At 56.8% G+C, this 115343-nt stretch carries 109 protein-coding genes and 1 pseudogene (1 of these 110 running past the window's edge); 52 read left to right on the forward strand and 58 right to left on the reverse strand.

The genetic code is table 11. From position 1 onward, the window contains the following. From ACP2AU_RS11365 to ACP2AU_RS11485, 25 genes and pseudogenes are all read right to left on the reverse strand, one after another. The coding region (locus ACP2AU_RS11365; protein WP_426376310.1) for a hypothetical protein at positions 1–794 on the reverse strand (794 nt) is incomplete at its 3' end. Positions 795–874: 80 nt separating this feature from the next. After that, positions 875–1945 (reverse strand): hypothetical protein, encoded by a 1071-nt coding sequence (locus tag ACP2AU_RS11370; protein ID WP_426376311.1) that lies wholly within the window; start codon positions 1943–1945, stop codon positions 875–877. A gap of 41 nt (positions 1946–1986) precedes the next feature. Next, positions 1987–2187, reverse strand: a pseudogene (locus ACP2AU_RS11375) (IS3 family transposase); the annotation flags it as partial. 135 nt (positions 2188–2322) lie between these two features. Next, positions 2323–2811 (reverse strand): IS3 family transposase, encoded by a 489-nt coding sequence (locus ACP2AU_RS11380; protein WP_426376312.1) that lies wholly within the window; start codon positions 2809–2811, stop codon positions 2323–2325. 602 nt (positions 2812–3413) lie between these two features. After that, positions 3414–4376: a glycosyltransferase family 2 protein gene (locus tag ACP2AU_RS11385; RefSeq protein ID WP_426376314.1), complete on the reverse strand. Its 963-nt coding sequence runs from the start codon at positions 4374–4376 to the stop codon at positions 3414–3416. Next, entirely contained in the window at positions 4376–5392 is a 1017-nt protein-coding gene (locus ACP2AU_RS11390) for a glycosyltransferase (protein ID WP_426376315.1), read from the reverse strand. The genes ACP2AU_RS11385 and ACP2AU_RS11390 overlap by 1 nt, the downstream gene beginning before the upstream one ends. Positions 5393–5414: 22 nt before the next feature. Further along, positions 5415–6860: a lipopolysaccharide biosynthesis protein gene (locus tag ACP2AU_RS11395; RefSeq protein ID WP_426376316.1), complete on the reverse strand. Its 1446-nt coding sequence runs from the start codon at positions 6858–6860 to the stop codon at positions 5415–5417. Beyond that, on the reverse strand, positions 6861–7805 hold the full coding sequence (locus tag ACP2AU_RS11400) for a hypothetical protein (RefSeq protein ID WP_426376318.1): 945 nt from the start codon (positions 7803–7805) through the stop codon (positions 6861–6863). Beyond that, a complete protein-coding gene (locus ACP2AU_RS11405; RefSeq protein WP_426376320.1) occupies positions 7802–8758 on the reverse strand; it encodes an NAD-dependent epimerase/dehydratase family protein in 957 nt (318 codons plus the stop codon). The genes ACP2AU_RS11400 and ACP2AU_RS11405 overlap by 4 nt, the downstream gene beginning before the upstream one ends. A 42-nt stretch (positions 8759–8800) precedes the next feature. Next, positions 8801–9994: an ATP-grasp domain-containing protein gene (locus tag ACP2AU_RS11410; RefSeq protein ID WP_426376321.1), complete on the reverse strand. Its 1194-nt coding sequence runs from the start codon at positions 9992–9994 to the stop codon at positions 8801–8803. Further along, positions 9991–11091 (reverse strand): DegT/DnrJ/EryC1/StrS family aminotransferase, encoded by a 1101-nt coding sequence (locus tag ACP2AU_RS11415; protein ID WP_426376323.1) that lies wholly within the window; start codon positions 11089–11091, stop codon positions 9991–9993. The genes ACP2AU_RS11410 and ACP2AU_RS11415 overlap by 4 nt, the downstream gene beginning before the upstream one ends. Continuing rightward, complete coding sequence (gene rfbA, locus ACP2AU_RS11420; protein ID WP_426376324.1) at positions 11091–11969, reverse strand: glucose-1-phosphate thymidylyltransferase RfbA; 879 nt, start codon at positions 11967–11969, stop codon at positions 11091–11093. The genes ACP2AU_RS11415 and rfbA overlap by 1 nt, the downstream gene beginning before the upstream one ends. Further along, complete coding sequence (rfbB, locus tag ACP2AU_RS11425; protein ID WP_426376325.1) at positions 11966–13069, reverse strand: dTDP-glucose 4,6-dehydratase; 1104 nt, start codon at positions 13067–13069, stop codon at positions 11966–11968. Before rfbB ends, rfbA begins: the two co-directional genes overlap by 4 nt. Before the next feature lie 2 nt (positions 13070–13071). Next, positions 13072–14013, reverse strand: a complete 942-nt coding sequence (locus ACP2AU_RS11430) for a Wzz/FepE/Etk N-terminal domain-containing protein (RefSeq protein WP_426376326.1) — start codon at positions 14011–14013, stop codon at positions 13072–13074. Between the two features lie 75 nt (positions 14014–14088). Further along, positions 14089–16575, reverse strand: coding sequence for an SLBB domain-containing protein (locus ACP2AU_RS11435; protein ID WP_426376327.1), 2487 nt, complete (start codon positions 16573–16575; stop codon positions 14089–14091). 20 nt (positions 16576–16595) lie between these two features. After that, positions 16596–18077, reverse strand: a complete 1482-nt coding sequence (locus ACP2AU_RS11440; RefSeq protein ID WP_426376328.1) for a capsule assembly Wzi family protein — start codon at positions 18075–18077, stop codon at positions 16596–16598. A 243-nt stretch (positions 18078–18320) separates the two neighbouring features. Continuing rightward, positions 18321–18800: a transcription/translation regulatory transformer protein RfaH gene (gene rfaH / locus ACP2AU_RS11445; RefSeq protein ID WP_426376329.1), complete on the reverse strand. Its 480-nt coding sequence runs from the start codon at positions 18798–18800 to the stop codon at positions 18321–18323. Positions 18801–18803: 3 nt separating this feature from the next. Next, positions 18804–19571, reverse strand: coding sequence for a 3'(2'),5'-bisphosphate nucleotidase CysQ (gene cysQ, locus ACP2AU_RS11450; protein ID WP_426376330.1), 768 nt, complete (start codon positions 19569–19571; stop codon positions 18804–18806). Between the two features lie 131 nt (positions 19572–19702). Beyond that, a complete protein-coding gene (locus tag ACP2AU_RS11455) occupies positions 19703–20680 on the reverse strand; it encodes a hypothetical protein (protein ID WP_426376331.1) in 978 nt (325 codons plus the stop codon). Positions 20681–20726: 46 nt separating this feature from the next. Continuing rightward, positions 20727–21704 (reverse strand): LPP20 family lipoprotein, encoded by a 978-nt coding sequence (locus ACP2AU_RS11460; RefSeq protein WP_426376332.1) that lies wholly within the window; start codon positions 21702–21704, stop codon positions 20727–20729. A gap of 19 nt (positions 21705–21723) precedes the next feature. Further along, on the reverse strand, positions 21724–23166 hold the full coding sequence (locus ACP2AU_RS11465; protein ID WP_426376333.1) for a transglycosylase SLT domain-containing protein: 1443 nt from the start codon (positions 23164–23166) through the stop codon (positions 21724–21726). Between the two features lie 3 nt (positions 23167–23169). Beyond that, positions 23170–23757 carry a hypothetical protein gene (locus ACP2AU_RS11470; RefSeq protein WP_426376334.1) on the reverse strand — a complete coding sequence of 196 codons (588 nt, stop codon included), beginning with the start codon at positions 23755–23757 and terminating at the stop codon, positions 23170–23172. A 33-nt stretch (positions 23758–23790) separates the two neighbouring features. Beyond that, positions 23791–24549 carry an ETEC_3214 domain-containing protein gene (locus tag ACP2AU_RS11475; RefSeq protein ID WP_426376335.1) on the reverse strand — a complete coding sequence of 253 codons (759 nt, stop codon included), beginning with the start codon at positions 24547–24549 and terminating at the stop codon, positions 23791–23793. 2 nt (positions 24550–24551) lie between these two features. Then, positions 24552–24782, reverse strand: coding sequence for a hypothetical protein (locus ACP2AU_RS11480; RefSeq protein WP_426376336.1), 231 nt, complete (start codon positions 24780–24782; stop codon positions 24552–24554). 143 nt (positions 24783–24925) lie between these two features. Further along, positions 24926–26287 (reverse strand): MBL fold metallo-hydrolase, encoded by a 1362-nt coding sequence (locus ACP2AU_RS11485; protein WP_426376337.1) that lies wholly within the window; start codon positions 26285–26287, stop codon positions 24926–24928. A 131-nt stretch (positions 26288–26418) separates the two neighbouring features. Between ACP2AU_RS11485 and ACP2AU_RS11490 the strand changes: the two genes are divergently transcribed. From ACP2AU_RS11490 to ACP2AU_RS11525, 8 genes are all read left to right on the forward strand, one after another. Beyond that, positions 26419–26619, forward strand: a complete 201-nt coding sequence (locus ACP2AU_RS11490; RefSeq protein ID WP_426376338.1) for a DUF1656 domain-containing protein — start codon at positions 26419–26421, stop codon at positions 26617–26619. Positions 26620–26628: 9 nt separating this feature from the next. Beyond that, positions 26629–27501: an efflux RND transporter periplasmic adaptor subunit gene (locus ACP2AU_RS11495; protein ID WP_426376339.1), complete on the forward strand. Its 873-nt coding sequence runs from the start codon at positions 26629–26631 to the stop codon at positions 27499–27501. Between the two features lie 13 nt (positions 27502–27514). Then, positions 27515–29593 (forward strand): FUSC family protein, encoded by a 2079-nt coding sequence (locus ACP2AU_RS11500; protein ID WP_426376340.1) that lies wholly within the window; start codon positions 27515–27517, stop codon positions 29591–29593. 146 nt (positions 29594–29739) lie between these two features. Beyond that, on the forward strand, positions 29740–30060 hold the full coding sequence (locus tag ACP2AU_RS11505; protein WP_426376426.1) for a helix-turn-helix transcriptional regulator: 321 nt from the start codon (positions 29740–29742) through the stop codon (positions 30058–30060). Between the two features lie 210 nt (positions 30061–30270). Then, complete coding sequence (locus ACP2AU_RS11510) at positions 30271–32469, forward strand: mechanosensitive ion channel domain-containing protein (protein ID WP_426376341.1); 2199 nt, start codon at positions 30271–30273, stop codon at positions 32467–32469. Positions 32470–32573: 104 nt separating this feature from the next. Continuing rightward, positions 32574–32960, forward strand: a complete 387-nt coding sequence (locus ACP2AU_RS11515) for a glutaredoxin family protein (RefSeq protein ID WP_426376342.1) — start codon at positions 32574–32576, stop codon at positions 32958–32960. Between the two features lie 105 nt (positions 32961–33065). Continuing rightward, complete coding sequence (locus tag ACP2AU_RS11520; protein WP_426376343.1) at positions 33066–33494, forward strand: nucleotidyltransferase substrate binding protein; 429 nt, start codon at positions 33066–33068, stop codon at positions 33492–33494. Continuing rightward, a complete protein-coding gene (locus ACP2AU_RS11525) occupies positions 33481–33807 on the forward strand; it encodes a nucleotidyltransferase family protein (protein WP_426376344.1) in 327 nt (108 codons plus the stop codon). Before ACP2AU_RS11520 ends, ACP2AU_RS11525 begins: the two co-directional genes overlap by 14 nt. A gap of 274 nt (positions 33808–34081) precedes the next feature. On the opposite strand, the gene ACP2AU_RS11530 is transcribed toward ACP2AU_RS11525, so the two are convergent. The 3 genes from ACP2AU_RS11530 to sodC form a co-directional block, all read right to left on the reverse strand. Then, the gene (locus tag ACP2AU_RS11530) at positions 34082–34381 is read right to left on the reverse strand and encodes a HigA family addiction module antitoxin (protein ID WP_426376345.1); all 300 of its coding nucleotides are present in this window, start codon (positions 34379–34381) and stop codon (positions 34082–34084) included. Positions 34382–34393: 12 nt separating this feature from the next. Continuing rightward, positions 34394–34672, reverse strand: coding sequence for a type II toxin-antitoxin system RelE/ParE family toxin (locus ACP2AU_RS11535; protein ID WP_426376346.1), 279 nt, complete (start codon positions 34670–34672; stop codon positions 34394–34396). Between the two features lie 258 nt (positions 34673–34930). Continuing rightward, on the reverse strand, positions 34931–35479 hold the full coding sequence (gene sodC / locus ACP2AU_RS11540) for a superoxide dismutase [Cu-Zn] SodC (RefSeq protein ID WP_426376347.1): 549 nt from the start codon (positions 35477–35479) through the stop codon (positions 34931–34933). A 130-nt stretch (positions 35480–35609) separates the two neighbouring features. On the opposite strand from sodC, the gene ACP2AU_RS11545 reads away from it, so the two are divergent. Together ACP2AU_RS11545 and ACP2AU_RS11550 are read left to right on the forward strand one after the other, a co-directional pair. Continuing rightward, on the forward strand, positions 35610–36071 hold the full coding sequence (locus ACP2AU_RS11545) for a hypothetical protein (protein ID WP_426376348.1): 462 nt from the start codon (positions 35610–35612) through the stop codon (positions 36069–36071). Positions 36072–36519: 448 nt separating this feature from the next. Beyond that, complete coding sequence (locus tag ACP2AU_RS11550; RefSeq protein WP_426376349.1) at positions 36520–36984, forward strand: pilin; 465 nt, start codon at positions 36520–36522, stop codon at positions 36982–36984. 19 nt (positions 36985–37003) lie between these two features. On the opposite strand, the gene ACP2AU_RS11555 is transcribed toward ACP2AU_RS11550, so the two are convergent. Both ACP2AU_RS11555 and ACP2AU_RS11560 read right to left on the reverse strand, forming a co-directional pair. Further along, complete coding sequence (locus ACP2AU_RS11555) at positions 37004–38488, reverse strand: O-antigen ligase family protein (protein WP_426376350.1); 1485 nt, start codon at positions 38486–38488, stop codon at positions 37004–37006. Between the two features lie 190 nt (positions 38489–38678). Then, complete coding sequence (locus ACP2AU_RS11560; RefSeq protein WP_426376351.1) at positions 38679–39155, reverse strand: pilin; 477 nt, start codon at positions 39153–39155, stop codon at positions 38679–38681. 384 nt (positions 39156–39539) lie between these two features. On the opposite strand from ACP2AU_RS11560, the gene pilB reads away from it, so the two are divergent. The 12 genes from pilB to ACP2AU_RS11620 all read left to right on the forward strand — a co-directional run bounded on the left by pilB (position 39540) and on the right by ACP2AU_RS11620 (position 53509). Beyond that, positions 39540–41258: a type IV-A pilus assembly ATPase PilB gene (gene pilB, locus ACP2AU_RS11565; protein WP_426376352.1), complete on the forward strand. Its 1719-nt coding sequence runs from the start codon at positions 39540–39542 to the stop codon at positions 41256–41258. Between the two features lie 2 nt (positions 41259–41260). Then, positions 41261–42478 carry a type II secretion system F family protein gene (locus ACP2AU_RS11570; protein ID WP_426376353.1) on the forward strand — a complete coding sequence of 406 codons (1218 nt, stop codon included), beginning with the start codon at positions 41261–41263 and terminating at the stop codon, positions 42476–42478. Between the two features lie 90 nt (positions 42479–42568). Then, positions 42569–43444 (forward strand): prepilin peptidase, encoded by an 876-nt coding sequence (locus tag ACP2AU_RS11575; RefSeq protein WP_426376354.1) that lies wholly within the window; start codon positions 42569–42571, stop codon positions 43442–43444. Further along, positions 43445–44062: a dephospho-CoA kinase gene (coaE, locus tag ACP2AU_RS11580; protein ID WP_426376355.1), complete on the forward strand. Its 618-nt coding sequence runs from the start codon at positions 43445–43447 to the stop codon at positions 44060–44062. A 28-nt stretch (positions 44063–44090) separates the two neighbouring features. Next, complete coding sequence (locus tag ACP2AU_RS11585) at positions 44091–45140, forward strand: hypothetical protein (protein ID WP_426376356.1); 1050 nt, start codon at positions 44091–44093, stop codon at positions 45138–45140. An 8-nt stretch (positions 45141–45148) separates the two neighbouring features. Continuing rightward, positions 45149–45898, forward strand: coding sequence for a tRNA (N6-threonylcarbamoyladenosine(37)-N6)-methyltransferase TrmO (gene tsaA, locus ACP2AU_RS11590; protein WP_426376357.1), 750 nt, complete (start codon positions 45149–45151; stop codon positions 45896–45898). A gap of 69 nt (positions 45899–45967) precedes the next feature. Beyond that, positions 45968–48322 (forward strand): response regulator, encoded by a 2355-nt coding sequence (locus tag ACP2AU_RS11595; protein WP_426376358.1) that lies wholly within the window; start codon positions 45968–45970, stop codon positions 48320–48322. A gap of 33 nt (positions 48323–48355) precedes the next feature. After that, the gene (gene yacG, locus ACP2AU_RS11600; protein WP_426376359.1) at positions 48356–48544 is read left to right on the forward strand and encodes a DNA gyrase inhibitor YacG; all 189 of its coding nucleotides are present in this window, start codon (positions 48356–48358) and stop codon (positions 48542–48544) included. A gap of 106 nt (positions 48545–48650) precedes the next feature. Continuing rightward, positions 48651–49211, forward strand: coding sequence for a YfaZ family outer membrane protein (locus tag ACP2AU_RS11605; RefSeq protein WP_426376360.1), 561 nt, complete (start codon positions 48651–48653; stop codon positions 49209–49211). A gap of 114 nt (positions 49212–49325) precedes the next feature. Further along, positions 49326–51587, forward strand: coding sequence for a hypothetical protein (locus ACP2AU_RS11610; RefSeq protein WP_426376361.1), 2262 nt, complete (start codon positions 49326–49328; stop codon positions 51585–51587). 67 nt (positions 51588–51654) lie between these two features. Next, a complete protein-coding gene (locus tag ACP2AU_RS11615; RefSeq protein WP_426376362.1) occupies positions 51655–52578 on the forward strand; it encodes a glucosaminidase domain-containing protein in 924 nt (307 codons plus the stop codon). 31 nt (positions 52579–52609) lie between these two features. Next, positions 52610–53509: an acyltransferase gene (locus ACP2AU_RS11620; protein ID WP_426376363.1), complete on the forward strand. Its 900-nt coding sequence runs from the start codon at positions 52610–52612 to the stop codon at positions 53507–53509. A 24-nt stretch (positions 53510–53533) separates the two neighbouring features. On the opposite strand, the gene ACP2AU_RS11625 is transcribed toward ACP2AU_RS11620, so the two are convergent. The 5 genes from ACP2AU_RS11625 to zapE form a co-directional block, all read right to left on the reverse strand. Continuing rightward, complete coding sequence (locus ACP2AU_RS11625; protein ID WP_426376364.1) at positions 53534–56209, reverse strand: LuxR C-terminal-related transcriptional regulator; 2676 nt, start codon at positions 56207–56209, stop codon at positions 53534–53536. Positions 56210–56469: 260 nt separating this feature from the next. Continuing rightward, positions 56470–57831: a DUF1329 domain-containing protein gene (locus ACP2AU_RS11630; RefSeq protein ID WP_426376365.1), complete on the reverse strand. Its 1362-nt coding sequence runs from the start codon at positions 57829–57831 to the stop codon at positions 56470–56472. Between the two features lie 33 nt (positions 57832–57864). Continuing rightward, entirely contained in the window at positions 57865–59727 is a 1863-nt protein-coding gene (locus ACP2AU_RS11635) for a DUF1302 domain-containing protein (protein WP_426376366.1), read from the reverse strand. Between the two features lie 218 nt (positions 59728–59945). Beyond that, on the reverse strand, positions 59946–61130 hold the full coding sequence (locus tag ACP2AU_RS11640; protein ID WP_426376367.1) for a thiolase family protein: 1185 nt from the start codon (positions 61128–61130) through the stop codon (positions 59946–59948). A gap of 50 nt (positions 61131–61180) precedes the next feature. Continuing rightward, positions 61181–62278: a cell division protein ZapE gene (gene zapE / locus ACP2AU_RS11645; RefSeq protein WP_426376427.1), complete on the reverse strand. Its 1098-nt coding sequence runs from the start codon at positions 62276–62278 to the stop codon at positions 61181–61183. A gap of 236 nt (positions 62279–62514) precedes the next feature. Here zapE and ACP2AU_RS11650 point away from each other — a divergent pair, with 236 nt between their 5' ends. Further along, the gene (locus ACP2AU_RS11650) at positions 62515–62952 is read left to right on the forward strand and encodes a YhcB family protein (RefSeq protein WP_426376368.1); all 438 of its coding nucleotides are present in this window, start codon (positions 62515–62517) and stop codon (positions 62950–62952) included. 53 nt (positions 62953–63005) lie between these two features. Here ACP2AU_RS11650 and ACP2AU_RS11655 read toward each other — a convergent pair whose 3' ends face one another. From ACP2AU_RS11655 to ACP2AU_RS11705, 11 genes are all read right to left on the reverse strand, one after another. Next, a complete protein-coding gene (locus tag ACP2AU_RS11655; protein WP_426376369.1) occupies positions 63006–63749 on the reverse strand; it encodes a Nif3-like dinuclear metal center hexameric protein in 744 nt (247 codons plus the stop codon). A gap of 223 nt (positions 63750–63972) precedes the next feature. Further along, entirely contained in the window at positions 63973–65034 is a 1062-nt protein-coding gene (gene hisC / locus ACP2AU_RS11660; protein ID WP_426376370.1) for a histidinol-phosphate transaminase, read from the reverse strand. Next, complete coding sequence (gene hisD / locus ACP2AU_RS11665) at positions 65027–66331, reverse strand: histidinol dehydrogenase (RefSeq protein WP_426376371.1); 1305 nt, start codon at positions 66329–66331, stop codon at positions 65027–65029. Before hisD ends, hisC begins: the two co-directional genes overlap by 8 nt. Positions 66332–66357: 26 nt before the next feature. Continuing rightward, positions 66358–67002, reverse strand: a complete 645-nt coding sequence (hisG, locus tag ACP2AU_RS11670) for an ATP phosphoribosyltransferase (protein ID WP_426376372.1) — start codon at positions 67000–67002, stop codon at positions 66358–66360. Positions 67003–67031: 29 nt separating this feature from the next. Further along, complete coding sequence (murA, locus tag ACP2AU_RS11675; RefSeq protein ID WP_426376373.1) at positions 67032–68294, reverse strand: UDP-N-acetylglucosamine 1-carboxyvinyltransferase; 1263 nt, start codon at positions 68292–68294, stop codon at positions 67032–67034. A gap of 19 nt (positions 68295–68313) precedes the next feature. Next, positions 68314–68562 carry a BolA family protein gene (locus ACP2AU_RS11680; RefSeq protein ID WP_426376374.1) on the reverse strand — a complete coding sequence of 83 codons (249 nt, stop codon included), beginning with the start codon at positions 68560–68562 and terminating at the stop codon, positions 68314–68316. Positions 68563–68622: 60 nt separating this feature from the next. After that, positions 68623–68940 carry an STAS domain-containing protein gene (locus ACP2AU_RS11685; RefSeq protein ID WP_426376375.1) on the reverse strand — a complete coding sequence of 106 codons (318 nt, stop codon included), beginning with the start codon at positions 68938–68940 and terminating at the stop codon, positions 68623–68625. Continuing rightward, positions 68937–69590, reverse strand: a complete 654-nt coding sequence (locus ACP2AU_RS11690) for an MlaC/ttg2D family ABC transporter substrate-binding protein (RefSeq protein WP_426376376.1) — start codon at positions 69588–69590, stop codon at positions 68937–68939. Before ACP2AU_RS11690 ends, ACP2AU_RS11685 begins: the two co-directional genes overlap by 4 nt. Before the next feature lie 25 nt (positions 69591–69615). Beyond that, positions 69616–70065 (reverse strand): outer membrane lipid asymmetry maintenance protein MlaD, encoded by a 450-nt coding sequence (gene mlaD, locus ACP2AU_RS11695; RefSeq protein WP_426376377.1) that lies wholly within the window; start codon positions 70063–70065, stop codon positions 69616–69618. A gap of 19 nt (positions 70066–70084) precedes the next feature. Beyond that, positions 70085–70867 (reverse strand): lipid asymmetry maintenance ABC transporter permease subunit MlaE, encoded by a 783-nt coding sequence (mlaE, locus tag ACP2AU_RS11700; RefSeq protein ID WP_426376378.1) that lies wholly within the window; start codon positions 70865–70867, stop codon positions 70085–70087. Beyond that, positions 70864–71676, reverse strand: a complete 813-nt coding sequence (locus ACP2AU_RS11705; protein WP_426376379.1) for an ATP-binding cassette domain-containing protein — start codon at positions 71674–71676, stop codon at positions 70864–70866. The genes mlaE and ACP2AU_RS11705 overlap by 4 nt, the downstream gene beginning before the upstream one ends. Positions 71677–71850: 174 nt before the next feature. On the opposite strand from ACP2AU_RS11705, the gene ACP2AU_RS11710 reads away from it, so the two are divergent. From ACP2AU_RS11710 to yjgA, 12 genes are all read left to right on the forward strand, one after another. After that, the gene (locus tag ACP2AU_RS11710; protein ID WP_426376380.1) at positions 71851–72840 is read left to right on the forward strand and encodes a KpsF/GutQ family sugar-phosphate isomerase; all 990 of its coding nucleotides are present in this window, start codon (positions 71851–71853) and stop codon (positions 72838–72840) included. After that, the gene (locus ACP2AU_RS11715) at positions 72840–73409 is read left to right on the forward strand and encodes a KdsC family phosphatase (RefSeq protein WP_426376381.1); all 570 of its coding nucleotides are present in this window, start codon (positions 72840–72842) and stop codon (positions 73407–73409) included. The genes ACP2AU_RS11710 and ACP2AU_RS11715 overlap by 1 nt, the downstream gene beginning before the upstream one ends. Further along, on the forward strand, positions 73406–74005 hold the full coding sequence (lptC, locus tag ACP2AU_RS11720; protein WP_426376382.1) for an LPS export ABC transporter periplasmic protein LptC: 600 nt from the start codon (positions 73406–73408) through the stop codon (positions 74003–74005). Before ACP2AU_RS11715 ends, lptC begins: the two co-directional genes overlap by 4 nt. Next, entirely contained in the window at positions 73989–74555 is a 567-nt protein-coding gene (gene lptA / locus ACP2AU_RS11725) for a lipopolysaccharide transport periplasmic protein LptA (RefSeq protein ID WP_426376383.1), read from the forward strand. The genes lptC and lptA overlap by 17 nt, the downstream gene beginning before the upstream one ends. Then, positions 74533–75258 carry an LPS export ABC transporter ATP-binding protein gene (gene lptB, locus ACP2AU_RS11730; protein ID WP_426376384.1) on the forward strand — a complete coding sequence of 242 codons (726 nt, stop codon included), beginning with the start codon at positions 74533–74535 and terminating at the stop codon, positions 75256–75258. Before lptA ends, lptB begins: the two co-directional genes overlap by 23 nt. Positions 75259–75445: 187 nt before the next feature. Beyond that, positions 75446–76975 carry an RNA polymerase factor sigma-54 gene (locus ACP2AU_RS11735; protein ID WP_426376385.1) on the forward strand — a complete coding sequence of 510 codons (1530 nt, stop codon included), beginning with the start codon at positions 75446–75448 and terminating at the stop codon, positions 76973–76975. Between the two features lie 73 nt (positions 76976–77048). Continuing rightward, positions 77049–77357: a ribosome hibernation promoting factor gene (gene hpf, locus ACP2AU_RS11740; RefSeq protein WP_426376386.1), complete on the forward strand. Its 309-nt coding sequence runs from the start codon at positions 77049–77051 to the stop codon at positions 77355–77357. A gap of 89 nt (positions 77358–77446) precedes the next feature. Beyond that, positions 77447–77917: a PTS IIA-like nitrogen regulatory protein PtsN gene (gene ptsN, locus ACP2AU_RS11745; RefSeq protein WP_426376387.1), complete on the forward strand. Its 471-nt coding sequence runs from the start codon at positions 77447–77449 to the stop codon at positions 77915–77917. Positions 77918–77970: 53 nt separating this feature from the next. Beyond that, on the forward strand, positions 77971–78855 hold the full coding sequence (gene rapZ / locus ACP2AU_RS11750; RefSeq protein WP_426376388.1) for an RNase adapter RapZ: 885 nt from the start codon (positions 77971–77973) through the stop codon (positions 78853–78855). 6 nt (positions 78856–78861) lie between these two features. Continuing rightward, positions 78862–79131, forward strand: a complete 270-nt coding sequence (locus ACP2AU_RS11755) for an HPr family phosphocarrier protein (RefSeq protein WP_426376389.1) — start codon at positions 78862–78864, stop codon at positions 79129–79131. A gap of 91 nt (positions 79132–79222) precedes the next feature. Next, positions 79223–80584: a magnesium transporter gene (gene mgtE / locus ACP2AU_RS11760; protein WP_426376390.1), complete on the forward strand. Its 1362-nt coding sequence runs from the start codon at positions 79223–79225 to the stop codon at positions 80582–80584. 17 nt (positions 80585–80601) lie between these two features. Then, the gene (gene yjgA, locus ACP2AU_RS11765) at positions 80602–81126 is read left to right on the forward strand and encodes a ribosome biogenesis factor YjgA (RefSeq protein ID WP_426376391.1); all 525 of its coding nucleotides are present in this window, start codon (positions 80602–80604) and stop codon (positions 81124–81126) included. Here the strand turns inward: yjgA and ACP2AU_RS11770 are convergent, their stop codons facing one another. From ACP2AU_RS11770 to ACP2AU_RS11800, 7 genes are read right to left on the reverse strand one after another with little or no spacing between them, the layout of a single operon-like run. After that, positions 81127–81951, reverse strand: a complete 825-nt coding sequence (locus tag ACP2AU_RS11770) for a carbon-nitrogen hydrolase family protein (protein WP_426376392.1) — start codon at positions 81949–81951, stop codon at positions 81127–81129. A 21-nt stretch (positions 81952–81972) separates the two neighbouring features. Further along, positions 81973–85683 (reverse strand): YhdP family protein, encoded by a 3711-nt coding sequence (locus ACP2AU_RS11775; RefSeq protein ID WP_426376393.1) that lies wholly within the window; start codon positions 85681–85683, stop codon positions 81973–81975. A gap of 37 nt (positions 85684–85720) precedes the next feature. Continuing rightward, entirely contained in the window at positions 85721–87202 is a 1482-nt protein-coding gene (gene rng, locus ACP2AU_RS11780; RefSeq protein ID WP_426376394.1) for a ribonuclease G, read from the reverse strand. Then, complete coding sequence (locus tag ACP2AU_RS11785) at positions 87199–87801, reverse strand: Maf family protein (protein WP_426376395.1); 603 nt, start codon at positions 87799–87801, stop codon at positions 87199–87201. Before ACP2AU_RS11785 ends, rng begins: the two co-directional genes overlap by 4 nt. A 4-nt stretch (positions 87802–87805) precedes the next feature. Continuing rightward, complete coding sequence (mreD, locus tag ACP2AU_RS11790; protein WP_426376396.1) at positions 87806–88282, reverse strand: rod shape-determining protein MreD; 477 nt, start codon at positions 88280–88282, stop codon at positions 87806–87808. Beyond that, a complete protein-coding gene (gene mreC, locus ACP2AU_RS11795; RefSeq protein ID WP_426376428.1) occupies positions 88282–89148 on the reverse strand; it encodes a rod shape-determining protein MreC in 867 nt (288 codons plus the stop codon). Before mreC ends, mreD begins: the two co-directional genes overlap by 1 nt. A 29-nt stretch (positions 89149–89177) precedes the next feature. Continuing rightward, a complete protein-coding gene (locus ACP2AU_RS11800; RefSeq protein WP_426376397.1) occupies positions 89178–90221 on the reverse strand; it encodes a rod shape-determining protein in 1044 nt (347 codons plus the stop codon). A gap of 392 nt (positions 90222–90613) precedes the next feature. Here ACP2AU_RS11800 and gatC point away from each other — a divergent pair, with 392 nt between their 5' ends. From gatC to gatB, 3 genes are read left to right on the forward strand one after another with little or no spacing between them, the layout of a single operon-like run. Beyond that, the gene (gene gatC / locus ACP2AU_RS11805) at positions 90614–90901 is read left to right on the forward strand and encodes an Asp-tRNA(Asn)/Glu-tRNA(Gln) amidotransferase subunit GatC (protein ID WP_426376398.1); all 288 of its coding nucleotides are present in this window, start codon (positions 90614–90616) and stop codon (positions 90899–90901) included. 33 nt (positions 90902–90934) lie between these two features. Beyond that, positions 90935–92392 carry an Asp-tRNA(Asn)/Glu-tRNA(Gln) amidotransferase subunit GatA gene (gene gatA / locus ACP2AU_RS11810; RefSeq protein ID WP_426376399.1) on the forward strand — a complete coding sequence of 486 codons (1458 nt, stop codon included), beginning with the start codon at positions 90935–90937 and terminating at the stop codon, positions 92390–92392. Between the two features lie 22 nt (positions 92393–92414). After that, positions 92415–93866, forward strand: coding sequence for an Asp-tRNA(Asn)/Glu-tRNA(Gln) amidotransferase subunit GatB (gene gatB, locus ACP2AU_RS11815; RefSeq protein WP_426376400.1), 1452 nt, complete (start codon positions 92415–92417; stop codon positions 93864–93866). 213 nt (positions 93867–94079) lie between these two features. Here gatB and rimO read toward each other — a convergent pair whose 3' ends face one another. After that, positions 94080–95420, reverse strand: a complete 1341-nt coding sequence (gene rimO, locus ACP2AU_RS11820) for a 30S ribosomal protein S12 methylthiotransferase RimO (protein WP_426376401.1) — start codon at positions 95418–95420, stop codon at positions 94080–94082. Between the two features lie 311 nt (positions 95421–95731). Here rimO and ACP2AU_RS11825 point away from each other — a divergent pair, with 311 nt between their 5' ends. The 4 genes from ACP2AU_RS11825 to ACP2AU_RS11840 all read left to right on the forward strand — a co-directional run bounded on the left by ACP2AU_RS11825 (position 95732) and on the right by ACP2AU_RS11840 (position 100039). Continuing rightward, the gene (locus ACP2AU_RS11825; RefSeq protein WP_426376402.1) at positions 95732–96154 is read left to right on the forward strand and encodes a PilZ domain-containing protein; all 423 of its coding nucleotides are present in this window, start codon (positions 95732–95734) and stop codon (positions 96152–96154) included. A 172-nt stretch (positions 96155–96326) separates the two neighbouring features. After that, positions 96327–97241, forward strand: coding sequence for a sulfate adenylyltransferase subunit CysD (cysD, locus tag ACP2AU_RS11830; RefSeq protein WP_426376403.1), 915 nt, complete (start codon positions 96327–96329; stop codon positions 97239–97241). 1 nt (position 97242) lies between these two features. Beyond that, positions 97243–98901, forward strand: a complete 1659-nt coding sequence (gene cysN, locus ACP2AU_RS11835; RefSeq protein WP_426376404.1) for a sulfate adenylyltransferase subunit CysN — start codon at positions 97243–97245, stop codon at positions 98899–98901. A gap of 121 nt (positions 98902–99022) precedes the next feature. Next, a complete protein-coding gene (locus ACP2AU_RS11840; protein ID WP_426376405.1) occupies positions 99023–100039 on the forward strand; it encodes a nucleoid-associated protein in 1017 nt (338 codons plus the stop codon). Between the two features lie 166 nt (positions 100040–100205). Here ACP2AU_RS11840 and trmH read toward each other — a convergent pair whose 3' ends face one another. After that, positions 100206–100940 (reverse strand): tRNA (guanosine(18)-2'-O)-methyltransferase TrmH, encoded by a 735-nt coding sequence (gene trmH / locus ACP2AU_RS11845; RefSeq protein WP_426376406.1) that lies wholly within the window; start codon positions 100938–100940, stop codon positions 100206–100208. A gap of 338 nt (positions 100941–101278) precedes the next feature. Here trmH and miaB point away from each other — a divergent pair, with 338 nt between their 5' ends. Genes miaB through lnt form a run of 5 tightly spaced genes read left to right on the forward strand, consistent with a single transcriptional unit; the run spans position 101279 to position 106507 of the window. After that, positions 101279–102625, forward strand: coding sequence for a tRNA (N6-isopentenyl adenosine(37)-C2)-methylthiotransferase MiaB (miaB, locus tag ACP2AU_RS11850; RefSeq protein WP_426376407.1), 1347 nt, complete (start codon positions 101279–101281; stop codon positions 102623–102625). Positions 102626–102674: 49 nt separating this feature from the next. Next, positions 102675–103661, forward strand: a complete 987-nt coding sequence (locus ACP2AU_RS11855; RefSeq protein WP_426376408.1) for a PhoH family protein — start codon at positions 102675–102677, stop codon at positions 103659–103661. Beyond that, positions 103658–104131, forward strand: a complete 474-nt coding sequence (gene ybeY, locus ACP2AU_RS11860; RefSeq protein WP_426376409.1) for an rRNA maturation RNase YbeY — start codon at positions 103658–103660, stop codon at positions 104129–104131. Before ACP2AU_RS11855 ends, ybeY begins: the two co-directional genes overlap by 4 nt. After that, positions 104128–104973, forward strand: a complete 846-nt coding sequence (locus ACP2AU_RS11865) for an HlyC/CorC family transporter (protein ID WP_426376410.1) — start codon at positions 104128–104130, stop codon at positions 104971–104973. Before ybeY ends, ACP2AU_RS11865 begins: the two co-directional genes overlap by 4 nt. Continuing rightward, a complete protein-coding gene (gene lnt / locus ACP2AU_RS11870; RefSeq protein ID WP_426376411.1) occupies positions 104963–106507 on the forward strand; it encodes an apolipoprotein N-acyltransferase in 1545 nt (514 codons plus the stop codon). Before ACP2AU_RS11865 ends, lnt begins: the two co-directional genes overlap by 11 nt. Positions 106508–106553: 46 nt before the next feature. On the opposite strand, the gene ACP2AU_RS11875 is transcribed toward lnt, so the two are convergent. Then, complete coding sequence (locus ACP2AU_RS11875) at positions 106554–107102, reverse strand: zinc ribbon-containing protein (protein WP_426376412.1); 549 nt, start codon at positions 107100–107102, stop codon at positions 106554–106556. Positions 107103–107252: 150 nt separating this feature from the next. Here ACP2AU_RS11875 and leuS point away from each other — a divergent pair, with 150 nt between their 5' ends. From leuS to ACP2AU_RS11900, 5 genes are all read left to right on the forward strand, one after another. Beyond that, on the forward strand, positions 107253–109838 hold the full coding sequence (gene leuS, locus ACP2AU_RS11880; protein WP_426376429.1) for a leucine--tRNA ligase: 2586 nt from the start codon (positions 107253–107255) through the stop codon (positions 109836–109838). A 1-nt stretch (position 109839) separates the two neighbouring features. After that, positions 109840–110415 carry an LPS assembly lipoprotein LptE gene (gene lptE, locus ACP2AU_RS11885; RefSeq protein WP_426376413.1) on the forward strand — a complete coding sequence of 192 codons (576 nt, stop codon included), beginning with the start codon at positions 109840–109842 and terminating at the stop codon, positions 110413–110415. Further along, positions 110412–111416, forward strand: coding sequence for a DNA polymerase III subunit delta (gene holA, locus ACP2AU_RS11890; RefSeq protein WP_426376414.1), 1005 nt, complete (start codon positions 110412–110414; stop codon positions 111414–111416). The genes lptE and holA overlap by 4 nt, the downstream gene beginning before the upstream one ends. 115 nt (positions 111417–111531) lie before the next feature. Further along, on the forward strand, positions 111532–111795 hold the full coding sequence (locus tag ACP2AU_RS11895) for a hypothetical protein (protein WP_426376415.1): 264 nt from the start codon (positions 111532–111534) through the stop codon (positions 111793–111795). A gap of 189 nt (positions 111796–111984) precedes the next feature. Further along, complete coding sequence (locus tag ACP2AU_RS11900; RefSeq protein ID WP_426376416.1) at positions 111985–112620, forward strand: endonuclease; 636 nt, start codon at positions 111985–111987, stop codon at positions 112618–112620. A 209-nt stretch (positions 112621–112829) separates the two neighbouring features. On the opposite strand, the gene ACP2AU_RS11905 is transcribed toward ACP2AU_RS11900, so the two are convergent. After that, the gene (locus tag ACP2AU_RS11905; RefSeq protein WP_426376417.1) at positions 112830–114620 is read right to left on the reverse strand and encodes an acyl-CoA dehydrogenase C-terminal domain-containing protein; all 1791 of its coding nucleotides are present in this window, start codon (positions 114618–114620) and stop codon (positions 112830–112832) included. 220 nt (positions 114621–114840) lie between these two features. Next, a protein-coding gene (locus ACP2AU_RS11910; RefSeq protein ID WP_426376418.1) for an acyl-CoA dehydrogenase C-terminal domain-containing protein crosses the window boundary here: on the reverse strand, positions 114841–115343 show its 3' portion. Its footprint extends 1297 nt past the window's final position; the window shows 503 of its 1800 coding nt (coding positions 1298–1800); its start codon lies off the right edge, out of view — the gene reads right to left on this strand; the stop codon is at positions 114841–114843.

Here is a 115343-nt window from a genome sequence, read left to right on the forward strand (position 1 = left end):
CCCCCCCCTTCCACATTGTAAGTCTGCCGCTTATCAATGTACTCGGCTACTGATTCAACACTAACGACCGCACTAAGCCCCGCGTACTTCAGCGCAAAAGGAATTAGCACAGCGGCAACTGCGCCAAAAAAGATCGCTACCACAATTTTCTTTATAACTGAGACATTGCTGTCCACCAATACCGCGATGGCAATCGCCATCACCATGAAACCAGCCATATGGGGACGCACAAAGAACATTGCACTGATGGCGAAAACCATTAAAAAGCTACGCCGAGATAAATTAATAGAGCTCCAAAGGGCTAAGCCAGTAGCCATAAATGAAATTGCGTCTTTACCTAAAGCCGAACTCCAAAAACTCACAGAGGGAAGAAACACTATAAGAGTTGCTAATGCTCGGATATGCCGCGGCTTTCCTGCGACTCCCGCCTTAAGACTCGCCCAAAAGGCTAGCAGTCCTATTTGCCCGAATATATTAAAAACCAAAAAAGCTCCAATCAGCGACAAACCAAAAATATTAACCAATATACCGGATATCATAACAACTCCGGCCGTTCCCACTTGAAGCTCACCGGCCCAGTTCTGCCCCCATCGAAAATATGACAGCGCGTCACCACCCGAATTCAGAACATACCAACAATAAAACATCGAAAACAGGGTGTGCCAAACATATAATATAAGTGCTCCACCGGTACGCAAACCAAACTTACGACCTATAATGACGGAGAGCGTCAAACCTAACATGAATACCAAAAACGCACTCAAGGCATGATATGCAGTGGAAGCAATTTCCAATTAATTCCCTCTATAGACAGTAAAAATTTAATATTCAGAACTCTGTTTATGGTGGCGACGTTCAAATACACTCAACTACTCTACTGGCGCTTCAAACTCAGATTGGACACCCAGTGTGCCATTCTATCTTCCCAGGATGTTTTGCACTGAGGATAATCTTCAGGCCAACTTTCTATGAACGCATCTATAATTTGACAACTGGCTATCGAAGGGGTCGTAAAATCTACAGATATTCCAATATTAAGCCTCTCAACCTCATCTGAGTAGCCATTAGTTTCTTTTTGAGAAAAAACAAACCTTTCATTTGAAATATAATCATATAGTTTTAGAGGGCTTCCTGGGCTCAATCTGTTTTTCTTGACTGGCAGCAGACAGAAATCTGCAGCCCTTATAAGCTCAGCGCAGCCGTGGCCATCTAGCGGTGTAAAATTAATACATACTCTTTCTCTATCAAACTCCGTTATATCACCTCCACCGAATACAACTTTTATATTTTCACCCCTTTGATCAAACTCTCTCTGTAGCTCAACCAAGTATTCCACACCGTGCCATTTAGACGCCGCACCAACAAAAACAAGTATCCGATCGTCTTGCGAGAAACCAAATTTCTCTCTCGCTTGCGATCGGGAAAGGTAGCTTCTTTCACCGGGAGCATAACCATTGTACGTAAAGAAATCCTGCTCCCCATTTATTCCTCTTTTTCTGTACCCCTCCATGAGGTCGGGATGGTTAAATATTCTAACATCGGCGGAAAGATCCATTTTGTGCGCGTGCCTTGCCAATAACCCTAACGCCTTTAGCTTAACACCGCGATACGGTAACAAGGAAAGCTCCTCAAGTGCATCTGCGTGAATTTCACGGGCAGTCTTTATAGATAACGCCCTAGCAGTCACCATAGAAAGCCAGCCAGAGTAGCCCCGACTAATAAACACATCGGGCTTTCGAAAAAACAGAATCACAGACGCTTTAATGTCAATAAAAAATATTGCCAAAATTTTAAAAAATTGACTTTCGAACGGATTACTGACAACCACTAAATCATTAACCAGACCTCCCAATGCAGATAATTTCTGGCGGGTGGCCCTATCCTTCCCCGTACTTTTCGTGAGATCGAAATCGCAAAGATATACTACATTAAGACACTTACCCATAAACTGGCCTAAATTTTGCTTACTGACAAGCCCCCGATATCTTAGACATCTGGCAGCTTTCTGAAGTACTGCTTTTCGAAGTCCACCGGCGACAAACCACCATTGTTGCCGTGACGGCGAACCGGGTTATAAAACATCTCGATTTAATCGAAGATATCCTGCCGGGCTGTCTCCCGATCTTTGTAGATTTTCCACTTCACTCGCTCACTTTTGAGTAATGAGAAAAAGCTTTCCGCAACCGCATTGTTGTGACAGTTTCCGCGACGGCTCATATTCGGCTTCAAACGGTGGTCCTTCAGGAAATCTTTCCATTCACCGCTGGCGTATTGAGAGCCTTGATCTAAATGAATCAGGACCTCCTGCTTCGGTCTGCGCCGCTAGGAATCCATTAGTAAGGCGCTCATAACGAGGTCCGTCGACACCCGTGGCTTCATGGACCAGCCCACAATTTGCTGGGAGAACAGGCCCAGAACGGTGGCAAGGTACAAAAAGCCTTCGTGGGTCCGAATGTAGGTGATGTCAGCCACCCGACGTTCGTTCGGCTTCTGAGCCTGAAAATCGGGATCCACGTGATTGGGCACGATGTGAGCAGGTTCCCCGCCGTAGTAGCCTTTGTGGTGTTTATAGCCGCGCTGAGCGCGGATATCTTCAGCCTTCATCAATCGATACATCCGATTTTTACTGCACCTCTCACCGAGGTATTTGAGATCCAGGGTGATGCTCCGATAGCCATACACGCCACCACTTTCGAGCCAGGCCAATTTGATCAGTCCCTCCAAGCGGCGGGTTGGCCTTGGTGCGAGGGCTTTCTGTGCATTTAGCCAGGCATAGGAGCCACTGAAGTGGACGCCTAGAACTCGGAACATAACACGGACTCGAAATTCACTCTGGTGAGCCCTGATGAAGCGACACTTTACTTGGACTCCTCGGCAAACAACGCTGCGGTGAGCCTGATGGACAGACTAAGCAGAATCGACAAGTAGTACGAGTAAAGAAAGAGCGAGTTAGAAAACTTGAAGCAGAGCTACGGCGCAAAGAAAAGCCTTAGCAGAAACGGCCGCTGGCGGTTACATCGGTCCAACAAGCTCAGGGTAGCGGAGACCCGCTGTTCTAGGCCTGTACCTTGCTGAGTTTGAGTTTACGCACCTATCAGCACTGGACGGCAGAGAATACCGTCAGTGCTGATCAACGACCGGTTTAGAGACCAGCGCCCGCCAACAAACTCTCTGAATAAAAGTGACAGGGCGGTGTCGCACTGTGCAACCAGAGAGAATATCGCAGCTGCCCACCGGGCTTTATCGTTGCGGATCAGCTGGATCAGCTGGATCAGGGCCGCTGCCTAACCTCGAAATCGACGTCCTACTGCGGATTGCGGGAGAAAATATCAAGTCCACCCGAGAGGTCGGCAAAAGCGCCCCAGAGAAAGCACATGATTAAGATAGCGCTCGAGCAGGGTGTTGAATGCCGATTAAGACTTACCCCCTCGAATCCACTTAAAAGAAAACACGGCATACACCCACAATACCTGAAAAACTAATTTCAACGAAAATGCCTTATAAAAAGCCTTCAGCATTGTAGCGTTCGGAAAAAATAAACCGGATAGAATCGATTTAGCAAAAGTTCCAAGCAGCATTGTCTGCACTCTGGTTCGCCACAGGTCTATATTAGGCTGTACCAGGTTTGACTTTTCCTCCCTAATGCAAAGCAATGTTGTTAACACCTGCACCATACCTTGGACGTTTCGTTTGGTGACCCTCTCTGTCATAATTGAACCAGCTCTTACTCTCCTATGGAACAGAACCTCGGTTATCGAGCAACATCGATTTACAGAAAAACACAAAGGTAGAAGCACTTCCTCATCTTCATGGACTATTGGCTTAAATCGAAGGCCGGAATTGAGCCAAACGGATCTTTTTGAGACATAGAGGCAAGCACTGGCAAATAGAGATCCATTTAGCATAAGCTCACGACAAAGCTGAGGGCCCGTCTCATAGCAAGCTTCTACTTTCCTTTTGTAGTCGAGCGGGGTAAATCCGACGTCTTGACCTCCATCAAAAAATGCATGCCCAGAAAATACAATTAAATCCGGGCTCTCATAATCCGAAACAACTTTGAAAATAACTTCCATGAAGTTTTCAGCCATAACATCGTCTGAATCAAAAAAATAAACATAGCGTGATGATGAGGCTTCCAACCCAGTATTGCGCGCAGGGCCTAGCCCCTGATTTTCCTTGTCTATCACGCTAACAAGAGGATTAGACTCGTACTTTTCAATAACTCTTCGTGTGCCATCTGTGCTGCCATCATTTACGATGATAATCTCATCCGGTTTAAGAGGCTGATTGAGTACAGATTCAATGGCCTCTCCTATATACGACTCAACATTATATGCCGGAATCACTACTGCAACAGAGAATTCAGATTCGAGCATTACCGGCTCCGGATTATAGTTATCAAGCTGCGGGCCACACGTACACTGACTCCTCTGAGCCCAGCATAACCCCTAAAAGAAAAATATCTGCACACGGACTTTATCGCAATAGACAACTTCAGCTGATCCAAAATAGTCTTTACCGCTAAGGCCATGTGATAATCAAACGCATCTTCAGCATCTGGCTCATCCCTTTCGAGCCTGAAGTGGGCTGCCATATACAACCTTGAGTCGACTGTCATTCTGGTCTTCTGGCACTGATTTTTTAGAGACCAGACACCGCCGCAATGAACCCGATAAGCCGACAAAACCTCATTACCAAGGTATACAGCGCCACCAAATTTACTCAAATAAGCCGCCAGACACACATCCATAGCCGTAGGCAGATCTCGCTCATTACCCCACGGAAAGCCGACATTTCTGAACATCCTCGTTAGCGTCGGTGAAAAAGGTGCCTTAGCGAGCTCCGTTCGGGTTAAATACCTTTGATTACAGGGAATCATATCGTCTATATACAAGCCGCTCTCGTCAATTTTCCGAGCATCATGAAAGCATAGGACACTATCCGGATGATTCCGCAGTACGGACACTTGTTTACGGATTTTGTCTGTAGACAACCAAAAGTCATCTCCCTCACATAGAGCAATAAATTCGCCCTTGGCGCGAGGAAAATTGAAAGAGATATTCGGACTTACCCGTTTGGAAAACTGGTTTTCATCTTGGATGATCGGTTTAATGATTTTCGGATAACGGTCAGCATAACTTTTTATTATCTTCGGAGTCTGATCAGCTGACGCATCGTCATTGATTAATATTTCAAACGGAAAGTCTGTAACTTGACTCAGAAACCCCCTAATAGCGTCTTCGATATAGCTTTGGTGATTAAAGGTTATGCAACATATGCTTACAACAGGCTTATCCCAATCTCCCTTCCACCCCGCAATAATCTCCGCTTCCGACTTCGGCTCCGGCGGCTTAGGCACCAAATCACCCGTTTTCAAATGCTCAATTGACATAAAATCCTACTTTTCGAAAAACCTATGCACGCTGAAGCCGGCCGGACACCTTACCCAACAGCATCAACGCCCCTTCGGCGCGAATGATAAGGCTGGCGAGTATGTATATTCCCGCCCCTGCAACCCCGGAGAGCATCAACACAATCATCGGGTGCGCTGGTATGGCGTATGCGCTCCACCATGCACATGCTCCGGCCAGCATTGCGGCGCCGATGGGTTTGATTACATCTTTCACTTGCTCACCGGTGGAGTAGCCAACCAGCCTGGCAGAGAAATAGGTGTTTGGTATGAGCGCCAGGAAAGTGGCAATAACCTGGGATACAACAATGCCCAATACGCCGTAGGGTATGGCCAGGAACAGCATCGTCAGGTTAACGGCTTTTTTGACCAGGCCGACTTTGAAAACCAGATCGGAGCGACCTTTTACGTTGAGCAGGTTCATGTTCAGGGCGTGGAGGGGGTAAATCATCCCTACCACGCACAGCAGTTGCAGGTATGGCACTGCGCCTTGCCATTTTTCGTCAAATACCAGACTGATTAGCAAGGGCGCTAACGCCGCCAGCAGCATCATGATGGGCGCAATCAGAAACATCATGAGCTGCATGATCTGTCGATACTTGTACTTAAGGGTTGCGTTGTCGTCTTGTAAAGTCGCCAGAGCCGGCAGAGTAGCTTGCTGAACGGCCTCGGTCAGCTGCTTGGAAATCAAATTGCTTAGTTTCTGTGCAAAAAAATAGAGCCCTGTTAGTTCAGCACTAAAAAAACGACCAATGACCAAAACATAAGAATTCAGAAATGCAACCTGAAGCAGGCCTTCAGCAAGCAAGTGGCGGCCAAATGCGAACAGCCGTGTGAACGATTCAGTGGAAAACTGCCAGGCCGGCCGCCAGTTGCTGGTCATCCAGAGAATCGCTGCAGAAACTGTGGCCTGGCTGAACATCTGCACCACCAGGCTCCACACTCCCCAACCCTGGTAAGCCGCTGTCACGGCCAGAATGCCAGACACCACAGCGGCTAGGGTGTTGGCCTTCATTTGGGTTTTGAAGTCCATCTCGCGGCTTAGCACCGCTGATTGAACAATCTTTGCGGCATTGATGAACACCACAAGGGCCATCACCTGCAACAGTGCCGTCAGTTCCGGCTGACTGTAGAAAGCGGCGATATATGGCGCCCCGGCGAAAATGGCGGCATACGCGGCGAGGCTTAGGCCGAGGTTGGTGTAAAACACGGTGTTCAGGTCGGCATCAGACACTTCCTTACTGCGGATCAATGCCGCGCCCAGGCCCGAGTTAATGAACGCATTGGCCAGTTCGAACACCACGGCTGCCATGGCAACCAAACCAAAGGCTTCCGGTGCCAGCATGCGGGCCAGAAACAGCATGAAAATGGTACTGGCACCGCGGGTAAGGAACAGGCTCGCAAGGTTCCACAATACACCGGCACCGATTTTTCGGTTCATAGCCTTCATTTAAAATTCATCACTGCTTCTTGCGCTTGATTCAAGCAGCTCGCGGAGTCTACCCAATGTGGATCCACTTGGGTATTCATGGGTTTTACTGGATACAAACCTATAATTAAAAATCTTCTTCAGTCCGCTTGTATTGTATGTCCAGCGCAAAAACGCATAAACAGGCCAAAATTTAGCAGCGATCAGCCTAAGCTTTATCTCCAACCCCTTTAAATCCTTTATCTTCTTGACTTCCTTTCCTGTCTTAGCCTTAACATTCACTTTTTTTGAGTTGAATAGATGGCGAAACTCATCCTTGCTAACACCCAGTGCTTCTGCCCATGTGCTCACTTCGCGCTCATCGCCACGTGCCAGCCCTTCATAATGCAGAACTGAAAGCTCGAAATTTTTACCTAAATCGTTGATCCATTTATCAAAGAAAAATGACTCAAAAAGAACATCCTCAGTGGAATTAAACAGCTTATCAACGTACTTATTTATAGAATTAACACTCCTCACATTCGAACAGTGGTCCGGATACAGCTCTACGTACAGCGAGTACAAATAATCAACTGGATCTCGAAGGGTGACTACAACTTGCACATTGTATCCCTCAAGCACCTTTACGAGACCTTTAAACTTCTGAGAAAGTGGAAGATTATCCTTCCCGGGATAAGCAACCATTATTCCCTCATCGCTAAATACATTAACTTTCTCAGGGTCGACTAAATCTGCCAAATTTTGACGTGCAACTTCAACTGATACCTTTCCCTCTGCACAATCTCTAATAAACTTTCCTTTGTAATTATCGACCTTAAGTTCTTTGGTCTCCAAGTTATAGTCCAGACACTTTCCAAGAAAATTTATTCTCTTTTGCTCATGCAATTTTTTCAGAACATTGTGCTGAAGCGAGCTTGTGGCAGTTTTTGGCAAACCGAGATGAAGCAGTATCCTGGGAGTCGTCATTTCTTAAACGCCTCTACACCCAGGGTATTTTTAATATCTTCGAACATTTCTTTGGCATTCCACTCAGGGTGGAAGCCAAAAACCTCACTTGTTTTGCTCATATCAAAGGTGAAATTGGGCTGCGAGGGCTTCTCCGGCCTGGCAATAACCTCTACAGACTGCCCTTCCGCAAAGACTTCGATCATTGTATCGACCAGCTCTTGTAAGGTGACAGGCTGCCCTGTGCCGGCGTTAAATACGCCTTGGGCTGTCGGATGCTCTACACCAAGACTAATCAGCCGGGAGAAGTCTTTGATGTATGGCATGTCTTTGGCATGTTCTGGATTTCCCCATACTTCTACTTTTCCATCCGACACGATCGACCTCAGCATCTGAACATAGGCTTTGGTCTTCAACTCGCCATCTACATAATAATTAAAATTGTCATCGGCGCAGTAAACGGTTGGAATCCGGAAAATGATGGTTTGTAGTCCGTACTCCTGATGATAATGCTCAATCAGGTCACAAGCAGCAACCTTAGAAACTGCATAAACTGCGTGGTCGCCAGTAAGCGTCAAGCCGCGCGAATCGTCGCTCTCGATCGGGACTCCATTATAGAACTTATGTGAGACGTCTGAGAATGTCATAATATAAATGATCTTTTTTATATTTGACTTCCTGCAGTACTCCAAAACGTTCAGGGTGCCTGTGATGTTTGTATCGATATATCGCTGGGGCTCATATCCGGCCATAGTCGCAGGCATTGCACCAGCTATCATAACGACAGAGTCAAAATCGCTCCCGAGATTATTTAAGCTTTCGGGGCTTTTTATATCCACCTGATTTACCGTAACACCTGGCTCTGAAAATGAGTTTCTCGAGTATGTCGCCGTTACGTCATGATTTTTTTTCAAATAGCTTATAACACCACGCCCTAAGCTGCCGGAAGCACCGATAACGCATACTTTTTTCATGACAAATCTATCCTCAAAACTGTTGCATCCTTTCTCTCGAAATCATTCGACAAGAACACGAATATCCCGCTCCATGTTGTCGAGCATATCCAGCATTGTTTCCTGGCTCGGATACTTCAAAATCATTGTGCCCAATGTATCGTGAGATCCGCTGAAGACGTTTACTTGTTTTCCCGGCTGGACCTGAACATCTTCCTCAACGATATAGTTCTTTGCACGTTCAGAGAGCCACAATTCCGAAAATTTCCCCTCGTCCCGCGAGTGCACTATTACGCTTGACCAGCATCCCACCACAGTCTTTTGCATTGTTTCTGGCAAGGTGTTACCAAGAGCGGCATCAACAGTAGAAGCAATCATGTCGACACCTGTCGCATACTTCAAAACCTGAGGGATCAGATTTCCGCCATTCCTTGGCCCAATTTCTATAATCCAGACTTTGTCGTCTGCATCAACGACAAACTCAACATTAAATGCACCGACTCTGAAGCCCAGCAACTGCAATAGCGAGGTAACTACGTCTTTCGCTTTTTCTTGAACACTATCAGGCAAAACTGACGGATAGCTGATTGCGACGGGCGCATAAGGGTGGCATGCCTGATCTTGGTGCTGGTTGCCCCAAGCCCAGAACGCCAACTGCCCGTCAGCCATGAAAATGTCGCTGTCGACTTGGTAGCCCTTGCGCTCGATTTTCTCCTCAACGACTACCTTCTTCTTACGTGAGAACTTCAGTGCGTGTTCGAAAGCGGCGTGAAAGTCAGCCGCATTCTGCAAGTGCGTAACCCCCTTGCTGCCAGACGAATCCACTGGTTTCACAAAGGCTGGAACACCAATCTCATCAAACCATACCTTGGCTTCGCTTTCATCGTAGAAAGATTTTGAGCGAGGCACGTTAAAGTTGTGCTTGGCGAGGAAATCCCGGAACAGGTCCTTGCGTGCAAGAATTTCAACAGCCTCGTAGGGGTTACCCGGAAGGCCCATTTTCTCCGCCACATAGGCGGCTGTGGGCGCGGCGGGGTCTGATGCATATGCTACGATGCCATCAATTTTCTCCGCCTGCGCCACTTCTAGCACTGCGTCTTTGTCTGTAGTCGAGACGTTGTAGTACTTGTGCGCCAGCTTGTGGCCCGGGTTCTCCGGAAGGTAATCCAGAGTGATAACGTGATGGCCTTGCTCCAAGGCATATTTAATGGGCGGTATCTGTGTTGGCGCACCACCCAAAAATAGAATCTTCTTCATCCGTCAATCACCTCTTTCATGATTTCCATGATTATGTTCTGGCTGTCCGGACTCAGGTCTGCATAAATCGGCAAACACAGTATCCGGCTGGCTATGTCCTGAGACACTGGCTGCGCCGCCTGCGCACCCAGGCACTCCACCGATTCCAGTGAAGGATAAAAATACCGCCTTGCCAGCACGCCGTTTTCCCTGAGCGTGGCGGCCACACGTACGGGCTGTTCTTCGCTTTCAAACACTGCGGGGAAGTAGGCGTAGTTGTAACCGAGGGCTTCGTGCCGGGCCTGCAGTTGCAGGTTTACCGGCAGTGCTTGCTGGTAGCGCTGCCACAACTGTTCGCGGACTTGCAGGTTTTCTTGCATTTCGTCTAGCACGCACAGGCCCATGGCAGCCTGGAGCTCATTCATCTTGGCGTTAATGCCCAGCTCTTCAATACTCTCCGGCCCGGCGATGCCGAAGTTGATCATTTTCTTCGCCCGCTCCAGGTCTTCCTTGCGCTTGAAGATAATCGCCCCGCCCTCGCCGGTGTGGAATAGCTTGGTGGCGTGGAAGCTCAGGGTAGCTGCGTCGCCGTGTTTAAGTAGGCTTTCGCCGTTGTAGGTGACACCGAAGGCGTGGGAGGCATCGTAAATGACTTTCAGGTTGTGCTTTTGGGCAATCTCGCCAATGGCTTCTACGTTGCAGGCGTTGCCGAATACGTGCACGGGTACGATGGCGCGGGTGTTGGGGGTGATGGCGGCTTCGATGTTATCGGGGGCCAGGCACCAGGTGTTTGGGTCTATGTCTGCAAATATCGGTTGCACGCCTTCCCATTTCAGGGAGCTGGCGGTGGCCACGAAGCTAAACGGCGTGGTGATGGCTTCGGGTTTCTGGTTTCGGTCTGCATCGCTCACGCCCAGTGCGCGGTAGGCAATTTGCAGGGCCAGGGTGCCGTTGGATACCAGCAGCAGGTTTTCTACGCCCAGGTAGGCTTCCAGCCGTTGGGTGAGCTCTTGCACCAGTTGGCCGTTGTTGGTTAGCCATTGGCGGTCGTAGATGCCGTCTATGTAGGCTTTGAGCTTGTCCCGGTTGGGGAGATAGGGCTTGGTTACCGGTATCATTAAGCGTCTCTCGCAATGTCCATCAGGTATTCGCCGTAGCCGTTCTTTTTGAGCTGGGCGGCCTGGGCCAGCAGTTGGTCTTTACTGAGCCAGTGCTGGTTGAATGCGATTTCTTCCAGGCAGGCGATTTTGTAGCCCTGGCGTTTTTCGATGGTTTCAACAAACTGCGCCGCTTCCAGCAGGCTTTCGTGGGTACCGGTGTCCAACCAGGCAAAGCCGCGGCCCAGCAATTCTACGTTCAGGTTGCCCTGCTCTAAATAGGCGCGGTTGACGCAGGTGATTTCCAGTTCGCCCCGTTGGCTGGGTTTTACCTGTTTGGCGATGTCTACTACCCGGTTGTCGTAGAAGTACAGGCCGGTAACGGCGTAGTGGGATTTTGGCTTTTCGGGCTTTTCTTCAATGGAAATGGCCTGGTGGTTGTCATCAAATTCCACTACGCCGAAGCGTTCCGGGTCTTTCACCTGATAGCCGAATACGGTGGCGCCTTTGCCTGATTTTGCATTTTCGGCGGCTTGCTTGAGCTTGGGGGTAAAGCCTTGGCCGTAGAAGATGTTGTCGCCCAGTACCAGGCATACGCTGTCATCCCCGATGAATTCTTCGCCGATGATAAAGGCTTGGGCCAGGCCATCGGGGATTGGCTGAATGGCGTAGTTGAGGTTGATGCCGAATTGTTCGCCGGTGCCTAGCGCCCGCTTAAAGCCTGCCTGATCTTCCGGGGTGGTGATGATGAGGATGTCCCGGATGCCCGCCAGCATGAGTACAGAGAGCGGGTAGTAGATCATGGGTTTATCGTACACCGGCAGGAGTTGTTTGCTGGTGCCGAGTGTTATGGGGTAGAGGCGGGTGCCGGAGCCGCCTGCGAGGATAATACCTTTCATGCATCTACTCCCAGTCGCTCTCTTTGATAACTGCCGTCTTGGACTCGCTGGCACCACTCTTGGCTGTCTAGGTACCACTGTACGGTTTTGTGGATGCCGGTTTCGAAGGTTTCTTCCGGGGCCCAGCCCAACTCTTTCTCGATTTTGCTGGCTTCTATGGCGTAGCGGCGATCGTGGCCGGGGCGGTCGGTGACCGTGGTGATCAGGTTCCGGTAGCTTTGTTCCTGTGGGCGCAGCTCCTGGAGGATGTCGCACAGGGTGTGTACCACTTCGATGTTCTGTTTTTCGTTGTGGCCGCCGATGTTGTAGGTTTCGCCGGTTTTGCCCTCGGTGACTACTTTGTACAAAGCCCGGGCGTGGTCTTCTACGTAGAGCCAGTCGCGGATTTGGTCGCCTTTTCCGTATACGGGGAGTGGTTTGCCTTCCAGGGCGTTGAGGATCATCAACGGGATGAGCTTTTCCGGGAAGTGGTAGGGGCCGTAGTTGTTGCTGCAGTTAGTGACCAGTACCGGCAAGCCGTAGGTGCGGTGCCAGGCTCTTACGAGGTGGTCTGAGCTGGCTTTGCTAGCGCTGTAGGGGCTGCTGGGGGCGTAGGGGGTAGTTTCGGTGAAGAGTGGGAGTTCGTCTCCCCCCCTCTCCCCCTCTCCCTCCAGGGGAGAGGGGAACTCATCGGGGTGTGGGAGGTCGCCGTAGACTTCGTCGGTGCTTATGTGGTGAAAGCGGAAGTTGGCTTTTTTGCTGCTTTCCAGCGCTTGCCAGTATTGGCGGGTGGCCTCCAGCAGGGTGTAGGTGCCGACGATATTAGTTTCGATGAATTCGGCCGGGCCATCAATGGAGCGGTCGACGTGGCTTTCAGCGGCGAGGTGCATGATGGCGTCTGGCTGGTGCTGGGCCAGTACGCGGTCTACTTCGCTGCGGTTGCAGATATCCACTTGTTCGAAGACGTAGCGTTCGCTGTCGCTCACCTCTGCCAGGCTTTCGAGGTTGCCGGCGTAGGTAAGTTTGTCGAGGTTGATCACTTCATCCTGGGTGTTTTGGATGATGTGCCGGATGACGGCGGAGCCGATGAAGCCTGCGCCGCCGGTGACTAGTAACTTCATTTTTACCCTTTTTCCTGTTCTGTCTTGCCCGAACGAACGAAAGCTATAACGAACACAGTAAAGATCCCCAACATACCGCCCAGCATGGTAGCGACCACGCAAATCAGAGCACGTTTGGGTTCGCTTTTCTCTTGCGGCACTACCGCGGGATCAATAGTTTTGAAAACATATTCGTTTTGGGCGTTGGCCAGCATTACCGTGCGGGTTTCGCTTTCAATCAGCTGGTAGAACACCTGCTGCATACCCGCGATGTTGGTTTCGCTGAGCTTTTGCTCCAAATAGGCGATGCGGGCTTCTGCCTCCTTAACATCCTGCTTACGCATGTGCTCGTTGATGTCATTCACGAGCTTTCCAGCCCAGTCTTGAGCCTCCGACGGGGATTGGCTTTTGATGCTAAGGGTGATCATACCGGTGCCTTTGTCGCCTGAGACGATCAGCGACTCTTTAAGGCGTTTAACCAGATCCCAGTCGGTGGGCTTGAGGCTTTTACCATCTTCATTGGTCAACCATTCGCCAGTTTTCAAACTATAGACTTCCTCATTAATCACCCACTGATCTTTGGCCATATCCCACCCTTTCGTGGCCATAAGCGGAACGTTGAGGTTATGGCGATGAATAAAGTTTGTCAGGAAGGCTCGAGATTGTAGCACTTCCTTGGCCATGGTGGTTTTGCCTCCGCCACCACCGCCCAAGCTGATACCGGCCAAGCTGGCCAAGCCGCCAAGTTGGCCGCCGATGCTCGCGCCTCCACCTTCACCTTGCGCCGGTGCCAGCAGTACGCTGGCCTGGTAGATGTTGGGTTTGCTGAGGGCGTAGGCGACGCCAGCTGCGGCGAAGACGACGGTGAATAGAAGGATAATCCACTTGCCTCGCCAGAGGGTGGCGAAGAGTTCGCGGAGGTCGATTTCGTCGTCTGGATAATGTGATGTGGTTGGTTCGGCCACTTATATTTTTCCTTGGTTATGCTTTGGTGCCTTGCGGGGTCTGACCTCGTAGGGTCAGTCCCTTGGCCGGTTGTCTTAGAGGTTACCCACGGCAGCGGCGCCGAGAGCCATCTGGTAGACAATCTGGCTGACGTTGGTCCAGAGTTCCAGCTGGTTCAGGCGGTCTACGTCGATGGGCATGATGATGGTGTCGCCGGGTTCGAGTTGTTGGCTTCTGCCGCCAAACCATCGGCTATTTTCAGGCAGCATTACGGAGCCATCGGCTTTTACTACGTAGACGCGGCTTTCGTCTGCCTGGCGGGTGGAGCCGCCAGAGCGTTCGAGGTAATCGTCTACGGTCAGGTTTGCCTGGTGCAGGTGGCTGGTGGGGAATTGCACTTCGCCGAAGACGGTTACCGATTGTGGGATAGACGGTACGGTTAGTGAGTCGCCATCTTGCAGGCGAATGGATTGATAACGGTCATCGTTAAGTACAGCGGCCAAATTAATGACCAGACGGCCCACCGGGCGGCTGCTTTGTACGTCGTCTAACAGGTTTTCTACCTGTTTTACTCGCTCAGCGTTCTGCCCGCCAAAGCTGTCGCCTTCCAGCTGCACGCCCAACAAATCACCCTGCAGCCGCTCTTCCGCTTCTCTCAGGCGCTGGGCCTCCAGTTGGCGGAGCTTTTCTCGACTGAACACCGCGCCTTCCGGGAAAGCATTGCCAGTTAAGCCACCTGCGCGCCTGAGCACCTCTTTCAGGGTTTCGCCATCCCGGAAGGTGTATTGGCCGGGGTAGCGCACTTCACCACTCAGGGTGATGGTTCGGTTCTGGGCGAACTGGGGGATGGATTTAATCAGAATGGTGTCCCGGCTGCGCAGTTTGAGAATGCTGTTGCCGGCCATGGCTTCAGCCAGGTCCAGATTGATGATTCTGGTTTGGCCAATGCCGTTGTCGTCGGTGGTGTAGCGGGCTACTTCGGCGTGTTTCAGAGAGGCGGTGTCGTTCAGGCCGCCCGCCACAAAGATGGCATCTGCCAGGCTGCGAGTCGCAGGTAGTGGGTATTCGCCGGGGTAGCGTACCGGGCCGCTGATGCGGATGGTTTGCTGAGGTGCTCCGGGCCTGGCCTGAGCTTTCAGGCGCTGGAGTACGGGGGCGAACAGGCTTTCGCGGGTGTAGTTGCCGCCATTTTCACCGCCGTTCACTTTACCAGCATCGGAAAACACCAGAATTTTGTCTTTTTCTTCCAGTTGCAGGTCGAATTCGCTGCCGGGCTGGGTGATGGCTTCCCGCAACCGGAGGTTCAGTACGGAAACCGCGTCGGTTTTCGGGTTGGTGCGTACGATGGCGGCGTAGCGTTTGTCGGCAGCGGGTACCAGGTCGGTGTCCAGGTCCTGAATGATGGAGCTCACCCGCATTCCCGGCATCCAGGCAAACTTGCCTGCGCGGGTGGCGGCACCGCGGATTTCCACGTACTGGCCGGTGATGTCGGAAATCGAGGGAATGGTGATGGTATCGCCCGCCTGAACCTTGGCGTTGCGGCCCTGGCGCTGGGTGTAATCGGCTTCGGCAATTATTCGCAAAAAGTCGCTGTTGGTGCGTTCGATGTTAACTCGCTGGGGGTAGGCCTGGGGCGTCAGGCCGCCTGCGATCTGCACCAGTTCCGCCAGCCGGTTTTCGTTTTTAAGCTCGTACAATGCCGGGCGGTAAACTTCGCCGCCAATGCCCACGCGCTTGCCCACAGAGGGGATGAAAATCACATCGCCCGGCTGCAGGCGGTTGTCCGCGCTGCTGTCGCCTTTCAGCAACAGGTCGTAAAGATCCAGTGTGCCAACCAGTTTGCCGTTGCGTTTGTGCTGGATGTTACGCAGGGAACCGGTGGTTTGAATGCCGCCAGACACAAACAGGGCGTTGGTGAGGGTAGACAGGGAACTGACGGTGTAAGAGCCGGGATTGCGGGCTTCACCCAGTACAAATACGCGCATACTGCGTAATTCGCCCAGAGTAACGCTGGCCTGCACACCGATGTACTGCTCAGAAACCTGCTTGCGGATTTGTTCCCGGGCTTCGCTGAAGCTCAGGCCCGCCACGTTCATGGGGCCGGAATCCGGGAAGCTGATGCTGCCATCGCGGCTGACCGGAAGCTCCAGATTCTGGTTTTCTTTGCCCCAGAGCTGCACCCGGAGCACATCGCCCGGGCCCAGGGTGTATTCAGAGGGCACGGGGATTTCGGTAACCGGGGCGAAGGTGGTGGGGCTGCCGGCGAAGAGGTCGTAGCCGTAGGGTTTCAGGCCGCCGTTTTTGCTCGCCAACAGGGCCTCTTCCTGCTTTTCCTCTTGTACCTTTTCGGTTTTACGACCCGGCGCGGGCTCAACCACCTCTACGGGCTGGGGCCGCTGGTTCGCGCTTGAACCGCTTCCGCTCAGAGCAGACAGGTCCACACCATACTGGCTGGCAAGGGCCTCTTGCTGGGCTTTGGGTAACTGACGGAACTGCTCGATCTGGGCCGGGCTGATGGATTGCGCGGTGGCCGTTAGCGGCAGCAGACTAATGAGAGGTAAGAGGAGCTTTTTAAAGTTCACAGGGCCGATAATCCGTTATTTCAGAAGCGGTAGGTCCAGCGGGCGCCAACAGACCATTGGTCTTTTTCGCCGCTGACGAATTCAATTTTTTTGTCGGTGGCCTGAACGTGAACGTCCAGCCAGCCACTGAGCGCGCGGGTGCCGAGGCCCAGGTCGATAATAGCAACCTTCTGGGCGGAGCTGGGTACGGTGTAAAACACGTCTTTATCCGAGGCGACCACCCGGGCGTCGCCGTCTTTGTTCAGTTCGGCGTAACTGACTTTGGCGCTGACATTACTGCCGTCGCCCAGGAACTGGTAGGCCCCAAGCGTCAGGGCTTCGGCATCGCCGTCAAAACCGGTGGCCATGTTGCGGCCGTAGTAGCGGTAGCCGGTGTTATAGCGGCTGTGGTCATACGAAATGTTAGGCATGGCGTTGCCGAGAAAATCGTCGGCCAGGGTGTTGGTGTATTCCACAAACCACTGCTGGTCACCACTCAGCCACTGGCTGGTCCAGTCTGCACCCAGCAACCAGGATTTTCGCGCGGGAAAGGCACCGGCTTCGTCTTCGCCCATCATCTGGGCATACAAACCCATGGACTGCTGGCCGATGGCGAAACCGTAGCGAACGTCGATGCTGGCAATCTGGTTGCCGGGGTCGTTTTCTTCCAGCTGGCCGTTGTCTTTGCCGATCAGGGCATTCCAGATGGTGGACGCGCCTTCTGGCCGCCCTTCGCCACCGAACATGATGGCGCGGGATAAGCCGATGTCCAGGCCATCGATGGGCCGGAAGGTGAAGCGCATTCCGATTAACTTGGCATCGGGAACCGCACGATTACTCTCGTATTGTCCTGCCAGCAGCGTGAAATCCCAGGGGCCGAGCCAGTTCAACCAGGGCGTTTCGGGTGCGTGAGTATCCGCCCGATTCAGCCACACAGATGGCATCGGCCGGGCGTTACTGGACAGTATCAGGCTGGATTGCCAGCCCGGGCCCCACCAGCGATTAATGGCACCGGCACCGAGTACCCAGTTTTTCGCGGTGGCGGCCAGATAAGAGCCGTCCAGGCGGAATTTTTTGTCGTCGTCTGGCTCGTGGGCGTAGGTGGGGTTCAGGCCCATGGCCCAGACATCGCCCTGCCATTGCAGGTTAATGGAGGTACCAGCTTTCGATAATGAGTTGCTTTCAAATCCGGTGATGGCGGGAATGTCCGACTGGCCTGTTACGCCTAACTCTCCGCGAAATCCGGGATGGGCCTGTTCGTCCATTTCAAAGCGCAGGTAAGCTTCGGCCAGGCCCACGGCTTGCCCATCGGCTTTGGCAGACGCCTTGGCGCCATTCTTGACGGCGCTCCACATCAGCGGCCAGCTGGTAACGCCGCGGTCCATGTGGCCACGGTCTGCCAGTTTCTGGGCCGCAAATCGCGCCCGCGGGTCGCCGGGTTCTATCCAGGGCGCCGCCAGGGCGGCAAAGCTGTTCAGGCACGCTACCGCCCCACCGACCAGGGCCCAGTGTTTTAAGGTCATAAGATTTGTTTTTCTGTGAACAGGGGAAAAACGGTAAAACAAAGGGAGATGTTCCCAACCGGTTCCCTGTCGGGTGAATGCAGTATTTCAAAAACGTGAAGATTCTACGGGATGCGTTGTGACAAGCAAGTGACAAAAAGTCTGACACCTGAAAATCAGCCACTTAGCGAAGTAAACCTTTATTAAACGTTTGCAAACACAACCGCTTTGACTGAATAACAAACAGCAAAAAGCCGGTCCCGCTCACGTTCTGATTGTCGACACCGGCACGGTCACCCGCTGCCGCGTTTGCATAAACGTCACCAGCACAATCGCCCGCTCTTCGCCATCGTAGGCCTGAAAAATCGCATTAATGCCTTTAAACGGCCCCTCATCCAGCTCCACCGGCTGACCGGGCTTGATGCCCCCCTGCTCTGCCACTTTGTCTAAGCCCGCCTTGATGTGAGCAATCACTTCGTCGTCGATCGGTGCCGGCCGGTTAGCGAAGCTGACGATGCGGAGTACGCCGCGGGTGGAACGAAGCTTGGCCCACATGGGGTTGGTGGGTTGCAGGTTCACGAACACGTAACCGGGGAACAGGGGCTCGAGTTTTTTGGTGCGTTTGCCGGCTTTGATTTTCTCTACCTCAATTTTCGGGTAGAAACAGGCGATGTCCTGATTCTGCAGGTGCTGAACGGCGCGATCGCCCTGCGCGGGCTTGTGCTGGAGTGCGTACCAGGTCATAACTCAGAAGTACCAGTTGCCGGCGGCAATGAAATTGGGGTTCAGGATGTTTTCTTTGCCGTACACCAGGGATTGGCCTTCCGGGGTTTTCACCTTGCCGCCAGCCGCCAGGAGTACCGCATGGGCCGCGCCCGTGTCCCATTCGCTGGTGGGGCTCATGCGGGGGTAGATATCTGCATGGCCTTCGGCAATGCGGCAGAATTTCAGGGAGCTGCCGGCCTGCACGGTGTCGTGGGCACCGAGGGCTTCAATGAAGGCGCGGGTTGCTTCGTTCAGGTGGTTTTTGCTGGCCACCACCCGCAGCGTTTCTTTCGGCTCCGCCACGCGAATGCGGTGAACACGGCCGGTGCGGTCCCGCTTGTGTGCGCCCTCGCCTTTGATGCCCCAGAATGCTTCTTTCAGGGCCGGGGCGGTTACCACGCCCATCACCGGTTCGCCGTCTTCGATCATGGCGATGTTTACGGTGAATTCTCCGGTGCGCTGGGTGAAGTCTTTGGTGCCGTCGATGGGATCAATTAACCAGAACCGGCGCCACTTCCTGCGCTCTTCCCAGGGAATTTCCACCCCTTCTTCCGAGAGTATGGGGATGTCCCGGCTGATGTTGCGCAGGCCTTTTACGATGATGTCGTGGCTGGCGATATCAGCGGCGGTGATCGGCGAGTGGTCTTCCTTGTAGTTCACCTTGAAATCCGACTGGTAGATATGCAGCACTTTCTCGCTGGCTTCGTCGGCAATTTCGATCAGGTCTGGGAGTATGGAGCTGTAGTGCATAGCGGCATCCCGAATGAGGTTTTTCGCTATGTTAGCAAATTTGCGGAAGATCCTGAGGATTTTCGGAGCCATTTGCCCTGAAACAACGGCTCACGCAGTCCCTTGCGTGAGCGTTCAAAACCGGGCTGGTATCAGTTCATGCCCAGGCTCTGGTCCAGCTTGCAGCCCATGAAGGAGCAGCTGTGGTCTACGCGTACTTCGTCACCAATGCGAACGCGGGACACCACGTCTTCGTCCACAACCACGAAGGCGCCACTGTTCACCAGCGGCTTGGCGATGGTGCCTTCGCCGATCGGGTAACGGTCGCCTTCTTCTGTGACGTTAACGATGCGAACGCCTTTACCGGCTTTCGCGCCCAGCTCTTTGGTGAGGGAGGTTTTCAGCACGAAGGTGCCGTCTGAGGTTTCGAAACCGTGCAGCACATAACCGATGGGTGAGAAGAAGGCCTTCAGGTCTTCCTGGATTTCGTAGATGGCGTCTTCGGAAGCCGAGCGCACCAGCCCCGGGCCGCCCTTGTTACAGCTGGCACTGCGGGCATCTTCGGAAGCCGAGCTGCTGCCCTCGCCACGGAAGGATTTCACGCGCTTGAGCTCAGGCACGGTGTAGACATCTACCGAGACCGCCACGCGGCTGGAGTAGTTGCAGCTGGCCGGGGTAACGTGAACGTCGCCATCATCGTCGGTCCAGCGGCTGGCTTCTTCGAATTCAGCGCCGAAGCTGGCACCGGTGACGGTGGTGCGAACGGCGTAGTCCGCGACCGGGGCACCTTGATAGGCACCGGCGCCGCCCATTTCAGCGCGGATGACTTCGTCTTTCAGCTGCACGGCCAGGTTACGGTCTACCAGGTCTGCGCCTGCGTCGTTAATGTAACCATCCAGAGCAAACTGGATGGGGCCACCCGCCTGGGACTGCTCTGCCACGGTGGCTTTGGAGGTGTCCGGTTCGAAGATAACTACTTTGCTGGTTACCGCGCCGGAGGGGGATGGGTTGGATGCCGATACCGGCAGTTGCATCTGGTTTCTCAGATCTGTCGGGTCGATTTCAACCGTGGCACAGCCGCCAAGACCAAGACTTGCAATAACACCGAGCGCTAGCGTTTTGTTGACCATTTATGGTTCTCCTTTGGTTTTTTTTCAGAGTCTATGCAAGGAATCGCTATGTCCCTTTATGCATATTCAGTGCGCGCCAGATGCCTTGTTCCTGGACATCGTCGGCAATCTGGCGATTGGCGGTTTTCTGCGCAGACTGGTGGTTTGACAGCGAACTGGCCGCGGCTTTGTAGCGGGCTGATGAGATCTCGCTGCCACGGTTGTCTTGCAGAGAGACAACCGCATTGAGCTGCACATGGAATTCGTTGAAGATTTCCCGCTGCGAGGGAGTGCCGGCCACCACAATGCGGCCGTCGTAGGCTGCCCCGGGCTTGTTCGCTTCGGCGTGCAGGCCCGCTTCCAGCAGCATGGTCAGCACCCGCTCGCCAATTTGCGTGGTGTGCTTATCCCAGGCCACCGCCAGTGTCAGGTTTTGTTGCAAGCGTTCGCGCTCTTCCAGCAGGTTCTGATACTGGGCGGCCTGTTGCTGTTTGAGGCCCGGATTCTGGCTGACCGACTGAACCAGCAGCACTTTGTCGAGGGCCTCGGACACCAGGGATTTGGCCAGGGTAAGCCGGTACAACCGCTTGAGCCTGGACTGGTCGCCGGAATTGGACAGGCGGGCGGAGATCTCTCTGTCCAGGCGCTCTACATCGTTCAGCAGAGAGGTCACCAGGGTCTGCCGTTTGATCGACAACAGCACGAACAGCCGGTTGCCTACCTGTGCGCTGTTTTCTGTCTGGTATTCCGAGAGTTTCAGCGCTTCGGTGGTTGTGCGTACGCTGTTGCGGGTGCTCGAATCTTCCTGGCCATTGGTGAGCGTTGTTTCGGTCAGAACATCGGAGGTTACGCGCACTTCCAGCTTGCCGGCGATCACCGCCAGGGCATCGTCCCGGGCGGTGCGCAGGGCTGCACCTTCACCCACGCCGTAGAGTGTGCTGGCATTGTCTGCCGGGGGCGCAAGCACCCAGTCCGGCAGCTGGGCCGGGCCGGTGGTGGCACAGGCACTTAACACCAGGGCGGGAAACAGAAGGATACTTCGCACGGCTCTTTTCCAATATTTACTAGCCATTGTTAAGAGCCTCCGTGTAGTTATCCAGGCGGGTGGTGACTTTTTTCAGGTAATTCACGGTTTCTTCATAAGGCAGATTACCCAGCAAGTGGTGATACACCTCGGCCGGCGTCATGGTGTTGGCCACGGCGATGGCGGGCCGGAGCTTCATGCCTTTACCGGTCAGAGCCAGAGAGACGTTGCCGGGGCCGGTGTTGTAGGCTGCGATGGCGCAGTACAGCCGGGAAACCGGGTTTTCAATGCCTTTGAAATAGCGGTAATAGAGGATATTGAAGTAAGCCGCGCCCACCCGAATGTTGTTATCGGCGTTATAGAGGTAAGACGGCGCCAACAACCTCGGCTTGCCAAATAATTTTTCGGTGGCGTCCTGCCCGGCGCTGGCGGGCACAATCTGCATCAGGCCAAACGCGGGAATCGACGATTTGGCCATCGGATTGAAGGCCGATTCGGTTTCCATGATGGCCAGCAGCAATTCCGCGGAGAGCTCGAATTCACGGTTTTCTTTGTTGATAGCCGCAACAAACGGCCGTGCCCGGGCCGGCAGCTGTTCACGCTGGCCTGGCTCAATGGCGTGAACCTTCCATACAGAACCTTCAGTCCGGGCAACTACCGGTGCTGCCGGAGTCGGGGCCGGGGCCTGAGTTGCGGGCTCCGCTGCAGGCACGGGTTTCGGCGCAGGCTTTGTTTCTGGTTTTGCTGTGGGCGCCGGCTCCGGTTTTGCGCCGGCAGACTCCGCCGCACCAGCGGTTAACGGCAGTACCCAGCCAACCACTTGCTGGCCGTTTTCTGTCCAGCTTGTGCGTTCAGCGCCAGCCAGCATCGCGTTGATGGCCTGCTGTTGCTGTTGTTTGTTCACACGGTTTTCCCCGAACAAATACGCGGGGAGCACCGGGCTGGTGTCGTCCAGCGTGGCTGTTTCGAGGTGTTTGAACTGGCTGCGGCTTTTTTCTTCCACTTCCCGGGCCACTTCGTCTTGCTCGAAGGCGTCGCGGCGGGTCATGGCCATCAGGGCCTGCAGCATCTGGCGCGCTTTCGATTTTGTCAGATCAACGCTGCCGGCTTCGCTCTGGGGCGTGGACCAGACAATCTGCTGCTGCTCAAAATCCACCACTCGCTTGATGCGATAGCCATCTTCGTAGTGCACCCACCGGGTTTTCGAGGACTGCTCGGGCTGTGCCCAGACATCGGAGATGCGTTTTTCATAACGGGCCGATACCTGGTCATGGAGTTTCGCGAACTGCTGAAACTCCTTGTGCACCTGCTCTTTGTAGGAGGCAAATCCCTGCAGCCGGTTTTTCTTGAACGCCTCGAATCCGGAATTCCCGGTATAGCCGCTTTCAGCGGAACCCGGGGCCGGTTGATCACCCTGCTGAGCAGAAGCCGCCAGCGGCCAAGCCAACAAAGCCACGGATAATGCAATACGAAGACGGCTCATGCGTTAACCCTCCAGGGCGTCTTCCAGTTCCTCGGCGGCCCGCTTGGCGCGGAATTCCTGGTACAGCAGGGCTTCGTTATCCGGAGACATCTGGCGCTTGGAACGGTCGATAATCTGCTCAAAAATCTTGCGGTTCTGCTCCGGTGCCATCACCACCATGCTGCAGAAAACCGTAGTTTCGCCGGGGCCCGGAATGTAATCGACACGCTCTGGAATGGCGCCGTTGAGCATCTGGTCGGTCACCTGCTTGGACACGCTGGAGAAGGTAGAGCCAGAAGCCGACTCATCACCGTTTTCAGTCAAGTCCTGGTAAGTCTTGTCCATGGCCTGCACGTTTACCTGAATCTGCTGGGCCAGATTGGCGCGGGCCAGAGCAGTCGACTTGGACTTCAGGATGCTCATATTGGCATTGGCTGGCACGCACTCTGTCGCCGCAATCGCTCCTTCAGGCACCAGTTTGCCGGGTGTAATCACCCAGGCCGGCAGGCCGCTGGTGGCGCTTTTCTCTTCAGATGGGGGATTGCCGGCGCAACCGGCCATCAGGCCAACGGTTACAGCGGCGGTCATCAGTTTTACGGTTGATCGAATCATCTCGCACTCCTCGCGATTTTGGTGTTGCTGTTTTTACTGGTAGGCAGACAGATAGTGGGCCAGGTCTGCCGGGCTAAGAATGGAATTCCGGATATCGGCCTGGTTCAGGTTTCCCCAACCGTAGAGGTTCGGTGTGACCGATTCACGCACGTTCTGCCGGGCCGTCTCAGTGCCCTCACCCGTGAGCACACTCTGGTAGAGACGGCTCAAACCCGCCGCTTCTGCCCCGGCACCGTAGTTCACCCACCCGGCGTAGGCCTTCTGGTTCAGCGAACCGCCGCCGAGGTTGACCAGTTCAAGGTACAGGGCACTGTTTTTGTTCCAGTCCACCAGGAAATCGCCCGGCAAACCTTTAAGTCCGGCGAAGGTAAATTCGCCCAGCGGGCCGCCCCACTCATCAAACACCTGAGGCGAGAAGCCATCTTGCAGGCTGATGACGGTAAAGGCCGTTACTTCGCCAGAGCGCACCAGCAGAGTGAGCAGGTACTTCTCGTCAAAGTAATACTCGGCCCCGAGACCATTCCCGAGATCGCGATTCACCTGAGGGGTGCCAAAGATTTCACGGGCGTAGTCCCGGCTGATGCCCGCCCGCAGATAGGAAAGGTCTTCGTATTCAGGAAGGTTGGTGAACGCAGACACCACACGATCGACGGTGTCTTCGACAATCATGACCGCCTCGGAAAAATTACCGAGCGCAATAACCGGAAGGGACAACGCCGCCACCCAGGTGACGACTTTCTGGCGCACGCCTGCCCTGGGCGCGGTGGCGCTTTGCTCTGCTGAACCGGCCATAGTCAGTCCCCTTTCAGCTCGTCTACCGCTTTGGAAACGCGCTCAGAGGCGGTTGTTCGGGCGTTCTCGAGTTCGTCATCGACACGCTCGGAGGCATCCTCGGCCAGCTCCCGGGCGCTCTCGACCAGGTCTTTGCTTTTGTCGGCGATATCGTCGATGGCCGATTCTGGGCTGTCTGAACAACCCGCAGACATCAGAAGAACGACCAGTGGAAGGTAACGAAGGTAGGGCATGGCTTGTCCTTAGTTTTTATAACCAAACGTCCGTAAAACATTGTTGTCAGAACGGATGATTGCAGCAACCAAGTGTCGTCGCAATAGCCATATTGTAAAAGCTGGTAAACTCCGGGGCCTTACTCCAAGGCCCCGCTCAAGCTCTAGATTTCAACTTCTTCAAACAAATCCGGCACTTCGGCGTCCCAACCGAAAGTCTCGGTGATCCGCTTGCGCATGGTATCACTTGCCACAACCTCGCCGTGAGTGACATACACTTTTTCCGGCTTCAGGCTGCCCTGCTCCAGCCACTGAAGAATCTCCCGGTAATCACCGTGAGCACTCATGGAATCCAGGTTGTGGATCTCAGCCTTCACTGGCCAGTATTCGCCATGAATCTTAACAGACTCGGCACCGTTCACCAGGGCATCCCCACGCGTGCCCGGGGCCTGAAAACCGGCAAAAATAACGCTGTTTCGCGGGTTGGGCAGCAGGGTTTTCAGGTGGTGCAGCACACGCCCGCCCGAGGCCATGCCACTGGCGGAAATGATCACACAGGGGTAACGGGCCGCATCCAGCTGGATGGATTCTTCCACCGTGCGCACGAACTTGGTTTTGTCGTCAATCAACTCGCACTGGGCGCCGTCAAGCTTGTGCTCTTTGTGGTGCTTGCAGAAAATTTCCGTGGCTTTGATGGCCATGGGGCTGTTGAGATAAACCGGCAGCCTGGGGATTCGCCCCTGCCCCATCAGTTTGTGCACCACGTACAGCAACATCTGCGCACGGCCCACCGCAAAGGCCGGCATTAACACGATACCGCCACGGCCCGCCGTTTTGGTGATAATCTCTTCCAGCTCTTTCTCCGGGTCCGTCTCGCCGTGGGCGCGGTCGCCGTATGTGGATTCACACACCAGGACATCGGCATGGCTGAGCGGCTCCGGCGGGCGCATGATGATGTCGTTCTGGCGCCCGACATCGCCGCTGAACACCACCGTGCGGGAGGAACTCTTATCGGTTACGTGGACGCAAGACGAGCCAAGAATGTGCCCGGCCGGCGTAAACTGAACCTCAAACCCTTTTACCGGTTCGAAGGTTTCGTGGTAATGCAAAGACTCGAAATGCTTGAGGGCTTCCCAGGCGTCTTTCTCTGTGAACAAGGGCTCTGGCTTGTCGTGCTTGGAGAATTTCTTGCGAAAGGCGTATTTGGCATCTTCTTCCTGCAGGAAGCCGGCATCCGGCAACAACACCTTGCAAAGCTCGTGCGTGGCCTTGGTGCAGTAGATCTTACCCTTGAAGCCGTTTTTCACCAGCGCGGGCAAGTAACCGGAGTGATCAATGTGCCCGTGAGTGAGAACAACCGCATCGATGGTAGACGGGGCGACCGGGAACTTCGCCCAGTTTCGCCGGCGCAGGGTTTTCACCCCCTGATACATTCCACAATCCACCAGCAGGCGGTGCTTGTCGTTGGAGAGCAGGTAACGGGAGCCGGTGACGGTGCCGGTGCCACCCAGGAAGCGGAGTTTCATGGGCATAAATCCTTATCAGCCAATGGGTAATGCAAGTTTAACGTACTTTTGACCTTTGGCAGGCATCGAACCATTATTGAGGTGGCTCAAACGCATTGGCAGGGTTTATGACGGGGCGATAATCAACCACTATGCTGCATGAGATGAGTATTGGCGGAATGTTGTTCAGCCCGCTGCTGGCGCTGGCGGCCCTGGCGTTTGTGCTGTCTGCGGCTACCCGCCTGGCGCTGCATCACCTGAAGCTGCGCCGCTTTATCTGGAAAGAAGCCTGGTTTGATGTGGCCATGTTTGTCTGCTATCTGGCCGGCATTGTGTACCTGTTCGACACTTAAAGGATGGCTATGGAAAAACTGGCGCGTATCGGGCTGACTCTGTTGGTGGTGGCGGGTGCGGTGTTTGCAGGCACCTGGCTCTGGGACCACTACCTGTATTCCCCCTGGACCCGGGACGGCCGGATTCGGGCCGATGTGGTCACTCTGGCACCGGACGTTTCGGGCTGGGTCACCTCGGTTGAGGTGCAGAACAATGCACCGGTGGCCGAGGGCGACCTGCTGTTCCGCATTGACGATACCCGCTATCAGGCCGAGCTGGCAGAACGCAAAGCCCGGCTTGCCCAGGCCAGCAGCGCCCGGGACCTGGCCCTGCACCAATACGAGCGCCGCCAGACTATGTCGAACCGCCAGGCCATCAGCGAAGAAAGCCTGGAAAGCTACCGGATTCGTGCCGAGTCCGCCGAGGCCAATTACCAGCTGGCCGCCGCCGAGCTGGCCACTGCGCGTATTGATCTTGAACGCACCCGGGTAGTGGCTCCGGACACCGGCACAATTACCAACCTGTCTCTACGGGACGGTAATTACGTCAGCCGGGGCGAGCCAGTGCTGTCGCTGATCAAACGCGATTCGTTTTACGTCACCGGGTATTTCGAGGAAACCAAGTTGCAGATGGTGCACGAGGGCCAGAAAGCCCACATCAAATTGCTCTCCGGCAAAGCCGCGCTCACCGGCACCGTCACCAGCATTGCCCGGGGCATTGCCGATGCCAATACCGCCAGCAACAACCAGATGCTTCCCCGGGTGCAACAGGGCTTTAACTGGGTGCGGCTGGCGCAGCGCATTCCAGTGGACATTACCCTGGACCCGGTTCCCGACAACCTCAACCTGAGCGCGGGCATGACGGTGTCGATTCACCTGGAACCGCCCACCCAGCAGAACTGACGGAGCCCGGCCCGTGTCGATAACGCTCCACCCCTTGTTCACCCAACTGCTGATGCCGCCGCGCCGTGCGGTGATTTTTGCATTGAAGGGGGTGATTTCCATGGCCCTGGCGTTGCTGGTGGCCATGGTCCTGCAACTCGACCGGCCTTATTGGGCGCTGGTGTCTGCAGTGTTCCTGCAAATTCGCCCGGAAAGCGGGCTGGTGATTGAGAAGGCCCTATGCCAGATATTCGGCTCGGTGGTGGGTGGCAGTGTCGGCATTCTGATTCTGGCGTTTTTCATGCCCTACCCGCTGGTGGCACTCGCGTGCCTGACGCTGTGGATTGGCCTGAATTCCGCCGCGTCCTCCATGGTGCACAACACCAACTTTATTTATGCCTACGCGATGTCTGGCATGACGGCCGGCCTGGTGGTGGTGCTGGTAATTGCCAACCCGAACGCGGTGGACAGCCGGGCCGTGTTCGAGATTGCCCAATCCCGCATCAGCGAAATCTCGGTGGGGGCGCTGTGTGCCATGCTGGTGAGCCAGCTGCTGTGGCCTGTGACCGTAAGAGCCAGCCTGAGGCACCACGCCCGGGACGCCATCAACAGAACCCTGGAATACCTGTCACTGGAACTGGACCCACAAAGCACCCACGAGCAGCGCCACAAACACGCCGACGAGATTCTGGAAACCCTGGTGGTGCTGAACGACGATTCCAGCGCAGTGGCCTTCGAGGGGCCAGAGGGCCCTGGCAGGAGCCGCGCGGCCCACCTGTTGTGCAACAAGGTGATGTCTTTGCTGGCCGTGACCCAGATTATGGGGCGCTTTCCCCGCAACCACGCGGAGCTTGTCTCACCCGCGTTCAGCAAATTGCTGGCCGATATGCGCACACACTTTCGCAAGATTGCCGATGCCAACAGCTTTGAAGAATCCTACCTGCAGGCCCAGGCGCTGAGGCGCTCGCTATTGGAGCACCGGGCTAATTACCAGAACGAATCCGCCATTGTGGTAAGGCTGACCCAGACCGCCGCCGAACTGGTGGCCGACCTGGTGATGGTGCTGAAAGCTTATAACGCTTTGGAAAACAGTGACCAGGCACTGCTCAAAGCCTCCAAGTTCCGCACCCACCGGGACCCGTTGATCGGCGCGGTTAATGGATTTCGAACCGCCCTGGTGTTTGTGATCGGCGCGGTGGTATGGCTGACCACCGGCAGCCCGGCGGCCATCATGATGATGATTATGCCGGTGGTGTTCTCGGTGATGTTTGCCCGGTTTTCCCTGGCGGTACTGACGGTAATGCTGCGCCGTCTTCTGGTGGGCGTGGTGGTGGCCATTCCTGTGGCTCTGTTCTTCGGGCTGGGGTTGCTGTCCCGCAGCAGCGGCGATTTCGAGATGCTGGTTCTGGTGCTGGCCGGGCCCTACTTTGTCGGCCTGCTGGCATTGGCCGACCGCCCCACTCTGCCCTACGGCCTGGGCTTCTGCGTTCCGTTCACGTTAATTGTGCAGCCCAGTAACAACATGACCTTCAATGCCGACATTGCCGCCAGCAATGCCCTGGGCCTGCTGGTGGGCATCAGCATTCTGTATTGGGTATTCAAACTGATCACACCTCCGGACAGCCAGCTGTTGCAATGGCGCCTGCTGAAAGCCACCGCCCGGGACCTGACCACCGTGGATGAGCATGACAGCCCGGAGAACTGGCTGAACGGCCGCATGGGCGAGCGGCTGCTGCGCCTGGCCAACTACGACCAGGGCTCCGGCAATCCGAGCCGGATTATGACCGACCTGGGCTTTACCGGCCTGAACATCGGCCATATGTCCATTCGCCTGCGCAAACGCCTGAAAAACCATCGCACGCCGCTGGTGAACGACAAACTAGCCCACTGGCAGCAAGTGCTGGCCGACACCTATCTGATGAGCGCCCGGGGCGTTATGAACCCCGAGTTCCGCCAGGCCAGTGCCGAATTGCTAGCGGCCATTCACACCGCCCGGGAACCAGACGCCCAAACCGCCACCATTGAAGGGATGTTCGAGCGCATTGCCCTGACGTTTGAGCGAACGGTTAAGACCTGGCGGGCGGAGCAGCCGGAAAGACGTAACAAGGAGTAGATCGCAAACACACTACTTTGCGGTAAAAGAGGGACGGGGCGCCAAAGGATTTACCGATGCCAGAAGCAACTTTTATGTTGCCTGATAACCAAAAAGCAACTAACCTGTTTCTTTATGAAATCAAAGCAACATAAGTGTTGACTGATATGAACCCGGTGCTTCAACAAATTAAAGATCGGCGCCTGAAACTCGGCCTGAAACAAAACGACATGATGCTGCGAGTGGGAATGTCTCGCCAGCAGTATCAGCGACTGGAATCCCGGGGAAACCCCAGGCTAGACACCCTGGAGCTGGTCGCACAGGGTCTTGGCGCCCAACTGCTGCTGATCCCGAACGAAAAGCTTGCGGCCGTGCGTGCGCTGCTTGAGGGCACCGCATCCGCGCAGCCAACTCTCCATGCATCGGACGATGATAACGAGCGTTTGTACGAAGACCCCTGGAAAGGACTGCTCGGAGACGACGAATGATTCGCACCCAGGTGGACGAAATCGCCGTGCTCAAACTGACGTTGCACGATCATCTGGTTGGATATCTCGCGGGATTTCACAGTGGCCGGAACGTACTGACCTTTGCCGGTGAATGAAGACCACAAACAATCCCTTGTGGCACATTGGCGCAAGCTTCATGATGACTTTCGCATTCAATAACTCACCCGACTGATCGTTAGAGGTAAAAACTTGCGGCTATCCGTCGTCTTTCTTGGCCTATTTTTACTGCTTTCAGGCTTTTCTGCCCAGGCGCAGCCTATTTCGCTGCCCGGCATCCCGGGATTCTCCGGGCAGGAAGAGAAAAAAGAAACCTCGCCGGAAGAGCTTGAGGCCTCCCTGGACGCCACCATCAAGGCATTGGAGAATGACCAGCAACGCGCTGAACTGGTGCAACAGCTGAAGACTATCCAGGAGGGCTTGCAGGCGGAGTCATCCGCAGGGGGAAGACGGGCTTCCGGAGGCGAAGGGCTGCTGGGCGCGCTCGCGGTGTTTTTTGATGTGTCTGAGAACGCCAACGGCACAACTCCCAACCACCTGTCGATCTGGAAAACCCATTTCGAGAATGCCTACAGCGCCGCCGTAAAACTGTTGGCCAGCACCTCGCTGCGCGTGTTGGCGGAGACTGCCGTGGGCCTCGCTGCCTGGCTGGCCGCCTTGTGGGGGCTTTCACGTGGCGTGCGAATGTACTTTATCTGGCGCAACTGGCCGCTGGTGATGCCCCGCGCGCCACGCCCCTGGCTTCTGGCCGCACACTTTCTACGGCGCATACTGCCCTGGCTGCTGACGTTTATCGCATTACTTGTGGGGCTGCCCACCTTCGGCATTTCAGCAGCGGCACAAACCACCGTGCTGATCCTCGCCTATACTGGCCTGAGCGCGCGGATGTTGACCTCCCTGTTTGATGTAATTATCTCGATTTTCTCCAGCGGCCACCGCTTGCCTGCGGTGATTATTATCCGCCGGCGAATGCTGCTACCGCTGTTCATCATCGGCGTGCTTTTCGCACTGCAGGATGCCCTGGGCACCAAAGACCTTGTCGACCAACTTGGCTCCGAGCTGGCCAGCGCGCTGGCCCTGGTGTTCAGCGTAACGGCTGCCCTGATCAGCTTTTTCCTGATTCTGCGCAACCGTCGGCCTGTCACCCAGCTGATTCGTAACCGGCCCTACAACCAGCGCAAAAACGAAGGCGTTTCCAGAGAAGTCGTCGCCCTGCTGGCCCGGCTCTGGCACATTCCCATGCTGGTGGCCATCAGCGCCTCGGTGGTGGCGGTCTTTCTGAACGGCGGCGAGGCCGATGAGGCTCTGGGTAAATCCCTCATCTGCGCCCTGCTTCTGGCGCTGACCCTGGCCCTGCAGGGCCTGATCGGAATGCAGGAGAACCGCCCGAAACCGCGCTCGTTAAGTGCGTTCAGCCGCCGGCTGATGCGCTTTGGCTACAACCTGATCCAGGCCGCCGCCTGGCTCGTGTTTTTCGAACTGACCCTGCAAATCTGGGGGCTGTCTTTGTTTGCCCTGGGCGGTAAGCCGTCCGTAAGTGAAGTCCTTGCCAACAGCGTGGTGAGTGTCGTCGCGGTACTGCTGCTTGCCAGGCTGACCTGGATCTTTGTGGACGAACTGCTGGAACGGGCCATGGGTGGCAGCGACCGGAAAAGGCGAATTAAAGCCGCCCGGGCGCAAACCATCCTGCCCATCGCCCGGAATACCCTGTTCATTACCATTCTGATCATCGCTACGCTGGTGAGCCTGTCGACTCTGGGCGTAGACGTAACGCCGCTGCTCGCCGGTGCCGGTATCATCGGCCTGGCCGTGGGTTTTGGTGCGCAAACCCTGGTTCAGGATTTGATCACCGGCCTGTTCATCGTGGTGGAAGACTCCATGTCTGTGGGGGATTTCGTGCAGATCAACGGCTTCATGGGCACCGTGGAGGGCTTCAACCTGCGCACCGTGCGGCTGCGGGATCTTGAAGGCGTGGTGCACCACATCACCTTCAGCAAAATCAGCTCCATTCACAATATGTCTCGCCAGTTCGGCATCGCCCTGATCAAAATCCGCATCCCCCGGGAACTGGCCATCGACGACGCCATCCTGCTGATGAACGAAACCGCCGACGAACTGCGCCTCCAACCGGATATGCGCTGGCTTATCTGGTCGCCGCTGGAAATGCAGGGTATCCATGCCTTCGAGGAGGGATGCCCAGTGCTAAGAATGCGGATGCGCACCAAACCCGAATACCAGTGGGATGTCGCCCGCGCCTTCAACCTGCTGCTGAAGCGGAACATGGAAGAGCGCTACATTGATGTGGCCGCGCCGCGGATTAGTGTGCAGATGGAGGCTGAAGGCGGGACGGGCTCCCGGTATTTGGCGGAGCGTGGAATGGGTGAGGCTTGAACCGGGGCTTAAGGAGCAGTGGCCACATTTTTTTAACGACCATGCTATCCTTGCCGCCTCATTTACATCAGATCCGCCTATTTTCAAACAGTTCAGGTTTTATTATGCGAATGATTATCCGTGGCTTTTTTCGCCTGCTCCGCTTGGTTCTGACCCCGTTTATGCTGCTTTCAGAAAAACTCACCACGCCGAAGGCCATCAGCCGCTCACCGGAGCGGCAGGCAGAAATTGATGCAGCGACTACCAACCTGGCGCTCTACGAATTCCGCGCCTGCCCTTTCTGCATCAAAGTCCGCAAAGAAATAGCCCGGCTGGGGCTGAACATCGAACGGCGCGATGCGCAGCACGATCCGAATCACCGCGAAGCACTGCTGAAGGGTGGCGGCGCTATTAAGGTTCCTTGTTTGCTGATCAAGGATGAGCAGGGTGAAGAGCGGTGGATGTATGAGTCTGGGGATATTAATGCCTGGCTGGCGCGGGAGTTTGGGTGAGGCGTGGACTAGCGCCCAATCAGCTCTGTACCCCTGATGCCCGAGTCGTTTGACGACCCAAAATCATGTTAATCTTCGTTTAAAGATCCAACGCGAGCGCAACACATGGCCGAGCAGGATGTCCGCTGGCTCGAGCGATTCAGCAATTTCAGAAAGGCATTCTCCCAGCTGGATGCTGCGGTGAAATTATGCCGAACGCGCGACCTGTCAGACCTCGAAAAGCAGGGATTAATTCAAGCATTTGAAGATACCTATGAGCTTGCCTGGAACGTGATTCGAGATTACTTCCGGTGGCAAGGCAATGGCAACATTGTCGGCTCTCGCGATGCGATTCGTGAAGCGTTTGCCAATGGCATGGTCGAAGATGGCGAGGGCTGGATGCGAATGCTGAAAGACAGAAATCGCACATCCCACACCTATAACGAAGAAACCGCCAGGGAAATCCTCGATAACATTCTGGCGCAACATCACCCACTGTTCGCTGCACTGCAAACCCGGATGGTACAGGAAGCTGATAAGTATGGCCTTGCCTGAACCATCCTCCGCAAAAACACCGTTTGGGCTACCCCCGCAGGTTATCAAAAGTTTGCAGGGCGTCTTCTCGCAGCACCACGCGATTGAACGGGTGACACTTTACGGCTCACGCGCCAAAGGCAACTACCGGCCCAACTCGGATATCGATTTACTGCTGACAGCTCCGGCACTTCCCTGGCAGGAGTTTAACCAGATAGAGCTGGAGATTGACGACCTGCTACTCCCATGGAAAGTAGACCTTGCCCTTAAGCATCAGGTAGAGAATGAAGAACTTTTGAAGCACGTAGATCGGGTGGGCATACCCCTCTTTTGATTTATCAAAGCCATCGCCTGGTGCTTCTTTCCGGGAGCGGAACAGCAGCGCCTGTTCATAGCCGATCCAGCGAAACGGGCGGCTCTGGCCCGTTTACTCTTCTTTCATAATACGAACGACCCGTTCGTCCATGCAGCTACGCACGAACGCATTCATTTCACGCTGATCGCCGGACTCGTAAAAGCGGAGCATCAGTTCATTGAACTCGAGTTGGCTTGAAGCCGGAACGAGGGAGGCTAGTGCCTGTCCGTAATATGGTTTCGTAATATGGTTTTCAGGCAGCGTGCGGCTGTATCTCCTTAGCAATCTTAGCTTCTTTGCCCATCTGAGCCTGGCGCAGCTCAAACTCAGTTTGCAGATTCAACCAGAACCGCGCACTGGTGCCAAAGTAACGAGCTAGTCGCAGCGCTGTGTCTGCGGAAACGCCCCGGTTCCCACGAACTATCTCGTTCATCCGCGTCGCAGGAACATTCAAAGCCTTCGAGAGCGCATTTACGCTCATCTCCAGCGGCTCCAGATACTCTTCCCGTAGAATCTCTCCAGGGTGAATGGGACGCATACCATTGCTAATCATTGTGCGACCTCCTCAGTGGTAATCAACAATTTCAACATCTTCCGGACCGTCAGCAGTCCATCGAAAGCACATCCGCCACTGCCGGTTAATGCGGATACTGTGCTGACCTTCCCGGTCACCGTTCAAGGCTTCAAGCCGGTTACCAGGTGAGGATTTCAGGTCATCCAGCTCTGAAGCTGCTTGCAGTAGTATCAACTTACGCTCAGCTGCAGCTTTTATCGCCGAGAACCGTCTGGTTTTTCCAGTCTCAAACAGCGCTTGAGTTTCTTTGCATCGGAAGCTCTTAATCATACCACTAGCGTATAACGCTTACCGTTAAACGTCAAACAGCATTTATAACCAGTGTCTCATCTGGCGACACTCACCTTTCGTCCCAGGCTTGCAGGCTATTGGCTGTCCATGGTCATTTCTGTCCATGGTCATTAGGAGTTTGGGTGAGTGGGCGGATTAGTGCCCCGTCTGATCTCACTTAATTATGGAACAGCCGAGGTAACTCCGGTGAGAGGAATATGCCCCGACCTATTATAAGATCGGGGCGTGGTGAACGCCTTAATCGGCAATTACACCGCAGGCGATACGAACACCACCACCGCCCAGCGGTTGGGGTGAATCAGAATAGTTATCGCCTCCGCCGTGAATCACCAGGGCACGGCCTTTAAAATCGCTCAGCTGCAACCTTGGCGCGATGTTGGTCTGGGCGTTTTCTCCTTCCTGCCCCACGTGCAGCCTTGGCAGATCGCCCAGATGTCCGGACTTATCAAACGGGCCTTTGTGCTGCCTGGTATTCTGGGGATCATAATGCCCGCCAGCGGCCCCCGCAGGCGTTACCTTTCCGTCTTTTTCGACAGGGCTGCAGTCCGGATTCTCATGAAGGTGGAAACCGTGCACGCCAGGCGCAAGCCCGTGAAGATTGGACTCGATCAGCACGCCCCGGTCGTAGGCAACCAGTGTAACCGTGCCTATTGAATCACCCTGGCCTTCCACACCGGCCTTAAACATCTCGACCTCCAGCTTTGGCTCTGCGAACGCCTGAGAGGCGGCCAGAACGAGAGCAGCGGAAATAGTGGCGAGTGACAACTGCTTTTTCGTGCGATGCATACTGTTCTCCTTTTCGGTTGAAGAGGATGCGTGCGGCGTCGAATTCAGAGGTTTTGCGAAAAGTGTAGTTCTGATCTCGATTTTTAAAAGCCGTGTTGTGGCTCTTGCATATTCCGGCGGCCGTGAAAAAATGAGGCTGGACACCGAAGAGGCCCTTCTCTCCTGCATGGCCTACGTCGACCTAAACCCCATCCGGGCCGCCATTGCAGAGACGCCAGAAACCTCCGAACATACCAGCATTAAAGAACGCATTAATCCGACCTTTGATCTAGCAGAAGCCATTGCACGGCAAACAGAACAACAGGCGCTGAATGACTTTTCGGTGCCGCTGAAACCGCTACCGGGTTTTGAAGGCATGATCCGGAGCGGCTTTCAGCGCGGGATCCTGTTCAGCTTTGAAGATTACCTGGAGCTGGTGGATTGTACCGGACGAATCAGCCGGAGTGACAAACGAGGCGCTATTGACGAAAACGCGCTGCCGATTCTGGAACGACTGAATCTGGATCCGGAACGATGGTGCCACCGAGCCACCGCATTTGAGGACAGTTACCAAGATTACCGAAACCCTCGCCGACGGCATCGAGCAGCCTAACTTCCCCACCCTTTCCTGTTGAAATTCCTATATCGGTATGCCGGCCGAGAACGTCGCTCGCCTGAAATTAACGCGTTTCCGGAATTCACCGTGGAATACCGGCGGCGGATTAGCATAATCCCGAAATAGACGCAGTGAAACCAAAAGCCATAAACGGCAAAGGCCCGGGGGTCGAAACCGCCGGGCCTTTGGGGATCGGTCAAACTAGTGCCTGTCCAGGATCAATCCGGTCATAACTTCCCAGGCACCGCGGACAAAATCGTTTTTCCAAAACAGCCTTAATGCTACGAAGTCATTTGACACAAATTGTCAACCAATACATCAACGGATGACGTGCTGAGTCATATTATTAATGTCCATTTTGAGTAAACTGTTTAGATTCCATGGGTTAACGTTTGGCACATAAGATGCTTAAACAGGTTAAGTAATCAATTCAGGGAAAATAATAGTGAACAGAACCAATGGCTTTACATTGATTGAGCTTATGATAGTGGTTGCACTCATTGGCATAGTTACATCACTAGCTCTACCGGCGTATCAGACTTATTCGATAAAAGCCAAACTAAGCGAAGCATTTTCCATGATGTCAGTGGCAAAAGCTGCTATACATCTTCACCACGCAGAGAATGGCACAATGCCGTCCGCGGGCTCTTCGCTCATGACTGAGGTAGAGACCCACCTCACCGGGCTCCCTTCAATAATTTCTACTGACTCAACCAGTTCACCGGCCAATCCAAACGAAGTCACAATGACACTCAGAATTAGAGATTTGGGCGGCTCAACTGGTGATGCATCAAGTAACTCACTTGCCCTGCGGTTTCTCAGCTCTTCAGGTGTGGTGCGATTAGACTGCTCCTCTGCAGCCGGCACCACTATCGAACCAAACTTTCTTCCCGATCAGTGCCGAAATTGAGCTCGCGAACGCCAACTTTTCACTCGGGCATTTGACTTTCGTGTCGCGGGAAATAGCCATGGGCCCAGAATCGAGGCAACTGCCCAAGAGATACTTCCTCTTGATAAAAAGAAATATCATCAACCATCGCCTTATGATACTTGAAAACATCAAAAAGCCAGACCAAATTCAAAAAAGCGATGAAACCAATTAGAACGTAACCAGCACCGTTACAAATTTTTGATTCCTTGACTGTATTCTTCGGCCAGCCCATAGAAAACCCCGGTTTTATTAGTGACCAGAAGACTGAAAGCACACATAAACCCACCAACATAGAACCTGGAGCAATAAATACGGCAGACACACCAGCATGAACGAATGCCGCTATAACTGATGCCGTGAATGCCACAAGATATTGTGAATTGGCGTCCTGCGAAACTCTGACTCGGAGAATTTGCAACCTCAAACGCCTGAAGGCTACCAGAGATAAGAGCGCGAAGAGTAAAACAGAAATCCACCCATACTCCGCTGCCCACATTAGATACATATTGTGCGGGTGACCCAATTTTTTCGACTCTTGGTACCCATCAGTTAGAATTTCGTGCGTGAGCCAAGACTGCGGCCCCATCCCTAAAGGGAAATTGTGAAGACTCATTGCTAAAGCCTCATTCCAGAGAACCACACGACCGGAACTGTCGCTCTTGAGGCCTCTCACATGAATGTCGTCGAAAACTAGGCTGGGAATAGCTAACGACAGCACGAACCAAATCAACACTCCAATTGCCAAAAATTTCAAAGAGACCTTTACCCACGGGACTGCAGATTTACCGAACAAAGCCAACACGAAAACTAAACCTATCAAAAGCCCAATAATTGAACCTCGAGAGGAAGACAACAATAAAATCCACCACCAAATTCCCGCTGTAAAGAACACGGCGACGCGCCAGAGGCAATTCTTTTTCCAAGGAAATATTAGCAAACAGAGGGGAAAGATAGGCAAAAGCCATGTAGCAACATGACTCCAATAGCGCATATTGACGAAGCCCCAGGGAATCATTTCGTTTAACCGCGAGAAATTATCAACCAACGCGAAAAAATAGATCATTACGGTTATAGCGGCATAAAAAAAACAACCCGTAATTGCTGTGATAGTCACTGCGGTCGCAGCGTCTTTCGAATACCCCTCAATGCGAGTCAGAAACCCAGACACACCGAAGGCTAAAACATAAAGTGAATAAAGGAATGGCTCTAAAAGGAAAAAGTCGCTGAGATCAATATGAAGCAGAGGTATAAAAAAAACGATGGCCAATGGGATAAACGGCCAGAGATCGACGGACGCCAACAAAAGTCTTTGCTTGTTTTTTAACCGCACGAGCCCGTAAGTGACAATCGATACAATAAAAAACGAGAGCAAAAGACGCTGATCCGCATATGAACCGAAAACAGATGGCACAAAGTTCGAGAATAAAACAACGCTGAATGCCAATGCGGGCGCAAGAAACAAGTTTATCTGATGAAGTCTCAAGCGTCGCTCCAAGCCTGTTCATCCTATCGTGAATCGGCCTGAAAAAGATCTGTAGTTGACAGTCAGGCGCTCAAAGTCAAAACAAAAAAGCCCAGGCTATTATACCCGGGCCTTTGGACTAATCAGGAGTACTGCTTGCACTCTCCTGATTTCCCCATCTGTTGGGGTTGCATTCTTTCTCTACAACAACCTAGCTTGCAGAGCAGCTGTTGGGCAGGAACTTCTGCTCAATCTCGGTAGCGTCAGTCGCGCACTCCCAAGTAAAAGAACCAGTCATCGTTGTAAGATCCGGCGGCGTAAGAACAATATCCCCACCAGCAACGTTCGCGCCCACAACACCGGCCGCCTTCATCGTAATAGTGATAACACCAGTGTCTTCTGCTACAACAGCGGAAGCATAGTTGCCGTCAATTGCCGGGCTGCCATCAAGGTCCAAATCTTGCAACGCGTTGGCGTCAGGGTAAGCGCCATTGGACTGCGCGTATTCCGCGATTGCAGTCTTAGCGCCCGCAGTCATAGTGAATGCCTCAGCAACTTGAGCGCGCTGGGTGTAATCCTGATAAGCCGGAATAGCAACCGCCGCCAAAATACCGATAATCGCTACAACAATCATCAGTTCGATCAGAGTAAAGCCCTGCTGGCCACGCTTCATTTGAATTTCTTTCATTTTTTCGACCTCTAGAGTTGTCGTTTCACTTTTACAGCTCCGGGGCGGTAGAGCTTTGCCCTTTCACCGCATTGAGCTTGCGATAAACTAAGCATCCTTCATGCCAATTGCAAGAAGTTGTTAAAACACCCGCTTTAACAGATGATTGCGGGCATAAGTGAATTATCCGACAGGTAAACTCGATAAGCCCCAATAGTCACCAGCAGTCTCAGAGTGACACTTTTGGTCACCCGACACGCACTTTTCGACAAGACCATGAACGCGACAGGTCTATGAGAATGATCAAGCCTGAGACCAGCTCCGCTTTCCAAACGCCCGGCACACATCTAAACTCTGTTGGCATAAATACGCGATTCAGTAACTTAGACAACTTTTTGAGCATTTATGGCGACCAGCAACCGAAACGTGACCTTGACGGGCCTGGCCCGTCGCTTTGTGGATGACGGCCTTCTGGATGAAGAGACCGCCAAAGACGCCTTTATTCAGGCCTCCCAGAATCGCATTCCGTTGATCACCTATCTAACCCAGAACCAGCTGGCAGACAGCGCCAAGCTGGCCTTTTCTGCCGCGATGGAATTTGGCGTTTCGGTACTCGATCTGGATTCCTTTCTCCCAGAAATGATGCCAGAGAAGGCGGTCGACGAAAAACTGGTCCGTAAACACAATGCGTTACCGCTCTATAAACGGGGCAACCGACTGTTTATCGCAGTGTCGGACCCGACCAATATCCAGGCACTGGATGAGATCAAGTTCAATACCGGCCTGAGCACCGATGCCATTCTGGTCGACGATTCCAAATTACGCGCCGCCATTGACAAGTATCTGGAATCCCAGGACACCACGATGGGCGACCTGGACGATGCCGACCTCGAAGGCGTAGAGACAGAAGGCGGCGAAGGAGAAGAAGACGATGGCGCCGTTTCTGTATCAGACGTCGATGACGCTCCCATCGTAAAGTACGTAAACAAAATGCTTCTCGACGCCATTCGCGGCGGTGCATCGGACGTCCATTTCGAGCCTTACGAAAAAACCTATCGCGTTCGTTACCGCACAGACGGCATCCTGAAAGAGGTGTCACGCCCCTCCATCAAACTGGCCCCCAAGATCTCGGCTCGTGTAAAGATCATGGCTCAGCTCGATATCTCCGAGCGCCGGGTGCCGCAGGATGGCCGGATAAAGATGAAGTTATCCAAAACCAAGGCCATCGACTTCCGGGTAAACACCCTGCCTACGCTCTGGGGCGAAAAAATTGTTCTGCGTATTCTGGACCCCAGCCAGGCCAAGCTGGGCATTGATGTACTGGGGTACGAGGAAGATCAGAAACAGCTCTTTATGGATGCGCTGGCGCAACCCCAGGGTATGATTCTTGTAACCGGCCCTACAGGTTCCGGTAAGACCGTTTCCCTTTACACCGGCCTGAACATCCTCAACACCCCGGGCATAAACATATCCACTGCCGAAGACCCTGCAGAAATCAACCTGGAGGGCATAAACCAGGTCAACGTGAACAACCGTGTAGGCCTTGGTTTTGCGGAAGCGCTGCGCGCGTTCCTTCGTCAGGACCCGGATGTGATCATGGTGGGTGAGATCCGGGATCTTGAAACGGCCAATATCGCCATTAAAGCCGCACAAACCGGCCACCTGGTGCTTTCCACCCTGCACACAAACAGCGCGGCTGAGACACTGACCCGGATGATGAACATGGGCGTGCCAGCGTTCAACATTTCCACGTCGGTAAGTCTCATCATTGCTCAGCGGCTTGGACGGCGTCTATGCAATAACTGCAAACAAGCGGCCGAGATCCCCCAGGATGTGCTTTTGAAGGAAGGGTTCACACAAGAACAAATTGATACAGGCTTCACGTTGTACCGCCCCAAGGGCTGTGATAAATGCAATGGGGGATACAAAGGCCGCGTCGGTATTTACGAGGTAGTCCGGATAACAGAAGAGTTGGCCAGCATGATTATGGAAGAGGCCAGCTCCATCAAAATTGCAAAGCAAGCTCAGGCGGAAGGCTTCCGCAACCTGCGGCAATCGGCACTGCTCAAGGTGATTGAGGGCGTGACGAGCCTTGAAGAAGCCAACCGTGTGACGAAGGATTAAGCATGGCAGAGAAAGCACAAAAGCTCGAAGCGTACGTTTGGGAAGGCAAAGACCGGAAAGGCAATAAAGCCAAGGGTGAGCTTCCCGGCTCTAACATTGCCCTGGTAAAAGCCCAGCTGCGGAAGCAAGGCATTATTCCGGACAAAGTAAAGAAGAAACCCAAGCCTTTGTTCGGCGGCAGCAAAAAAATTACGCCTTTCGACATCGCCATGTTGACCCGCCAGCTGGCAACGATGATGAAAGCCGGCGTTCCGCTGGTACAGAGCTTCGACATCGTTGCAGACGGACTGGAAAATAAAGGGCTTCAGGAATTGGTCATGTCGATCCGGAACGACATTTCATCGGGTACCGGCTTTGCCCCGTCTTTGCGCAAACACCCGAAGTACTTTGATGACTTATATTGCAACTTGGTCGATTCCGGTGAAAAAGCCGGTGCACTGGAACAGATGCTTGATCGTATCGCCACGTATCTCGAGAAAACCGAGATTCTGAAGAAAAAAGTCAAAAAAGCGATGACCTACCCGATCGCGGTCGTTGTCGTCGCGATTGTGGTCACGGCCATACTGCTTGTGAAAGTTGTGCCCCAGTTCGAGAGCCTGTTCCAAGGCTTTGGTGCAGATTTGCCCGTGTTCACTCAATTTATCATCGGGATATCGGAGTGGATGCAGGCCTGGTGGTTCATTGTCTTGCTGGGTATCGTCGGTACCATCTTTCTATTTAAAGAATCTAAAAGACGTTCTCAGAAGTTTTCAGATCTCGTCGACAAGTATGTTCTCAAGCTCCCCATCGTCGGCGAAATTCTCGACAAATCCGCCGTAGCCAAGTTCGGCCGGGTACTATCTACCACCTTTGCGGCCGGTGTTCCGCTGGTCGACGCTCTGGATTCCGTTGCCGGCGCCACCGGCAACGCGGTGTATCGGGATGCGGTTATGAACATCAAGAACGATGTTTCCAGTGGCACCCAACTGCAGGCATCCATGCGTCAGCAAGGTGTTTTCCCGGTCATGGCGGTGCAGTTGACCGCCATCGGCGAAGAGTCGGGTAACCTGGATGATATGCTCTCCAAAGTAGCCGAGCATTTCGAAGGCGTTGTTGACGACATGGTGGATAACCTGACCGCTCTGATGGAACCCATGATCATGGCCGTACTGGGCGTGCTGGTTGGTGGCCTGATCATCGGTATGTATCTGCCAATCTTCCAGATGGGTCAGGTGGTTTAATCAGATCTGTCCGTATACACCACTCGACTTGCGTAACCTGTGCCCCTCCTCTTCCGGAGGGGCCAAACCCGGATTCAACTGAGTCATCGAATGCTCCCGCTAGAAACCATCCTCTCCACCCCCTGGCTGCTCTACCTCGCCGTCGTTTTCGTCTCGCTCTGCGTTGGCAGCTTTCTGAATGTCGTTATCCTGCGCCTGCCCCGCATGATGCACCAGGAATGGCGGTGCCAATGTGAGGAGTTTCTGGAGGTCGCCGAGAAAGATCGCAAACAGGATGAAAAGATCACACTGTCCAGGCCCGCCTCCACCTGCCCGTCTTGCGGCCACAAAATTCGCGCCTGGGAGAATATTCCCGTTGTGAGCTGGCTCCTGCTTGGCGGCAAGTGTGCCTCTTGCAAAACCCGTATATCGCCCCGCTACCCGATTATCGAAGCGCTGACTGCGATTTTCTCTGTGGCGACGGTGTATCTGTTGGGGCCAACGGAATCCGCATTGTGGGCACTGCCACTGGTTTGGGCACTGGTGGCCCTGACCATGATCGACTTCGACACCCAACTGCTGCCGGACGGCATTACCCTGCCCCTGATGTGGCTCGGGCTGGTGCTGAACTACTTTGGCGTGCTGACAGACTTCCACAGCGCCTTCTGGGGCGCGGTTGCCGGTTACCTGTCACTCTGGAGCGTCTACTGGATATTCAAATTGGCTACCGGCAAGGAAGGCATGGGGCACGGGGATTTCAAGCTGCTGGCCGCGTTAGGCGCGTGGCTGGGGTGGCAATTGTTACCGGCCATCATTTTGCTTTCCTCGCTCGTGGGCGCCGTGGTCGGTATCAGCCTGATGGTGTTCCGCAAGCATGGCCGTGAAGTACCCATCCCCTTCGGGCCCTATCTGGCTGCGGCCGGTTTGTTATCGCTGTGGTTTGGCCCGGAAATTCAGGTTATCTGGTTCAATTACCTGGGAGTGTAAATGTCGGGTTTCTCAATTGTCGGCATGACCGGCGGCATCGGCTCTGGAAAATCCACGGTGGCCCGGTTGTTTGGTGGCCTGGGCGTACACTGGGTGGATGCGGACGATGTAGCACGGCAAGTGGTGGAACCGGGGCAGCCGGCACTGCAGGCTATTGCGGACCACTTCGGTGAAGGCACGCTGCAGGCTAACGGCGAGCTGGACCGGGCGGCGCTGCGCCAGAAGGTTTTCGAGGACCCGGAAGAACGCCGCTGGCTGGAGCAACTGCTGCACCCGGTTATTCGCGAGGCGTTGGTGCGGCAGCTGGCACCCGCCGATTATGCTCTGCCCTATGTGCTGCTGGTGTCGCCCCTGCTGCTGGAAACCGACCAGCACGAACTGGTAGATCGGGTGGTGGTGGTGGATGTTCCGGAAGAGACTCAAATTGAACGCACCATGGCGCGTGATCACAACAGCCGTGAACAGGTGGAGCGGATTCTCGCAGCACAGATGCCCCGGGCAACGCGGTGTGAAAAAGCGGATGACATCATTAACAATGCGCAACCGATTGACCAGGTGGACACCGCCGTTCGCACCCTGCACCAGCGGTTTCTGGCAGACTTCGGCCGGGGAGCCTAGCCTGAGCCGCCGGATACTCTCGTTTTTGATGATCGCGCTGGCGGGGTTTCAGCCATTGCCCGCAGAGGCTGCGGACCCGGCTCTGCAGCTTCGGGATGTATCCGTAAAACACCTGTTGTCGCCCGACCGCCTGCCTCCGTCTTTTTTTACCTTCGAGCCCGAGGAGTTCTGGGCAGAGCCCAGAGATTCCTGGTGGCTGAACGCCAGCAATTGGGTGATTCACCAGGAGCGCCTGCACGGCCCCACAGTGCAAACCTTTGGAGCCTGGGCGGATCGCACTCTGTCCGGTTCTGAAACGGCCCTGCCCAACAACGAGAGCTATCTCAGGCTTGGTTTTGCTGCCGAGTCCGAATACAGCAACCTTGCGAGATTTGAGCCCGAACTTCGGTTTCGGTTGGATGTTCCCACGGCGCAGGAAAAACTTCGCGTGGTGGTGGAAAGCGAAAGCGAGGAACTCATCCCCCTGGCGGAACGGGAGCGGGACCGGCAGCTGACGGAGCCGGAGCGTACGGATACCGACACCACCGGGGCGTTGCGTTTTTTTACCGATGTGGGCGATGCCATTAATCTATCCACCGACATTGGGGGGCGGTTGCGGCTGCCACCGGAGATGTTCTGGCGCATGAAAGCCCGGAAGGGTTGGACGCTGGACAACCAATGGGCGCTGAACGTTCAGCAGCGCCTGTACTATTACCACACCGAAGGCTGGGGTGCCCGCACCTGGGTAGGCAGCAACCGGGCGCTCGACAACGGCTGGCATTACTACAATTCCTCCGAACTGGAGTGGGTTCACCGCGACCGCCGGTTTGTCATGGCCCACATACACAGTGTACAAAAACGCCTGAACACCCGATCCGTCATTACCCCCCGGATTGGCGTTCTGGGCGAGAGCCAGCCATCCTGGCGCCCTTCAAGCTATTTTGCCGACATTACCTGGCGTTACCGGGTGTATGAAGATTGGCTGTTCGCCGAACTGGTGCCCGCCCTGGAATACGCCAGGGAGGAAGATTTCGACGACCACGCTTCACTGGTATTCCGGGTGGAAATGTATTTTGCCGGTACCATAGACAGAGACTGACAATCACCATGAGCAGACCCCAGCACAAAAGCCGGCCGGCACAGGAAGCGTTAACGCTCACGCCTGTTGCTTTCACCCGCTCCTGCTTTCGCGACAAGTTCGGCGTGCCCCGGCAGCCCGGCCTGACCCGCTACGCCCATGCCGGCCTGGTTATCCAGAGCCCTTTCGACCGGGAGGAGGCCTTTCGCGGGCTCGAATCCGCCAGCCATCTGTGGCTGACCTTCCAGTTTCACGAGGCAGTCAGAGCGGAATGGCGCCCGGTGGTCCGCCCGCCCAGATTGGGAGGCAACAGGAAAATCGGCGTGTTCGCCAGCCGTTCGCCCTTCCGGCCCAACAGCCTCGGCCTGTCCGTTGTCCGGAACAAAGGCCTGGAACGCAAAAACGGGGAGCTGATTCTGAAGATCAGCAATCACGACCTGATTGACGGCACGCCGATTCTCGACATCAAACCCTACCTGCCCTTTTCGGACTCTGTTCCCGAGGCATCCCTGGGCTGGGCCGACACCGCGCCCACCGACAAACTGGAGGTTGTGTTTTCAGAGCAGGCGCAACAGCAACTTCAGCAACTGCCGGAGGCGGACTATCCGCAATTCCAGGCCTTGATTGAAGACGTCGTGAGCTACGACCCCCGCCCCTCGTTCCGCCGTGGCAGGGATGAAGAACGCATTTATGGCGCCAACCTGTACGATAAAAATGTTCGTTTCCGATTTTTGAACGATGGTTCCGTGAAACGTGTGGAAGTGATTTCGGTCTGTTAATATGCATCCTGACATTCCTCGCGGCTTAGCGGGAATGCCAATCTGTAGTCGACACAGGGAATTTGTGCCTTGCCTTCAAACCAGTTCTTCAAGCGCTTGGGTTTGCGCCCTCTGGCACTCCGGTTGCTGGGGTGGGTGCTGCTCTACAGTCTGGTCTTGTCACTGGTAGCCACAGGCGTGCAGATGATTGGCGAGTTTGAGCGCCAAAAGTCTGAGCTGCAGGACAACCAGCAGCGGGCCGCGGATTTGATTGCCGGCAGCATGAGCGCCAACCTGTGGGTGATGAATTTCAGCGAGGTCGCCAACAGTCTGGACGATATGCGCGCCATGCCTTTTATCGGGTATGCCCGCGTGAACACAACCACCGGTGAAAACTTCAGTACCGGCGGCTACCCCGAAGGCCGGGTGATTACCCGGACCTTCCCTCTGGAATTCAACCGTTCCAGCTTTGACAGCCCCCAGCGTGTGGGGGAGTTGACCGTCGTCACTTCCGTTGAGCAGATTTACCAGGACATTCTGGAACGGGCACTTCTGAACCTTCTGTTCCAGTCCATTGTGGTGATGCTGGGTACGCTGGGCCTGCTGCTGATCGTCCGGCTTGCGCTGTCCCGCCATCTGGAGAGCATGGCAGACTACGCGGCCAGGCTGAACCTGGACGCCCTGGTTGAGCCCCTGAAACTGCGCCGGCGTGCGCCGTCCCGGCCGGACGAACTATCCGAGCTGGAGCAGGCGCTGAACAAAATGCGCTTGCAGATTCTGGAGGACACCCGCTCGTTGCGGCAAACCACCATCCAGACCCAGGGCGAACGGGATGAGGCGGTACGGGCCAATCACGCCAAGAACCAGTTTCTCGCCAATGTCAGCCATGAGCTGCGTATTCCGCTGCAATCGGTGCTCGGCTATGCCAACCTGCTGACCGATACGCCTCTGGACCAGGAACAGCGGGAATACGTAAACACCCTGCTCAATGCCTCGGAAAGCCTGTCTTCCATCATCAACGATCTGCTGGACATTTCCAGCATGGAAGCAGGCAAACTGGAGCTTGATGCCATCCCCTTCGACCTGCGGGAAATCCTGAACGATCTGATTCATATGCTGGGCTCCCGGGCCCGGGAAAAAGGACTTGCTCTGGAGGTCCGGGTAGACGAAAACCTGCCGTGGGCGCTGACGGGCGACCCGGTGCGCCTCCGCCAGGTGTTGCTGAACCTGTTGTCCAATGCCATCAAGTTCACGGATTCCGGCCACGTGCTGATCAGCATTGAAGTACTGGGGGGCAGAGACGGCCAGGTGCGCCTGAGGCTGGCCGTGGAGGATACCGGTGTCGGCATCAATCCGGAGGACATCCCCCTGGTTTACGAGCCGTATGTCCAGCTTGGCCAGCGTTTCCAGCGCCAGTTGCCGGGTGCCGGCCTGGGGCTGACCATCTGCCGGCAACTGGTCGACCTGATGGGCGGCTCCATGGATCTGGAAAGCCGCCCCGGTGAAGGTTCGACATTCTGGATTGAGCTAACCCTGCAGGAAGCCAACGACGGTTCCGCCAAAGTCCGCCCGGACTCCCGCCAGGTTCAGGGCCGCCGGGTATTGGTGGTGGATTCCTACGAGTTGTCTCGCAAGATTACCCTGGAAATGCTGTCCCGTTACGACGTACACATCGACGCCGTCCGTTCGGCCGGCGAGGCCCTCACCGCACTCCGGCAGGCATTTGATGCAGGTATCCCTTACGACGCCACGGTTCTTGATGGTTTTGTGCCGGATATGGACGCGGACCTGTTGTGTCGCCAAATCCAGGGCAACCCGCAATGGGCGGGGATGCGGCTACTGATTCTGTCGTCCAATCCGCAGCGGGGCGACGCCGAGCATTTCCGCCAGGCGGGCGCAGACGCTTTCCTGAGCAAATCCTTGCGGGAATCCTATCTGATCCCCATTCTGAACCAGCTGTTCACCGATGACAGCCAGCAGGAACGCCGCTTTCTTACCCGGTTTTCCCTGAAAACCATGGTCAACACGGCCAACCGGCACCGGGAAATACCTTGCGGACGAATGCGGGTGCTGCTGGTGGAAGACAACCCGGTAAACCGGACGCTCACCAAGCGGTTGCTCGAAAAACTGGGCTGCGAAGTTTTGACAGCCAACGACGGGCAAGCCGCCTCTGCGCTCTGGCAGTGGCATCAGTTCGACGTTATTTTCATGGATTGCATCATGCCCCGAATGGACGGCTATGAAGCCACGCGCCAGCTGCGTGCCTGGGAAGCCAACCATAGCCGCAGTCGGGTGCCGGTGGTGGCGTTAACCGCCAGCGCCATGGAAGAAGACGAAGAACGCTGTCGCGAGGCAGGCATGGATTCTTTTGTTGCCAAGCCGGTGAACCTTGAAATGTTACGGGCAGTACTGGAACAATATTGCCAGGCCTCTGCTGCATCTTAGCGGGGCCACCATGCACCTGCCCGGAACCCTTCTATGAATGTAGAATGCCCTACCTGTAAGAAATCTGTGGAATGGAGCGAGCACAACAGCTGGCGCCCCTTTTGCTCTGAGCGCTGCAAACTGATCGACCTGGGCGCCTGGGCCAACGAGGAGTATCGTGTGCCGGCTGAAAACGCCTCCCCCGATGACTTTGACCAGGGCGGCGAAGTCACCCGCCACTGAACGTCTGTTTACCAGCCGCTTACGGGCTTGTAAGTTGTGCCTGCCCCGGCAGATGTTTACCATCCGTTGAGATTAAAAAGATAACGCACGCATCAAAGGTGTACACATGAAGATTACCCGCATCTCGGTACTGGCACTGTCTCTTGCCTCCGCTCCGGTTCTGGCCAGCGATCTGGATCTGAGCCTCACCAGCGACTCGGTTAAAGGCCAGGTTAACTTTTTAGGCAGCCAGGACGAGCTGCAACTGGGTGCCGGATACACCTACCACGAAGGCAGCCGCCACATCATCAACGCCGATTTCCACGCCCAGGGCCGCACAGCGCTGGGTAATCTGCCCACCACCGCAGGTATTGGCCTGCGCGGCCTGGGCTGGGAAGACGACGATCTGGACGGCGGCGCCGTGGGCGTTGGCGGCTTTGCCACTGTGAACGTGCCCGATGTCCCCGGCCTGTCGTTCGGTGGCAGCCTGCACTATGCACCGAGCATCCTGTCGTTTGGCGATTCCGACGACATGACCAGCCTGGAATTGCGCGGCAGCTATCGGGTGATCCGCAACGCGGAAGTCTTTGCCGGTTACCGCTACCTGAACACCGAGCTGGATTTCCGGGGCTCTCCCGATGTAAATCTGGACGAGGGCATTCTCGCCGGCATCAAGATTTTCTTCTGATCGCCCCTCAGGTTACCCGGCCCCGGCCGGGTAACCGATTCGTGCAGCCATTCACGCCCTGCCCCTCACTTTACTGCTAATCTGTCCGGATACTTGTTAACGGACGGCGGCTTCATGAAACTGACTCTTTCTTCCTTTCTGGCTACCTGCCTTGTGCTTGCCGGCTGCGGCGGGGGCGACAGCGCCATTGATGGCGCCAAAGATATTCCCAATCGGTTTGGCAACACCCAGAACGCCCTGGACGACTTCAGCCCCGGCAGCACGGGAGATTCGAGCAATGCCCGGGGGCTGGAACCCAACCAGGTGCGCGTGACCATGGAACTGCCCGCCAACCTGGCCCCGGAGGGCGAGCCCACCCGCCGCAACCTGCGCATCGTCATTCCGGATGAAGTGCGGGTGTATCGCACCAATACCGGCGCTCAAACCTTCGATGATGTGCGTTACTCCAGAGCCAACGGCGCCGACGGCCATTTTATTCTGACCTTTGACAATGGCGTGCCCATCGGCCCGGACGTTATTATCGAGGCTCGTTATGGCAGCGCCACAATGACGGCCCTGGCCGCAGACGCCGACCGGGATGTGAAGGTGAACCCCTTTTCCCATTACCTGGTGACCCGCGTGCTGTGGAATCAGTACACCGCCAACGACCTGCAAACAGTGATGGCGTGCGTGGATAACGCCTCCTGCCTGAACAAGTATGTGTGGGGCACTCTCGCCGACCAGGTGCACGATTTCGAGATCGATATTCCGGTAAACAGCAGCGTTGATCAGGCCACCAACATTCTGAGCGAGCGCGCCGATTTCGCCGGTTACGTGAGGGATACGGCGGACTACGCTCTACTGGGCCAGGCGTCATCTGACCGGATTTCAGCCAGCGCCGCGGATTACAATTCCGTGTTTTTCGGCCTGGAACTGGGCCAGACATTCCGGGAATCGAATATTTCCGGGGCCGGGCAATGGGGCGTGCGGATGGCACAGGAGGAAAAGCTGACGGCCGACAACGGGGCGTTTCTCTACCCGGCCCTGACGCTAACCTCCTTCGATGCCTTTAATCTGAATATCACGTCCCTTGCGACCGATATTCCTTATGACCGGCGCACACAAATCCACGGTTTTTTTGAGCCCGGCGGCACCGCCGGCGCACCCGAACAGGTGTTTTTCAGCCGTGGCACAGAAGACTGGGAGCGAAACAGCCACTCCAGCGCCCCGGGTGCTGCCACCCTGACCACCCAACCTCCCGTGCGTTTGCTGGCCGGACGCGCGCTGTATCAGACGGTGACCGACCGCAGCAGCACCGAGATCAATGGCTGGACCCGCAACCCCTATTATCTGGATGCGTTCACCTCCACCCCTCCGGATGATCAGAGCGCGCCAGACCGGGTTCTCGCCGGCTATTTCACTGCCGGCAAAACCATTGCGCTGTCCGAAAATGACGGCAAACTGAAACGCCAGAACACGCTTGAGGACCACTACCTGAGCGTGTTTGAACTGCATCTCCAGCGCAGTGAGCAGTTTCAGTTTTCAGACATGGCCACAGAAACTTTCAACACCGCCTACTTCGCCGCCCGCTTCAATGACGAACCCGCCACGGCGGCAACGGAATTTGAAACCGGCCACGGGCGCTGGACGCTCACCACGCCGGACGCCGCCTCACTGCCGGGCAGCGCCGAGGTCAACCGGTTCACTCTGGCCCGCGATCGTTCCGGAATTGTCACCTCCGATACCGGTGCACGCAGCGATTCGTGGAATCTTATCAATCGTCGATCCCGCCTCAGCACCGGCGACGACTTCATCGGAAGACTCGGGCTGTTTCGTGATGACCCGGACATTTCTCCGGACAGCAATGACACCGGCGATGATCTTAATTTCGGCGTCCCAGATCTCGGCCTGGGCGCGACTACCCCGAACCGGGCCCTTATGGCCTTCAATCTCAACGATGCAACACTGGGCAGCGGGCTTCTGGTCGCAGCGAAGCGACTGTCGGAGGGTAAATTGAAGGAAGGCGTCTATCGTGTTCAAGGCGTTGTGATTGCTGCCACCCAGGAGGCAAACCGGCTGCATCATGTAGACAACGCCACCCTGAACCTGAGCGACAATTCCGCCACCTTTGAAGGCGACGTTCTGCAGGTGACACACGCTATCGAGGAAAACCGGGTAGACGCCCCCCAGGCAGCCACTATGGCTTTCCAGGCCAGCTATAGTGCATCCCCGGAGGGAGAAATCTCCATGATCGGTAACGGAGAGTATGACCTTCAGGGCTTCTATACCGAAGCCGGCAACCAGATGTTCCTGGTAATTAGCGATGGTACGGGCCCGGAACGACAAACCGGCTTGTTACTGGCTACACTGCTGACAGAGGAAACCGGCGCGCCCTGAACCGCAAGCGAGGACAGTCCCGTATAACCTGTTATAATTCCAGCCATATCGTTTTTAAGAGGGGTTTATGACTGCAGTTAATCGGGCTCTGATGTTGTTCTTACCGCTGCTCGCGTTTGCCGTTGGCGGCGCTATTTACACGCCAGGCGGCAGCCGTAACCCTTTGCCCGGGGAAGACGCAGGCGAGGTCAGCCTGTCTTCCCTGCCCCCGCTTCCCGCATGGGCCCATGAGGGCCTGCCGGACTTCTCTGGCTATCAGGACACAACAGAGAAAAAAGTCGCTTTCTTCTCGTACCTGTATCCCCGAATCGTACTCGCTAACTCCCGCATCCTGCTCGAGCGGGAGTATCTGGAATCGTTGCAGAAGAAGCCGTCTCTGACCGGTGACGAACTGGAATGGCTTGGTCGCCAAAGCGAGCGGCTTCGTATTGAAGCCGAACCCGGTACCGACAGCCAGTTTGCACTGCTGCGGAAACGGCTGGACGTGATTCCGCCATCGCTGATCCTGGCACAGGCCGCCAACGAGTCAGCATGGGGTACATCACGCTTTGCCACCAAGGGCAACAACCTGTTCGGCCAATGGTGTTTTTCCCGCGGCTGTGGCCTTGTGCCGTTAAGCCGGATTAAAGGCGCCAATCACGAGGTGGCTACCTTCGAATCGCCCTATTATTCAGTTCGTTCGTACATCCAGAACCTCAATCGACACCCAACCTATCAGACCGTTCGCGATATCCGTCTGGCTGACCGAAAGGCCGAGAAAGCGCTGTCTGGCTGGGATCTTGCCGAGGGCCTGCTCGGTTATTCCGAGCGCGGTGAAGAGTATATTGAAGAAATCCGGGCCATGATCCGGTACAACAACCTGGACTTCTACGACGAAGAGTTTCGCAGCCTCCTGGGTGACCGGACGCCGGCCCAGTTCGAGCGCCTGGCTTCCGCTATCCCGGACACAACGCTTTTACCTGACGGCCCCATGAGCCCGTTTGAGGGCTGATCCCTGACCCCATAGAACAGAGATTGCTGCAATGCTCAATTTTTTGCCAGCGCCACTCAAAGGCGCTCTTGCGGTTCTGTTGATACTGCTCAATACCCTGGCGTTTCTCCCACCCCTGCTCATCGTGGCACTGGCCAAGCTGGTCGTGCCCCTCGCGTTGTTTCGAAAGGCCTGCACGGTGGTGCTGAACACCATCGCCTGGTATTGGATAGGTTTCAACAACACCCTGGTGAAGCTTCTTCACAAAGTCGAGTGGGATGTACGTGGCGCCGAAAAGCTCAGCAAGGACCACTGGTATTTTGTAACCTGCAACCATCAAAGCTGGGCCGATATTCCGGCTATTCAGTACGTATTGAACAGCAAGATTCCCCTGCTGAAATTTTTCCTGAAAAAACAGTTGATATGGGTCCCGCTGCTGGGCGTTGCCTGGTGGGCTCTGGACTTTCCGTTTATGCACCGCCATACCAAGGAGCAGATTGCCAAACGGCCGGAACTCAAGGGTAAAGACATTGCCGCAACACAGGCGGCCTGTGAAAAATTCCGCTATACGCCGGTCACCATTTTCAACTTCATGGAAGGCACGCGCTTTACTCCGGAAAAGCACCAACGCCAGAACTCCCCCTACAAGCACCTGCTCAAACCCCGGGCCGGCGGCACGGCGTTTGTGTTTGGCGCTATGGGCGAGATGATCCACACCATGCTGGATGTCACCATTGTTTACCCGGGCGGGCGTCCGGGCATCTGGGATTACCTGTGCGGGCGAGTGCATAAAATCGTGATCGACATCCGCACCCGGGAAGTGCCCGAGCACTTCCTTGGCATGGATTACGAGAACAACCGTGAGCTTCGGATTGATTTCCAGCGCTGGGTCAGCGAGATATGGGCAGAAAAAGACCAGCGAGTGGAAACGCTTCTGGCGGAGCAGGCCTGAAGAGCCCCGGGGAGCTGAGCAGCGTTACAGCAGCCCCAGCTCCCGGGCCCGGACAATCGCCTGAGTGCGGGATTTCACATCCAGCTTGGCATTAATTCGCCGGGCGTGGGTTTTCACGGTATGCAGAGAAATGTGGAGTTTGTCTGCGATTTCCTGGTTCGATAATCCCCGGGCAATCAACTCGAGCACACCCTGCTCGCGATCACTGATCGGCTCTGCCAGACCCTCTCCGGCGCCGGGGCTCTCATGGCAGTCAAACAACTGGCCCAGAGCTACCGTAAATTCACTACGTTCCAGCTGTGGGTAGGCTTTTTCCACCAGTGGCCGCAATTCTTTGGCCAGCTCGGCAAACGGACTGATGAAATGCTCCGCACTAGCCTGGGCCACAACCGCCTCAAGCCGCTTTCTGGCCACCGGCAAGCCTTTCTCGGTCTCCAGCAGAACCGCATCAAGCAAGCCCGCGTGCAGCTGCAGCCCCCAGGGCAGACTGCCCTGGTATTTTTCAGCGACCAGCTCCAGATGCTCGCGCGCCCGCACCCGATCACCACTGGCCAGATCTGCCCGGACTTGCAAGCAGTCGAGCAGGCCCGGCATCATCGGAAACAGCTCTGGCACACAACCGCCCTGCCGGTAAGGTTCGAGTTTTGAGATGGCCTGGATCGCACTCTCATGCTGCCCCTGCGCCAGCCAGCAACTGGCCTTCAAGGCTTCCAGCACCGGCACATACAGGCTCTCGTCCACTTGCCAGGTGTGCATGGTTCGCTCGGCACGGCCAATCCACACGAACGCGTCGTCCATTCGCCCCTGAGCCCGACACATCAATACCCGCAACGCCATAGCCAGTAACAGCCCGAGATCTCTGGTTTGCTCTGCGTGTCGGGCACAACTCGCCAAAAGCCGGTCAGCTTCTGCCAGACGCCCCTGGTGCCACAGCACCAGAACAAGGTTCAATTGCAGCCGGGTCTCGCCGATCCGCGCCGGCCGGCTCAACTCTTCCATGGCGGTATCCAGCCCCGTTCTTAGCAATTGCTCAGCGTGGCCAAGGGCGCCTTTACCAAGCTCGATACGGGCGTGGGCGTATACCGCCAGGGCTTCCGAGCCGGAATCGCCGGCTTCTCGCGCCAGTTTCGAAGCAACGCGATTGGCCTCTCTGGCTTCCTGAAACCGGCCCGCCGCGCACAGCGCACTGGAACGAACAATCTGGGTAACCAGCTGGGCCTGGGTCGAGAGATTCCCCATTACCATGGCTTTCTCTGCCATAGCCAGTGCCGGCTGAACAAAGCCCTCGCCCCGTAACACAAACGCTTTCAGGGCGCAGATCCGGGCCTCGTGCTCTTGCCGGTCCTGGTTACTGAAGCCTTCCAGTAACTGTCGGGCCTGATGAAACTGGCCTCCGATCGCGTGTACCCAGGCGTATACGATTCTCAAACGGGCGCTGCGCTCCAGCAGTTCTGCCGGCAGGTTCTTTCTCAGGGACAACAGGGAGGCAGTATCCTGCCCCAGCAAAAGGGCTTCGGTACTCTCTGAGGCAATACGGACGACTTCCTCACTGTTGCCCGCGAGCACGGCGTATTTGAGCGCCTCCGGAAACTGTGCCCGCTGCTCAAACCAGCGGCTTGCCATCAGCATCCGGGTAACATATCCGCCCATCACCGGAGTCTGTAACCAGACTTGCAGTAACGGGATCAAACGATACCAGCGGCCACGGCCGGGAACACTTTTTAACGGCAGGCCCCGATCGGATGCCTCCGACGGCGGCATCCCGGCGTCGCAGACAGACGCTTCGATGGCGAAAAATAACTCGTTCGAACAGCTATCCAGCTCTGCCATGGCGCGCAGCGACTTGATCTGGGCTGGTGCCATCTGTGACAAAACGCTGTCTCTCAGGAACCGTTCCACCGAGGGGGTCTCATGCAACGCACACCGGTCTGCCCCTTGCATGAGCTCCCGACGATACAATGCCAGCGGCGTTGGCCAGCCCTCGGTCTGCGCATACAGATGATCGATTGCGACACTCGTGATCAGGCTGTCGGAGCGGGCCCGGGCAAAGAATTCAAAGGTTTCAGACCGGGAGAATTCCAGGGCTTCGGCGCCCAGTCTGGTGTAGTTTCCATTCAGTTCGAGGGTATGACTCTCGAAGGGTGCAGGCAGGCGCGACGCCATGGCCACCGAAAGCCCCGGAGGCAAATGGCTCACCAACTGGTGCAATAAGCCGCTGATCGCAGGGTTAGTCAGGTAATGGACGTTATCCAGAACCAGAACGTCGTTGCTTTGACGGGCCTGGCGGCCCCGGTTGACCAGCAACATGGCAAGATGATCTTCAAAGGTGCCGCCATTCAGGGGCGGTGCTTCCGCTGCCCCAAGCGCCATCGCCAGTATCGACAGAAACCGGGAAGGCGCATTGTCGCCTGCACTGAGGGTAATCCATCGAACATCTATATTCGGATCACCGGCCAGCGCACTGACCAGGGAATGAGTCTTGCCATACCCCCCGGGTGCTTCTATCTGCAGTAAACGACCGGGAGCTAATGCCTCACGAATCTGCTGGTCCAGGTTCGGCCTGGCCAGACTGTCCTCGGGTACGGAGGGAATCCGCAGCCTGTGTTCCAGCAGGTCACGCACCAGCTCTGCGCTTTGTAGCCCGCTGTTTGCGGTCTGGAACTCATCGTTGGCTGCATTGCCTTCTTTAAACGATTTCACGCACTGCCCCATCTGAAACCGGTGCGGCGGGTGCCGGCACCGGAAAATAAGCGTCTTGTTCTGAACAAAATCGCGTGGCGCCCTGCATGGGTACGCCTTTAGTATGAGTTGATCACAGAGGTTAAACCAAAGCAGGTGCAGGCTGCAAAAAATTGACGGGAAAAAAAGAGGTTAGAGGCGATTTTTTAACGCAGAAAATGACCATCCAAAAAAAACGAGCCCGAAGGCTCGTTTTTTTCACAAACATCACAACACCGTTCTTAACGTGTTCCAGCCCGACGCAAGGCGGCCGGAGTGTAATCACGGGAGCGACGCTCAACACCAAAGGTGTACGGGTCGTTTTCCTCGTTGGTCAAACCAAGGGCGAGGTAACGTCCGGACAGCATATCGTACAGCACTTCGATGGCGTACCAGGGCACGCTCTTGTCGTAGAACTGCATGGCATGGGCTTCGGCAACGCGCCACAACTCACCACGGCCATCATAATGGTCGATCACCGCTGCCTGCCAGGAGTCTTCATCGATGTAGAAATCACGCTGAGCGTAAACATGACGCTCACCGTCCTTCAGGGTAGCACGCACGTGCCAGACACGGTGCAGCTCGTAACGGGTCAGGTCCTGGTTGATATGGCCAGCCTTGATGATTTCATCATAAGACAAGTCACGATCTACCAGTTTGTAAGAGTTGTACGGAATGTACATCTCTTTCTTGCCGAGCAGCTCCCAGTTGTAACGGTCTGGTGCGCCGTTGAACATATCGAAGTTGTCGGAGGTACGCATACCGTCAGCGGCAGTACCCGGTCCGTCATAAGCGACCTGAGGGGCACGGCGCACACGGCGCTGACCGGCGTTGTAAATCCACGCACGGCGGGGCTCTTTTACCTGGTCAATGGTCTCATGCACCAACAGCACGTTACCGGCCAGGCGCGCCGGAGCGGTGATCGCCTGCTTGAAGTAGAACAATACGTTGCCGTCTTCACCCGGCTCGTAATCGTCCAGGTAGGTGCGCCAGGTGAGCTCGTCCTGGAACTTGACCACCGAATAGTCACCGCCTGCGGTCGGCGTTACCTGCCCGACGTTGCGCTGCACGGATCCCCCGCGGTAGCGAGTGATGTGGTTCCAGATGGCTTCCAGGCCGTTCTGGGGGATCGGGAACGGCGTGGCGCTTTCATAGTTGCCCAGACCGTTACCGTTCTGGATCAACTCTACCTTGGTTGCATTGTCGACCGTCTCGTTCATCACATCGTCGGGATAAACCGCGGTACGGTGAGTCGGGTACACCGGAATGGTGTAGTCCGCGTACTGCTTGATCATCGCGACTTGGCCGGGCGACAGCTTGTCTGCATACTGATCAACGTTGCTTTGATTGATCACGAACTCCGGCTTTTCATCGGCAAACGGGTTCACGTAAATGCCGTCGCCTTGGTATCCCGCCGGCGGCGTATCAAGGCCGCCCGTCCATGCCGGAATGGCGCCACCGTTACCGGCTTTCTCCGCGCCCATCGGGGTCAGCGATTCTCCCAGCTTGGCAGCTTCTTCAGCAGAAACCGCGCCCCAGGCCTGACCGGTGAAGAGACTTGCAGCCAGTACACCCGTGGCCAGTAGTTTCTTGTTCAGTTTCATTTAAATTACCTCGTTGAACGAATTCGGTCCGGTTCAGAATGAGTAGGAAACGCTCGCACTCACGAAATCACGGTCAGTCAACTGGTTATACGGCTTGCCACCGAAAAAGTTGGTGTAACCGATGTTGCCGGTGATTTTATTCTGGTATACCGCCTGAACAGACAGACCAAGCGCCTTACTTCCTTCGTTAAAAGCTCCACCCGGCTGCGGGGAGTAGCCTTCCACATCATGGCTCCATGCCAGCTGGGGAGACAGGTTCACACCTGCGATAGCGTTCGGGTAATCCCAAACCAGGCGGGTGCGGTAACCCCAGGAGAAGTCGGTGGTGAAACCGTCGTTTTCACAGTAATCGGAGTTCAGGTTGAGCTGGGGGCAGATATCGCCCGCCGCCGTCGGCACTGGGCCAATACCGAAGGTACCGGCACGGCCGTAACGAGCCTCGTCATAGCCAGGCAAGTCATGCACCCAAGTCATGCCCACTTCGTTGATCAGAGAAAGCCGGCTGGCACCCATTACCTGGTCGAAGAATTTGATCAGCGTGAACTGGAACTGAGACACGTTAAAGCGATCGTTACCAGAAGCTCTCAAGCCATCAATGTCAAAGTTTGCGCCCAGCTCTTTTTGACGCTGTTGCTGCAGCAGACTAACTGGTTTGGAATTGGGATCATTGGGGTTCGTTGGCAACTGCAGGCCGGCATAGATCAGCTCAAAAGCGTTCCACTGCAGCGGCACATCCTCGCGGAAGCTATACTCAGCACCCAGCGACCAGCCACCCGGGGTGGTGGTGTTGATGCTGATACCGTAAAGATCGATATTTTCCGGATACTCCATGAAGTAATCCGGGAAGCCACCGTTCGAAGGGCCTTTGCCCTGATTAAGTACACCGCTCACATATGGCAAACGGCTGTTGTACTTGATGTAATAGAAGCCCAGTTCGGAATCGTTCAGTTGTGGGACGTACCAGCGAACCGCAACACCGAACTGGTCTTTGGAGTCTGCCTCCACATCCGCCTGGCGGTTGATGGCGTAGCCACCCAGGCCCAACGCATCTGTGGCATCTAGCAACTGGCTCTGGGCCTCACTCACCGCACCTGACGGCCAGATGGGGCCACAGCCATCAGCAACGAAATCAATAGTGGAGAAGAAAGTGCCACAGTCGTCCGGACGAACAGGCTCCCATTTCGCCTGTACAAAGGCTTCAACGGACACGTTCTCAGTAATGCCCGCCGACATATAAAACATTTCAACCGGCAGCAGTGCATCCTTCAATTCTGAACCCGGTGCGCGGAAGGCCTGAACGTCTACCGGGTTGATGGTGTTGATACCGCCCTGAATGAAGGTGCTTTCACCCCAGCTGACAACCTGCTTACCATAACGCAGGCTCACCGGAATGTTGCCGAAGTACCAGTCAGAGAATACGTACGCATCCAAAAGCTCACCGCCAGAGGCATTTTTCTTAGCCTCTGGATTGAGCTCAACGTATTGACGGTTTTCGTCTTTCAGTTCGAAGTCGTACCAGTAACGGCCACGAACGAAGCCGCCTACGCGAGTCAGATACTCGCTGTCGACAGCGTAATCCAGGAACAGCTCACTGTTGCCTTTGACAATTTTCGAGATGGTGTCGCCCTTGTCGAAGTTGCGATTACCATCGTCGTAGTTGTTGGTAGAGGCCGTACCGCGTCGATCTTCGCCCTGCCCGTCGTGCGGTGCCAGAAGACGCTTATCGGCGTCTTCTACCCGCCAGGACGCACCCGCAGATAACGTGGTATTGAACTGAGCCTCAACATCGCCCATGTAGAACGAATATGCTGCTGCCTGGCCAGACACGCCGGCGGCAATGGCTACGGCAAGCGGTAACTTGGTCCAACGCTGCCACGGTTGAGTTTTTCTTGTCATTGGAAGGCTACTCCGTTGTTGTTCTGAGTCGCTGCTCGATTGTTCTGGTGTTAGGTGTCCTGACGGCTGTGCATACAGTGCCGTGATGCTTGCACTATAGCTAAGGCCTTCGAGGGCTTTGATCAGTCAAAAGTATGATTTTGCTGTCACTCTCCGCGCAGCCGGGACTCGCACTCCGTCACTATAGACAAGATTCAGGAGTGCAACCACCTGTCGTTTCAAAGCATCTCGATGGCCATCGCCGTCGCTTCACCACCGCCGATGCAAAGGGCAGCAACCCCCTTCTTCTTGTCGTAGCGTTTCAGTGCGTGCATCAAGGTGACCAGAAGGCGCGAACCAGTGGAACCGACAGGGTGGCCCTGGGCGCAGGCACCGCCGTGCACGTTCACTTTCTCGGGATCCAGCCCCAGCTCCTTGATCGGCATCATCGCAACCATGGCGAAGGCTTCGTTGATTTCATACAGGTCCACGTCCTCCTGGCTCCAACCGGTTTTTTCAAACAGCGACTGGATGGCCCCGACCGGGGCGCAGGTGAATTCGCTGGGATGCTGGGACTGGGTGCTGTGAGCCACAATACGGGCCAGCGGCTTGAGCCCGCGCTTTTGCGCTTCGGATTCGCGCATCAGAACCAGGGCTGAGGAACCGTCCGAGATAGACGAGGCATTGGCGGCAGTCACGGTGCCGTCTTTGGCAAAGGCCGGGCGCAGAGTCGGAATTTTCTCGATGTTGGCATTGTGGGGCTGTTCATCGTCTGCCACCACCGCCTCACCTTTGCGGGTTTTTACGGTGACCGGCACGATTTCCTCTTTCAGCAGGCCTTCCTCAATCGCCCGCTTGGCGCGGTTCAGGGATGCAATGGCGTAGTTGTCCATGTCTTCCCGGCTATAGCCCTTCTTGTCCGCCATTTCCTGGGCAAACGAGCCCATCAGGCGGCCCGTCTCGGCGTCTTCAAGGCCATCCAGAAACATATGATCCTGCGGCGCCGGGCCCGGCCCCATGCGGTAACCGTTGCGGGCACCCAACAAAATGTGTGGCGCATTGGACATACTTTCCATACCACCGGCGACCATGACATCGTTCGTCCCGGCTTTAATCAGATCGTGGGCGAACATGGTGGCTTTCATACCTGAACCACACAGCTTGTTGATGGTGGTGGCACCGGTGCTGTCAGGCAATCCGGCCTTGCGCATGGCCTGGCGCGCCGGCCCCTGCTTGAGGCCCGCTGGCAGCACATTACCCATAATGACTTCCTGAACGTCCGCCGGTTGCAACCCTGCGCGCTTAACAGCTTCCGCAATGGCAATGGCTCCGAGCTCAGGTGCTGAAACCGGGGCCAGACTGCCCATGAATCCACCCATGGGGGTGCGCACACCACTAACAATAACAACGTTGTCTTGACTCATCTCTGGACCTCTCTGTTGGATCTTTATGATTCTGGTTATGGTTTATCTGGTTATGGTTTATGAGGCGCTTCGAGGTACTCCCTGGATTGCATTTCCAGCAACCGGGACTCTGTGCGCTCGAATTCAAAACTCAGGCGACCACCCGAATACAGCTCGGTGATCGGGGCGGCTGCGGAAATAATGACCTTGACGTTGCGGTCGTAGAATTCATCAATCATGTTGACAAAGCGCCGGGACTGATCGTCTTTATCTCCGCCCAGCACCGGTACGTTACTGACAATAATGGCGTGAAACTGCCGGGCAATTTCGATGTAGTCGTTCTGGCTACGCGGCCCGTCGCACACGTCTTTGAAGTCGAACCAGACCACATCATCAGCGTGGGCCTGGGCCGGAATCTTCCTGCCGTTAATTTCCATACTTTTGCTGTGTTTGGCGGCCTCGACTGCCAGCGCCTCGAAGCTGTTGCGCAAACTGATATCGGCCTGTTCATCCAGCGGGCAGTGATACAGCTCGGCTTGCTCCAGCGTGCGAAGGCGGTAATCGACACCACCATCAACGTTCACCACATCGGTGTATTTCTTCACCAATTCAATGGCCGGCAGGAAGCGCGCCCGCTGAAGACCATCTTTGTACAGACCGTCAGGAACAATGTTGGATGTGCAGACCAGGGTAACGCCCCGGCCAAACAAACCGTCCATCAGCGTGGCGAGTATCATGGCATCGCCGATATCGGAGACAAAAAATTCGTCGAAACAGATGACCCGCGCCTCGTCGGCGAACTTTTTCGCCACCATCTCCAGGGGATTCTTTTCTCCCTTGAGTGCTCTCAGTTCCTTGTGAACTCGCTGCATGAAGCGATGAAAATGGACCCGCATCTTGCGTTCGAACGGAAGCGACTCGTAAAACGTGTCCATCAGGTAGGTTTTACCCCGACCAACGCCGCCCCAGAAATATAGCCCTTTAACCGGTTCTTCCCGCCCTTTTTTGAGCTTTCGCCGGAGTTTCGCCAGGCCCCTGGCTCGCTCGCTTTCCGCGGCCACCAGTTTGTCGTACAGTGCCTGCAGGCGCTGTACAGCATCAACCTGAGCAGGGTCCTTGTGAAAATCCGGGCGCTCCAGATCCTTTTGATATCGCTCCCAAGGGGTCAGGTTCGCACCAGTTTCGGAGGGCGTGGCTGCTGTCATCAGACTTCCTGAATATGTGAATCAAGTGAAAAATCGGCGCGGTATTGTCGCTTATTTCGCGTTTTTTGGCCACGCCATGGGGCTGCAGAGGCAATAAGACGATTGGCTCAGTGTTTCGGCATGGGCTCAATCGGTTTAGGGCGTTATACTCCGGTAACGGGGATTGGCTCACTTCCAGGTAATATAAGGACGATTTTCAAATGACAAACCTGATTCTGGCGGCAGTTGCCGCGTTGGTAGTTGGCATCGTCATCGGGATTCTGGTTGGCCGTTCCGGCCAGGGCGCAACGTTAAGACAACGCCGGGCGGAGCAGCAGATAGAAGAGTTGCGCAGCGAGTTTACGCGTTATCAGGCACAGGTTAATGAACACTTTATGGAATCGGCACACCTGCTGCGCCGGTTCAACGATGCCTACCGGGATGTAAACCAGCACATGGCACGGGGCGCCAACCGCCTGTGCAACGATGAAGACTGGATGGAAGAGCTGGACCAGGAAACCAAACAGCGCCTTGAGCACGGCAGCGATGGCGAACCGTCCGAGCCCCCGCGAGACTATGCTCCGAAGGCCGACCCCGAGGCAAAGGGCACGCTGGCTGAGGACTATGGCCTGGACAAGGGCGAGAAAAGCCCGGCGTAATCCCGCCCACCGTCTGACTGCGCCCAGCCGGGCGCGGTGTTCATCAGCCCCATTTACACCGGGTTATCACAGTCGATGAACTGGTGCGATACACCAAATTCCTGCGCAAGCGCCGCACCCAGGGCCTGGACACCGTAGCGCTCGGTGGCATGGTGGCCGGCGGCAAAGTAATGAATACCGCATTCACGGGCCGTGTGCGTGGTCGGCTCTGAAATCTCTCCGCTGATATACGCATCAACACCGGCATCCAGAGCCACATTAATAAACCCCTGGGCGCCCCCGGTACACCAAGCGACGGTTTTGATTTTTTCTGGCCCCTCACCCACGTGCAGAGGCGTCCTGTGAAGGGCCCGAGCCATCTGCAGCTCAAACTTTTCCACGGACAAGGGCTCCGGCAACTCACCCTGCCAGACCAAACCACCCAGTGGTCTCGGATTCTGGATGCCAATGACGTCCGCCAGTTGGCGATTGTTGCCGTAATCCGGGTGATCATCCAGCGGCAGGTGGTAAGCCAGAAGGTTGATATCGTGGCTCAACAGTTTCTTGATCCGGTGCTTCTTCATGCCACGGATAGCCTGATCCTCACCTTTCCAGAAGTAGCCGTGGTGAACCAGGATCATGTCAGCGTTGTGTTCAATCGCGGCGTCGATCAGCGCCTGGCTGGCGGTGACACCGCTGACAATGGTTTCAACACGCTCTTTGCCCTCAACCTGAAGACCGTTCGGGCAGTAATCCTGGAAGGTATCCGGCTGAAGCCATTCATTGATTTTGGCAAGAATGTCATTTCGATTGGCCATACTATTTTCAACGCCCCATCTGCGAAGTGTTTTAGATCGGAACAGCGCAGGAAGCGTGGGTGGGGTGCAAGGTGCAGGACAGCCCTTCCAAAAACCGCTACAAGCACATCCATGTGCGCTTCTCTCCGGCCATCCATGGCCTCCGAAATTTTTGGAAGGGCTGTCCTGCACCTCGCAATCAATGCTGTTGCGCGCCGATTCCTCGTTCCCCTGAAACCTTGACCTACAGCGCTGCCAGGCCTTTGATCAACGCATTGTTCTGATCACTGGTGCCAATGGTGATGCGCAGGAAATCGCTGATTCTCGGCTTGTTGAAGTGACGGACAATAATGCCCTGCTCCCGCAGTTTCGCCGCAACATCCGCACCTTCATGGTCGGGATGGCGGGTAAACACGAAGTTTGCCTTGGAGGGCAGCACTTCGAAGCCAAGAGCTTCCAGCTCTTTGGTCACCCGCTCCCGCTCGCGAATTACGCCATTGCAGGAGTCTTCGAACCATTGCTTGTCTTCGAACGCGGCAACGGCGCCGGCCAGAGCCAGGCGGTCCAGCGGGTACGAGTTGAAGCTGTCTTTGACACGGTTCAACGCTTCAATCAACTCCGGGTTACCAACCGCAAACCCCACGCGAAGGCCTGCCAGCGAACGGGCCTTGGACAAGGTCTGCGATACCAGCAGGTTGGGATAGTCGTTTACCAGACGTATAGCTGTGTCGCCGCCAAAATCAACGTAGGCTTCATCGATAACCACCACGCTGTCCGGGTTGGACTGAAGAATATCCTCGATGTGCCCAAGCCCGAGATAGCGTCCCGTCGGCGCATTCGGGTTCGGGAAAATAATGCCGCCGTTGTCACGCTTGTAGTCATTCGGATCGATCTCGAAGCTGTCGGTCAGTGGAATGACAGCACTTTCGATCTGGAACAAGCCACAATACACCGGGTAGAAGCTATAGCTGATGTCCGGGAACAGGATCGGTTTGTCGTGTTTCAGTAGCCCCTGAAATATATGGGCCAGCACTTCGTCTGAACCATTGCCGACAAACACCTGGTTGGGGCTGATCCCGAAATCCACGTGATACTCGGCAATGGCTTCTTTCAAGGCCACGCCCTCCGGGTCCGGATACAGCCGGAGCCCGTCGTTCAGTTCGGCCTTGATAGCAGCAATCGCCTTGGGGGACGGCCCAAAGGGGTTTTCGTTGGTATTCAGTTTGACCAGGTTGGGCATTTTCGGCTGCTCGCCCGGCACGTAGGGTTTCAGCTCACTGACCAAATCGCTCCAGTACTTACTCATTGATCCGGTACTCCGCTGAACGTGCGTGTGCGGTCAGGCCTTCGCCACGGGCCAGTACCGAGGCCACCCGACCCATACGGTCCGCGCCCTGGGCGGTAAAACCGATCAGTGAAGAACGCTTCTGGAAATCGTAGACGCCCAGTGGTGAACTGAACCGGGCCGTGCCGCTGGTTGGCAACACGTGATTGGGCCCCGCGCAATAATCGCCCAGAGCCTCGGCGGTGTGCCTGCCCATAAAGATAGCCCCTGCGTGACGAATGTCGTCCAGCATGGCCTGGGGGTCTTCTACCGAAAGCTCCAGATGCTCTGGTGCAATCCGGTTGCTTACCTCGGCGGCTTCTTTCATGTCCGCCACCTGGATCAGGGCACCCCGCCCCAGCATAGAGGTGCGGATGATGTCCTCCCGCTCCATGGTCGGCAGCAGCTTGTGGATGCTGGCTTCAACAGCATCCAGAAAGGCTGCATCCGGGCTGACCAGAATGCTCTGGGCCTGCTCGTCGTGCTCGGCCTGGGAAAACAGATCCATGGCAATCCAGTCGGGGTCGGTTTTGCCATCGCAAATCACCAGGATCTCGGATGGGCCGGCAATCATGTCGATGCCGACAACGCCGAAGACCTCGCGTTTGGCCGTGGCGACAAAGATATTGCCGGGACCGACGATTTTATCGACCGCCGGCACACTCTCGGTGCCATACGCCAGGGCCGCAACGGCCTGCGCGCCACCAATGGTAAAGACCCGATCCACTCCTGCAATCGCTGCGGCCGCCAGCACCATATCGTTCACCACGCCATCGGGCGTTGGCACTACCATGATGACTTCGGACACGCCGGCGACTTTGGCGGGAATGGCGTTCATCAGTACCGACGAGGGATATGCGGCCTTGCCACCCGGCACATACAAACCCGCCCGGTCCAATGGCGTGACCTTCTGGCCCAGGACGGTGCCGTCGTCATCCTGATACTGCCAGGATGGCTGATTCTGACGTTCGTGGTAATCGCGAACCCGCTCGGCGGCTTTCTCCAGCGCGGCTTTCTGGTCCTGGGGAATACGGTCCAGGGCTTCCTGCAGGCGGGCCTGGCTCATCTCCAGATCGGCCATGGAGCCCACGGACAACCGGTCGAACTGCCCGGTAAACTCCAGCACCGCGGCATCACCCCGGGTTTTTACCTCATGCAGGATATGCCGAACCGACTCGTTCACCTGATGGTCCACACTGTCGTCCCAGGCCAGAAGCCGGGAAAGCGCACTGTCGAAGTCGCTCTGGGTGGTGCTCAGTCTGGTGATTCTGTCGGTCATTTTCTAGATCCTGTTTTGGACTAACACTACGAATCGCGACGGCGATCAACCGCCGCGGACATCTTCTCGATTATGGGGTTTATCTGGCCGTGTTTCATCTTCATGGAGGCCCGGTTAACCACCAGCCGGCTGCTGATGTGATCAATCAGGTCTCTCGGTTCCAGGCCGTTGGCCCTGAGGGTATTGCCGGTGTCGACGATATCAACAATCTCATCCGCCAGATCCAGAATCGGCGCCAGCTCCATGGCTCCGTAGAGCTTGATGATATCGGCCTGGCGCCCCTGGGCCGCGTAGTAACGCCTTGCCAGGTTGACGAACTTGGTGGCTACCCGGATACGCCCGGGAGGCAGCTGTTCACCTTCCTTGCCGGCGGTCATCAGCTTGCAGCGGGAAATGTTCAGGTCCAGCGGTTCGTACAGCCCTTCCCCGCCATGCTCCATCAGAACGTCCTTGCCGGTGACCCCAAGATCCGCGCCACCGTACTGAACATACGTGGGCACATCGGTCGCCCGGATGATCAGAATCCGTACGTCCGGGTTGGTGGTCGGGAACACCAGCTTGCGGGACTTTTTTACATCGTCGACAAGCTCAATGCCGGCTTCCGCCAACAGCGGCAGTGTTTCTTCCAGGATGCGCCCCTTCGACAGGGCGATGGTGATGGATTCTGTCATGTATCCTTCCGGGTTCCCGTTGATCCGATTCAGGCTGGCAGGCGGCGGATGCTGGCGCCCAACAGCTGCAATTTCTCTTCAATGCACTCGTAACCACGATCAATGTGATAGATGCGGTCGACAATGGTGTCGCCATCCGCCACCAGGCCGGCAATCACCAGGCTCGCAGAGGCGCGCAGGTCGGTGGCCATCACCGGTGCTCCGGTCAGGTGATCCACCCCTTTGATAATCGCGGCGTTCCCCTCAAGGGTAATGTCCGCGCCCATCCGGATCAGTTCCTGCAGGTGCATGAAGCGGTTCTCGAACACCGTCTCGACGATGGTCCCGGAGCCCTCGGCGACCGCATTCATGGCCGCAAACTGTGCCTGCATATCGGTCGGAAAGGCAGGATAGGGTGCTGTGCGCAGGCTCACGGCCTTCGGCCGCTGGCCTTTCATGTCCAGCTCGATCCAGCCCGGGCCCGTGGTAATGTGCGCACCCGCCTCTTCCAGCTTGAGCAGGACCGCTTCCAGAATATCGTCCCGGGTGTCCTTTACTTTTACCCGGCCACCCGTTGCCGCCGCAGCCACAAGATAGGTGCCGGTTTCAATTCGGTCCGGCAGCACATCATAGTGGCAACCGTGCAGACGCTCGACACCGTTGATTTCAATGGTGGCAGTGCCATGGCCCTTGATGTCCGCACCCATGGCAATCAGGCATTCGGCGAGATCCACCACTTCCGGTTCACGGGCGGCGTTTTCCAGAATGGTTTTGCCCTCGGCCAGGGCCGCTGCCATCATCAGGTTTTCGGTACCGGTTACGGTGACCGTATCCAGAAAGATATGGGCACCTTTCAGGCGGCCATTGGTCTTGGCTTTGATATAACCATTCTCCACCTTGATATCCGCGCCCATCATTTCCAGGCCATGGATATGCAAGTTGACCGGGCGGGTACCAATGGCACACCCACCCGGCAGGGAGACTTCCGCCTCGCCGAAGTGAGCCACCATAGGCCCGAGCACCAGAATGGATGCCCGCATGGTTTTCACCAGCTCGTAAGGCGCGTGAAAATGTTTGATGGTGTTGGCGTGCACTTCCACGCTCATCTTTTCATCGATGAGCAACTCTACTCCCATGCGACCGAGCAGCTCGATCATGGTGGTGATGTCGTTCAGGTGCGGAAGGTTGCCGACGGTCACAGGCTCATCCGCCAGCAATGTCGCAGCCAGAATAGGCAAGGCTGCGTTCTTGGCGCCGGAAATGCGAATTTCGCCATCCAGGGGCTTTCGGCCCCTGATTAAAAGTTTGTCCACGGTCATTGTCCTGTTTGGTTCAGGCCCCGGCCTGTCGCTCGGCCCACTCGCTCGGGGTATAGGCTTTCGGGTGAAGGGCGTGAATAGTGCCGTCCATTACGTGCTGGAACAACACTTTGTTGATCATCTGCTGCCGTTTGATGGTGGGCAGGCCTTCGAATTGGTCACCCACCACGACGACAAGGTAGTGATTGCCATCAACCTGTACCTGAACCTCACATCCGGGCATGGCTTCTTTGACAAGTTCGGTAACCTGGGCGGCGTCCATAGGGATTCCTCGACTAAGTTGAAATCAGGGGCGGAATTGTAACCAATTCCCGGGCGCCGGTCAGCCGTGCGCGGAAAATCCGGGAATCTGATCCTGAAGATTACTGAGGGCAGCGAGCGATCTCAGCCGCTCACTGGCGCCGGTAAAAGACAGTTGGCAGTGGCGGCTCTGTGCCAGCCTCTGCCAGCACAACAGCATTGAGAGCACAACCGTGTGGGCCGTTCCGAGGCCGGAGAGATCAATGTCCAGTGCACCCTCGGCTTGACGGATTGCCTGCTCACCTTGTTTGCGCAAGCCCAGGACTGTGCCGGCATCCACATCGCCGCTGACTTTCAGCACAGCGCCCTCACGGACCAGCATCGGTGCACCGCTGGTCACGAGCGGTCCACCTGTTCGTCCAGGTTCAGCGAGTCCACCGCGTCACCCCAGCCATCAATGACCGCTTGCACCTGCCCCCGATTCTCTTCCATTTCCTGGGCAAAACGATCCCGGAATGCAAGCCCGATGTTCACGCCTTCCACGATGACGTTTTCCATCATCCAGCGGCCCTCGCTGTTGCGGTACATGGAATACGTCACCGGATACCGGTTGCCTGACGCACTGATCAACTCCATGTCCACACTCGCCCGATCATCGTTTTGGGGCAGGATGGTCGCTTCTTTGACGGTTATCTCGAAATCTTCGGACGTCACCAGCGCCTGGGCATAGCTGTCGAACAAGCTCCGCTTGAACTTTTCTACAAACGCATCCCGCTGTTCTGGCGTGGTTTGCCGCGCGTAGCGCCCCATCACCCTGGCTGCAATCCGGCGAAAATCAACAAACGCCTCAAGGGTCTGGTCCATACTGGTGTAAAACGCCTCGGGATCCTGCTCATAAAGACCCTTCTCGGCATTCAGCTTCTGAACCAGCTTCTGGGTGTTGTCGTCGACATACTGCTGCAGATCCTCTTCCGGCCCCGCCCAGGCCTGCCCCACCATCAGGGCCAATAGAGCAATCGTTAGCGTCAAACGTTGTGTCAGGGCGCTCATTCCTTTCTCCTGTGCAAGTTCTGGCTCAGCGGCCGGAAGCAAAGTTACTGATCAGACGTTCCAGATTCATGGCAGATTGCGTGGAGTAGAAGGTGTCTCCTGCCTTCAGCGATTCCAGATCTCCGCCGATCGATATATCAATGTACTGCTCGCCCAGCAAGCCGGATGTACGTATGACTGCCGCACTGTCAGCCGGTATATTGTCCACCTCACTGTTGATGGACATGGTAACCCGGGCCTGAAAGGTATTCCGGTCAAGGGTGATCGACTCAATGCTGCCCACCGTCACCCCCGCCATCGACACCTTGCCGCGGGGTGTCAACCCTCCGGTGTCATTGAAGTTGGCGTGCAGTGTATACGTTTGCTCTGCCGATTTTGGCGACAATCCGCTGACCTGCAACGCCAGAAACATGAGTGCGGCCACGCCGGCGACCATAAAAAGCCCGACAATGATTTCTACGTTTCTCTGTGCCATGAAAGGCTCCTGAATCCTGTTAAAAATCGCCGAACATGACGGCAGTCAGTACGAAATCCAGCCCGAGCACCGCCAGCGATGAATAGACAACCGTCTTGGTGGTAGCAGAGCTGATGCCCGCAGAGGTGGGCACACAGTCGTAGCCCTGATAAACCGCAATCCAGGCACAGACAAACCCGAACACCACGCTTTTAATAAAGCCATTCAGCACATCATCCACGAAGTCTACCGACGACTGCATATTGCCCCAGAAGGAGCCCTCGAACACGCCCAGCCACTCGACGCCAACCAGCATACCGCCCCAGATGCCCACCACCGAGAAAATCATGGCCAGCACGGGCATGGCAAGAAAGCCGGCCCAGAGTCTTGGCGCAACAACCCGGCGCAATGGGTCCACCCCCATCATTTCCATACTGGAGAGCTGCTCGGTGGCTTTCATCAACCCAATTTCGGCGGTCAGCGCCGAGCCGGCACGCCCCGCAAACAGCAAGGCTGTGACCACCGGCCCCAACTCGCGAACCAGAGTCAGGGCAATCATCTGGCCAATGGCGGATTCAGACCCGTAATCACTCAGGATAGTGTACCCCTGAAGACCGAGAACCATGCCAATAAACAACCCTGAGACGATAACAATGGCCAGCGACAGCACGCCCACCGAGTACAGCTGCTTTACCAGCAATGGAAAACCGGTGGCAGGCCTGGGCACGCCGGCCAGAACGCCGAAAAGAAACTGCCCGGAACGGCCGAACGACGCAAGAATACCCAGACCAAGCCGCCCGAGTTCAGCAAGACGGTTGATCATGACTGCATCCCCGCCAGACCAAAATCGGCCGCTGCATCCCCACCGGGATAATGGAATGGCACCGGGCCGTCCGGCGTGCCTTTGAGAAACTGCTGAACACGCTCAGACGGGTGCGCCCGCAACTGTTCCGGCGTCCCGGCGCCGATCACTTTGCCATCGGCAATAATGCAGGCGTAATGGCAGATGCTGAGCGATTCGGGCACATCGTGTGATACCAGCACACTGGTCAGCCCCATGGAGCTGTTGAGATCGCGAATCAGCTTGACCAGAACCCCCATGGCAATGGGGTCCTGGCCAGCGAAGGGCTCGTCGTACATGATCAATTCAGGGTCCAGTGCAATACTTCGGGCCAGCGCCACCCGGCGGGTCATGCCGCCGGAGAGCTCGGAAGGCATCAACTCTCTGGCGCCGCGAAGCCCCACGGCCTCGAGCTTCATCAAAACGATGTCGCGGACCATGTCTTCAGGCAAAGCGGTGTGAACGCGCAGCGGAAACGCCACATTTTCGTACACACTCAGGTCGGTGAACAACGCTCCGCTCTGGAACAACATTCCCATCCGTTCCCGGAGCCGGTACAGCGCCTTGCGCTTAAGCCGGGGTACATCGTAGCCCGCCACATTCACCCGCCCGGAATCCGGGCGGAGCTGACCACCGATCAGCCGTAGCAGGGTGGTTTTTCCGGTCCCGCTCGGGCCCATGATCGCGGTCACCTTGCCTCTGGGAATATCCAGGCTGACCCCATCGAAGATCCGGCGCCCGGACCGGGTAAACACCACGTCTTCCAGTGTTATGTATGCAGATGACTCCATAATCCCACCCTTTAAAGGAGCGCCTACAGTATGACAAGCTCCTTCAGACCTCAATTAAAGCAACGTAAAATGTCCTGATCGCAATGATCAGATGCGCTGCTGCAGGAGAGCTCAGCGCACAGGAAGTGATATACTTTCGCCTCAACTCCCAGATCGAGCATTCGGCCAGTCGAGATGACAGATTCAAACGCGACCACTACCCATGATTTCCGCACATCCGCCCTCAGGGCAATCCGGATTGAGCGAAAAGCCATCGAAGCACTGGAAGACCGTATCAACGGCGAATTCAGCCGGGCCTGCGAGCTGATCATGGCCTGCAGAGGCCGGGTTGTGGTGACCGGCATGGGCAAATCCGGGCACATAGGTAACAAAATCGCAGCCACTCTGGCCAGCACCGGCACACCCGCCTTCTTCGTGCATCCGGGCGAAGCCAGCCATGGCGACATGGGTATGATAACACCACAGGATGTCGTCATTGCTATCTCCAACAGCGGAAGCACCAGCGAGGTAGTCACCATTCTTCCGTTGATCAAACGCATGGGTGCGCCGCTGATCAGCATGACCGGCAAGCCGGACTCGGTGCTTGCCCAGGAGGCCGTGGCGAATTTGGATGTCAGCGTTGCCATCGAGGCTTGCCCGCTGGGGCTGGCCCCTACCTCCAGCACCACGGCCACACTGGTGATGGGGGATGCCCTGGCCGTCGCCCTGCTCGAGGCCAGAGGGTTCAGCGCCGAGGACTTTGCATTCTCCCACCCCGGCGGCAGCCTGGGGCGCCGGTTGTTGTTGCGGGTTTCCGACATTATGCATACGGGCGACCAGATCCCCAGCGTAACCGAGGGAACAACCCTGAGCGGCGCATTGCTGGAAATCACCCGCAAGGGTCTGGGGATGACCACCGTGGTCGACGGCGCCGGTACGCTCACCGGCATTTTCACAGACGGTGATTTGCGCCGGACCCTCGACAAATCCGCGGATGTTCACACCACCCCCATCCAGGATGTCATGACCCGTAACGGCAAAACCATCCGCGCCGATCACCTGGCTGCGGAAGCCCTTAACATCATGGAAGAAATGAAAATCAACGCTCTGCCCGTTACCGACGACAACGGCACGCTGGTGGGCGCCATCAATATGCATGACCTGCTTCGTGCTGGAGTGATCTGATGAACCGGACTTCGCACCCGCTGCAAGCTCACTGGGACGACACGCTGAAAGCCAGGGCCTCCGGCATCCGGCTGATCGCACTGGATGTCGACGGCATCATGAGCGATGGCCGACTGTATTTCAGCGCAAACGGCGATGAACTCAAGGCCTTCAATATCCTCGACGGCCTGGGCCTGAAGCAACTGATGGGGGCAGGCCTGACTGTTGCGGTGATTACCGGCAGGCGCTCACCGCTGACTGAAAAACGGATGTCAGACCTGGGCATTACGCACCTGATGCAGGGCCGGGAAGACAAAAAAGTTGCGCTTCTGGAACTGACCCGGGATATGAACCTGCAACCACACCAGATTGCCTACATGGGCGACGATCTGCCTGATTTACCGGCCCTGCAATTTGCCGGCCTTGGCATCACCGTCCCCAACGGTTACTGGCTGGTACGGCAGCACGCCGATTACTGTACGCGTATACCCGGCGGACAAGGTGCTGTCCGTGAAGCCTGCGACCTGTTGTTATGGGCCCGGGGGCAACTCGATGACACTCTGGCGCCCTATCTGGACAGCCAGGCATGATCAGCGGCATCTTCTCAGGCGACAGCGGCAAACGCCGGATCCGGGCTCTGGCCCTGGCGATTACCGTCCTGGCAACGGTGTTTCTGATGTGGCAAAGCGACGAACCTGTCAGTACCGGGGATGCCGCCAGCGAACTGCGCGGCCCGGCCGAACCGGATGGCTTTGTGGTAGGCGGTCGCTACCGCTCCTGGGATGAGCAGGGCAACCTTCAGATTATTCTGACCAGCCCGCGCATTGAACAGTTCGAGGACACCGGTACCGCCCGACTTAGCGAACCTGAAGCCCGGCTGTTCAGCCAGGACAGCCCGGAACCGTGGCTGGTTAACGCAGACGAAGGCAATCTCCGGCAGGGAAACGAGCAGCTGGAGCTGACCGGCAATGTCGAGCTGGTGCGGCAGCAGGATGCGCGGCGAGCCATTCTGGAGACCGAGGCACTGACCCTCGACAATAAACATGGCACAGTTTACACCGACCGGCCGGTGACCATTACCGAACCATTCGGGGTCACCCGCTCGACAGGCATGAAAGCCTGGATCAACGAACGCGTTCTGGAACTCAACTCCCGGGTAGAGGGGCAATATGAAACCGTCAGGTAAAAGATCTTTGCGCCGGCTGGCCATTCTGACCACGGCCTTGCTGGCCGGCCCTGCATCGGCATTTAATCTGGACTCGGACACGCCGATCAAAGTCAGCGCAGACTCCGCTCGCCTGGACGATACCGCCGGCACCGCCGTGTATACCGGTGCCGTGGAACTGGTTCAGGGCGAAACAAGGCTCGAAGCCGAGCGCGTGGTGCTTTATCGCAACGAACAGGGCGTCAGCCGCATAGAGGCCGCCGGCAACCCTGCCCATTACCGCCAGCCCGGACAATCCGGTGCAGCCACAACGGATGCACAGGCTCTGAACATCACCTGGTCTGGCGAGGAAAGCCTGGTCATTTTCGAGCGCCAGGCAGTCATCGAACAGGGCGGCAATGTGTTCCGCGGTGATGTCATTCACTACGATACCGTGCAGCGCGTGGTCACCGCAGACGGTGGCGAATCCCCGGACGGCAGTTCCGGCCGGGTGGAAATGGTCATCCAGCCGCGCAATTCAGCTCAATCCACTGACGGGAAAGGTTCGGATGGCAGTTCTCAGAGCCAGTAATCTGGCGAAAAGCTACAAGCAAAAGAAAGTCGTTCTGGATGTTTCCCTGGAAATCCGTTCGGGTGAGATCGTCGGCCTGCTCGGCCCCAACGGTGCCGGTAAGACCACCTGTTTCTACATGATTGTCGGCCTGGTCCCGGCGGACCGGGGCCGTGTCACCATCGACACCCAGGACATAACACCGCTGCCCATGCACGGCCGGGCTCGCAAAGGCATTGGCTACCTGCCCCAGGAAGCCTCGGTCTTTCGCAAACTCACCGTGCGCGACAACATCATGGCCATCCTCGAAACCCGCAAGGGCATGAGCAGGGCCGACCGCGAGGCCAAACTGGAAGAACTGCTGGAGGAGTTCCACATCACCCACATCCGGGACAGCGTGGGTATGGCGCTCTCCGGTGGCGAACGGCGCCGGGTTGAAATCGCACGGGCACTTGCCATGGAGCCGGCGTTCATCCTGCTGGACGAACCCTTTGCCGGGGTCGACCCCATTTCCGTCAGTGACATCAAACACATCATCCGCCACCTTCGCGACAAGGGAATCGGAGTACTGATTACCGACCACAACGTTCGGGAAACCCTCGACATCTGCGAAAACGCCTATATTGTCTCCGGAGGCCACATCATTGCCTCCGGAAATGCCGAAGCCATTCTCTCCAACCAGCAGGTGAAAGAGGTTTATCTGGGCGAAGAGTTTCGACTTTAAGCGAACAAACCGGGGTTTATCCGGGCGCTGATTGTTTTGATGATCTGGAGCAAGTAAACTCGGCAAAAAACTTGCTTATACTGTCCACAGACAACGGCAAGTAACCAGCACACAACATTTTTTCGGCACGTGCGCCGGCAACGCAACAACCGGGATGCCCACGAGTGATGGATCTTGAGCCATGGTTATGAAAGCCTCATTACAGCTTAAGCTGGGCCAGAGCCTGACCATGACGCCCCAGCTGCAGCAGGCCATACGCCTGCTCCAGCTCTCTACCCTCGATCTTCAGCAGGAAATCCAGCAGGCGCTGGAATCCAACCCCATGCTGGAAACACCTGAAGACGACGAGCACACCGAGAGCGAGGAACGCGAGGAGAGCGAACACAGCGAAGCCTCTGCTGCCGAATCAGCGCAAGACGACAGCCAGCAGGACACAAACACCGACTGGGATGAGACCGAGAACGGCCCGGACTGGTCGTCAGAAAACGACATCCCGGACAACATTCCAGACGACCTGCCGGTCGATACTGCCTGGGACGACATCTACCAGTCTGCTCCCGCGCCGGCCAGCAAGGGCGACGACGAGAACGACTCCGATTTCGAGACCCGGAACTCCCCTACCGAGACCCTGCGGGACCATCTGGAATGGCAACTGAATCTGACGCCACTGAGCGAACGCGACCAGGCCATTGCCCACGCCCTGATGGACGCCGTTGATGAACGAGGCTATCTGACCTCGACCCTCGAAGACATCCATGCCGGGCTGGCAGACGAATCCGAAGAAGACCCTCTGGAACTGGATGAAGTTCAGGCTGTACTGCATCGCCTGCAACATTTCGATCCACCGGGGGTGTTTGCCCGGGATCTTCAGGAATGCCTGCTGATTCAGCTGAACCAGCTGCCGCCCGATACCCCGTGGCTGCGCCAGGCTCGCCTGGTCGTTACCCAGTTTCTGCACCTCCTCGGCAACCGCGACTACGCCCAACTGTTGCGCCGCAGCCGCCTGAAGGAAGACCAACTGAAACAGGTGCTGGCCCTGATTACCAGCCTGAACCCCCGCCCGGGGGACGTGGTTGACCGGGCCGAGCCGGATTATGTCATTCCGGACGTCATCGTTCGCAAGCATGAAGGCCGCTGGAGGGTGGAACTGAACCCCGAGATTGCCCCGCGCATACGGGTGAATGCCAGCTATGCCTCGCTCATCCGGCGGGCTGACAGCAGTGCCGACAATACTTACCTGCGCGATCAGCTGCAGGAGGCCAAATGGTTTATCAAGAGCCTGCAAAGCCGGAACGAAACCCTGCTCAAGGTTGCCACGCGCATTGTGGAACACCAACAGGGATTCCTCGACCAGGGCGAAGAAGCCATGAAGCCGCTGATTCTCTCGGACATCGCCCAGGCGGTGGAGATGCACGAGTCCACCATCTCACGCGTGACCACCCAGAAATACATGCATACTCCGCGAGGCATCTTCGAGCTGAAGTACTTTTTCTCCAGCCACGTCAGCACCGCGGAAGGCGGCGAATGCTCCTCTACAGCCATCCGGGCGATGATCAAAAAACTGATTGCCGAGGAAACCCCGAAAAAGCCATTGAGCGACAGCAAAATTGCGGCCATGCTAGGGGAACAGGGAATCAACGTGGCCCGGCGCACCGTGGCCAAGTACCGGGAGGCCATGCACATACCTCCCTCGAACGAACGTAAACGACTGGTTTAAACTTTCACCGGTGCAAGATGCACCGGTACGCAAGCCGGCAAGTGCGCCGGCAGTATGACAACAGGAGACGCCTATGCAACTCAACATTTCCGGCCATCACGTAGAACTGACTCCCGCTCTGAAGGATTACGTCAACACCAAGTTCGAGAAGCTGGAGCGTCACTTCGACCACATCAGTAACTGCCAGGTCACCCTGGAGGTCGAGAAGGTACGCCAGTTGGCCGAAGCTACGCTGCACGTCATCGGTGGCGAGATTCACGCAAAGGCAGAAAACGAGGATATGTATGCCGCTATCGACGCCCTCGTCGACAAGCTGGACCGCCAGATCCTCAAGCACAAAGAAAAGAATGTAGACCGGATGCACGGTAACGGCGCCCGCTAAACGGCGGACCTTACCGGGTGTTTCATGACACGAGCTGCGGCGGGGCTAACCGGCCGCAGCCTTTTTTTTAACGGACGTATAGTCGATCCATGAGCGACCCATCCCTGACCATCGATAACATTCTTGCGCCTGAGCTGACCCTTTGCCGGGCCTCGGCTTCAAGCAAGAAGCGTGTGCTGGAGTTCATCGCCGAACGGATTCACTTCCAGGACGAGATACTCAGCGACACCCAGATCTTCAACAATCTGGTCTCGCGCGAACGGCTGGGCAGTACCGGTATTGGCGAGGGGATCGCCATCCCCCATTGCCGCCTGGAAGGCCTCGACCGGGTGATCGGAGTACTGATGACCCTGGAGGAGCCGGTCGACTTTGATGCCATCGATAACCAGCCTGTCGACCTGGTGTTTGCGCTGATCGTGCCCAAAGAAGCCACCAGCGAGCACCTGGAACTTCTGAGCCAGCTGGCGGAGCGGTTCAACGATAACGAATTCTGCACACAACTGCGCCAATGCACAGACGCCGCCAGCCTTTACCAGCGTATGACGAAGAATCATCACTGAGATCAGCCTCGACATTGAGAGGCTGCCAGGCAGATTGAAGGAGATACAGCCCCATGAAGCTGATTATCGTCAGTGGCCGGTCCGGTTCCGGCAAAAGTACCGCCCTGCACGTGCTGGAAGACCTGGGTTTCTACTGCATCGACAACCTGCCCATTGGCCTGCTGTTCCCGCTGACCCGGGAAGCAACCACCCAGGAAGCGCCCGGTCGTCTCAAGAAAATGGCCGTCAGCATTGATGCACGCAACCTGTCCGGTGAACTGGCGAACTTTGAAGTCATCTATGAGCAGCTGAAAAAGACCGGTGTCGAGGTCGAAATCATTTTCCTGGACGCCGACGAGCAATCGCTGCTGCAGCGCTTTCACGCGACCCGCCGCAAACACCCGCTGAGTGACGACAAGACCTCATTGCGGGAGGCCATTACCAATGAGAAGCTGTTGCTGGAGCCCTTGTCAAAGCTCGCCGATCTGTACGTGAACACCACCGGGCTGTCTATGTACGAGCTGCGCGACATGATCAAGCAGCGGGTTGCAGGGCGCAAAGACCAGGAACTGGCCCTGCTGTTCCAGTCCTTTGGTTTCAAGCATGGTGTACCGGTAGACTCGGACTACGTCTTCGATGTGCGCTGTTTGCCCAACCCGTACTGGGACACCAGCCTGCGCAAGCATACCGGTGTCGACCAACCCGTCATCGATTTTCTGGAGCGCGAACCCCTGACCCGGCAAATGGTGGACGACCTGACCGGCTTTCTGAATACCTGGCTGCCCTCCTTTGCCGACAGCAACCGCAGCTACATGACCATTTCCATTGGCTGCACCGGGGGCCAGCACCGCTCGGTTTATGTCTGTGACCAGCTGGGGCGCCATTTCCGGGACCACTACCACAACGTGCAGGTTCGCCATACCGAGCTGCCGCACCTGCAAGCCCGGGGGGAGATCTGAGCGCCTATGATTTGCCGCCCCATCACGATTATTAACAAGCTTGGCCTGCACGCGCGGGCCACGGCGAAACTCGTGGCCACCGCCTCGGAATTCAGCAGCAGTGTCCGTATTCGCGGCAAAGGCCGGGACGTAGACGCCAAAAACATCATGCAGGTGATGATGCTCGCCGCCAGCCAGGGCACCGAGGTGGAACTGGTTGCCGACGGCCCGGATGAACAGGATGCCGTCGAGAAGCTGGCCGCACTGATCGATGATTATTTCGGCGAAGGACAATAACCGCCGGTTTCGTCATTCACCTACAATCCTTTCTCACGTGTGCCACCTAACTCCGCTATAATGCAAAGGTTTTCTGATCGCAGGTGGTTCAATGACCGACATTCTGGAAAAAAGCCAGGCCCGCCAACGTCTTCGCTCACTCAGTGAAGCGCTGGACAGTGGTGCCCTCAAGCAGGTGGCCCGCATTCTGAATGGCGGCCTGAGCCCCAGTGACATTGCCCACTTACTGGAATCCTCACCGCCGCGCCAGCGGGCGCTGCTGTGGAACCTGGTCGACAAACAGCTGGAAGGGGAAGTTCTCCAGTACCTGGGCGACGATATCCGTGGTTACTTCCTGAGTCAGCTGAACGCCCAGGAACTGGCGGACATTCTTGAAGATTTCGAGTCGGATGATCTGGCTGACCTGCTCCAGCAACTGCCGGATACCGTGATCCAGGAAGTTCTGGACACCATGGACGAGCAGGACCGCCAGCGAGTCGAGGAAGTTCTCGCTTACCCGGAGGACACCGCCGGCGGCCTGATGAACACCGACACCATTACGGTGCGCCCGGACATCAGTGTCGACGTTGTGCTGCGTTACCTGCGCCGGCACCGCAGCCTGCCGCCGATGACCGACAGCCTGATTGTAGTCAGCCGGCGGGACGAGTTTATCGGTATGCTGCCCATTACCCGAATGCTGGTGTCCAACCCCGCGGCGACCGTGCGGGAGGTTATGGACACAGACATCGAACCCATCCCGGTAACACTCTCGGATACCAAAGTGGCTACCCTGTTCGAACGTTACGATCTGATTTCCGCCCCGGTAGTAGACGAGAGCAGCAAACTGCTGGGCCGGATTACCATCGATGACGTAGTCGATGTTATCCGTGAAGACGCCGACCATTCTTTGATGAGCATGGCCGGCCTGGATGAGGACGAAGATACCTTCGCCCCGGTTATGAAAACCACTCGCCGCCGTGCAGTCTGGCTGGGCATCAACCTGATTACCGCGTTTACCGCATCGGCGGTGATTGGCCTGTTCGAGGAGACCATTGCCAAAGTGGTGGCCCTGGCAGTGCTGATGCCGATTGTCGCCAGTATGGGCGGCATTGCCGGCAGCCAGACACTGACCCTGGTCATCCGGGGCATGGCGGTTGGTCAGATCAGCGGCGCCAACGTGGGGTGGCTGCTGAACCGGGAGTTTCTGTCCGGAATGCTGAACGGCCTGTTATGGGCAGTGGTGGTTGCCGCGGCAGCCGTGGCCTGGTTCCAGGACTGGCTGATAGGCGCCATCATTGCCGCCGCGCTGATCATCAATCTGGTGGCGGCAGCGCTGGTGGGTACCGTCTTGCCACTGTTCCTGAAATCCCGGAACATTGATCCGGCGCTTGCCGGCAGCGTGATACTGACCACCGTCACCGACGTTATCGGCTTCATGGCCTTCCTGGGGCTGGCCACCATTTTCTATGCCTGAGCAATCTGTGATCCATCATGACTGATCAATTTGACGACGAACACCAGGAATATCTTGGCCCGAGCAAATCGCAGCTCAAGCGCGAAATGCACGCTCTGCAGGAATTGGGAAAGCGTATGCTGGACCTTAACGACGAGCAGCTGGCCACCCTGTCCATAAGCGATACCCTGAAAAATGCCATTCTCGAATCACGCCGCATTCCCCAGCGTGAGGCGCGCAGACGGCACCTGCAGTACATCGGCAAGGTATTACGCCATGAGGACGACCCGGAGACCATTGGCCGGGCCATTGACGCCTTCTATGCCGGCAGCGAAGAGCACACCCGCCGGCACCACCTGGCCGAGCGCTGGCGTGACCGGATGATCTCGGAGGGCGACAAGGTAGTCGGCGAGTTTATTGATTACTGCCCCGCCGCCGACATTCAGCACCTGCGCAACCTGGTGCGCAACGCCCGCAAAGAAGTGGCCAAAGGCCAGAATACCGGCCAGTCCCGGAAACTGTTCCGGGCCCTGCGCGAATGGATTGACGACGCCGAGCAATAATTACAGCTGCCGGTGCTCCCACACCGGCATCTGGCTGCGCAACTGTCGCAACAGGGCAAGGTCCAGATCGGCGCTCGCAATGCCCGGCCCCTCGTCGTATTCACTGACCACCCTGCCCCAGGGATCGCAGATCAGACTGTGGCCGTAGGTCCGGCGCCGGCTGCTGTTGTCGCCACCCTGCCCCGGCGCGACCACCCACACCTGGTTTTCAATCGCACGGGCGCGTATCAACGCGTGCCAGTGGGCATTACCGGTCTGCCAGGTGAAGGCACTCGGTAGGGACACCCACTCCACCTGCTGCTCCCGCAGTGCCCGGAACAGCTCCGGGAAGCGCAGGTCGTAACAGATCGCCAGCCCCAACCGGCCAGCAGGGGTATCAACGGCAACCACCTGGTTGCCGGGCTCAAAGGTATCCGACTCCCGGTACTGGCCGTGCGCATCTTCGACCATGGCATCGAACAGGTGAATTTTATCGTAGCGGGCCACCTCGTCGCCCTGATCATTGTAGACAAGGCAGCTGGCCCGAACCCGGTCTGCGATGTCCGAACCATCCGGCCGGCGGGCCAGCGGCAGGGAACCGCCCACAATCCACAGGCCCAGGGCCCGCGCCTGCTCAGACAGAAACTGCCGGATGACCGGTTCGCTCCCCACTTCCCGGCGACCACATTCAAGCATCTGCGCAGTGGCGAGAACGGCAAAGTTCTCGGGCAACACGGCCACTCGCGCACCCCGCCCGGCCGCCTCGGCCAGCAATGTACGTGCTTCCTCAAGATTGGCATCGACGTCGTGGGTACTCACCATCTGGATTGCCGCAACCTGTGCCATTTTTGCCTCCTGGTTTCTGGCTTATTCTCCGGTATCAAACACGCCTCTGAGGTCGACCTCGGGCTCACTCCAGCTTCCGGTTACACTATAAGTGGCACTGGTGAGCCGGCTCAACGGGTCGCCGAGAATCTTGTCGAGCACGAACAGTGCACCGCCAATCGGTGCGCTGGCCCCCATCAGCAAGGCAGCCAGCGGCAGATTCTGGGTTACCGGCAACACCAGCACCAGGCGCATATCCAGGCTTTCGTCTGTCATATTCGTAGTGCCACTGAGTTTGAACGCGCCGGACGGACCCACCAACTGTAACTCCGGATCAAGCGTCACCAACCCGTTTATGATCTGCGCCTTACCGGATATCGCATCAAACGCCACACCCCGCTCGTAAAGATCCGAGAAATCGAGCTGTAACCGCCGCCACAGAGTATCTGTATTCAGCAAATTGAACACCCGGAACAGCTGTGCTGAATTACTCTGCTCCATAATCATGCCATCGTCCAGCCGGATGCTCACCGAGCCGCTGATCTTGCCTGGCGCAATGTCGTCCGGGCCGCCCGGCCAGTCCAGATCCAGCTCCACCCCCGTTTCTGCGTTGGTCATCGGAATGGAGGTACCGGTCAACGCTTCGAGGTCCTTCAGGGCTCCGCCATTGAGTGACCCGCGGAACCGGGTTGCCTCACGCTTATCAATCACGCTCCAGGTCATGTCGCCGGATAGCACCAGGGAGCCCAGCCGGCCCTCCATCGCCTGCACGTTCAATTGGTAAGGCTCCGGACGCAGCTTGAACTGCCAGTTGCCCGCTGACTGTCCATCCAGCCGCAAGTCTGCAATACGCACGTCGATGTCCGGCCAGTTCCCCATATCCAGATCCCTGAACGCCTGAAGCTGCTCTTCCAGCGTCAGCAGTTCCCGGCCGCGGGGGGCTGTTTCCGGCTCACGCACCAGACGAAGGGTTTCGAAATCGGCTTCGACGATGCCCTCCGATTTCGGCAGCAGCACACGCCCCTTGGCCCTGTCCGATTCGGTGTGAATGATCCAGCGATCGTCCAGTTCGAGCGCCTTGACCGAGATGTCGGTCAAGCGATGGGAGCCGAGGTTGAGGGAATCGAACATCAGCTCGAACCCCGTCTCTTGCAACAGGAAATGGGCATCAATCCGGTCCTGCCACTGAGCGGAAACAGACAGACCTGCACTTTCGAACGGGTCGACCCGGACAGTCAGCGGCGCGTGCTCTGCGCTGGCCTTCGCTAACGGTTCCGGCCAATCTACCTGCAGGCCTTGCAGGTCTGAATAAAGCTCGATGACCGGGTTTTGACGCCCGCCCAGCTCCAACTCAGCGCTGTAGTGAAGCGCGCCGGAGAGGCCCGGGGCGGCTTTTTCCGGCACATTGAAAGCCGTCAGGGAAGCCGGTATCGCTAACTTTCCTGTCTGGCGCACGGAAATACCGGAACCCTTGTCGGAGACAGACAAACCGATATCCACCGGCTGACCGAAAAAACGGGCTGTGGCAGGCTCGCCGGTAAAACCGTCGGTACTGTCATAGGTAATATCGGCAGCAATTTCTTGCCAGCTCAGGCCTGCTCCGGGCAGCTCAAACCCGCCGTTCCCGGTTTGCAGTCGCGCTGTCACCCGGGGCTCGTGCCCTTCTGCCAGGGGCAGATCAAGCCCGAGGTCGAGTTCGAAGCTGCCGCTATAACGGGCCTCGGTGTCACCGTACCCCAGTAACTCACCCAGAGGGGTATTGGTCAGCCACCAGGGCACGCGCTCACCGGGCACGACAGTACTGGCAGCAACGTCGACCCGGGTAGGGTTATCGACTTTGCCGGGAATCACGCGCACCTCTGTGTTTTTCAGCTCAAGGCCTCCGATCTGCCCGCTGGCCAGAGCTACCCGGGTATCGGAATTCTGGATGACTACACGCCCCTGCGACTGCTCAACCGCTGGCCAGCCGGGGTCAAAACGAATGGCGGCGTCCTCAAACCCATACCACATGGACGACACAAAAGCCCCGGAGGGTGCTTCGGCATCGATACGACCGTGGCCATAATACCGGCCGCGAACGCGGGCCTGCGAAATGCTCTCGGTCAGCCAGTTGTAGAGCTCTCCGCCAACGGCATGGACCGGCACAAAGTCCGCCAACATACTGGCGTTGCCGTCCTCCACGCCGACTCTCAAACCCAGGTTATCCTCGCCGAACTGGTCAAGCCGCAGATCAAAAGCGCCACTTAGCCGGGTGTCGGCCTGGTAGGTAAATTCCAGATCTTCGGAATGCACCCGGGTTATCCCTCCGGACAGGTTCCAGGCCACAGTTCCAGACAGCGAATCCAGTGTCCACTCGGTATTGAACAGTTCGGGAAAGCCGAGTATCGCCGGCTCACGGGTATTCAGAACCACCCGGCCGCTGACTGCATCCATTTGGATATGTCCATCCAGCCCCCGGGCCCCGGGCGCTCCCGACCAGGCGCTGACCCCCACATCCCGGAGCCTTGCGCTCAGTGAAAACAGCGCGCCCTGCTCCGGCAAAACGAACAGCATATCGTCGAGAAAACCGGTGGGCTGATAATGCACCAGAGCTTCGTTCGCCTCTTTCGGTAACAGGCGCAGTGCCTCCACCAGGCGCCGCAGGGGTTGCAGCGGCAGCGAGTCTGCTACCAGCGTCAGGTCACCGTCCCGGTCGCCAATCCGGATACTGAACGGAGATACCGGGTCGCCAATCCAGTCCCAGCGCAATTCCTGAAGGTTGAGAGCTTCGCCCCGGCGCCAGCCAAAACGGGCCTCGATGTTTTCCAGGGGCGCAAGGGAAGCCTGATTCACACCCAGCTGAAGATAGGGGGTGCTGACCTGCCCCTGAATCTGCTCCAAATCACCGCCGGCAAAGGTTAGCCAGCCGCTTCCGCCCAGATCGAACCCCTCGACCCGAATGCCCCGCCATTGGAGGTCATCAATCAGGCCATCAAAGAATCGACCGGAACCGACATCGAGATAAAGCTGCCCGGTAAACTCGCCCCGGAAAAAGCCCTGCCCGACCAGGGCAAAGCGGGCAAGCTCAGTGGTGGTTCCGCTTTGCATGGCCCGGCCTGCAGCCTGGAACAAGCCGCCCCGATAAGACAAATCCAGCTGCGGGATATCAACAAAACGCAGGTTCTGCCTACTGGGCCCAAGGCCCAGGCTTACCCGGGTAACCCGAACTTCCGGGTTGGACAGCCAGCGTCCGGCCACGCGAAGCCAGTGCTGGAGTTCCGGCGGGCCCGGCTCCGCGAGCTCCACTATTTCCTCCACCGGGTTGGTGAACGGGTCCTCTGTGGGGCGCACGACCGTCAGCGCCAGCCCGTCGGCATCGAAGTTCCGGAACACAAGCCGGAAACGGAACAGGGAGGCAAAAAAGTCCAGCCGCAACGCCAGATGCTCAAGCTCTGCCTCCAGCCGGCCTGAATCGGGGGAACGAACGGTGATATCTTTGGCGGTTATGGAAGGGTCCAGCCAGTACCATTGGGATGAGAGGCTGCCGACCGAGACGTCCAGGCCGGTGGCTGCAGAGAGTTCTCCGGCGAGCTCATCTGAAAACCGGTCAAGGCTCGCGGTCAGCTGGCGGCCCACACCCACGTAGAGGGCAAACAACACCAGTACCACCAGTATCGCCCACCAGACCACGCTGGCGAAGCCCGCCAATCCGCGGGCAACCAGGCCACGGTCATCCTCGGCTGGCTGCGAACTGTCCGGCTCGCGGATTGACATAACATTCAGCTCCCTGCAACGCCCTGCTGCTCAGCGGTCAGAGCAACACAACGTCGTACTGTTCCTGACTGTAAAAAGGCTCTACCTGGAAGCGAATGGTTTTGCTGATAAAGGTTTCAAGATCGGCCACGTTGTCCGATTCCTCATCCAGCAGGCGGTCCACGACTTTCTGGGAGGCCATCACCAGATAATTCTCCGCCTCGTAGGCCCGGTTAACCCGGAGAATCTCCCGGAAGATCTCGTAACACACGGTTTCGTCTGTTTTCAGGAAGCCCCGGCCATCGCATATCGGACAAGGTTCGCACAAAACCTGCCCGAGACTCTCGGTGGTGCGCTTTCGGGTCATCTCCACCAGCCCCAGTTCCGAGACGCCGGTAATTTTGGTTTTGGCGTGATCACGCTCCAGCATTTTCTCGAGCATCCGGTGAACCTGGCGCTGGTGCTCCGGGTCTTCCATGTCGATGAAGTCAATAATAATGATCCCGCCCAGGTTGCGCAGCCTGAGTTGACGGCTGATCGCCCTGGCCGCTTCCAGGTTGGTTTTGAAGATGGTTTCTTCAAGATTGCGATGGCCCACAAAGGCACCGGTGTTGATATCAATCGTGGTCATCGCTTCGGTCTGATCAACGATCACGTAGCCACCGGACTTCAGCTGCACCTTGCGGCTCAGGGCTTTCTGGATTTCGTCTTCCACCGAATACAGATCAAAAATCGGACGCTCGCCCGGGTAATACTCCACCTTGTCGGCAAACTCGGTGACAAACTCTTTTACAAACCCCATCACCCGCTGATAGCTCTCCCGGCTATCAATCCGCACTTTCTCGGTTTGCGGTCGGATCAGGTCACGAATGGTGCGGATAAACAGCGGCAGGTCCTGATAGACCACCGAGGGCGCCGCCGCTTTGCCAATCTGTTCCTGGATCGACTGGCTCAGGCGGTGCAGGTATTTCATATCCGCGATCAGGTCTTCCGCTGCGGCCGCTTCGGCGGCGGTGCGGATGATATAGCCGCCCTGGACATCGTCGTGCTCGGAAGCACCTTCTTCGATCAGGGATTTCAGGCGCGCCCGCTCGGTGTCATCTTCAATACGCTGGGAAATTCCGATATGGCAAACACCGGGCATGAACACCAGATAACGGGAGGGAATGGAAAGCTGGGTGGTCAGGCGAGCACCCTTGGTTCCGATGGGATCTTTGGTGACCTGAACCACCAGGGACTGCCCTTCCCGCAATAGTGTGCGAATGTCCGGCACACTTTTCGGGGTGTCTGACGGCTCGTCGGGCGATGGCTGGCCACTGACCACGTCGGAGGCATGAATAAACGCCGCCCGTTCAAGGCCTATATCCACAAACGCCGCTTCCATACCCGGTAGCACCCGCACCACCTTGCCCTTGTAGATATTACCCACAATCCCCTTGCGGCTGGTGCGCTCGATGTAGGCTTCCTGCAACATTCCGTTTTCAACCAGCGCCACGCGGGTCTCTACCGGGGTGACGTTAATCAGGATCTCTTCACTCATGCTTGGCTCTCCTTACTGCATGGCCAGTGGTGCCAGACAGGGTCGCCTGCGCTTGCCAGTAATTCGGCCGTTTCCCGCAGGGGCAAACCCACCACGGCGCTATAGCTTCCCCTGAGCTCCCGGACAAAGATACCACCAAGTCCTTGAATACCGTAGCCGCCCGCCTTGTCCATGGGCTCACCGGTGGCCACATAAGCGTTGATTTCGGCCGCCTCGAGCTCGCGGAACGTCACATCCGTCACCACCACCAGGGCCTGACACTGGTCTGCCTGAGCCAGTGCCACCGAGGTCATCACCTGATGGGTGTTTCCCGACAGGCGCTGCAACATATCGCCCGCCTCGGCTTCAGAGGCCGGTTTACCGAGAATTTCTCCGTTCAGCACCACGGAGGTATCCGAGCCCAGTACCAAAACGTCCGGCGCTGCACGGGAGACAGCCAGGGCTTTTTCACGCGCCAGGCGCTCGACATAATCTCTCGCCGGTTCCGCCGGCTGCGGGGTCTCGTCGATTTCGGCCGGCATCACCCGAAAACTCACCCCGATCTGTCTCAGCAGTTCGGCCCGGCGTGGTGACGCCGAGGCCAGAATGAGGCCACTCATAAAGTCATCCCAGTTTACGGTTGATTCGGTCCAGCACGCCACTGACCAGAGGCCACGCCACTGCACTGGTAACCGCGGGCCACAAGTAACTGAATCCGGCCCCTTCGGCGCCCAGGAGCTGTTTTACAAAGTGCACCAGCATCTGGTTGATCCCCAGAAGCAGGAACACCATCAGGCATTGCTGGGGCAGCGGATACATACGGAGCCGTTGATGAATGGTCAACACGAGGAAGGCGATGAGCGCCATACCGATGGCATTCACCCCCAGGGGCGTGGATTCCAGTATGTCCAGCAATAATCCCAGGCACCAGGCCATAAGAATGCCGAACTGGGCCGGAGCCCGGAAGGTCCAGTAGAAAACGATCAGCCCCAGCCACTCCGGCCGGAACGTGAACCAGTCCACCGGGAACAGGGAAATACTTAAAACCAGCGACAACACGACGGTAATCGCGAACAGCGGGTAACTGATTACCGATAACATCAGTTCGCCTCCTCATCAGCCGGCTCGACGGGTGCGCTTTGCGGCCGTGAGCGTTGCTCGGGCTGAAATACCACCAACACCAGGCGGCTCTGGTTCAGGCTCGCTTTCGGTGTGGCCCGTATCGTGACGAAAGGCTCTCCGGACTCTTTGGTAATGGCGTTGACTTCCGCTACCGGATACCCCCGGGGGAAGCGGCCGCCCAGACCGGAACTGACCAGCATATCCCCTTCGCGGACATCCGCCGTGTCCGGCACATGAACCAGGTCCAGTTCATTGCTGTCGCCGTTACCCAGCAAAATCGAGCGCAGGCCGTTACGCACCACTTCTACGGGCACGGCATGGCTGCTGTCAGAGACCAGCAGCACCCGGGAGGTAAACTGGCTGGTCTGGATGATTTGCCCCATCAGGCCTTCCGCATCCAGCACTGCCTGGCCCGCTGTGAGCCCGTCGCTCTCACCTTTGTTGATGATGATTTCATGGGAAAAGGGATCGGGCGACACACCCACGACTTCGCCAACAATGACCCGGTCGTCCAGTACTTCAGAGGAGTTCAGCAGCCGGCGCAGCTCGTTGTTTTCCGATGCCAGTGCCGCATACTTGAGCGCGCGACGCTCGAGAATCAACAGGCGGGTTTTGAGTTCTTCATTCTCCCGCTGGAGGTCATCGCGGCTGACAAACAGCCCGGAGAACCAGTCGGCGAAGGAATGCGGGGCATTACCCAGCCAATACACCGGTGCCAGGCCGGTCGCCAGGGTGCTCCGCACCGCCGTCAGCTTGTCAAAACGGGCATCGGCAGCGATCAACGCTGCCGATAACAGAATGACGAGGAAAAGCCGGAAGCCGGGTACCGGTCCCTGGACAAATATGGTCTTAATGGCTTAGCCCTCCCACGGGATTACCCCTCCTGGGAGAACATTCCGATGCCACCGCGATCAATCACTTCCAGAGCTTTTCCACCACCCCGGGCAACGCAGGTCAGCGGGTCTTCCGCGATGATGACCGGCAGGCCGGTTTCTTCGCTGATCAGTTTATCAAGGCCACGCAACAGGGCTCCGCCACCTGTCAGTACAATCCCGCGTTCGGCAATGTCAGACGCCAGTTCGGGTGGAGACTGCTCCAGCGCGCTTTTCACGGTCTGGACGATCTGGGCCAGGGACTCCTGGAGCGCGTCGAGGATTTCTTCACTGTTAAGGGTGAAGGCCCGGGGCACGCCTTCTGCCAGGTTGCGACCGCGCACATCAATTTCGCGCACTTCAAGGCCTTCGTAGGCACAGCCGATTTCGTGCTTGATGCGTTCGGCGGTGGAATCCCCGATCAGGCTGCCGTAGTTGCGACGCACGTAGGTAACGACAGCCTCGTCGAACTTGTCGCCGCCAACCCGGACGGATTCAGCGTAGACGATGCCATTCAGGGAGATGATGGCAATCTCGGTGGTGCCGCCGCCGATGTCGACAATCATGGAGCCGCTGGCTTCTTCCACCGGCAGGCCGGCGCCAATGGCAGCCGCCATCGGCTCTTCGATCAGGAAGACTTCCCGCGCGCCTGCACCCAGCGCTGATTCGCGAATGGCTTTGCGTTCTACCTGGGTGGATTTGCTGGGTACACACACCAGTACCCGGGGGCTTGGAGTAATAAAGCTGTTTTCGTGCACTTTATGGATGAAGTGCTGGAGCATTTTTTCCGTCACCACGAAGTCTGCAATCACGCCGTCTTTCATAGGCCGGATGGCGGTAATGTTGCCCGGTGTGCGGCCCAGCATACGTTTGGCTTCGGACCCGACAGCAGCGACCATTTTCTGCGAGTTGTTGGTCCGTATGGCTACAACGGAGGGTTCGTTCAGGACAATGCCGCGTTCGCGTACGTAGATAAGAGTGTTGGCGGTGCCCAGGTCGATGGACAGGTCGCTTGAGAATAAGCCTCGGAGTCTTTTGATTAACATTCGTGTTGTTTCAACCTGAGAGTTGCGGTTGCGGAAAAGAATGCGGCAACTTTAGCAGTGAGCACCTACTCAGGCAAGGCGCCATCGGGGCTTTGGGGCTTACCATTCGCACATTTTATAGCTTTATACGGGGCCAATGTTGCGTGGGATTCTGCTAATATGTCGGGCCTGTTTTGATGGATGCAAGGATGCCTTGGGGGACTGCTTTCCAAAAACCGCTCCTTCGGCACATCCCTGTGGCGCTTCTGTTCCGCCATCCATGGCTCCACAAATTTTTGGAAAGCAGTCCCCCAAGGCATCCCCGGACGGCAGAGTGTTACCGGACTCAAGCCAGCTCAGCCATCCGGGCATTATTGCATTAAATTGTTTTCACACACGCTTTTGGAGGCAACGTGAGCATTTCCCGAGCGGACATTGAAAAAGTTGCCGTGCTCGCCCGTATTAAGGTGGACAGCGAGCAGGTTGCAGCTCTTGAGAAAGACCTGGGCAATATTCTGGACCTGGTGGATCAGTTGAGTGCCGCCGATACCGAGTCGGTAGAGCCCATGGCGCATCCGCTGGATGCAGTGCAGAAGCTGCGGCCGGATGTGGTGACCGAAACCAATCAGCGGGAGGCGTTCCAGGCGATTGCGCCGGCCACCGAGGATGGGTTGTATCTGGTACCCAGGGTTATTGAGTGATTTGGTCGTCCATCAGAGATTTCGGGATTTATCATGCATAACAAGTCTGTAGCAGAGCTATCCAGAGAGCTGGAGAGCGGCAAGGTGTCGAGTGTGGAGCTGACGCAGCAGTTCCTGGACCGTCTGAAGACCGAAGACGGCAACTACAACAGCTTTATTACCATTTCCGACGAGCAGGCGCTGGCCGAGGCGAAAGCCGCCGACGAGATGCGCGCTGCGGGCAAGGCGACGGTGTGGACCGGGGTTCCGTTTGCCCACAAGGACATTTTTTGCACCAGCGGTGTTCGTACGTCCTGCGGCTCCAGAATGCTGGACAACTTCGTGCCGCCCTACGATGCCACGGTGACCGCTAACTTCAAGGCGGCTGGCGCGGTGTGCCTGGGCAAGACCAACATGGACGAATTCGCCATGGGGTCGTCCAATGAATCGAGCTTTTATGGCCCGGTGACCAACCCCTGGGGCCTGTCCAGCGGAGACAAGCGGGTGCCGGGCGGCTCTTCCGGTGGTTCAGCGGCTGCGATTGCAGCTCGGCTGGTGCCGGCGGCCACTGGCACGGATACCGGGGGTTCTATCCGCCAGCCCGCGGCGTTATGTGGCATTACCGGGCTGAAGCCAACCTATGGCCGGGTGTCCCGTTACGGGATGATTGCCTTTGCCTCTTCTCTGGACCAGGGAGGGCCGATGGCGCGCACGGCGGAGGACGCGGCGTTGATGCTGAATGTGATGGCGGGGCACGATCCGAAGGATTCCACCTGCATCGACCGGGAAGTGCCGGATTACACCGCCACGTTGAACGAGCCACTGAAGGGCCTGAAGATCGGCCTGCCGAAGGAGTATTTCAGCGATCAACTGTCTCCGGCCATGGAAGAGCAGGTTCGTAACGCGATCCGGGAATACGAAAAGCTGGGGGCCACCGTAAAGGAGGTTTCCCTGCCGAACGCGAAGCTGGCCATCGCGGCCTATTATGTAATTGCCCCCGCTGAGGCCTCCGCCAATCTCTCCCGTTTTGACGGCGCACGTTACGGCTATCGTTGTGAGAATCCGAAAGACCTGGCGGATATGTACACCCGCACCCGGGCTGAAGGGTTTGGCGGCGAGGTGAAGCGTCGGATTCTGGTGGGCACCTATGCCCTGTCTGCCGGTTATTTCGATGCCTATTACCTGAAAGCGCAGAAGGTGCGCCGGCTGATTCAGCAGGATTTCATCAACGCCTTCAAGGAAGTCGACATCCTGATGAGTCCGGTGACTCCGTCACCCGCGTTCGTTCAGGGCGAGAAAACCACCGATCCGGTATCTATGTACCTGGAAGATGTCTTCACCATCGCCATCAACCTGGCAGGCATTCCGGCCATGTCGGTACCGGCCGGTTTTGTTGATGGGCTGCCGGTGGGGCTGCAGATGATCGGGGATTACTTCTCCGAGGCCCGTTTGCTGAACGCCGCCCATCAATTCCAGCAGGTGACCGACTGGCACCAGCGTGAACCGAAATAAGCCCGGACCAGGAGACCAACAGATGCAGTGGGATATCGTGATCGGGCTGGAAATTCATGTTCAGCTCGCGACTCAGACCAAGATTTTCTCCGGCTCCAGCACCGCTTATGGTGCCGAGCCCAACACCCAGGCCAACGCCGTGGACCTGGCCATGCCGGGCACCCTGCCGGTGCCCAACGAGCAGGCGTTTCGCTATGCCGTGATGTTCGGCCTGGCCACCAATGCCGAGATCGGCCGCCGCTCGGTGTTCGAGCGGAAAAACTATTTCTATCCGGACCTGCCCAAGGGCTACCAGACGACCCAGCTGGCTTTGCCCATCGTGGGCCCCGGCCATGTAGATATCGATTTGGCCGACGGCAGCAGCAAGCGCGTGCGCATCCATCACGCGCACCTGGAAGAAGACGCCGGCAAATCCCTGCACGAGGACTACCACGGCATGACCGGCATCGATCTGAACCGGGCCGGCACGCCGCTGATCGAGGTGGTCACCGAGCCGGACATGAACAGCGCCGAAGAGGCCGTGGCCTTTGCCAGGAAGCTGCACAGCCTGGTGACATCGCTGGGTATCTGCGATGGCGATATGTCTCAGGGCTCCATGCGCTTTGACGTGAACATTTCCCTGAAACCCAAAGGCAGCGACACTCTGGGCACCCGCACCGAGACCAAGAACCTGAACTCGTTCCGGTTCATGGAACAGGCCATCGCCCACGAAGTGGAGCGGCAGATGGATATTCTGGAAGATGGCGGCAGCATTACTCAGGAGACCCGGCTGTACAACGGCGACCGGGACGAATCACGCTCCATGCGCAGCAAGGAAGAAGCCAACGATTACCGCTACTTTCCCTGCCCGGACCTGCTGCCGGTAGACATCGACGACGCCTTCATCGAAGACGCCCGCGCTCGCCTGCCGGAACTGCCCGACGCCCGCCGCGCCCGTTTCAAGGAGCAGTACGGTCTGAACGATTACGACGCCGGCATTCTGTCTGCAGACGCCAGGCTGGCCGCGTTCTTCGAAGACACCGTGGCACACGGCAAAGATGCCAAACTGGCCGCCAACTGGATTCAGGGCGAGTTCTCGGCGCGCCTGAATGCCGAGGAGAAGGCCGTTGCCGAGTCGCCTATCTCCGGTGCCCAGTTGGGTGATCTGGTGGTACGGATTGCCGACAACACGGTCTCTTCCTCCGGCGCCAAGAAGGTGTTTGAGGCGCTCTGGACCGGCGAGAACGATAATGTGGACGCCATCATCGAGGCCAAGGGGCTGAAGCAGGTGTCTGACACCGGCGCTCTGGAGGCCATGGTGGATGAGGTTCTGGCCGGTATGCCGGATCAGGTGGCGCAATATCAGGGCGAGGAAGATCCGAAGAAGCGCAAGAAGATGCTGGGTGGTTTCATGGGGCCGCTGATGAAGGCCTCCAAGGGCCAGGGCAACCCCAAGCTGTTCAACGAGATTCTCGTTCGCAAGCTTGGCGGTTAAGTTTTGGCTTTGGTGTGGGCCGTTTTGTTTCGGCCCTAGCCTGTCGAGTTTTGGGAGGGGTGGGTTTGGGCCCCCTTCCCAAAAAACGCTCCTTGCGGCACATCCATGTGGCGCTTCGCTCCGGCCATCCATGGCCTCCGAGATTTTTGTGAAGGGGGCCCAAACCCACCCTGCCAAACGCTTGAACAATCGTCTGCCAGGACCACGCCAAAGTCAGATCAAACGCGCCCAGAGATCATGCTCATCGGTATGCTCTACAACAGCCTGTACAATCTGACCGGGAACCAGGTCGGTTTCATCGTTCAGGTAGACCATGCCATCTATCTCTGGCGCATCAGCCTTCGAGCGACCAATCGCACCTTCCTCATCAACCTCATCGATAAGCACATCAATGGTCTTACCGATCTTGGCCTGCAGTCGAGCCGACGATATTTCTGCCTGCTTGGCCATGAAGCGAGCCAGGCGTTCCTCTTTGACCTCTTCGGGCACAGCCCCTTCAAGTTCATTGGCCGGCGCTCCTTCCACCGCGCTGTAGGTGAAGGCACCCACACGGTCCAATTGCGCCTCGTCCAGCCAGTCCAGCAGGTACTGGAAGTCTTCTTCCGTTTCACCCGGAAAGCCGACGATGAAGGTGGAACGAATGGTCAGTTCCGGGCAGATTTCCCGCCATTTACGGATGCGCTCCAGGGTCTTGCTGTCGTGCGCCGGGCGCTTCATCGCTTTCAGCACCTTCGGGCTGGCGTGCTGGAACGGAATATCCAGGTACGGCAGGATCTTGCCTTCGGCCATCAGCGGGATGATGTCGTCTACATGGGGATAGGGATAGACATAGTGCAGGCGCACCCAAACGCCCATCTCGCCCAGGGCTTCACACAGCGCCTGCATTCTGGTTTTCAGCGGACGGCCCTGCCAGAAGCCGGTGCGATATTTGATGTCCACGCCGTAGGCGGAGGTGTCCTGGGAAATCACCAGGATTTCCTTAACCCCGGCATCCACCAGCCGCTGGGCCTCATCCATGACGTCACCAATCGGCCGGCTTACCAGGTCGCCCCGCATAGAGGGAATGATGCAGAAGGTACACCGATGATTGCACCCCTCCGAAATCTTCAGGTAGGCATAGTGGCGCGGTGTAAGCTTCACTCCCTGGGGAGGCACCAGGTCTACAAACGGATCATGCTCTTTTTGGGGTGGCACATACTGGTGAACGGCACCTACCACCTCTTCGTAAGCATGGGGACCAGAGACCGCGAGCACGCCCGGATGGGTTTCGCGAATACGCTCCGCTTCCACACCCATGCAACCAGTCACGATCACCTTGCCGTTCTCGTTAATGGCCTCACCGATGGCGTCCAGGGACTCCTGCTTGGCCGCGTCAATAAAGCCGCACGTGTTTACGACAACAATGTCGGCATCGTTATAGGTGGGCACGACATCGTAACCGTCCAGCCTAAGCTGGGTCAGGATACGTTCAGAGTCTACCAGGGCCTTAGGGCAGCCAAGGCTGATGAAGCCCACCTTGCCGCTCTGGGGTACGTTTTGCGTTTTTTCGGTCATAAAAGCCTGCAGGGTGTCCGGAGCCCAAGCTCCCGATGAATGTTGCCAGCGATTTTACCTCAGCCCCGGTCGAACTGCAGCAGCTGCAACGCAGCCTCCCCCTCGCTAAAACACCTGACCCGGATCAAATCTCCTGCGGAAATTGTGACACTGTGTTCAGAAACTTGTCGCAAACCTGCCACAATATACGGCGGACTTTCTTGCCGATCATTTTTTAACCACCTAAAATCGGTGTCGTTAATCCGTTTTTCTGGAAGGCGACTATGGGACAAGCAACTTCTTTTAAAACCACACATGCCAGACGAGTTCACATGAAACCGCTTGCCGCCAAATCCAACCTGCGCAACCAGCAACGGGTGGACGTTTCAACAAACATCAGCATCGAGAAGCCCGATGGCTGCTGCCTGACCTGCGAAGTGTCCAACCTGTCGCGCTCCGGGGTGATGCTGTCGTGCAATCAGGAAACGGTCAAGCAACTGATTCCCGGGCTGAAAACGCCCGCGCCCGGGCACTGGATTGAAGTAAAAACCCGATTCACGGTGCCGGTGCTGGCAACACAACCGGTCACCGTGCGCGCCGATGGCAACATTGTGCATATGCGCCGTATTGCCCGTGACGAATTCCAGATCGGCATACAGTTCAGTGAATTCGAAGGCAACGGCTTTGACTACGTCGACCGTTATGTAGCGAAGTTGTTGTCCGATGCACGCAACCCTTCTGATGACGCGCACTGAACAGCGCGCACGTCGAGGCAGGCAACCAGGATCATTGACGGACACCGGGAGCCAGGGGCGGCTATATTATTAGAACCTGAAATTCTTACAGCACTCCTTCTTATACCCTAACGCGCTCTGCTATAGTGGTTCATCCAAATTACAGCCTTCACTTTGGCCTTCATGGCAACGGATGAACATGACCACATACAACCTCACGCATCTCAAACAGCTGGAAGCCGAGAGCATCCACATTATCCGGGAAGTGGCCGCCGAGTTTGACAATCCGGTCATGCTCTACTCCATCGGCAAAGACTCTGCCGTTATGCTGCACCTTGCCCTGAAAGCGTTTTACCCCGGCAAGCCACCGTTTCCCCTGCTGCACGTTGATACCACCTGGAAATTCCGTGACATGATCACCTTCCGGGATAACGTGGCGGAAAAATTCGGGCTGGATCTGATTGTGCACACCAATCAGGAAGGGGTAAAACAGGGTGTCGGGCCGTTCAGCCACGGCAGTGCCAAGCACACCGACATCATGAAAACCCAGGCTCTGAAGCAGGCCCTCGACAAATACAAGTTCGACGCTGCCTTTGGCGGCGCGCGCCGGGACGAAGAAAAATCCCGGGCCAAGGAGCGGGTGTACTCGTTCCGGGACGAGCATCACCGCTGGGACCCGAAAAACCAGCGCCCGGAGCTGTGGAACATCTACAACGGCAAGGTCAACAAGGGTGAAAGCATTCGTGTATTCCCGCTTTCCAACTGGACGGAACTGGACATCTGGCAGTACATCTATCTTGAGAACATCGATATCGTGCCGCTGTACTATTCCGCAGTGCGCCCGGTGGTGGAACGTGACGGCACTCTGATCATGGTGGACGACGACCGGATGCCCCTGAAGGAGGGCGAAAAGCCAATGATGAAGTCGGTGCGCTTCCGAACCCTGGGCTGCTACCCCCTTACCGGTGCCATCGAGTCTGAAGCCAACACGCTGCCCGATATTATTCAGGAGATGCTGCTGGCCACCAGTTCAGAGCGGCAGGGCCGGGTGATCGACCACGACTCAGCGGGCTCCATGGAACAGAAAAAGCGGGAAGGGTATTTCTAAGATGTCACACCAGTCTGATCTGATTGCGGAAGATATTCAGGCCTACCTGAAGCAACACGAAAACAAAGAGCTTCTGCGCCTGCTGACCTGTGGCAGCGTGGACGACGGCAAGAGCACGCTCATTGGCCGCCTGCTGCACGACACCAAGATGATCTACGAAGATCACATGGCCAGCCTGCAAAGCGACAGCGCCAAAATGGGCACCACCGGCGAAAAACTGGACCTGGCGCTTCTGGTCGATGGCCTTCAGGCCGAGCGGGAGCAGGGCATCACCATTGATGTCGCCTACCGGTATTTCAGTACCGACAAGCGCAAATTCATCATCGCTGACACCCCGGGTCACGAACAGTACACCCGTAATATGGCCACGGGCGCGTCCACCTCGCAGCTGGCCATCCTGATGATCGACGCCCGCCACGGCGTGCTCACCCAGACCCGTCGCCACTCCTACATTGCCTCTCTGCTGGGCCTGCGGCACATCGTGGTCGCTGTGAACAAAATGGACCTGGTGGATTTCAGGGAGGAGCGTTTTAACGAAATCCGCGACGACTACCTGGCCTTCGCCTCTCGACTGGGCCTGAAAGACATCCGGTTCGTGCCGATCTCGGCCCTGGACGGGGACAACGTCGTCAGCAAAAGCGAGAACACCCCCTGGTTTACCGGCCAGCCGCTGATGGAAATTCTGGAAACCGTGGAAGTCTCCCGGGACAAAAACCTGGAACATTTCCGCTTCCCGGTGCAATACGTCACCCGCCCGAACCTGAACTTTCGCGGCTTCTGCGGCACCATTGCCTCCGGCGTGATCCGTCCTGGCGACGCGGTCATGGCCCTGCCCTCCCGGCGCACCAGTAAAGTAAAGGAAGTCGTAACCTTTGACGGCAACCTGGATGAAGCCTACATCGACCAGGCGGTGACCCTGACGCTGGAAGATGAAATCGACATCAGCCGTGGCGATATGCTGGTGAAAGCTGAAGACGAGCCTGAGGTCCACAACCGGTTCAACGCGAACATCGTCTGGATGACCGACGCACCGCTGGAGACCGGTCGGTTGTACGACATCAAGCTTGGCCCTACCTTTACTTCGGGCACGGTGAAGAAAATTCACCACCAGACCGATGTAAACACTCTGGAGCAACAGGCCAACCCCAGCCAGCTGGCACTGAACGAAATCGGCTTGTGCGAGCTGACACTGAACCAGCCCATCGCGTTCGACGCCTATCAGCGCAATCACGCTACCGGCAGTTTCATTGTCATTGACCGCCTGACCAACGTGACCATCGGGGCGGGCATGATCGCCGGCCTGGCCGATGGCCTGGAATCCCTGGACCCGGTCACCAACGAAGAACGGGCACGACGCCTGGCCCAGAAACCGGCCATCATCGCCTGCAATGGCAAGCACGGGCCGGAGCTGGCGCTGGCAGTTGAGCGCGCGCTGTTTGACCAGGGCAAAACCGCCGTGGTCGTCACCGAAGAAAACGCCGGCGACGCCGACGAACGCCGGCGGGTTGCGCAATTGCTGACCGCTCACGGGCTGGTGGCCATTGCCGTCAATCTGGGTTCCGACATTGCCAACGCCACTGCCCATGCCGAGAACGACACCGACATTCCCGACGCCGTGTCGGCACTGGCCCAGGAGCTGATCCGCAGCAAGCGAATCTGACCCTGTCACGGCCCTGACAAACCCCGGCGCGACCCTGATATCGGCGCCGGGGTTTCTTTCTCTGCAATCCATGGCACAATCACGCTCCGCCAAGCCGACCTCATCTGACAGGAGCTGACCCATGGCCATCAAACACCTGCGCACCGCCTTCGCCAGTCAATACCAGCCGGGCCAACCCGCTCGCCTCATGGCCGGCGAAGCCCTGCAGGAACCCGGCGGCGATTACGAAGCCCTACACAAGCAGATGAAGCGCCTGTTCAACAGCAAGCCCGGCAAGAAATACGGCCGCTTCTCAGACGAGATTGGCGAAAGCCCGTTCAGCGCCTGGCTGAAAGACTATCTCGAAGAAAAACAAAGCTTCGCCGCCATGACCGACCGCCTGTTCGGCCAGTGGCAGGAACTGCTGACCGGCAGCCAGGAAGAATTCGACGGCCACCTGATGATTGTCCACGACGCCCTGGCCGACGCCGAGGTGGTGTACCTGTACGTGCTGGAAACCGACAGCGCCATGCGTTTTGACGGGAGCCAGAAACTGGATGCCACCGACGTGCTCAGCCTGTCGCGCCTGAACCTGGCGGTGCGCATCGAACTCGACGACTGGCGCAACGGCAATGGCAGCGAAAACTACATGACCCTCGTCCACGGCCGCGGTACCGGCGAGCCGGGAGAACTTTTCATCCGCCTGTGCGCCTTCACCAACAGCGTCGATGTAGAAAAAGAAACCATGACCTTTCTGGACGCGGTGGAATCCTTTGCCAAATCCAGCGAACCGGAAAAAGCCGGCGAGGTACGCGCCAAAGCCTACGAATTCTGCAAAGACCAGCACGCCCTGGGCGAGCCCGTGGAAATCGAAGCCCTGTCCAACTACCTGGACGAAAGCCAGCCCCAGCGCTTCAAGGAGTTTGCCAGCGAAAACGCCGAACTGCCGGAAAACGGCGTTCTGCACCCGGACCACCGCAAGGTGAAAAAGCTCGTGCGCATCGCCGGCTCCGGCGGCGGCATGAGTGTGTCTTTCTCGTCCGACCTGGTGAACCAGGCGGTCTACTACGACCGGGACAAAGACGCCCTCACCATCACCCGCCTGCCCAAAGCCCTGCGTGAACAACTGCAGCGGTATCTTGAGGCCCGGGAGACCTGAGAGTCGATTTTGGCCTCGGTAGCCTGCCGAGGCTAGTGGCGGGCTGCGGGGTGGAGATTTCTTTTTTCTTGGAAAAATAACTCGCTTCGCTCAGACATCTTTTTCCGGCGAAAAAAGAAATCCCCACCCCGCGCCGGCATAATATTAGCGCTGAATCCCTGGCGAATCAGCTCTGCGCCATATTCTCTGGTTGCTCGTCCCACCGCGGACGCTCAGCCCGCAGCTTTCGCACTTCCTGCATCCAGCCTACACCGTCCACCAACTCACCAGTGTCATGATTTAACGGAGGATACGGCAGATTGCGGTCATCGCAGTATCGCTTCACCGTAGGCTGACACCAGCAAAACAACAGGCGCTCGTACTCATCATCCGGCATCCGCCGCTGATCAAACATCCCCGCCAGCTGACGCTGCCGCTGCGCCTCGGACAAAATAATCGAACAGGCCGATGACACATTCAGCGATTCCACCATACCCATCATCGGCACCACAACGTGCTCATCCGCCTGCTCGGCCGTGACCGGATTCACCCCATCCACCTCGTTACCCATGATGATGGTACAGGGCACGGTGTAATCCACCTCGCGGAAATCCACCGCCCGATCCGACAACTGCGCCGCATAGAGTTTGTGCCCCTGGGCTTTGAGCTCTGTCACCGCAGCCTCCATGGTTGGGTGAGTGTGGGTCGTCACCCAGCGAAAACTGCCCCCGGCGGTCTTGCGAAATGCCCGGAAGCCTTCCTTCGGCCAGACCACGTGCATATTGGCCAGCCCAAAGGCATCACAGGAGCCGATGATGGCCGACAGGTTCCGGGGTTTGTGTACCTGATCAGTGAGCACCCGCAGATCGGGTTGGCGGGTGTTCAAGATTTGCTTGATTCGAGCTAGGCGTTCGGGGGTCATGTTCGCAAGTCATTCAAGTTACGGTGAGATTTTCGCCAAACCAAGGCTTTCGAGAAATCCCACGCCAACACACGGGAAGGGTTTCGGGGTTGGCTTTCCAAAAATTTCGAAGGCCAAGGATGGCCTGAGAGAAGCGCACATGGATGTGCTCGTAGCGGTTTTTGGAAAGCCAACCCCGAAAGCCTTCGAGCACCAAGGCCGGGATGATAGCACACAGCAGAATGAGGAATACCGAGACAACGGTGGTTGAAGATTAAGCACCCCGCTATAATACCCAGTCCATTTTTGCCTGCGCCCCACTCCACCCCGGCGCCCATACACCAGATAACGTGAGACCCATGGCCAAAAAGCTGTACATCAAAACCCACGGCTGCCAGATGAACGAGTACGACTCTGCCCGCATGGCCGACCTGCTCAAAACCGGCGAAGCGGTCGAAATGACCGACAGCCCGGACAACGCCGACATCCTGCTGCTGAACACCTGCTCCATCCGCGAAAAAGCCCAGGAAAAAGTATTCCACCAGCTCGGCCGCTGGAAACGTCTCAAAACTCAAAAACCCGACCTGATTATCGGCGTCGGCGGCTGCGTCGCCAGCCAGGAAGGCCAGGCCATCCTCGACCGGGCGCCTTACGTCGACATGGTCTTCGGCCCGCAAACTCTGCACCGCCTGCCCGACATGATCACCGAAATCCGCACCAAAGGTGACGGAGTCGGCGTGGTCGACGTCAGTTTTCCGGAAATCGAAAAATTCGACAACCTGCCCGAGCCCGGCGCCGACGGCCCCTCCGCCTTCGTCTCCATCATGGAAGGCTGCAGCAAATACTGCACCTTCTGCGTGGTGCCCTACACCCGTGGCGAAGAAGTCAGCCGCCCGGCGGACGACGTCATCGCCGAAGTCGCCCACCTGGCCACCCTCGGCGTGCGGGAAGTCAACCTGCTGGGCCAGAACGTCAACGCCTATCGCGGGGAAACCCACGACGGCGACATGATGGACCTGGCGGAACTGATTGAACTGATCGCCACCATCGACGGCATCGACCGCATCCGCTACACCACCTCTCACCCGGTGGAATTCAGCGATGCGCTGATTGACGTTTACGAGCGTGTGCCCGAACTGGTCAGCCACCTGCATCTGCCGGTACAGAGCGGCTCTGACCGCATTCTGGCGGCCATGAAGCGCGGCCACACCGCCCTGGAGTACAAGTCCAAACTGCGCCGGTTGCGCAAGATCCGCCCGGACATCAGCTTTTCCTCAGATTTCATCATTGGCTTCCCGGGCGAAACCGACAAGGATTTCGAAGACACCATGAAGCTCATTAACGACATCGGCTTCGATATGTCGTTCAGCTTCATCTACAGCGCCCGTCCGGGCACACCGGCATCAGATTTGCCGGACGATACGCCAATGGATGTGAAGAAGCAGAGATTGAGCATTCTTCAGGACCGTCTGAACCAGAATGTCATGGATATCAGCCGGAAGATGGTAGGCTCGACCCAGCGGATTCTGGTAACCGGCTTGTCCAAAAAGGACCCGGGTGAGTATGCCGGCCGCACGGAGAACAACCGCATTGTGAACTTCCGCCATGAGAATCCGGAAGTCGTTGGCCATTTCATCGACGTTGAAATCGTCGAGGCCTACCCCAACTCGCTTCGGGGTGTTCCCGTGTATTCGGAGCTGTTTTAGACACCGGCCCGGGCACCGAAGCCAGAGTAACAACCAGAACGGAGCAAGATTGAACACTCACGATACCAGACAATTCGACCTGCACCCGGTGGATCAGCGCCGCCTGGCCACCCTGTGCGGACAGTTTGATGAACACCTGAAAATGGTCGAGAAACGACTTCAGGTGAAAGTCGGTCGCAGGGGCCACCACTTCCGGGTGGAAGGTGCCACCGAAAACGTCGCGGCGGCCGTGGAGGTTATCCGGCATCTTTACCGGGAAACCGAGGCCAGCGACGACATTTCTCCCGATACCGTACACCTGTTTATCCGCGAAACCGGCCTGGAACGGTTGCCGGATGACGTGCCTTACGACGAAGGCCAGGTGACGGTGATCAAAACCCCGAAGCTGACAGCCAAACCCCGGGGCCGGAACCAGCAGAAGTACGTGCACAACATCCGCACTCACGACATCAATTTCGGCATTGGGCCAGCCGGTACCGGCAAGACCTGGCTGGCGGTAGCCTGCGCGGTGGAAGCCCTGAAAGACGAACAGGTGAAGCGGATTCTGCTGGTGCGGCCAGCCGTGGAAGCCGGCGAGAAGCTGGGCTTCCTGCCCGGTGACCTTGCCCAGAAAGTCGACCCCTACCTGCGCCCGCTGTACGACGCGCTTTACGAAATGCTCGGGTTTGACCAGGTCACTCGCCTGATCGAAAAGAGCGTGATCGAGATTGCCCCGCTGGCGTTCATGCGCGGCCGTACCCTGAATAATTCGTTTATTATTCTGGATGAGAGCCAGAACACCACCCGGGAGCAAATGAAGATGTTCCTGACCCGAATAGGATTCGGCTCCACCGCGGTGATTACCGGCGACACCACTCAGGTGGATTTGCCTCGTGGACAAAACTCCGGCCTGATACATTCTGCCAACGTGCTAAGCAAAGTGCCGGGTATCGGGTTTACCCGTTTCGATGCCAAAGACGTGGTACGTCACCCGCTGGTTCAGCGCATTGTTGAGGCCTATGATGCCTTTGACAACGGCAGTGAATCGGGCCAATGAGTATGGTGACCGTAGATATCCAGAAGGCGTTTGATGGTTCAGGCGTCCCGGATGCCGGCCTGCTTGAAACATGGGCGGAAAAGGCCTGGCAGGGCGACAATCCGACCGAAGTAACCATCCGTATTGTCGGTGACGACGAGAGTCGCGAACTGAATCACCACTACCGTGGCAAGGACAAACCGACCAATGTTTTGTCCTTCCCATTTGAAGCACCAGCGGGTATAACGGTGCCATTAGCAGGAGATCTCGTGATTTCCGCACCGGTTGTTGAACGGGAGGCGCAAGCGCAAGGCAAGCCTCCTGTCGCCCACTGGGCCCACATGGTGGTGCACGGTATGCTGCACCTGCAGGGCTTCGACCATATCGAAGACCACGATGCCGAGGTCATGGAAGCCCTCGAGGTCAAGCTGCTGGCGCAGCTCGGCTTTGCGAACCCTTACGAAGCAGAGGAAACGGAACCAGACTCATGAGCGACGACCAGTCGAGTCGCAGCCAGGGCAGCAAGTCCTGGCTGGAGCGTATATCACAGGCCTTTTCCAGCGGGCCTGAGTCCGTCGAGGACGTGCTGGAAATCCTGCGGGATGCTGAATCCCAAAGCATCGTTGATGCCGATTCCATGAGCATCATTGAAGGTGCCATGCAGGTGATCGATATGCGGGTGGATGAAATCATGATTCCCCGCTCCCAGATGATCACCGTCAAGGCCTCTCAGGAGCCCAAAGAATTCCTGCCCGAAATCATCGCCTCCGCCCACAGCCGTTTCCCGGTCATCGGCGAAAGCCAGGATGACGTTATCGGCGTTTTGCTGGCCAAAGATCTTCTGCCCCTCGCACTGAACAACGACCTGAACTGGAACCGGATTCGCGAAATCCTGCGCCCGCCCACCTTCGTGCCGGAAAGCAAGCGCCTCAACCAGCTGCTGAAAGAGTTCAAGGAAAACCGAAACCACATGGCCATCGTGGTGGATGAGTACGGCGGGACAGCTGGCCTGATTACCATCGAGGACGTTCTGGAACAGATTGTCGGGGAAATCGAAGACGAACACGATTTCGATGAAGAAACCCACATCAAGGCCCGTGGCGATGGCAGTTTTGCCGTCAAGGCAGTCACCTCCATCGACGATTTCAACGAATTCTTCGAGACCGATATGGATGAAGAGGAGTTCGACACCATCGGCGGCCTGGTCCTGAAAGAGTTCGGTCATCTGCCCAGACGGGGTGAAACGGTTGAATTTGGCGGCTTGCAGTTTACTATTGCCAACGCCGATAACCGAGTCATCCGTCTGTTGCAGGTAACCCGCAGTGAGTCATGACCCAGAATACCCGCCACTGAAAACCCCGCTCGCCACCGGAAAATGGTCCAGCGCCGCCATTCTTGTGATTGCCGGCGCCCTGCAAACCCTGACCTTTTCTCCGTTTTACCTCTGGTGGCTGGGGCCGGTATCCATCTTTCTGATCCTGCTGGTTACCGTTCATCAGGCGCCCTCCAGGCTATTCCGGTCGGGCTGGCTGACAGGCCTGGGGCTGTTTGCTTCCGGTGCCAGCTGGATTTACATCAGCATCAGCAAACACGGTAACACCTCCGTGCCCCTGGCCATCGTGCTGATGGTTATTTTCATCGCAGGACTGGCCCTGTTCCACGGGCTTGCCTTCTGGTTCTGGGGCAAACTGGCGAAAGACAGCGCGCCACGGCGCCTGCTGCTGTTTCCGGCCATCTGGATACTGGGCGACTGGCTGCGCGGCTGGCTTTTAACCGGATTTCCCTGGCTCTACCTGGGCACCGCGCACACCGACGGGCCACTGGCGGGTCTGGCGCCACTTGCCGGTGTGCATGGCATCACCTTCTGGGTAACCCTCACCGCGGTGGCAGCTTACGGTGCCTGGTGGCTGGTTAACTCGGGAAGGAAGGCGACGGCGGCAATTGCCATGTTTGCCGCCCTGCTGCCCTGGCTGATTGCCCCCACGCTGAACAAAGCCGAGTGGACCGAACTGAGCGAAAAGCCCATCAGTTTTGCGGCAATGCAGGGCAACATTCCCCAGCAGATCAAATGGGACCCGGATTTTTTGCGAGACCAGATCGTCACCTACCTTGGCATGACCGAAGATCACTGGCAGACCGACCTGATTCTCTGGCCGGAAACCGCAATCCCCATCCCCCAGGACCAGGCCGGCCAGATCATTGAGCACATCCGCACACAACTGGGCGATAACAGCACCCTGATCACCGGCATCCCCTGGTACGGCTACAGCCCGAAGATTGAAGACAACACCTTCCACAACAGCATCATGGCCATCGGCAATGGCGAAGGTATCTATCACAAACAGAAACTGGTGCCCTTTGGCGAGTACGTGCCACTGCAGGGCTTGCTACGTGGCTTGATCGGTTTTTTCGATTTGCCCATGAGCAGCTTCACTCCAGGCCCCAAATATCAGTCTCCACTGGTCGCCAATGGCCTGAAAGTCACCCCCTACATCTGCTATGAAGTTGCCTACCCTGATTTCGTTGCGTTCAACGCCCGCAACACGGATCTGCTGCTGACCATCAGTAATGACGGCTGGTTCGGCGATTCCATCGGCCCGCTGCAACATCTGCAGATCGCCCGTATGCGCGCGCTGGAAACCGGGCGATATATGCTGCGAGGCACCAACAACGGGGTGACGGCGATCATCAATCACAAGGGACAGATTACCGAACGTATCCCGCAGTTCGAGCGCAGGGTGCTTACCGGTGAGGCATTCACCGCCTCCGGCAGCACGCCCTATATGCAAACCGGCTCATGGCCGGTGCTCACCCTGGCCGTAATACTCATTGTCTTTGTTCGGGAGCGTGTTATCCCGAAAAACTGAACACCGGGCTGATGAAACCAGGTCCCTCACCGGCCCGGTGTTCACATCAGCTGTCCTTCTGTGGCCAGCGGCTGGTTACCCGCTCGAAGTAGTGGGAACCACAAGCTTCGCAGGGGTGGAGGTGGCTGGTACGGGTGAGGCAAAGCATATGGCTGCAATTCATGCACCGGAACATACCCGCCGTCGCCACTTCACCGGAGATATAATGGCTGACCTCCTGGTTCTCGAGCTTCTGCCTGAGCTCAAGGGTATCAACCAGGGTCTGGTCTGCCACCGAAAGCAACCGGTCAGCGAGCGTATGCTCAAGCAGAGCGATATCTACCTGCAACCACTCGCCCAACCCTTCACCGGTTTCTTCCACAAAATGCAGCAGGTGCTCCAGGTCACGCTGCAGGTAGGCTCCCAGCAGATCCGCTTCCTCGCGAGTCATTTCTTCAAGCTCGTACTCGACTTCAATCGCTTTCTGTACTTCCTCCTCCAGCGTCTGCAACGAAGTTTGCTGAAGCTCGCGCAGGCGTGTCTGCACTCGCTCAAGCATCCGGTCGTAGACATCCAGGGCTTTTCCGGACAGGTGACTGCGTTCTGGCTCGGTCATTTCGGCTCCTTAAATTACACCTTGCACCTGTCTCTCAGTCTGGCACAAACCCGCAAAATTGGCAGACTACCTGTTACGCCGCGTGTGCGTTAGAATGTTCGGCCTTTTCGAACATCCTTTTCACACAGGGTACTTTTGGCAATGGCAGGAATGGACGAACAATACAACCCAGGTGAAGTAGAACAGACCGCCCGCAATTTCTGGGAAACCAACGAGACCTTCAAGGTCAGGGAAGAGCCGGGCAAGCCCAAGTATTACTGCCTGTCCATGTTTCCCTATCCCAGCGGCAAACTGCACATGGGCCACGTTCGCAACTACACCATTGGCGACGTAATCTCCCGCTACCAGCGTATGCAGGGCAAGAACGTGATGCAGCCGATGGGCTGGGATGCGTTTGGCTTGCCCGCCGAAAACGCCGCGATTGCCAACAAGTCTGCGCCGGCGACCTGGACTCGCTCCAACATCGAGTACATGAAAAAGCAGCTCAAGCAACTGGGCTTCGGGTATGACTGGAGCCGGGAACTGGCAACGTGCGACCCGGATTATTACCGCTGGGAACAGTGGTTCTTCGCGCGTTTGTACGAAAAGGGCCTTGTCTACAAAAAGATGTCGACCGTCAACTGGGACCCGGTAGACCAGACGGTGCTGGCCAACGAACAGGTGGTTGATGGCCGGGGCTGGCGATCAGGTGCCCTGGTGGAACAAAAGAAAATTCCCCAGTGGTTTATCCGCATCACTGATTACGCCGATGAGCTGCTGAACGATCTGGACGACATGGAAGGCTGGCCGGAACAGGTCAAGACCATGCAGCGCAACTGGATTGGTAAATCGGTGGGTACCGAACTGACGTTCCCGCTGAAAGAACAGGACGGCGGCCTGACCGTGTACACCACTCGCCCCGACACCCTGATGGGAGTCAGCTACATGGCGGTGGCTGCGGAACATCCTTTGGCAAAAGCAGCGGCCGAACGCCACCGCGATGTCGCCGAGTTTGTTGACCATTGCCGCAACAGTAAAGTGGCCGAAGCTGAACTGGCCACCATGGAAAAGAAGGGCATTGATACCGGTTTCAGCGCCATTCATCCACTGACCCAGGAAGAGATTCCGGTGTGGGTGGCCAACTTTGTGCTGATGGATTACGGCACCGGCGCTCTTATGGCGGTGCCCGGGCACGACGAGCGTGACCACGAATTCGCCGTCAAATACAAGCTGCCGATCAAACAGGTGATCGCGCCCAACGACAGCCGTGATCTGGATATTCAAGAAGAACCCTTCACCGAAAAAGGCGTCTTGGTCTCCTCCGGAAAGTACAGCGGCCTGACCAGTGATGAAGCCTTCGAGGCCATCGCCGATCACCTAGAAACCCAGGGCATTGGTAAACGCACGGTCAATTATCGCCTGCGCGACTGGGGCGTTTCCCGGCAGCGCTACTGGGGCGCTCCGATTCCGATGATGACCCTGGAAGACGGCACCGAAATGCCGGTCCCGGACGACCAGCTGCCCGTGCGTCTGCCCGAGGATGTCGAAATGGACGGGGTGCAATCGCCGCTCAAAGCCGACCCGGAGTGGTGCAAGACCACGTATAACGGCCAGCCGGCGACCCTGGAAACCGACACCTTCGATACCTTCATGGAGTCATCCTGGTATTACGCGCGTTTCTGCAGCCCCAACTACGACAAGGGGATGCTCGACCCCGCTGCGGCCAACTACTGGCTGCCGGTTGACCAGTACATCGGTGGTATCGAACACGCAATTCTGCACCTGCTGTACGCCCGGTTCTTCCACAAACTGCTTCGCGATGTGGGTCTTGTGAACAGCTCCGAGCCCTTCAAGCGTCTGCTGACTCAGGGCATGGTGCTGGCCGAGACCTACTACCGGAATGAAGATAACGGCGGCAAGACCTGGTACAACCCGGCCGATGTAACTGTCGAGCGTGACGGTAAAGGCCAGGTGGTGCGGGCCGTACTGAAATCAGACGGCGAGCCGGTGGAGATCGGCGGCGTCACCAAAATGTCCAAGTCCAAAAACAACGGCATCGACCCCCAGGCTATTATTGATCAGCACGGCGCCGACACCGTGCGGCTGTTCATGATGTTCGCGGCGCCACCGGAGCAATCCCTGGAATGGTCCGACAGTGGTGTGGAAGGCGCCCACCGCTTCCTGAAACGTTTGTGGCGGATGGTCAACGAACACGTAGGCAGTGGCCCGGCACCGGCCGTGGAAGCTGGCACGCTGAACAGTGCCCAGAAAGACCTGCGCCGCAAGACCCACGAAACCATTGCCAAGGTCAGTGACGACATCAGCCGCCGGCTGACGTTCAATACCGCCATTGCCGCGGTCATGGAACTCCTTAACGAGGTGGGCCGTCTGGGTGACGACGAGCCCCAGAGCCGCGCCGTGCGCCAGGAAGCCTTCGACACAGCCGTGCTGGTGCTGTCTCCGATAGCACCGCATATCTGCCATAACCTGTGGCAGACCCTCGGTCACTCCGAACCGGTGGTCGATGCCACCTGGCCGGAAGCCGATGAAAACGCCATGGTTCGCAGTGAGCTTGAAGTGGTCCTGCAGGTGAATGGCAAGGTGCGCGCCAAAGAAAACGTGCCTGCCGACATCGGTAAAGCGGATCTGGAAAAGCTTGCCCTGGAAAACGAGAACGTTATGCGCTTCACCGACGGCAAGACCGTGCGCAAAGTGATTGTCGTACCGGGCAAGCTCGTTAACGTGGTGGCCAACTAAAATGACCGGCCCTGCCCCTGAATGGACCAAGCTTGGCCGGTTGGCGGTTCTTGCCACGCTGCTCACACTGAGCGGTTGCGGTTTCCAGTTACGGGGCAGTTCTCCGGTGCCGGCTGCCCTTCAGCCGCTGGCCATCGACTGCGCAGGCTCCATGCCCGGGCAATTTTGCCGGTCACTGCGGGAGCAATTGCAACTGGGAGGCATCGAGCTAAGCTCGCGTGAAAACGCAGACTACCTGCTGCGGCTGACCGACTACCAACAGGACCGCCGGGCATCTGCGATTACCGCTCAGGCGGCGGCTGCGGAGTATATTCTCCGGCATACGGTGGCCATGGAACTGTTCACCAGGGATCAGATGCCATTGATCACCACCACCGAGCTCAGTGCCACCGAAACCTACCGCTACGACGAGACCAACGTGCTCGCCAAACAGCGGGAGGAGGATGAACTGCGGCAACAACTCGGAGACCGCCTTGCCCAACAGGTGATATTCCGTCTGGCACCAATGTCCCGGCAGCGCATCAATCTTCTGAAACAAGCACACACGGCCGGCGACGGCACACCGGAATCACCATGAAAACCCAGCCTGGCCAACTCCCGCAACTGCTGAAGAAAGGCCTGGCCTCGGTTTATCTGATTTCAGGTGATGAGCCCCTGCTGGTTCAGGAGTGTTGTGACCAGATCCGCGCTGCAGCCCGCAACGCCGGCTACCTGGACCGCCTGACGTTCCATGCCGACAATCAGCTGGACTGGAATACGGTGGCCGACGAGTGCAACGCCCTGTCGCTGTTTGCCGAAAAGCGGCGCATCGAGATTCATCTACCGACCGGCAAACTGGGCGACGGCCGCCGGGTTCTGGAACAGGTGCTTCAGTCGCCACCGGAAGATGTGGTTCTGCTGCTGATCAGCGCCAGGCTGGATGCGGCCGAAACCAAACGCAAATGGTACAAGGAGCTCCAGGGCCACGGTGTTCATATTCCGGTCTGGCCGGTAGACGCCGACAAGTTTCCCGGATGGCTGCAACAGAGAGCTACCGCCAGGGGGCTGACGCTGACCCGGGGAGCCCTGGAGATTCTGGCCGAACGACTCGAGGGAAATCTGCTGGCCGCCAGCCAGGAACTCGACCGACTGGCCTTGCTCACCAACGGCAAGTCCATCGATGAGGAAACCGTTGAGCAGGCTGTGCAGGACAGCGCGCGGTTCAACGGCTTTGAACTGGTGACAGAGCTTCTGTCAGGAAAGGCCGTGCACGCCGGCCGGATGATCGGCGTCCTGGAACAGGAAGGTGAAAACCCGTTGGGCCTGCTTACCGTTCTGGTTCGCGACCTGCACCTGGTCATTGAGCTCAAGACCTCCCTGCCCCGAGGTGAAAATCCCGCCGGCTTTCTGAAAAAACGAGGCGTTTTCCAGCCCAAACGCGCCTCTGCCGTGCAGCAGGCGGCCCGTCGACTGGCTCTGCCCCAGCTACACCAGGCCCTCAACCTCTGCAGCCAGACAGACCGGGCGGCCAAAGGGTTTGACGACCTTTCCCCCTGGCATCATCTTCGTGACCTCTCGGTAGTCCTGTCCGCGGGCTAATCGGGCAGACTGACCTGAATCAACCTGCGGCAACGGAGCCCGATCGGGGTCTTGACACTTTTTCACGTTCGGGCGCATTGTAGACACACCAAATCATCAGGGAAGGAGAAAAATCATGAGTCTGCAAGACGATTTCAACAAGCTGTCCGATAAAATCAAGCAATACCGGGACGAAGCGCGTGTCCAGCTGCACCTGGCCCGGGAAGATGTAAAAGATGAATGGGATGACCTTGAGCAGGACTGGGACCGTTTTCGCTCAAAACTGGACCAGATTCGTCATGACGCTGAAGACGCCAGTCACGAAGCAAGAGAAACCGCACAGAAACTGGGCGAAGACCTGAAAACCGGGTATCAGAACATTCGTAACAAACTGAAATAAAGCGTTAACCGGTTAACAAATAGACACATCTCTCTCACCGTTGTGCGCTTTGCCGCACGGGCTCTGTGCCATAATTCACAGTAAAGACTGAACAGTTCGTCATAATTTCGGCGAACTGTTCATTTTGCCATCAACCAGCCGTCTGGCTGGCCACGGCGTATGGCCTGTGCTGTGAGGTATAACGGTCCCATGAAAAAAACAATTGCACTCTCGACTGCTCTGACTTTCGCTCTTGCCACCAGCCTGGTGGTAGCCCAGAACACACGCTTCAGCGATCCTCAAACCGTCATTGACAACGAATTCTGGGGTAACCTCTACTCCGAGGGCGGCTCTTCGTTCTTCTGCAACGCGCCGTTTACCGGCAAAGGGTTCGTGATGACCGACGGTTACGTCTATCCACTGGCAGACATCCGCACCGCCCTGGATTGTGGGACCACATCCCAGTGCCGGCAGGATAACCGCTACCGGCAGATCACCTCCGACCTCCACAACATGGTGCCGGTGAGAACCCGCGTGGAAATGCGGCGACGGAATGCCCGTTATGAAAACCTCAGCGACACGACGGGCGCCGATGATTGCGGGATCCGTGAAAGCGCACAGTTTTTTGAGCCGCCCGAGCAGGTCAAGGGCGACATCTCGCGGACCATGGCGTATATGGTGGACACTTATGATCTGCCCTGGCTGGGCGCAACACCGGTGTTCAAAGGCTGGAGCAAGCTGGATCCCCCGGATGACCGGGAATTGAGCCGGCATAAGCGGATTGCCGAAATTCAGGGCAATGAGAATCCGTTTGTGACGAATCCGGGGCTGATAGAACGGCTTTGATATTTATTCTCACGCGAATGGTGATGGCGCAGCTCTGGGGCTTCTTCCAAAACACGCTGTAAATACATCCCTGTACGCTCTGTTCCGCCATCCATGGCTCCACAAGGTTTTGGAAGAAGCCCCAGAGCCGCGCCCCAAACGCTGGATTTAGAAACAAAAAAGCAGGCCATCACAGGGCCTGCTTTTTCGTTCCGGCTTCGGAAATCCGATCAGATTTCGTTGGCTGCTGGCGCCATCATAGCACTGCTGCCACTACGGATACCCTCAGCCAGCGATACCGCCTTGGGCAGGAGCCGATCGAAGTAGAAGCGCGCCGCCTTGACCTTGCCGGTGTAGAAGCCAGAGGTGTCACCCTCAGCCTTCGGCGCGGCCGCCTTGACCACTTTTGCCCACATATAGGCCAGCGCGGTATAGCCGAACATATCGAGGTAATCGACCGCGGCAGCGCCAATGGCCTCAGGGCTTTCAGAGGCTTGATTGACCACGTGCTCGGTCACATCCGACAGACGCTCCAGGGAGGCCGCCAGCGGCTCAAGGTAGGGACGCAGAGCCTCGTCGCTGCTATTTGCCTCGATAAACGCGGCAACGTCCTGAGCGAACAGTTCATACAGCTTGCCCTGGCTACCAACCACCTTACGACCCATCAGGTCCATGGCCTGAATACCGTTGGTACCTTCGTAAATCTGGGTAATACGGCAGTCACGCACCAGTTGCTCCTGGCCCCACTCACGAATGAAGCCGTGACCACCAAAGACCTGCTGGCCAATGATGGTGGTCTCGAGACCGCGATCGGTCAGGAAGGCCTTGGCCACCGGAGTCAGCAAAGCCACCATGCCCTCGGCGTGCTTGCGCTGCTCGTCGTCTTCTGAGTACTTGGAGATATCCAGCCACTGGGCCACGTAGGTGGAAAAAGCACGACCGCCTTCTACATAGCCCTTCATGGTCATCAGCATACGGCGGACATCCGGGTGCACCAGAATCGGGTCAGCGGCTTTTTCAGGCTGCTGGGCACCGGTAGGTGCACGGCTCTGAATGCGCTCATTGGCGTATTCACGGGCGCTCTGCAACGACGCCTCGGCAGCGCCAATGCCCTGAATGCCCACACCCAGGCGCTCATAGTTCATCATGGTGAACATCGCCGCCAGGCCCTTGTTCTCTTCACCGACCAGCCAGCCTTTGGCACCATCGAAGTTCATCACGCAGGTGGCGGAACCCTTGATGCCCATCTTCTTCTCGATGGAGCCGCAGCTGAACTGATTGCGCTCACCCAGAGAACCATCATCGTTCACCATGAATTTTGGCACCAGGAACAGGGAGATGCCCTTGGGCCCCTTCGGAGCGTCCGGCAGCTTGGCCAACACGAGGTGGATGATATTCTCCGCCATGTCGTGCTCACCCCAGGTGATGAAGATCTTGGTGCCGGTGAGGTTGAAGGACCCGTCGTCGTTCGGCTGGGCTTTGGTACGGATGATACCCAGATCGGTACCGGCATGGGGCTCGGTCAGGTCCATGGCGCCGGACCATACACCGGAGTACATATTCGGAAGGTACTTTTCCTTCAGCTCCTGGCTGCCGTGGGCATCCAGAGCCAGGCAGGCGCCTGCGGTCAGCATGGGGGCCAGGCCAAACGCCATGTTGGCGCCCTGCATCATTTCTTCAAACTGGGCAACCAGGGTCTTGGGCATACCCATGCCGCCAAAATCGGGATTGCCGCCCAGACCGTTCCAGCCGCCTTCCACGATGGTCTGGTAGGCTTCTTTAAATCCTTCTGGCGTGGAAACTTCGCCTTCGCTCCACTTACAGCCCTGCTCATCGGCTTCACGGTTCAGGGGCGCCAACACGCCGCTGGTGATTTTGCCGGCTTCTTCCAGAATAGCGTCAGCGGTGTCGGGATCTACGTTCTCTGCAACCTTGGGCAGCGAAGCCCACAGGGAGGGGGCGTCAAAGACTTCGTTCAGAACGAAACGCATGTCACGAAGGGGTGCCTGATAATCAGCCATGTATAACTCTCCAAAAATTCAGTCGGTACTCGGGCAGCCGGGTTGACACCTCTTCTACTGGAGGCCGGAACCCGCCCGTTCGGCTATGTGTCCGAAATAAGCTTGTTATTCTGTGGGGCACATTCTACCTCAAAATGCGCCCGCAACTCATGAAAAAAGCCCGCCCTCCTGAACGGAGCACGGGCTTTTTCTATGCGGTCAACCAGATAGCATCTCCGCCTTAGAGGGCGAAAGCTTCTTCCGGAATATCCAGCAGGCTGTCCGCACCGGCCAGCATGGTTTCTGCGTGGGTACGGGTGCGCGGCAGCAGACGCTTGAAGTAGAAGCGCGCGGACTGCACTTTGGTGTTGTAGAACATCTCTTCAGTGGTGCCGTCCGCCATCTTGTCCAGAGCTACCTTGGCCATACGGGCCCACAGGTAAGCGAACACGGCGTAACCGGAGTACATCAGGTAGTCCACCGCAGCAGCACCCACTTCTTCCCGGTTCTTCATGGCGGTCATGCCAACCTTCATGGTCAGGTCGCCCCACTCCTTGTTGATCGCAGCCAGCGGCTCGATGAACTCTTTGAGCTGTTCGTTGTCTGCGTTTTCCTTACAGAACTTGTGCACTTCCTTGGTGAAGACTTTCAGGGCTTCGCCCTGTGTCATCAGTACCTTACGACCCAGCAGGTCAAGCGCCTGGATACCGGTGGTGCCTTCATAGATCATGCCGATGCGGGCGT

It is taken from the genome of Marinobacter sp. VGCF2001 (genome assembly GCF_049943275.1).
Taxonomy (GTDB): Bacteria; Pseudomonadota; Gammaproteobacteria; order Pseudomonadales; family Oleiphilaceae; genus Marinobacter.

Bases quoted from the DNA above. Each gene is read 5' to 3' on its own strand.
- ACP2AU_RS11370 (WP_426376311.1), bottom strand. From the start codon at position 1,945: ATGGGTAAGTGTCTTAATGTAGTATATCTTTGCGATTTCGATCTCACG.
- ACP2AU_RS11380 (WP_426376312.1), bottom strand. From the start codon at position 2,811: ATGTTCCGAGTTCTAGGCGTCCACTTCAGTGGCTCCTATGCCTGGCTA.
- ACP2AU_RS11385 (WP_426376314.1), bottom strand. From the start codon at position 4,376: ATGCTCGAATCTGAATTCTCTGTTGCAGTAGTGATTCCGGCATATAAT.
- ACP2AU_RS11390 (WP_426376315.1), bottom strand. From the start codon at position 5,392: ATGTCAATTGAGCATTTGAAAACGGGTGATTTGGTGCCTAAGCCGCCG.
- ACP2AU_RS11395 (WP_426376316.1), bottom strand. From the start codon at position 6,860: ATGAAGGCTATGAACCGAAAAATCGGTGCCGGTGTATTGTGGAACCTT.
- ACP2AU_RS11400 (WP_426376318.1), bottom strand. From the start codon at position 7,805: ATGACGACTCCCAGGATACTGCTTCATCTCGGTTTGCCAAAAACTGCC.
- ACP2AU_RS11405 (WP_426376320.1), bottom strand. From the start codon at position 8,758: ATGAAAAAAGTATGCGTTATCGGTGCTTCCGGCAGCTTAGGGCGTGGT.
- ACP2AU_RS11410 (WP_426376321.1), bottom strand. From the start codon at position 9,994: ATGAAGAAGATTCTATTTTTGGGTGGTGCGCCAACACAGATACCGCCC.
- ACP2AU_RS11415 (WP_426376323.1), bottom strand. From the start codon at position 11,091: ATGATACCGGTAACCAAGCCCTATCTCCCCAACCGGGACAAGCTCAAA.
- rfbA (WP_426376324.1), bottom strand. From the start codon at position 11,969: ATGAAAGGTATTATCCTCGCAGGCGGCTCCGGCACCCGCCTCTACCCC.
- rfbB (WP_426376325.1), bottom strand. From the start codon at position 13,069: ATGAAGTTACTAGTCACCGGCGGCGCAGGCTTCATCGGCTCCGCCGTC.
- ACP2AU_RS11440 (WP_426376328.1), bottom strand. From the start codon at position 18,077: ATGACCTTAAAACACTGGGCCCTGGTCGGTGGGGCGGTAGCGTGCCTG.
- rfaH (WP_426376329.1), bottom strand. From the start codon at position 18,800: ATGACCTGGTACGCACTCCAGCACAAGCCCGCGCAGGGCGATCGCGCC.
- cysQ (WP_426376330.1), bottom strand. From the start codon at position 19,571: ATGCACTACAGCTCCATACTCCCAGACCTGATCGAAATTGCCGACGAA.
- ACP2AU_RS11455 (WP_426376331.1), bottom strand. From the start codon at position 20,680: ATGGTCAACAAAACGCTAGCGCTCGGTGTTATTGCAAGTCTTGGTCTT.
- ACP2AU_RS11465 (WP_426376333.1), bottom strand. From the start codon at position 23,166: ATGAGCCGTCTTCGTATTGCATTATCCGTGGCTTTGTTGGCTTGGCCG.
- ACP2AU_RS11470 (WP_426376334.1), bottom strand. From the start codon at position 23,757: ATGATTCGATCAACCGTAAAACTGATGACCGCCGCTGTAACCGTTGGC.
- ACP2AU_RS11475 (WP_426376335.1), bottom strand. From the start codon at position 24,549: ATGGCCGGTTCAGCAGAGCAAAGCGCCACCGCGCCCAGGGCAGGCGTG.
- ACP2AU_RS11480 (WP_426376336.1), bottom strand. From the start codon at position 24,782: ATGCCCTACCTTCGTTACCTTCCACTGGTCGTTCTTCTGATGTCTGCG.
- ACP2AU_RS11485 (WP_426376337.1), bottom strand. From the start codon at position 26,287: ATGAAACTCCGCTTCCTGGGTGGCACCGGCACCGTCACCGGCTCCCGT.
- ACP2AU_RS11490 (WP_426376338.1), top strand. From the start codon at position 26,419: ATGCTGCATGAGATGAGTATTGGCGGAATGTTGTTCAGCCCGCTGCTG.
- ACP2AU_RS11495 (WP_426376339.1), top strand. From the start codon at position 26,629: ATGGAAAAACTGGCGCGTATCGGGCTGACTCTGTTGGTGGTGGCGGGT.
- ACP2AU_RS11505 (WP_426376426.1), top strand. From the start codon at position 29,740: ATGAACCCGGTGCTTCAACAAATTAAAGATCGGCGCCTGAAACTCGGC.
- ACP2AU_RS11515 (WP_426376342.1), top strand. From the start codon at position 32,574: ATGCGAATGATTATCCGTGGCTTTTTTCGCCTGCTCCGCTTGGTTCTG.
- ACP2AU_RS11520 (WP_426376343.1), top strand. From the start codon at position 33,066: ATGGCCGAGCAGGATGTCCGCTGGCTCGAGCGATTCAGCAATTTCAGA.
- ACP2AU_RS11525 (WP_426376344.1), top strand. From the start codon at position 33,481: ATGGCCTTGCCTGAACCATCCTCCGCAAAAACACCGTTTGGGCTACCC.
- ACP2AU_RS11530 (WP_426376345.1), bottom strand. From the start codon at position 34,381: ATGATTAGCAATGGTATGCGTCCCATTCACCCTGGAGAGATTCTACGG.
- ACP2AU_RS11535 (WP_426376346.1), bottom strand. From the start codon at position 34,672: ATGATTAAGAGCTTCCGATGCAAAGAAACTCAAGCGCTGTTTGAGACT.
- sodC (WP_426376347.1), bottom strand. From the start codon at position 35,479: ATGCATCGCACGAAAAAGCAGTTGTCACTCGCCACTATTTCCGCTGCT.
- ACP2AU_RS11545 (WP_426376348.1), top strand. From the start codon at position 35,610: ATGAGGCTGGACACCGAAGAGGCCCTTCTCTCCTGCATGGCCTACGTC.
- ACP2AU_RS11560 (WP_426376351.1), bottom strand. From the start codon at position 39,155: ATGAAAGAAATTCAAATGAAGCGTGGCCAGCAGGGCTTTACTCTGATC.
- pilB (WP_426376352.1), top strand. From the start codon at position 39,540: ATGGCGACCAGCAACCGAAACGTGACCTTGACGGGCCTGGCCCGTCGC.
- ACP2AU_RS11570 (WP_426376353.1), top strand. From the start codon at position 41,261: ATGGCAGAGAAAGCACAAAAGCTCGAAGCGTACGTTTGGGAAGGCAAA.
- ACP2AU_RS11575 (WP_426376354.1), top strand. From the start codon at position 42,569: ATGCTCCCGCTAGAAACCATCCTCTCCACCCCCTGGCTGCTCTACCTC.
- coaE (WP_426376355.1), top strand. From the start codon at position 43,445: ATGTCGGGTTTCTCAATTGTCGGCATGACCGGCGGCATCGGCTCTGGA.
- ACP2AU_RS11585 (WP_426376356.1), top strand. From the start codon at position 44,091: ATGATCGCGCTGGCGGGGTTTCAGCCATTGCCCGCAGAGGCTGCGGAC.
- tsaA (WP_426376357.1), top strand. From the start codon at position 45,149: ATGAGCAGACCCCAGCACAAAAGCCGGCCGGCACAGGAAGCGTTAACG.
- yacG (WP_426376359.1), top strand. From the start codon at position 48,356: ATGAATGTAGAATGCCCTACCTGTAAGAAATCTGTGGAATGGAGCGAG.
- ACP2AU_RS11605 (WP_426376360.1), top strand. From the start codon at position 48,651: ATGAAGATTACCCGCATCTCGGTACTGGCACTGTCTCTTGCCTCCGCT.
- ACP2AU_RS11610 (WP_426376361.1), top strand. From the start codon at position 49,326: ATGAAACTGACTCTTTCTTCCTTTCTGGCTACCTGCCTTGTGCTTGCC.
- ACP2AU_RS11615 (WP_426376362.1), top strand. From the start codon at position 51,655: ATGACTGCAGTTAATCGGGCTCTGATGTTGTTCTTACCGCTGCTCGCG.
- ACP2AU_RS11620 (WP_426376363.1), top strand. From the start codon at position 52,610: ATGCTCAATTTTTTGCCAGCGCCACTCAAAGGCGCTCTTGCGGTTCTG.
- ACP2AU_RS11630 (WP_426376365.1), bottom strand. From the start codon at position 57,831: ATGAAACTGAACAAGAAACTACTGGCCACGGGTGTACTGGCTGCAAGT.
- ACP2AU_RS11635 (WP_426376366.1), bottom strand. From the start codon at position 59,727: ATGACAAGAAAAACTCAACCGTGGCAGCGTTGGACCAAGTTACCGCTT.
- ACP2AU_RS11640 (WP_426376367.1), bottom strand. From the start codon at position 61,130: ATGAGTCAAGACAACGTTGTTATTGTTAGTGGTGTGCGCACCCCCATG.
- ACP2AU_RS11650 (WP_426376368.1), top strand. From the start codon at position 62,515: ATGACAAACCTGATTCTGGCGGCAGTTGCCGCGTTGGTAGTTGGCATC.
- ACP2AU_RS11655 (WP_426376369.1), bottom strand. From the start codon at position 63,749: ATGGCCAATCGAAATGACATTCTTGCCAAAATCAATGAATGGCTTCAG.
- hisC (WP_426376370.1), bottom strand. From the start codon at position 65,034: ATGAGTAAGTACTGGAGCGATTTGGTCAGTGAGCTGAAACCCTACGTG.
- hisD (WP_426376371.1), bottom strand. From the start codon at position 66,331: ATGACCGACAGAATCACCAGACTGAGCACCACCCAGAGCGACTTCGAC.
- hisG (WP_426376372.1), bottom strand. From the start codon at position 67,002: ATGACAGAATCCATCACCATCGCCCTGTCGAAGGGGCGCATCCTGGAA.
- ACP2AU_RS11680 (WP_426376374.1), bottom strand. From the start codon at position 68,562: ATGGACGCCGCCCAGGTTACCGAACTTGTCAAAGAAGCCATGCCCGGA.
- ACP2AU_RS11690 (WP_426376376.1), bottom strand. From the start codon at position 69,590: ATGAGCGCCCTGACACAACGTTTGACGCTAACGATTGCTCTATTGGCC.
- mlaD (WP_426376377.1), bottom strand. From the start codon at position 70,065: ATGGCACAGAGAAACGTAGAAATCATTGTCGGGCTTTTTATGGTCGCC.
- mlaE (WP_426376378.1), bottom strand. From the start codon at position 70,867: ATGATCAACCGTCTTGCTGAACTCGGGCGGCTTGGTCTGGGTATTCTT.
- ACP2AU_RS11705 (WP_426376379.1), bottom strand. From the start codon at position 71,676: ATGGAGTCATCTGCATACATAACACTGGAAGACGTGGTGTTTACCCGG.
- ACP2AU_RS11710 (WP_426376380.1), top strand. From the start codon at position 71,851: ATGACAGATTCAAACGCGACCACTACCCATGATTTCCGCACATCCGCC.
- ACP2AU_RS11715 (WP_426376381.1), top strand. From the start codon at position 72,840: ATGAACCGGACTTCGCACCCGCTGCAAGCTCACTGGGACGACACGCTG.
- lptC (WP_426376382.1), top strand. From the start codon at position 73,406: ATGATCAGCGGCATCTTCTCAGGCGACAGCGGCAAACGCCGGATCCGG.
- lptA (WP_426376383.1), top strand. From the start codon at position 73,989: ATGAAACCGTCAGGTAAAAGATCTTTGCGCCGGCTGGCCATTCTGACC.
- lptB (WP_426376384.1), top strand. From the start codon at position 74,533: ATGGCAGTTCTCAGAGCCAGTAATCTGGCGAAAAGCTACAAGCAAAAG.
- ACP2AU_RS11735 (WP_426376385.1), top strand. From the start codon at position 75,446: ATGAAAGCCTCATTACAGCTTAAGCTGGGCCAGAGCCTGACCATGACG.
- hpf (WP_426376386.1), top strand. From the start codon at position 77,049: ATGCAACTCAACATTTCCGGCCATCACGTAGAACTGACTCCCGCTCTG.
- ptsN (WP_426376387.1), top strand. From the start codon at position 77,447: ATGAGCGACCCATCCCTGACCATCGATAACATTCTTGCGCCTGAGCTG.
- rapZ (WP_426376388.1), top strand. From the start codon at position 77,971: ATGAAGCTGATTATCGTCAGTGGCCGGTCCGGTTCCGGCAAAAGTACC.
- ACP2AU_RS11755 (WP_426376389.1), top strand. From the start codon at position 78,862: ATGATTTGCCGCCCCATCACGATTATTAACAAGCTTGGCCTGCACGCG.
- mgtE (WP_426376390.1), top strand. From the start codon at position 79,223: ATGACCGACATTCTGGAAAAAAGCCAGGCCCGCCAACGTCTTCGCTCA.
- yjgA (WP_426376391.1), top strand. From the start codon at position 80,602: ATGACTGATCAATTTGACGACGAACACCAGGAATATCTTGGCCCGAGC.
- ACP2AU_RS11770 (WP_426376392.1), bottom strand. From the start codon at position 81,951: ATGGCACAGGTTGCGGCAATCCAGATGGTGAGTACCCACGACGTCGAT.
- ACP2AU_RS11775 (WP_426376393.1), bottom strand. From the start codon at position 85,683: ATGTCAATCCGCGAGCCGGACAGTTCGCAGCCAGCCGAGGATGACCGT.
- rng (WP_426376394.1), bottom strand. From the start codon at position 87,202: ATGAGTGAAGAGATCCTGATTAACGTCACCCCGGTAGAGACCCGCGTG.
- ACP2AU_RS11785 (WP_426376395.1), bottom strand. From the start codon at position 87,801: ATGAGTGGCCTCATTCTGGCCTCGGCGTCACCACGCCGGGCCGAACTG.
- mreD (WP_426376396.1), bottom strand. From the start codon at position 88,282: ATGTTATCGGTAATCAGTTACCCGCTGTTCGCGATTACCGTCGTGTTG.
- ACP2AU_RS11800 (WP_426376397.1), bottom strand. From the start codon at position 90,221: ATGTTAATCAAAAGACTCCGAGGCTTATTCTCAAGCGACCTGTCCATC.
- gatA (WP_426376399.1), top strand. From the start codon at position 90,935: ATGCATAACAAGTCTGTAGCAGAGCTATCCAGAGAGCTGGAGAGCGGC.
- gatB (WP_426376400.1), top strand. From the start codon at position 92,415: ATGCAGTGGGATATCGTGATCGGGCTGGAAATTCATGTTCAGCTCGCG.
- rimO (WP_426376401.1), bottom strand. From the start codon at position 95,420: ATGACCGAAAAAACGCAAAACGTACCCCAGAGCGGCAAGGTGGGCTTC.
- ACP2AU_RS11825 (WP_426376402.1), top strand. From the start codon at position 95,732: ATGAAACCGCTTGCCGCCAAATCCAACCTGCGCAACCAGCAACGGGTG.
- cysD (WP_426376403.1), top strand. From the start codon at position 96,327: ATGAACATGACCACATACAACCTCACGCATCTCAAACAGCTGGAAGCC.
- cysN (WP_426376404.1), top strand. From the start codon at position 97,243: ATGTCACACCAGTCTGATCTGATTGCGGAAGATATTCAGGCCTACCTG.
- ACP2AU_RS11840 (WP_426376405.1), top strand. From the start codon at position 99,023: ATGGCCATCAAACACCTGCGCACCGCCTTCGCCAGTCAATACCAGCCG.
- trmH (WP_426376406.1), bottom strand. From the start codon at position 100,940: ATGACCCCCGAACGCCTAGCTCGAATCAAGCAAATCTTGAACACCCGC.
- miaB (WP_426376407.1), top strand. From the start codon at position 101,279: ATGGCCAAAAAGCTGTACATCAAAACCCACGGCTGCCAGATGAACGAG.
- ybeY (WP_426376409.1), top strand. From the start codon at position 103,658: ATGAGTATGGTGACCGTAGATATCCAGAAGGCGTTTGATGGTTCAGGC.
- ACP2AU_RS11865 (WP_426376410.1), top strand. From the start codon at position 104,128: ATGAGCGACGACCAGTCGAGTCGCAGCCAGGGCAGCAAGTCCTGGCTG.
- ACP2AU_RS11875 (WP_426376412.1), bottom strand. From the start codon at position 107,102: ATGACCGAGCCAGAACGCAGTCACCTGTCCGGAAAAGCCCTGGATGTC.
- leuS (WP_426376429.1), top strand. From the start codon at position 107,253: ATGGACGAACAATACAACCCAGGTGAAGTAGAACAGACCGCCCGCAAT.
- lptE (WP_426376413.1), top strand. From the start codon at position 109,840: ATGACCGGCCCTGCCCCTGAATGGACCAAGCTTGGCCGGTTGGCGGTT.
- holA (WP_426376414.1), top strand. From the start codon at position 110,412: ATGAAAACCCAGCCTGGCCAACTCCCGCAACTGCTGAAGAAAGGCCTG.
- ACP2AU_RS11895 (WP_426376415.1), top strand. From the start codon at position 111,532: ATGAGTCTGCAAGACGATTTCAACAAGCTGTCCGATAAAATCAAGCAA.
- ACP2AU_RS11900 (WP_426376416.1), top strand. From the start codon at position 111,985: ATGAAAAAAACAATTGCACTCTCGACTGCTCTGACTTTCGCTCTTGCC.
- ACP2AU_RS11905 (WP_426376417.1), bottom strand. From the start codon at position 114,620: ATGGCTGATTATCAGGCACCCCTTCGTGACATGCGTTTCGTTCTGAAC.